Consider the following 87,741-nt stretch of genomic DNA (forward strand, 5'->3'; position numbering starts at 1 on the left):
TTGTGCTGGCGACCATAGCAAGAGTGAACCACCTGATCCCTTCCCGAACTCAGAAGTGAAACCTCTTCGCGCTGATGGTAGTGTGGGGTTACCCATGTGAGAGTAAGTCATCGCCAGCTCATTATTCGAACACCCTCAACTAGCGTTGGGGGTGTTTTTTTATGTGGAAAAGAAAATATTAAGAAGAATAATCACATTTTATTGTGTTTAAAATAACAATAAACCCATAATTAATAAAATGTTTTAGACTAATGTTGAATTTTTATTTTTTGTGTTTTGTGTGAAAGTTACACAATCTACTTGAATGGCAAAAGTGGACATGGATGACTGATAAAAATGAAAGTCTTCACTGTAAAAATTGCTATTCAAGCTTACTGAAACACAAACTCACAGGAGGTGAGGAATGGCACATCAAGCAATTAACGTGAATGATGTCATCGATCACGCAAAATTCAAACCATTTCATTTCAATGTCGTGGCATGGTGTCTACTGATCATTTTATTTGATGGCTATGACTTGGCAATTAATGGGGTCGTTTTACCCTTATTGATGGATGAGTGGGGCTTGAGTGCTGTTCAGGCGGGGATGCTCGCGAGTACTGCATTGGCAGGTATGATGTTTGGTGCGATGATTTTTGGTTCTTTGGCCGATAAAATTGGTCGTAAGAAAGTCATCATGATCTGTATCGTTCTGTTTAGTGGTTTAACCTTTGCAGGTGGCTTTGCTTCTAATCCAACTGAGTTTGCAATTTTACGTTTCTTAGCGGGTTTAGGCATTGGTGGTGTAATGCCAAACCTTGTGGCCTTAACTTCTGAATATGCACCTAAAACCATGCGTAGCACCTTAGTGACTACTATGTTTAGTGGTTATGCTGTAGGTGGTGTAATGGCAGCCTTACTTGGCTCATGGTTTACCCCAAGTTTTGGCTGGGAAATCATGTTCTTTATTGCGGGTATCCCATTGTTTTTATTGCCTGTGATTTGGAAATTCTTGCCAGAATCTTTAACCTTTATTGTCAAAGAAAATAAGCAAGATCAAGCCCGTCCAATCGTAGCGCGTTTAGCACCAGATTTAAAAATTACCGAAGACACCACTTTTGAATTGTATCAGGTTGGTGTGCCTGAAGCTGCTAACGTGGTGAGCTTGTTCAAACGCGGTCGTGCAGTGAATACTTTATTGTTCTGGTTAGCGTTCTTTACTTGTCTATTAACCATGTATGCACTCAGCAGCTGGTTGCCAAAACTGATGATGGCGGCAGGCTATTCTATGGACAACAGCTTAATGTTCATGATGGTGATGAACGTAGGTGCAGTCGTTGGTATCGTGGGTGGTGGTATTTTAGCAGACCGTTTCCACTTAAAACCTGTATTGATGTTCTTGGGAATCATGGGTGCATTGGTGATGAGCCTCATGGGCTTCCAATCTAATCAATTCTTGCTTTACATCTTAGTATTCTTGGCGGGTGCAGCATCTATTGGTTCACAAATGTTGTTGTATAGCTATGTGGCACAATATTACCCACTTGCGGTACGCTCAACAGGTATTGGCTGGTCATCTGCCATTGGTCGTATGGGTGCGATTGTGGGTCCAATTTTAATTGGCGGCTTATTGGGTATGAATTTACCTGCACACTTCAACTTTATGGCAGTAGGTTTGCCAGTGTTGATCACTGCAATTGCGGTTGCCTTGATTATGAGTGAAGATGAAGCTGAGCAAATTAAAGCAGGCAAAGCAGTTGCTGCCAAAGCTTAAACTTGTAATGTGCTAAGTTCAAAAGTCCTCAACCTTGTTTGGGGACTTTTTGATTATGGGGTGTGTAAATAGAAAGTGATGATAGATAAAGTTATATACTCAAGACACAGATAAAAAGAAACCCCATCATCCTGACGGGGTTTCTTTGTATTTCGTGTTTAGGTATAACTCCTGTCGTACCTCACGATCCTGGTGCTCAAACCTATTATTGTTGTTTTCTGTTTGGGAAACATCCTGTCTCCTTATGCTTTAAAGAATACCGTAAGCTCAAAATACTGCCTAGCCTCATTTTGCTTCAGTGCATGTAAGCAAAAACTGACAAAGTGATGAATGATACTGACGCTGTTTTTGAGCAAACGATAAAATACCGAGCTTATTTTTGTCCATAAACAGGCGTATACTGATTGCGTGATTGGAGTAAATATGTCTGATTTAGCTGCAGCATCTCATGTTCAGTATGGTACTAAGCCGTTTAAAGCCATTCTTTTTTCGTTGTTTCTAGCGGGTTTCGCTTCTTTTTCGACCTTGTACTGTGTGCAACCGATGATGCCAATTTTGGCCGATTTTTTTACGGTTACACCAACCCAAAGTAGTTTCCCGCTGTCATTTTCTACTGTGGCTTTGGCGATAGGTTTGCTTTTCACAGGTTTTATTTCAGATCGTTTTGGGCGTAAACCTATTATGGTTTTGGCTTTATTTTTAGCTGCCATTTTATTAATTCTGAGTGCCTTACTTCCAATCTGGTCATTCTTTTTAACCACACGAATTTTTATTGGCATTGCTGTGAGTGGTGTAGCTGCGGTCGCCATGACCTATATTGGTGAAGAAATTCGACAGCAAGATATTGGTTTTGCTATGGGGCTGTATATTTCGGGTACGGCCATTGGTGGCATGGGTGGACGTTTAATTGCTGGGGTCTTGGTCGATTTTATATCTTGGCAAGCGGCAACCCTAATTATTGGTGGTTTGAATTTACTAATTGCAATCACCTTTTATATGTTACTTCCTGCATCGAAAAATTTTACAGCGTATCCGATTCGCTTCTCGCGGTTTAGAGATGCTTTTGTTGCCAATTTGGCAGACCGTAAATTAAGAATCCTGTTTTTACAGGGCTTTTTGCTGATGGGCTGTTTCGTCAGTGTTTTCAATTACATCAGCTATTATTTACTAGCTAAACCATTTGAGCTTTCCCAAGTTTGGATTGGGGTGATTTCAATTGCCTATTTGGCGGGTATTTATAGTTCACCGCGTGCGGCAAGCTGGGGCAATCGTATTGGACGTGAACGTGTGTTGCCTATGGTGATTGTCCTAATGTTGATCGCATTATGGTTGATGTCGATTGCACATTTAGCCGTCGTATTGGCTGCATTGGTGCTATTTACCTTTGCTTTTTTTGCCGCACATTCTACTGCCAGTAGTTGGGTGTCGATTCAAGCACTGCAGTATCGTGCAGTGGGATCATCATTATATTTATTTAGTTACTACATGGGTTCGAGTTTGCTCGGTAGTGGTAGCGGTCTGATTTGGGAACAATGGGGCTGGTCTGGTCTGACATGGGTGATGACTGCAGTCTTGGGTGTGGCGCTTTATGGTGCGTGGCGTTTAAAGATTAAACCAACAGCGCTGCGATAAGCATTCAGGATTATTGCTTTAGGCTTATCCCTTTATGCTTTTCTTATTCAGATACCAACTTAGGATATAAAAATAGTTTGCTGATTTTGTGTGTTTTTTAATCAAGCAAGATGAATGGAATTCATGCTAAAATAGTCGGCTTTCATCTTTGATCGACTTTTGATCTTCCACTTCCCAGCCGAGAATTGCAAGCCATGTCTACTGCTTATACTGCTCAGACCGCACCCAAAGCGTTGTTTGATTATGACAAATATTGGGCGTCATGTTTTGAGCCTGCGCCATTTTTGCCGATGTCACGCGAAGAAATGGATCAGCTCGGTTGGGATGCCTGCGATTTTATTCTAGTTTGTGGTGATGCTTATATTGATCATCCCTCTTTTGTATCGGGCGTGATTGGTCGTGTGCTTGAGGCGCAGGGCTTTCGTGTCGGGATCATCGCCCAGCCAGACTGGACCAATGTGGAATCTTTTCGGGTTTTAGGGAGGCCGACCATCGCTTGGGGCGTCACCGCAGGCAATATGGACTCGATGATCAACCGCTATACCGCAGACCGTAAAATCCGTTCTGATGATGCTTATTCGCCAGACAATCAGCCGAATAAACGTCCTGACCGTGCAGCTACGGTGTACTGTCAGCGTTGTCGTGAAGCCTTTCCAGATGTGCCTGTTTTACTTGGCGGGATTGAAGGCTCGTTGCGTCGTATTGCACATTATGATTATTGGTCGGATAAAGTTCGTCGCTCGATTTTAATGGATTCTAAAGCCGACTTATTGATGTACGGCAATGGCGAGCGTTCGATTATTGAAGTGATGCACCGTTTGGCCAAAGGTGAAAAAATCCACGAAATTACAGATGTACGTGGTACAGCATTTATTATCAATAAACATAACCGTGCGTCTAAATCCAAATTTGTTGAAATTGCATCTAATGATGTAGATAGCGTGGGCCGTGTCGATCCAATCATCAACCCTTATGTGATGACCGAAGATTTAGACGGTTGTGAGATTGAAAAAGATAAGGGCAACAACCTCGCGCAATATCAAAATTTCCAGAAAGATGTAGTCAGCAATCCAATTGTTCGTGAAGGTGATCAGCTAGATGCAGATACCCAGATTGTGCAATTGCAGCCTGCTTCAAAAGCAATTAAACACAAATTACCCCCACGTGAATTGGCAGTGATTCGTTTGCCTTCTTTTGAGGAAGTGGCGAATGATCCTGTGCTGTATGCGCATGCTAACCGTATTTTGCATTTAGAAACTAACCCGGGCAATGCGCGTGCTTTGGTGCAAAAGCATGGTGAACGTGATGTGTGGTTGAATGCACCGCCTATTCCGTTGACTACGGAAGAAATGGACTATGTATTCGATTTACCGTATGCACGTTTGCCGCATCCATCTTATGGCAATGCACGTTTCCCTGCTTTTGATATGATCAAGTTTTCGGTCAATATCATGCGTGGTTGTTTTGGTGGCTGTACTTTCTGTTCGATTACCGAACACGAAGGACGAATTATCCAAAACCGTTCTGAAGAATCCATTTTGCGTGAAGTGGAAAAAATTCGGGATACTGCGCCTGGCTTTACTGGCATTATTTCAGACTTGGGTGGCCCGACTGCAAATATGTACCGTTTGCATTGTAAAGACCCTGAAATTGAAAAGAATTGTCGTAAACCCTCTTGTGTATTCCCGGGCGTATGTCAAAACTTACATACCGATCATGCACCTTTAACCCAGTTATATCGTAAAGCGCGTGAACTGAAAGGTATTAAAAAAATTCTGATTGGTTCAGGTTTACGTTATGACTTGGCAGTGTTGAACCCTGAATATGTACGTGAATTGGTGACGCATCATGTGGGCGGTTATTTAAAAATTGCACCTGAGCATACCGAAAAAGGCCCATTATCTAAGATGATGAAACCAGGTATTGGTACGTATGACCGTTTTAAACAAATGTTTGATCGTTTCAGTAAAGAGGCGGGCAAAGAGCAATATTTAATTCCGTACTTTATTGCCGCGCACCCAGGAACGACCGATTACGACATGATGAATTTGGCGTTGTGGCTGAAAAAGAATGGTTTCCGTGCCGATCAGGTACAGACTTTCTATCCATCGCCAATGGCGACCGCTTCGACCATGTATTACACAGGTAAAAACCCACTGGCCAAAGTGGCGCGTTATACCGAAAATGTGGATATTGTCAAAGGCGAAAAACGTCGTCGTTTGCATAAAGCTTTCTTACGTTACCATGATCCAAACAACTGGCCGTTGTTGCGTGAAGCCTTAAAAGAAATGGGACGTGCAGATTTAATCGGAAACTCTAAACAGCACCTGATTCCAACCTATCAGCCGCAAGGCACAGATGGACAGTATCAAACGGCACGTAAGAAAAACTCGACTGTCGCGGGTGATTCACAAAAACGTACGGGGCAAAGTGGTAATCGTGCTCAGAACAGTAATCGTCCGAAGAAAGGGCAGATATTGACTCAGCACACAGGTTTGCCGCCACGTGAAACAGGTGAAAAACGTCCATTTTCACACAAAAAATCTAAGCCAAAATCGAAAGCTTAGTACTTGAAGTTAAGATCCATCAAAAGGCGCTGCAGCGCCTTTTTTGTTTGCTTTTCATTTCATCGGAATTGTCCGACAATCGAATCTGTTAAGCATTGCTTTGTTATTTTTTTGCATGCTATACAGTATTCGTATCTAATGATAAAAACACGCTTAGATGCTACAGCACTTAGACAAAAGGCGGGCTTGTGAAACAAAATTTCTGTTTCTATGATGGTTTTGTCAATGTTTCATGTAGTTTCTTAAATGGAACGTTTAAATATAAAAGCGTGTTATATACTGATTTGATGAAAAAATCGGCATGAAGCCGAAACAACTATAAAAATGATTTTAAGGATTGAATAATGACCATTTATATTTTGATTGGGGTTTTGATACTGATTCTCTTTCTCTTGATGGCGGTTAAGGGCTTGGAAAATAGAGAAAAACCTCAGGACAGTGCACTAAAGCAACGTGCAATTTTTAACTTAAATGAACAGCTGACGTATACACGTTTGCAGGAAATTTTACCTCAACATATCATCTTGGCGCATGTGTCTTTTGATGCCTTGCTGACCACGAAATTTTCACGTACTCGACATAAATACCGCAATATGATTGCCGATTTTGTGGTGTTGGATGCCAATCATCAAGTTGTTGCAATTGTGGCTTTAGATGATTTGTTGATGTTGAAACGTAGCCGCAATGCACAATACCAAGATGAATTGCTGCGTTTGGCGGGTTATAAAGTGCTGCGTTATGAAGATGTGCCTGAATATCACGAATTACGCGAAGCTTTTGGGCAGTCATCGTCATCTTATGCAGATTTAGATGATTTGGATACTGCCTTAAAGAAGTATGATTTTTTAGCGCATTCTGTACGCCATAAAGTGAAGGTATTAGGCTAAACGCTTGCCGCTAAAATCACTAGATAGACAACATGAATCAGCATGTCGCCATGACATGCTGATTTTTTTGGGTATGTTCCTGATCCAATCACATCTGTTATACGTTGGGTTGCTCTTCAGGTTTGACTGCAACCACAGTCATCTCAACTAAAACGTCAGGATGATATAACTTGGCTTCTACGCAGGTACGCGGTAAAGTTTGTATATCTGCCACCCAAGCATCCCAAACTTGATTCATTGCGGCATAATCGCGCTCAATGTCTTTTAGAAAAATCATTACCGACATGATGTGGCTTTTATCTGTACCCGCATCTGCCAATAAACGATCAATCAGGGCAAGTGTTTGTTGGGTTTGCCCCTCAATATCTTGTTGTGTGTCTTCTGCCAGTTGCCCTGCCAAATGGACTAAATTTCCCGAAATTGCAATTTCAGAATAACGTTTTTGGATATGTAGACGTTGAACAGCCATTGGGTGTGATCCTCGCGCCAAGCGATTGGGTATAAAAAGCGTGAGGTATTATAGAGGCAGGCAAGCACGTGGAAAATATGCAGGCAGCAGTCTACTTAAAATAAAAAGTAGTTGAATGGAAAATACGAGGAAAAGAGAGACGGTGTATCAAAGCGGCGAAGTGCCAAGCGCAGAGTTGTCCTGTAATCTTCGGATTTGATCGTCACGCCAATCACAGGACAAGTATGCCAAAAGTAATGGTGATTTTTGACATCTCAGCGTATGTACGGATAAATACATCGCGCGCATAGATTACTCTAAAAAGCACAACTGTGAAGGGTAAATTGTCTTATTTTTATTCTTTTGGCTGAAATTTATACAAAAATAGCTTTAGTATTCATCGGCAAGTATTGGCTAGGTATGTTTTATGTAGAGCGGGAAGTTTACCGCTTTAAAATCCGTGATATTTACGAGTCGTGATATTTACAGTAAAGACAGTTGTGCTTGTTCATCGGCAGAGCTGAGTTGATACAGACCGACCCCAATTAAACGGAATTGATCCTGTGCGGGAATATGCATTTCGTGAAGCAAAAGTTGCAGGACTTTTTCAAGATCGTTTTTGCTCTCAAGTGGCTGTTTAAAACTTTTGCTATGTTGTAAGACCTGAAAATTTTTGAGTTTCAATTTGGCCGATACGCCACGTGCAACATATTGTTTTTTCACTAAACTATGCCAAACCTGATCAATCAAGCTAGACCAGTAAGCTGCACATTCGGCTAAGTTTAAGTCATCATCAAAGGTGGTTTCTTTGGAAATTTGCTGGCGCTCACGTTCTGCCTGCACAGGACGTTCATCAATCCCTTGGGCAAATAAAAACAGGCGTTTTCCATATTTGCCAAAATGATGAATCAACAGGTTTTCTTCAATGTGTTGCAAATCGCCTAAGGTATTTAAATTCAAGCTTTTTAATTTTTCCTGCGTGACTTTACCTACGCCTGGAATTTTCTTTAAGGGTAAGTCCTGAATAAACTGCTGCACTTGACTGGGTTTAATCACGCAAATGCCATTGGGTTTATGCCAGTCCGAAGCAATTTTGGCTAAAAATTTATTCGGTGCGACACCTGCCGAGGCCGTTAAACCTGTACTTTGAAAAATATCTGCCCGAATCCGCATTGCGACTTCAGTTGCGCTTGGAATACCTTGTAAATTTTCGGTGACATCTAAATAAGCTTCATCTAAAGACAAGGGTTCAATAAGTGGTGTATAACGCTGAAAAATCTGATGAATTTGTGTGGAAACCTCACGATAGAGTGCAAAATTGGGTTCGAGTACCACCACCTGCGGGCAGCGTTTGCGGGCTTGTGCCATCGACATGGCAGAACGTAAACCAAACTCACGCGCAGGATAGGATGCCGCGGCAATCACAGCACGAGGATGATGCGAAGCAATCACCACAGGTAAATGCTGCAATTCAGGACGACTGCGCAGCTCAACAGAGGCATAAAAGGCATCCATATCAATATGAATGATTTTCCGCATGGCACAAACTAGATGAAGCGTTTAGATTTCAACAGTATCGCATGTTTAGGAAGTCGGTTGTAGCATCGGAGCAAGCGGATAAGGCGTGTTGCTATTCAGCAAAATCACCTGTGTCGATTGCTGTTCTGCATAGTCGATCAAACGCTGTAAACTCCGTGGGCTATGGTCGGCAATGCGGGGCAAAAACTCTAAAGGGCGCGCTAAAGGCTGGAAAAAATTATCCCAATGAATTGGAATCACGACACGAGGGCGCAACGTTCCCACAGTTTCATCTAAATAATGCTGTTGAAAAGCAACCGATTGTTTAGAGAGCTGTGCAATCCCTAAAAATAAAGTATCTACCTGCAAGTGTTGTAATTGTTTAGAAATCGCGCCTGTACTGGCTTTGACTAAAATGTTCTGTTCAGGATGCTGAATGTAATAATCAAAACTGCCGCCTTCTTTAAATTCATAAAAACGGGCAGGTAAGGACAATGGTTGTTGAATTTGTTCACCTAAATCATTATTCACAGCGGTGGCAGGGGTATGCTGTGATGGAATAGCCGTAATCTTAAACTTTCCTATCTGTATTGGTTGGGCAGGATTGACAAGGCTTAATCGAGATTCAGGAATTGCGGCACCACGGGCAATGTTCAAACTACTTTCTGAACCGATGATTTGACTGTGTTTGAGTTGCTGCGCCAAAAATGGCAAATCTAGCGTGTGATCATAATGCGAATGGGTGATCAAAATCGCACGTGTGCGTTGTAATTGATGCTGTTGAATCAACTTGTGCAATAAGGCTGGTTGGCTGTCTAACTTGTTCCACATGACTTGTGCAAGAGAGGGGCGACTAAAAAATCCATCAATCAGAATTTGGTTTTCACCATCATCAAACAATAGGGTAGATACGCCAAAATAATGTACTTTTAAGTTGGCATTTGCGGTTTTTGTTGAATATTGCCATGCGGAAAATTGTTCTAGTTTGCCTGCGGGTTGTAATAGGTAAAGCAGTGCGAATCCTGCACAAATGCTGAGCGTAAGAGCAGCCCAAAGCAGTCCTTTCATAATTTTCATGACGGTACTTTTTTATTGTGATGCAGCTATCTTGTTATTTTTTCTGGTTCGGTTCAAGTCTTGTGGGTTGAATTGCGTTGTCTGTTAAAAAATGCTGCCATTGTTTGGTATTGCCATAAAAAACATTTAGGTCGACTGGGGTGTGAATACCTTTTATTTGACCCTGATTGGTATGTTGCCAAAACAACCATTTTGGCTGACCTGCCAGTTGTGGTTTACCCTGATATTCTCTGACCCAAAGGGGTGTTTGCTTGAAACTTTCAGTCAACACCATATTGTAAAAGGCTTTGGATACATAAAAAATCGGTTGTTTTTCATAATGTTGATATAGCATATCATGCATGATTTGAATTTCGCGCAGTAACTGTTCTTTGGTATAGGTATTGATGCAGTTGCTGTCATACTCCAAGTCAATTACAGGTGGCAAACTGTCGGATTTTTTTGGAACAGTCGCAATAAAGTTTTCTGCCTGAATTGCTCCATCACGGCATAAGCGATAAAAATGATAGGCGCCGACCAAAAAGCCATGTTCACGGGCTTTGAGCCAGTTATCCTGAAATTTACGGTCTTTAAAATCGCCCCCTTCGGTGGCTTTTAAATAGACAAAGGCATATTTTTGTGGGGAAATTTTATGCCACTGAACATCGCCTTGATGATGTGACACGTCAAATCCTTGAATCGGATATTCTTCGGTTGCCGCAGGTTGTTGGCGCAACACACCCAAATACAATAAAACCGCCAAAACAGCACTGCCAAGCATCGCAATGGTCATACGATAGTGCGGTGTAAAAGCTGAGTTTTTAGCTTGATTGGACGGTTTGCGCATGTTGAAAAAGCTTCGCGGAGCAAAGTCATATCATAACGTGCAGTGCGGTGTAGCACCATGCGCTTTCGGTAATGGCGTTTTAAACAGCCGTGTGTTTGGGGATATTCCAAAACACTAAAAATGCCAAAATATTTAATACACCCAAACAAATTAAAGTGGCATGAAAGGCACTGACTAACTGTCCTGCGCCGTAATAGGCACTAAACATATTCACCAAAGTACCTGCCAATGCCACGCCAATACTCATCGACAGCATCATAATCATGGATAAAAAACTATTGCCGCTGCTGGCATCTTGTTGAGGTAAATCTTTGAGTGTAAAGGTATTCATACCCACAAACTGCAATGAATTAAGCACCCCAAATATAAAAAAATGCAAGGCACGTAACCAAGTCGCAGTTTCAGCAGTGGTCAGCGCAAAACTAGCAATACACGCCCCGACCAATAACGTATTGGTCAGTAAAAACTGCCGATAGCCAAAACGTTGAATTAAAGGCCGAATAATTGGTTTAGATACCAAAGAACCGAGCACAGTCGGAATCATCATCAAACCCGTGAGAAACGGTTCAAAACCAAAAGCCACCTGTAGCATGATTGGCATGATAAAAGGCATGGCATTGCCCCCGAAGCGGGCAAAAAAGTTACCTAAAATACCAATGGCATATAAGCGATTTTTAAATAAATCGCTGCGAAATAAGGCATTTTGATGAGTATGGGCATGGCGGGCATAGCATGCTGCGGCAATACCGCCAGCCAAGATTAACGCTAAATTCCAAAGCAGATTATGTTGTGGGTTGGCAAAATTTTCGATGCCTAAAGATAAGCCCGCCATCGCCACAACTAATAGGATAAACCCGAGAAAATCAAAGTTTTTAACTTCAGTTTCAGTCACATTCGGCATGGCTTTAATACAAATCCAACAGCCCAAGATGCCCATAGGAATGTTGATCAGGAAAATCCAGTGCCACGTGGCGACTTCGACCAACCAGCCACCCAGAGTTGGGCCAATTAAGGGGCCAATCAACCCTGCCAGACTCATCAGGCTCATGGCAGATAAAAACTGGGTACGTGGAATGATTTTTAACATCGCCAAGCGCCCGACAGGCAAGAGCAATGCGCCACCAATACCTTGAATCACCCGATAAAACAGTAATTCATTCAGACTCGCTGCTGCAGCACAACCCAAAGAGGCAAGGGTAAAAATGATAATCGCTGCAAAATAGGTATTGCGTACCCCAAAACGATCTGCCAACCATCCACTTAATGGAATACACGCTGCCACCGAGAGCACATACGCCACCACAACACTGTGCATCCGCAGCGGGTCTTCCTGCAGGCTATTCGCCATTGCAGGGATTGCTGTATTCACAATGGTGGTGTCGAGCGCCTGCATAAAAAAGCCAATTGAAACCAGAAATACCAAAAGACGGTATTCAGGATGCAGGGCTTGATGGGTCGGTGTTTGGTTCATAACTCGGCAAAATGGACATTTGGTCTAGTTTAAACCATTTTGCAATCTAGCGGACTGCATCTATAAAAACATGAAAAGTGTTTGAAAATTCAAGGAAATGCAATGAAATTGTCATCTATTTGTCACCGATTATTCACTTTGAGTTTGTAAGTTGGGTGCATTTAGAAAAATGATGAGTAATTTATGAAAACGCAAATTTCTGCATTAATGTTGGCTTTATTGTCTGTGGGGATGGTGGGATGTAATGATAATAATGATCCTATTCCTGTAAAAGAAGAAGTTGTTGAAGCAACACCTACAACAATTAGTTTGGAGCGTTTAGGGGAATACGATGCACAAGTTTTTGGTGCGAGTGCTGCGGAAATTTCTGCTTATGATGCTGAAAGTAAACGTTTATTTGTAGTCAATGCGAAAAATGGCGTGGTCGATGTACTGGATTTAAGCAACCCAAGTGCACCTGTTAAGCTGAACAGCTTGGATGCCAAGACTCATTTGGCGAATTCTGAAGTCAATAGTGTTGCGGTACATCAAGGTATTGTCGCTTTAGCTGTTCAGGCAACACCTAAAACTGATAAAGGCATCGTGGCATTTTTTAAAGCCAAAGACCTGAGCTTTATCAGCAAAGTTGAAGTCGGTGCATTGCCTGATATGTTGACTTTTACTCCAGATGGCAAAAAAGTCTTGGTTGCCAATGAAGGTGAGCCAAATGAAGGTTATAAGATTGATCCAGAAGGTTCAATCAGTATTATTAATCTAACTGACATCAACAAGCCTACTGTAAAAACTGCAGATTTTCAGGCATGGAATACACGTAAGCAGGAATTGCTTGATGCGGGCGTGCGTATTTTTGGGCCAAATGCGACTGTCGCACAAGATTTAGAGCCTGAATATATTGCGGTGAGTGACGATGGTAAAACTGCTTGGGCAAGTCTACAAGAAAACAATGCTATTGCTGTGATTGATTTGATTCAAGACCAAGTGGTCGATATTTTCCCATTGGGTTATAAAAACTTTGGCTTAGCTGCAAATGCTTTAGATGCAGGTGATCGTGATTGTGTTGTTGGTAAGCAAGACTATAACGGTAAAACGATTACAGCCTGTGCTAAAAATGAGGGGATGATTAATATTCAAGCTTGGCCAGGCTTATACGGCATGTATATGCCAGATGCAATTGCGCAATATCAAGCCAATGGACAAAGCTACTTGGTCACTGCCAATGAAGGCGATGCGCGTGAATGGTTGGTTGATGAAGACTTATATTTTGGTACGGATGAAATAACTCAGGGTTATGCAGAAGAAATTCGTGTTAAACACTTATTCAATAATAAAGGCTTCAGTACCAATGGCGATTATGCAGCGCATTTACGTCTATTAAAGTCAGGGGTTAAAGGCGCAAAGCTTGATTCAAACGTATTTAAAGCATGTACCACTACAGATGCCAATGAAGTTTGTGCAGATAATTTAATTAAAGATTCACAATTGGGTCGTTTGACGATTACTTGGACGCAAGGTTACAAGAAAGATACAAATGGTGAGCCTGTGCTAGACAGCGATGGTTTCATGACCTATGACAAACTATATGCTTATGGTGGCCGCTCGTTCAGTATTGTAGATCCTAAAACCAAAAAAATTGTTTGGGACTCAAAAAATGACTTTGAACGTAAAGCTGCTGAATTATTTCCAGAATACTTTAATACCAATCATGAAAAATTAAGTATAGATGATCGTAGTGACAATAAAGGCCCTGAGCCTGAAGGCATTGCTTTAGGTAAAATTGGTCAAAAAACTTTTGCCTTTATTGGGTTGGAGCGTATGGGTGGCATTATGGTGTATGACATTACCCAGCCGACACAAGCATCTTTTGTTGAGTATTTTAATGATCGTAAGTTTGGTGAAACCCGTACATCTTTCGATGCAGAAGGTAATGAGGTTACCGTTGAAAATTCAAATCTCGGCCCCGAAGGTTTGATCTTTATTGCAGCCAAAGACTCGCCTAACGGCAAGCCACTGTTGGTTGTAGGTAATGAAGTCAGCGGAACTACTGCTGTGTACCAAATCAAACTCAACTAACAGCATTGCAAAATTAGAAATCTATTAAAGAGGGCACTTTGGTGCTCTCTTTTTTATGCTGTAAAACCAGTTTAAAACAGCGCATTAAAAAAGCGAGTCACCGACTCGCTTTCACTTTCATTTTTATTGCTATTTCATGTAGCTAAAAAAGTTCAACCCACAAAATGACGTGGAGAATCCAAATTCTTCAAGGCATTAATAATTTTGTGGGAGTGGTTACACACGATCAGTTTAGCGCGGTGCTGTGGTGGTAAAAAACCTTCGTGTACCGCATGATCTAATTGCTGAATCAGCGCATCATAAAAGCCATTTACATTATATAAAATCATCGGTTTTTGGTGCTGATTCAATTGCCCCCAAGTGGCAATTTCCAAAATTTCTTCAAAAGTACCCAAGCCACCTGGTAACGCCACAAAGGCACTGGCACGATCTGCCATCATCGCCTTACGCTCATGCATGCTTTTTACTACGTGTAATTCGGTTAAATTACTGTGGGCAATTTCATAATCCAGCATAAATTCAGGAATTACTCCCACCGCTTGCCCACCATGTTGCACAACGGTGTCAGCAACCAAACCCATTAATCCAATACTCGCGCCGCCGTAGACCATACCAAAGCCTTGCTCGGCTAGTTTTCTTGCCAGTTGTACTGCTTTTTCCTGATAAATCGGGTTATTGCCAGAGCGCGAACCACAGTACAGTGCCACCAAAGGTTGAGAGGTTTGAGGAGATGGATTATTGATATATTGGGTCATTCTTAATTCGCTATTCATTTATTTTCTTCACCATAGCATGTTCTTTTTGTTGGCTCTAGCTTAGTGCTCAAATATGACAAACCCGTCAGTATGCAGTGTTCAATTTGCAAAGATTTGTGAAAGTGCTGCATTGACGTGGATGATGTCGCAAAAAGGGGATGAATCTGAGCGCAAACTTTCCTATACTCAAAGCTTGTCTGACAACTATAGAATCGTCATGGACAGTGGCAGTAGTCGCACCGAACGAATATTTTTAAATTACATGCTGTGCCAACCAGAGCAAGCAAACTTATCTTTTCAGTGTCATCGCCGTGTGGCACGTTTGACCCATGATATTCAGGAGAAGAGTGCATGATCTTTGAATGGATGTCTGACCCCGCTGCGTGGGTTGGGTTATTGACCCTGATCGTACTCGAAATTGTATTAGGCATTGATAACTTGGTGTTTATTGCCATTTTGGCAGAAAAGTTACCGCCAGAACAACGCAATACGGCACGGGTGGTGGGCTTGCTTCTCGCCTTGGGGATGCGCCTGATTTTACTCGCCTCTATCGCGTGGGTCGTCACTCTGACCCAACCACTGTTTCATATTTTTGAACATCCTTTCTCTGGACGTGACCTGATTTTACTGTTTGGTGGTGTGTTCCTGTTGTTTAAAGGCACCATGGAACTGCGCGAACGCATTGAAGGCAAACCAGCACTAAAAGAAGAAAACCCTGTGCACGCGACTTTCTGGATGGTGATTGTGCAGATTGTGGTGCTAGATGCGGTGTTCTCACTCGACAGCGTGATTACCGCTGTGGGCATGGTGCAGCATTTATCGGTCATGATGATTGCGGTGATTATCGCCATTGGCATTATGTTGTGGGCCTCTAAAGCGCTCATGGACTTTGTCAATAAGCATCCTACCGTGGTGATTCTATGCCTGTGCTTCCTGATGATGATTGGTTTCTCATTGGTGGTGGAAGGCTTTGGCTATCACATTCCAAAAGGCTATTTATATGCCGCCATCGGCTTCTCGGTGATGATTGAATTCCTGAACCAAACCATCCGCAGAAATCAGGAAAAAACCGTGACCACCACCGATTTACGCTACCGTACTGCTTCGGCTGTGATGCGGATGTTAGGTGGCAAAAGTCAAAATACGACAGAAAGCAGTCATATCAACGAAGATGTTTTGGCTACCCGCGCCTTTGCTGATGAAGTCTTTGATGCTGAAAATGGCGTCTATCACAGCGTGATGGTACAAGGAGTGTTGGGCTTATCTGAGCGTCCTGTAAAATCGGTAATGACGCCACGTCCTGAACTGGAATGGATTGATTTAGACGAAGATGATGCCTCAATTCGCAGCCAATTATTAAGTATGACCCATTCACGAGTGATTGTGGCACGTGGTGAACTGGACAATATCTCAGGCATTGTCTTAACCCATAAAGTCATGAATCAATACATTGAAACAGGTGTACTGGACTTTGAAACACATTTGCGTGAACCCGTGATTGTGCATGAAAATGCCCAAGTTTTGATGGTGATGGAGCAATTGCGTCAAGCACCGCTGCAAATGGCGATTGTGCTGAATGAATATGGCTCGATTGAAGGCGTTGCCACACCTATTGATATTCTGGAAGCAATTGCAGGCGAATTCCCTGATGAAGATGCTCTCGAAGCCAGTGCTGAAAGTTTGGAAGATGGCACATTATTGCTAGATGGTTCCATTGATATTCGTCACGTATCTTTATTATTAGGTCGTGATTTGGTGGATGAAAGCGAGCAATATTCAACTTTATCAGGCTATATTTTATTCCATTTGGGGCGTTTGCCTGAAAACGGTGAAAAGCTGCTTTCCGATGGTTATGTTTTTGAAATTGTGACCATGGATGGACATAAAATTGAAAAAGTGCATTTGATTCAGCAGGAATCTTCAAGCGCATCATAAACTGAACGCCAAACTGCATTTCAGTCTTGTGCTTCCGCTAAAATAGCCTGCATTGTCAGGCTGTTTTGGGGCTGTTGCCATTGCAAATATAGACGAAGTGTCAACAGACCCTATTATTGATTTAAATTTCTGGAATTTTCTATGCATCACTTGGCATGTCCGTGCGGGCAAGGCGATTATCAATACTGCTGCCAACCTTTACACGTGGGGCAGGCACATGCAGAAACCGCGAGCCAACTCATGCGTTCACGCTATAGCGCTTATGCCTTGCAACAAATTGATTATATTGTGCAAACTACTGCGCTAGGACAACAGGCAAGTTTGGATGTTGACGCAATTGCAGATTGGAGCAAGTCGAATCAATGGTTAAAGCTCGAAGTGCTGAATAGCAATGAAAAGCTAGATAAAAGCCATGCCCAAGTTGAATTTAAAGCCCATTACCACGATGCCAAGCAGGCGCAAATTCACCATGAAATTTCCCATTTTGTGCAACATCAGGCCCGTTGGTATTTTCTAGATCCGACCACAGGGCAACAGCCGACTATGAAACAGCCGTGTATTTGTGGTTCGGGTAAAAAACTTAAGCAATGTTGTGCGCAATTTTTATAACTTTATCTTGGTTTTTCGCTTATTATAACGCGCATCTATTGGCCTAGTGAAAGAAGGGCAAGTCCATGTTGTTGTTGGTCATTTACTTAATCGCGATTACCGCAGAAGCGATGACAGGCGCATTGTCTGCAGGGCGTCGTAGCATGGATTGGTTTGGTGTCACCTTAATTGCCTGTGTCACCGCATTGGGTGGTGGTTCGGTGCGAGATGTGTTATTAGGGCATTATCCACTGACTTGGGTCAAACATCCTGAATATTTGGTGCTGACCTGTATTGCAGCTTTTATCACCATTTTAATTGCCAAATGGATGCGTCATTTACGTTCCATTTTCTTGGTGCTCGATGCTTTAGGCTTAATTGGCTTCACTATTATTGGTTGTCAAATTGCTTTGGAAATGGGGCATGGCTTTGTGGTGTCTGCCGTTGCAGGCGTCTTAACAGGTGTGTCAGGTGGGATTCTGCGTGATATTCTGTGTAACGATGTGCCTTTAGTGTTCCGCCGTGAGCTATATGCCAGTATTTCTTTTGTGTCCGTGATTTGCTATTGGTTGTGTATCGAAATCGGTTTGTCGCTTGAATTGACCGTGATCTCAACACTTGTTTTTGGTTTTACTTTGCGTTTGATTGCGATTTATTTTGGCTTAGAAATGCCTAAATTTATTTATCAGGACGATGATGAACATTCAGCATCCTCTAAAGATGAAACCTAATTGGTTATAAGAATTGTATTGAATATCTAAATAGAAGCGAACCGATCACCAGATCGGTTTTTTAATGCTATCCACATCCTGTCAATTCATAGTATAAAAATACAACAGCAGTTGTGTTTTAGCCCATATCCTTTTAGCCAACTTAAAGAGTGTGTTATGGATTTAGTTTCGCGTGTGCAACGTCTACCCATTGGAAAATTCCACTATAGCCTACTGGTGGTGATTGGTTTGGGCTGGATGTTTGATGCCATGGATACAGGACTGATCTCCTTTATTTTGGCAAAAATGGCAGAAGACTGGAGCATGACCCCTGCCGAAAAAGGCATGGTGGTGTCAATTGGCTTTGTCGGAATGGCCATTGGCGCAGTCTTTTCAGGTGGTCTGGCCGATAAAATTGGACGTAAAACTGTATTTGCCACCACCTTGGTGATTTACAGTCTAGCTACTGCCGCTTGTGCCTTTGCGCCGAATTTAACTTGGTTACTGGTCTTTCGCTTTATTGTAGGTTTAGGTTTGGGCGGGCAGCTTCCCGTAGCGGTGACGTTGGTCAGTGAATACATTCCTGCGCATGTGCGTGGGCGCTTTATTGTATTGCTGGAAAGTTTTTGGGGCTTGGGGTGGTTATGTGCGGCATTGGTTTCTTATTTTGTGATTCCAAAATTTGATTGGCATACAGCATTTTTAATCGGTGGTTTGCCTGCCTTATATGCCTTGGTTATCTGGAAAAAAGTCCCTGAATCTATCCCATATCTGATCAATCGTGGTCGTATTGCCGAAGCACATGCACTGGTACAAAAGTTTGAGCGTCAATGTGGGGTAGAAGTCATTGAACAGATTGAAGTTCAGCCTGTTGCCGCTAAACAGCATATCTCTTTTACCCAACTGTGGTCGGGACCATTTGCACGTCGTAGTTTAATGCTGTGGCTGATTTGGTTTGGCATTGTCTATTCCTATTATGGCATTTTCACTTGGTTGCCTAGTCTGTTGGTGCAGCAAGGCTACAGCATCGTACAGTCATTTGAATATGTGTTGGGCATGATTTTGGCGCAATTACCCGGTTATATTGCAGCCGCTTGGCTGGTCGAAAAATTAGGCCGCAAAGCCACACTGGCAGGTTTTATTGGCATGTGTGCCGTATCGGCGTACTTCTTTGGTCAGGCGGATAGTGTGGCGATGATCATGTTCTGGGGTTGTTTGATGTCGTTCTTCAACTTGGGCGCGTGGGGGGTGCTATACACCTATACTCCTGAACAATATCCAACCAATATTCGTGCTTTTGGTTCAGGTTGGGCCTCGGCCATTGGACGCATGGGCGGTATTATCGCCCCGATGGTGGTCACACACATGATGGTCATGCAAAATGGCTTTAGTTATGTCTTTATGATGTTTACAGCGGTTTTATTGGCCGTTGCTTTGGTGATTGTGGTGTTGGGTGAAGAAACCAAAGGCAGAACTTTAGAGTCGATAGGTTTGTAAAATAACCACCAGCCATCGTATATTTTGCATTGCTGTTTTTTATAAAATGAATATTTTTACGGCATAAGACACAAATTGTCGCAGAGCATCCTTACTAGCCCTTGTGCAGGATGCTGCTGCGGCATAGCATAAGCCGACTGATACAAAAACAAATGATTTAGGACGACAGGTTTTATGACAAGCCTCGCGCATCATGCAACAGAAAACCGTTCCGTAGCAGAATTTACTGAACGTGCATATCTTAACTATGCCATGTACGTCATTATGGATCGTGCATTACCCCATATTAGCGATGGTTTAAAACCTGTACAGCGCCGTATAGTGTACGCCATGAGTGAGCTTGGACTCAAACACAGTGGCAAACCGAAAAAATCGGCACGTACCGTGGGGGATGTATTGGGTAAATACCATCCGCATGGTGATTTTGCTTGTTATGAAGCTATGGTGTTGATGGCGCAGCCGTTCAGTTATCGTTATCCATTTATTGAAGGACAGGGTAACTGGGGTTCGCCCGATGATCCTAAATCCTTTGCGGCGATGCGTTATACGGAAGCCAAACTATCGCAATATAGTGAAGTGCTTTTGGCTGAATTGGGGCAAGGTACTTGTGACTGGCAAGATAACTTTGATGGCTCATTAAAAGAACCTGTCAATTTGCCTGCGCGTGTACCAAATATTTTGCTGAATGGCACCACAGGTATTGCGGTAGGGATGGCGACCGATATTCCACCGCATAACTTGCGTGAAGTGGTGAAAGGCACAATTGCCCTGATTCGCAACCCAAATTTAACCGATGAAAAAGTTGCAGAATATATTCCTGCGCCTGACTTACCAACCAAAGCAGAAATTATTACCCCGCCTGAAGAATTGCTGAAAATGCAAAGTACAGGTCGCGGTAGTTACCGTATGCGTGCGGTGTACAGCATTGAAAAAAATGAAATCGTGATCACAGAATTGCCGTATCAGGTTTCGGGTTCAAAAATCATTACCCAAATTGCTGATCAGATGCAGGCGAAAAAACTGCCGTTGGTGAGCGATGTGCGTGATGAATCAGACCATCAAAACCCAACCCGTTTGGTGATTGTACTGCGTTCCAACCGTATTGATGCCGAAGCGGTGATGAGTCACTTGTTTGCCACGACTGACTTGGAATCGAGCTATCGTGTCAATATGAACATGATTGGCGCAGATGGTCGTCCGCAGGTGAAATCAATTCGTCGTATTTTGCTGGAATGGATTGAGATTCGTAAAAATACCGTCACACGTCGTTTGCAATATCATCTTAATAAAATCGAAAAGCGACTGCACATTTTGGCAGGTTTGCTGATTGCCTATTTAGATATTGATACCGTGATTCGGATTATTCGTGAAGAAGATCATCCTAAAGCCGAGTTGATGGCACATTTTGGTATTGATGAAATTCAGGCCGAAGCCATTTTGGAGTTAAAGCTACGCCATTTAGCCAAGCTTGAAGAAATGGAAATTCGCCGTGAACAAGAAGAATTAGAAGCACGTGCTGCCATTATTCGTGAACAATTGGCGAATCCTGAATCATTGAAAAACTTAATTATCAGTGAGTTGAAAGAAGACGCGAAAAAATTTGGTGATGATCGTCGTTCACCGATTGTATTGCGTGCCGAAGCGACTGCAATTAATGAACAAGATATGCTACCTGCCGACCCTGTGACGGTGGTGTTGTCTGAAGCAGGCTGGATTCGTTGTGCCAAAGGGCATGAGGTCGATGCGGAAAATCTAAACTTCCGTGCGGGTGATCAATATCTCAGTCATGCACAAGGCAAATCCAATCAGCGCGTTTATATTTTAGATGATACGGGACGCAGTTATGCGTTGCCAATTAATAGCTTGCCTTCGGCACGTGGCTTGGGAGAACCATTAAGTTCAAAACTCGCTCCTGCCAGTGGCGTTGGCTTTAAACAATTACTAATTGCCGATGATGAAGCTGAAATTTTAGCAGCCAGCAGTAAAGGTTATGGTTTTAAAACACAGGCCAAACAGCTAGATACCAATGCCAAAGCAGGTAAAGCATTCCTGTCTTTGCCTGAACAATCGACAGTGATGAACTTGCAAATGATTGAACACGCGAGTCATGTTGCACTGCTCAGTTCAGCAGGGCGTTTACTGGTGATTGAGCTGTCAGAATTGCCAATTTTGAATAAAGGTAAAGGTAATAAATTGATACAACTTGAGGAAAAAGATCAGTTGGTGTCTATGTTACCTTTAAGTTTAGATGAAGCAATTCAAGTATTTGCAGGACAGCAACAACTCAAACTCAAAGGTGACGATTTGCTGAAGTATGTGGCGAAGCGCGGCACGAAAGGTCAGCTCTTACCACGCGGTTACCAAAAAGCAAATAAACTGTTAATTCAAAGATAATACTAGCGTTTTTTAAGCAAAATACGTTATATATGGTTTGTATTCGTGAAAATGGATGCAATACGGGACATAAACAAGCAAACAACGACGTCCTGTATTGAGAAAAACAGTTTAAAACTAAGGATTATTGATTGGAGAAATTGGCATTATGGAAAAGATTTGGTTTGCTGAATACCAAAAGACAGGGATTCCAGAAACTGTAGAACTGCCTGCAGAAAATACGTCACTCGTAGACATTTTTGAACGTAATTTCCAAAAATTTGGTTCACGTGATGCCTTTATCTTTATGGATAAGGTTTTAAGCTTTGGTGAACTAGAAGAAGCTAGCCGTAAATTTGCAACTTATTTACAAAGTTTAGGTTTGGCACCTGGCTCGCGTGTTGCGGTGATGATGCCGAACGTACTTCAATATCCTGTGGTTGCACTGGGGGTGTTCCGCGCAGGTTTAGTTTTGGTGAACGTGAATCCACTTTATACTTCGCGTGAGTTAGAGCATCAATTAAATGACTCTGGTTCTGAAGTTTTAGTGATTATTGAAAACTTTGCATCCGTTTATCAGGCGATTATTGGTAAAACCCCTGTGAAGCATGTTGTTGTTGCTTCTGTGGGCGATATGCTAGGTGCATTAAAAGGCACGTTGGTGAATTTTGTTTTACGTTCAGTGCGTAAGCAAATTCCTGCATGGAACATTCCGGGTCACGTTAAATTTAACGCAGCAATGTCTAAAGTAAGCCCAAGCAACTACAAACGCCCAAGCTTAACTTTAAGTGATACGGCTGTGTTGCAATACACGGGTGGTACAACAGGTGTATCTAAGGGTGCAGAATTAACACACCGCAACCTTGTGGCAAACATGCTGCAATGTGATGGTATTTTCCAGAGTAAATTCGGTGCACAAGATGGTCAGCCAGATGACCGTATTTTCTGTGCATTGCCGCTGTATCACATCTTTGCATTCATGGTGTGTGCGCTTTACGGCATGTACAAAGGTCAGGCCAACGTCTTAATTCCAAACCCGCGTGACTTACCTGCGGTGATGAAAGAATTACGCAAATATCAACCAACTTTCTTCCCTGCGGTGAATACTTTATTCAATGCGCTTGTGAACAATGAAGAGTTTAAACAGCTTGATCACAGCAAATTGAAAATGGCGATGGGTGGTGGTATGGCCGTATTACCATCGACTGCTGAAGCATGGAAAAAAGTGACAGGCACTAACATCATTGAAGGTTATGGCTTGTCTGAAACTTCGCCAGTTGCAACGGCAAACCCGCCTGCATCTGAAGAATTCACTGGCACCATTGGTATTCCATTACCATTAACTGAAGTGGCTATTTTGGATGATGACGGCAATGAAGTTGCACTGGGTGAGCAAGGTGAAATTTCAATCCGTGGTCCACAAGTCATGAAAGGCTATTGGAACCGTCCAGATGAAACCAATAAAGTGATGATTAATGGTTTCTTCCGTACAGGTGACATTGGTGTTATGGATTCACGCGGCTATGTGAAAATTGTAGACCGTAAAAAAGACATGATTTTGGTATCAGGCTTTAACGTGTATCCATCTGAAATTGAAGAAGTGATTGCGAAGCATCCGAAAGTATTGGAAGTGGCTGCAATTGGTGTACCAGATGAAAAATCAGGTGAAGTGCCAAAACTGTTTGTGGTGAAAAAAGATCCATCATTAACCACAGAAGAAGTATTAGCATTCGCTAAAGAGAACTTAACTGGCTATAAACGCCCACGTTATGTGGAGTTTATGGATGAATTGCCAAAATCAAACGTAGGTAAAATCTTGCGTAAAGATTTGCGTAAAACTGCGTAATTCATTCTGCTCTGAAATAAAAGTGCCCCTGAAACTTCAGGGGCGTTTTTTATATGCTATAGAAAATAGATTGTTTCTTGTTCAACAAAGGCAAAAGTATTACTCTTTCATCAGCCAACGGTCAAAGTAACGACGCCCAACACCCACAATACCCAAGAAAATAAACATCGCACCAAATTGGCGGCTAAAACCTGATTGATTAAAACTGCCATAACTTAAAATATTATCAATTAAGCAATACACCACAATCACAATAATCCAGTGCCAGAGCGGTAAGCGCTTAATCCCTACCGCATAAAACGCCACCCAAAGTACAACGAAGGTAAAAATGGTCGACCATACGTTCATGTTGGCGCAAATTACCATCAATAAAAATGCCACAATAGGCAACACAATTTTTAAAACACGATCCACTCGCAGTTGATGTTGGCGCTGCTTTTCAAGTACATCTAACATTTCCTTTTGATCTGGGCTGACCATAATGGATCCTTTATACAATTGCTTAAAACATGCTATTTAACAAAATTTATTCAAGAAATGCCATGTTATGATAAGTTCTCAATACAGTTTATGAGAAAAAATTGATGCAAAGCATAAGTGGAATTGTTTATCTAATTATTATTGCTTGCTTATTGCCGTATGTCTTTGCTGTTGTCGCAAAAATGGCAGGTGGCTTTAAACGCGAAGATAACCAAAATCCACGTGAATTTTTAGCCAAAACTACAGGTTTAGCTGCACGTGCTAACGCCGTTCAGCAAAACAGTTTTGAAAGCCTGCCTTTATTTATTGCTGCAGTGCTCATGGCGGAATATATGGTCATCCCACAAGTGGTGGTGATGATGTTTGGTATTGCTTATATTGTGCTGCGCATTATTTATGGAATTTGTTATTTAGCCAATTGGGCGACGCTGCGTTCAATTGTTTGGATGCTGTCTTTACTTTGTCCAATTTGTATTTTGCTGATGGTGATTAAACTGACCTGATCAAGTCATGTCTGAAAATATGTATTTTTGCCTTGCAGATGTATAATCGCGCAGTAATTCAGGACAGAAAACCGTTATAATTGACGCGGTTTTAAAAAGATTTAACTTGTTTAAGAGTGATGCTATGAGCTACAGCAATATCCCTGCGGGTAAAGATGCACCAAATGACATCTATGTGATCATTGAAATTCCTGCCAATGCAGCGCCAATCAAATACGAAATTGACAAAGATTCTGATGCATTATTTGTAGACCGTTTCATGGGTACAGCAATGTTCTATCCAGCGAACTACGGTTATGTGCCAAATACACTTTCATTGGATGGTGATCCGCTAGACGTATTGGTTGTGACCCCACACCCAGTAGAGCCAGGTTCTGTGATTCGTTGCCGCCCAGTGGGTAAATTGAACATGGAAGATGATGGTGGTATTGATGCGAAATTGGTTGCCGTTCCGCACGAAAAATTAACCCCAATTTATAAAGATGTTCAAGAATATACGGATCTTCCACCATTATTGATCAGCCAAATTGAACACTTCTTCCAGCACTATAAAGACTTAGAGCCAGGCAAATGGGTGAAGTTAAGTGGTTGGGAAGGTGCTGATGTTGCGAAACAAGAAGTATTGAACTCAATTGAAGGCTACAAAGCTGCAAATCCATAATTTGCACGTAGCCTGTTCAGTGTTCAAATGAAAGCTGAAATGTAAAAAAACCTGCACAGAATATGTGCAGGTTTTTTTATTGGGTTGGCTATTCCGAGAAATTAGAATAATTTCACAGGAATATCTAACCAGATACGCCATTCGTTAGTGTCTGGCATATATACGCTCTTGTATTCATCGTTTGCACGGTAGTATGAATGACGTAGACGTAAGCTCACATCTTTCGCAAAACCTGATTGAACGGTGTATTTTACTTGGTTAAAGAATTCACGTTCTTGACCATCTTTTGGTTGGTTACGAACATCAATGTCCCAACCGTAAACAAAAGCAGTTGTCCAGTTTAGACCAGGAAGACCATGGTTTTTAAAGTTATAGTTGTATTGTAAGCCTAAAGATTTTTCATCATTACCTACAAAATCAGACAAATATGAGTTAGGTAGATAAATAGATTGTGCACCATCTGCGTTACCGCCGTAGTCATAGCCTACATCACCAAAGTTTTGTTGGTAAGCCAACATCACATTGTGTACATCTTTGCTATATGAAGTAGAGATTGCCCAAATATCATTGGTTTTCTCTGTTCCAGCAATTCCACCATTCTCTGCATTTGTACCATAGGCAGTGTTTGCAATCGTACCTGTTGCTGAATAAGTTGAAGCATCTTTAGAGAATTTTGTGTGGTAGCCGCTTAGATCAAAGTTAAGAGCAGCATCATCTTTTAAGCCGTGGTTATAGTTCACATTGGCATAGTGACGATCTAATTTATCTTTAACATCAATACCGTAATAAGATGCTTTTAAGTCATCATTAAATGTATATTTCGCGCCCCATACCACAGCACGGTCTAACTCATTACCATCTGAATTGATTTGGCTTGAATATTGGTTCTCTGTAAATTTACCTGCAACCAAATTTAAGTTATCAATTTCATTACTTTGAACAAGTACACCTGTGAAATATTCAGGCACTAAACGGGCAGTGTTGCTAGCCAGTACAGGTAAATCTAAAACTTGTGTACCGTAAGTTGCTGTAGTGTTCGAGATACGTGCTTTGACATAAGCACCGCCACGCGCCCAATGGTCATAAGCATCTTTCGTACCATCTAAATTGTCCTTACTATGCGTTGGAATCATGCCATTGCCCGTATGACCATTTTCACCTAGCTTGAATGAAGCATCACCAATCACGCCCACGCCAAAACCGACTACACCTTTGGTAAAGCCAGAATCTAATTTGACAATTGCAGTTTGCGCAAATGAACTTGTATCTGTACCAGGTTTTACATCTTTATAATCACGAGTTAAATAACCTGTACGGAATAAAACCGAACCGTTTGCGTCTTCTACAAAGCCTTTAGATTCACTTTGTTCGCTAGCAAATGCAGTTGAAACAAGCGCTGCGTTGATCAGCAACGCAAGTGTTAATTTTTTAGATTGCAGCATTGGGAGAGAGCCTCATGCAGTAAATGTGTAGTTGAAACGTAGCCGAATTGTATCGCTATTTAGGCGCGAAAATATCATTTTTAAGGTGCTTATGACACTAAAGTTAAGCATTTTTTCGATAAACTGTAGGGTCATTAAAAATATTGAATTTTTAAAAGTTTAATAATTATTTTAATTTTTAGTAAAAACATAAACATAATTTTAAATGAGCTGAACAGCTAGAATGGATGACTTGGGAGCAATACTTTAAGTTTTTTGTAAATTTTAGCCATAAAACCATCTTTGTTTAATATTTCAGCAGTTTAAGTTAATAGTTTATGGCGAAATAAGTAAGTAAAAACCTAAAATTTTATGTTTATTTCATCTTGTTAAGTATTTCTTCAAAAGTGCGGTTTTAAATTTAAGAATAGATAAGGTTGTATATTTTGGTTTTTATTTGAACTAAAAGTATAAAAAATAGAATGGTGTTGATGGGGTAACTAATAGTTTTTAGCTATGAGGTGTTTCATGTGAAATACGGTGTTTTATTTGTGCTGTTTTTGATGAATTTGACCCAGTAAGCATTTCTCTTTTTGCTAAATTTTTAAGTGTAATAACTTCAGAAGATATTGCATCGGCCTGTCACAATGCTGCTGAAATCTCACATTGGCTATTCGGTTTAACAATTTGAATGATATGCATGTTCTTGGTGCAAAAAAATTATTCGTATTCAAACAATATTTTTCTAGGCCAAACATGCTGTTCGCCCTTAATGGGAAAGGGGCTGTAAGCATATGAGTAATGACTTTGTCCCAGTTTTTAGTATATGCAAAGATGTGCGAATAAATGTTATTGCACTTTTTTAGGCAGTTTAAATTTGAGTTCTAAGTCAGGTACATCAAAAATGTTGCAATGTATTCTGTATTTACACGGTAAATATGACTTATACATCTATGTAAAAAGAATGAACAAAAGTGAGTTGTAGGCCATAGCGATGAAAATAAGAAATTTATTAATTTAAAAATAAATATAAATAACAATCATTTAGATGTGGTTGTGAGCCTATTCTGAGTATGGAAAATCTTGTTTTTTTGAATGTTGGCACACGGTTTGCAATCCTCCATGTGAGTTAAACAACAATAGACACAAGCATCTCATCAGATGCAGGGGGAAAATCATGAACATGGGATTTAAAACACTTTTTGCAGCAGCGATGATGGCAGCATCTGGTCTAAGCATGGCATCAGAATCAACTTCAGCATTGTCTTTTAGTGGTACTGCGGCAATGACCAGTGATTATCGTTTTCGTGGCATGACACAAACAATGAGTGATCCTGCGGTGCAAGCGGGTTTTGCGTTGAGCCATGATTCAGGCCTTTATGCTGGTGTGTGGGGTTCCAATGTCGATTTTGGTGGCACAGCGCATTTAGAACTTGACCCTTATTTGGGTTATGCCACTACTTTAGACAGTTTTGCCAGCAAGCCATTATTAGACGTGGGTCTATGGTATTACCTTTACCCAAGTGAAAGCGATTTAAACTGGCTAGAAGCCTATGCCAAATTAGGCTTTAGCGATGTAGGATTTAAAGATGCCAGCTTATCTACCGCAATTAATTACTCCAATGATTTTCTAGGTGGTGATACAGATGCTTGGTATTTCAATGCAACTTATAGCGTACCGTTTGCAGATACAGGTTTCTCAGGTGTTGCGGGTATTGGTTACACCCTAGCAGATGATTTTGATTTTGGTGGTGGCGAAGACAGTTATATCGACTGGAAAGCGGGTGTGAGCTATAGTTTTGCATCAGTAGAAGGCTTATCTGCTGAATTGGCTGCTGTTGGTACAGATATTGATACCGATGGTTTTTCGCATGCGGCAAAGCGTGGCGTTGAAACAGGAGCTGTATTTACTTTAACTAAAGCCTTCTAAAGATACGGCTACGACGATAAATAAAAGCTCCAGTTAGGAGTGAAACTTAAAACAATAAAAACAACTCGCCCATTGTACAGGCATGGCAATGGGCTATTTTCATCTCTTAGACTTTTAATCAGATTCTTAATCGAACTCTTAATTAGACTTTCAATCAGGCTTCATGGGCACGATAAGACAGTGCTTCACTCAAATGTGGACTTTGAATCTGTTCACTTTGGGCTAAATCTGCAATGGTGCGTGCCACTCGTAACACCCGATGATACGCACGTGCCGATAAGTTCAAACGCTGCTGCGCAATGGCTAAAATATTTTGCGCAGTATCATCTAAATGTGCAAATTGCTCTAATTGTTTGGGACTGAGCGCCATGTTTAAACACTCTTGGCGTTGCAATTGTCGTGTATATGCTTGAATGACACGGCTTCGCACGGTTTCAGAATTTTCCACTGGTCGGGTGTCCTGTAATTCATGTGCTTGCAGAGGTGGTACATCAATGTGTAAGTCGATACGATCCAATAACGGCCCTGAAATACGGTTTTGATAGCGTTTAATACTTTCTGCAGAACATTGGCAGCGCACATCCTGATTAAAAGCATAACCACAAGGACAGGGATTCATGGCGGCAATTAGTTGAAAGTTGGCTGGAAAGGTAATTTGCCGAGAAGCGCGGGAGATCACAATTTCTTTGGACTCTAAAGGTTGGCGCAGCACTTCTAACACTTTTTTATCAAATTCAGGTAATTCATCTAAAAATAAAACGCCTAAATGCGCCAAGGTAATTTCACCGGGTTTGGGATATGAGCCTCCACCGACCAAGGCTACAGCAGAAGCGGTATGATGTGGGGCGCGAAAAGGACGCTGTCCAAACGTATGCGGGCTATTGGCCACTGAATAGATACTGGCAACCTCTAAATTTTCCTGCATATTCAATGGCGGTAAAATACTGGAAAGCCTAGATGCCAATAAGGTTTTGCCTGTACCGGGTGGGCCTTTGAATAGCAATGAATGTCCACCTGCAGCCGCAATTTCCAAAGCACGTCGTGGGCGCAACTGTCCTTTAACATCGACTAAATCAAATGCGGAATGTGATAACTGTGGCTGGGCAATTGCGGTGACTTTATCTAAAGGCTGGCTTTGTGCCAAATGTTCGCAAACTTGTTTTAAATGTGTGGCGGCAAAGACTTCAAAGTCAGGCAATTGAGCAGCTTCTTGTGCATTTTGTTCAGGTAAAACCAAACGATGCTGTGCCTGTTGGCAGGCAATCGCAATACTGAGTGTGCCTGTGGTGGGGCGCAATTGACCATCTAAAGCCAATTCTCCAATAAACTCTAAACTTTCAGTGCTTTGTTCGGGCAATTGTCCCGAAGCAATTAAAATGCCTAAAGCAATGGCTAAGTCCAAACGCGAACCATCTTTGGGCAAGTCGGCAGGCGCTAAATTAATGGTCAGACGTTTGGTCGGAAATTGAAAACCACTGTTAATAATGGCAGAGCGTACCCGATCTTTACTCTCACGTACGGCAGCTTCGGCTAGACCGACAATGGTTAAAGAAGGTAAGCCTTGACTCAGATGGACTTCGACTTCAATTGCAGGGGCGTGCAAGCCGAGCAGCCCCCGCGTATACACTTTGGCAAAAGACATTTTTATGATGATCCGTTTTGGTGCGTTATTTTTATAATGTTTGGTTTTTGTATTTATGCACTCAATTGGTGCTTATTTTTGGAGTTGAATTTTCTGTTCCAGTGCTTCAACCTGTTTTAACAATTCATTTAAACGTAAGTTGGCATTATTGAGCGCAGTACGTTGGCGGTCTAGCTCATCTTGCGAGACCAAATCCATTTTGGTGACCGCCTCATTGAGCAAAGCACGTAAATTATGTTCTAAATCTTTTTTAGGTTGTTCAACTTGTTCCAAAATGGCTTGTAATAAAGTTTCAATCATTGTTGTTTCCACAAAGATGGAGAAAATGGAGGCAGTGTAGCACTGGTCTTGAATAGACTATAGCATTTCAGACGAAATATGGATTTATTCGATGAGTAAAATCGTAAATCTTCTAGTAAATATGTCTATTTTTTGAAGATCACAACCATATAAATGTATAAAATAAGGTATAAAGAAAACTCATGTCACGGTTTCTAATTTCCCCCGACCTTAGAACTTTGGCATGGAATTTGAACATAAAACCTTACTGGTGAATTAAGCCGAAGGAAAACACACATGAAGCTCGTAACTGCAATTGTAAAACCCTTTAAATTAGATGATGTGCGTGAAGCATTATCTGAAATTGGTGTTCAAGGGATCACCGTAACAGAAGTCAAAGGCTTCGGTCGCCAAAAAGGTCATACCGAACTTTATCGTGGCGCCGAGTACGTCGTTGACTTCTTGCCTAAAGTTAAAATCGAAATCGCAATTAGCGATGAAATGGTCGATTCGGTGATTGAGTCAATCACTCGTGTTGCTAGTACAGGCAAGATTGGTGATGGCAAAATCTTTGTGACTAACCTCGAACAAGTCATCCGTATTCGTACAGGTGAAACGGGTGCGGATGCTGTTTAAAAGATGGCATGAAGTTTGCTGAGTACCTAATAACTCACAAAAACAAAGGTCGGGGGACACAAATGAAAAAAATGCTACTTGCGCTGAGTCTATCAGGCGCACTCCTCGGTGGTTCTGTTGCTTGGGCTGAAGAAGCCGCAACAGCCACCACTCCAACTTCAGATGTGGCAGTAACCACTGTCGAAACATCTCCTATCGAAACAACTACAGATATTGCAGCACCTGCAACATCCACTACAGAAAACAGCATATCTGCACCACCAGAAGCTGTTTTAGATACAGGCGATACGGCTTGGATTTTAGTTTCGACTGCTTTAGTTTTACTCATGACCATTCCTGGTTTGGCACTATTTTATGGCGGTATGGTACGCAAGAAAAACGTACTCAATACTATGGCTTATAGCTTTGTAGCAGCAGCCGTGGTCAGTATTGCCTGGGTGGCAGTGGGCTATAGTTTGGCTTTTGGTGAAGGTAATGCCTTTATTGGTGGTCTAGACAAAGTCATGCTGGCAGGCATTGGTACCGATGCGCTCAGTGGCAGTATTCCTGAAATTCTATTTGTGATATTTCAAATGACCTTTGCCATCATTACTGTGGCAATTATCAGTGGTTCAATTGCAGAACGAATGAAGTTTGGTGCCTTTGTTGCCTTTATCGCGATTTGGGTGGTCGTGGTCTATGCACCAATTACCCACTGGGTATGGGGTGGCGGCTGGTTAGGCAATGATGGTGCACTCGACTTTGCTGGTGGTACTGTTGTTCATATTAACTCGGGTGTTGCAGGTTTGGTTGCTGCATACATGTTGGGTAAACGTATGGGCTTGGGCCGTGAATCTATGGCTCCGCACAACCTAACTTTGACTGTACTGGGTGCAAGTTTACTCTGGGTGGGCTGGTTCGGTTTCAACGGTGGTTCTGCTTTAGGCGCGAATGGTGCAGCGGGTTACGCCTTAGTTGTGACTCAAGTGGCAGCCGCAGCCGCAGCAATTGCATGGCTTGTAGCAGAAAAACTGGTACGTGGTAAAGGTTCGGTATTAGGTGCTGCATCGGGTGCAGTAGCAGGTTTGGTGGTGATTACTCCAGCAGCAGGTTTTGTGACTGTTGGTGGTGCATTAGCGATGGGTTTAATTGGTGGTGTGGTCTGTTTCTGGGGTATTACTGCCTTAAAACGCGCCTTGAAAGCCGATGATTCTCTAGATGCCTTTGGACTACATGGTGTAGGTGGTATTGTCGGTGCAATTTTAACAGCCTTCTTTGCCAGCGAGTTTATTATGGGCGATGCTGCACCAAGCAACCTAATGAGCCAACTTTGGGTGCAAGTTGAAGGTGTGTTAGCGACCATTGCTTACTCTGCTGTACTGACTTTCATCATCTTAAAAGTAATTGATCTAACCATCGGTATTCGTGTGGCTGCAGAAGATGAGCGTATGGGACTCGACTTAAGCCAACATGGTGAACGTGTAGAATAATCCAGACAGCACATAATCAATATATTGTGTAAAACAGCCCTTCGGGGCTGTTTTTTTTCTATATGTTGCGTAAAACTCTACAAAGTTTGGAAATTTTGCTACACTGCATTTTCATTCAAATTTGTGCAATTAAACCGCTATGCATTGTCCATTTTGCAACACTGCAGACAGTAAAGTGATTGACTCACGTTTGGCGGCAGAAGGCTGCCAAATTCGCCGACGTCGTGAGTGTATTGGCTGTGGTGAACGCTTTACCACCTTTGAAAGTTATGAAGTGGTCATGCCACGGGTGATTAAATCTGATGGTAAAAGTGAGCCTTTCGATGAAGCCAAGTTGCGTCGCTCGTTAATGCATGCTTTGCAAAAACGTCCTGTGACCCAAGAGCAAATCGAAACTGTACTCAGCGACATCCAATTACAAATTCGCCGTTTGGGAGAGCGTGATGTGAAATCACGTACCATTGGTGAGGTTGTTATGCAGGCTTTATTTGCATTGGATCATGTCGCTTATGTACGTTTTGCCTCGGTGTATCAAGACTTTCAGGATGTCGAAGCATTCCGTCGCCAAATTGAACAAATGCAGTCGCGTGAGCAATAAAGCGCAATGCCAGCATCTATTCCACAGCATCCATCATCCATGACTGAACTCAATACTGACGCGCAACCTGATGATCTTTTTTGGATGCGTCGTGCCATTGAACTGGCACGTTTGGGGCAATACAGCACCAAGCCAAATCCGAACGTGGGCTGCGTTATTGTTAAAGATGCCCAATTATTGGGCGAAGGTTTCCATCCTCGTGCAGGACAGCCACATGCCGAAGTCTTTGCTTTGCGTCAGGCCGCTGAACAAGCGCAGGGTGCAACTGCTTATGTGACTTTGGAACCTTGTGCACACTATGGGCGCACACCACCATGTGCCAAAGCCTTGGTCGATGCAGGCGTGGCCAAAGTGGTTGTGGCTTGTCCAGACCCAAATCCATTGGTGGCAGGTAAAGGTGTTCAGATTCTACAGGATGCAGGTATTCAGGTTAGTGTGGGCGTGGCAGAAGCCGAAGCAGCGCAGTTAAATTCAGGCTTTTTAAAAGCTATGGCTACAGGTATGCCTTATGTGCGTTTAAAAATTGCCTCCAGTTTGGATGGTCGCACGGCCATGGCCTCGGGTGAATCCAAATGGATTACAGGGGCAGCAGCACGTGCAGATGTGCAACATTGGCGTGCAATTTCTGCAGCGGTCATTACGGGTGTTGATACGGTACTGGCCGATGACTGTCTGCTCAATGTACGTCAGTTGGCAGTGGATGATCTTCACAATGTGGTACAGCCAAAACGGATTATTTTAGACCGTCAGGGGCGGTTAGCGCTGACTGCACAAATTCTGCAGCAACCTGAAACCGTGATGGTGATGGGGCCGTATCGTGCAGAGTTGGCAGCCTTAGGCGTGATACAATTGGCGGTACAGCCTTTGGCAAGCTTGCTGGCTGAACTGGTCAAACAGCATCAAATTTATGATGTACTGGTTGAGGCAGGCGCAACTTTATCTACCGCTTTCTTGCAGGAAGGCTTGGTCGATGAAGTCATTAGTTATGTGGCGCCTACATTATTAGGGCAATCAGCACGTGCCATGTTTAATGCAGAATTTGAACGTATGGCAGAGCAACTTCGATTTAAACTTTGCGACGTCACTCAATTGGGTGATGACGTGCGCCTTAGGTTAATTCCTTCTCAAGAGACACTATGAGTTCAGAGTCAACGGTTTATCACAAACGTCGTCATGCGGCACGCACCACTGATGAATACTTATTTCATCAATTGGTGCCTTATTTGGGCAATAAACGCCGTTTACTGCATCTGATTTTAGAAGCCCTTGAACAGACAGGAACGCTACATCCTAAAGATGGTCGTGCCCCAATTTTTGCCGACTTTTTTGCAGGCTCAGGGGTGGTATCACGTTTGGCGCGCCAAAATGGTTATCGGGTAATTGCCAATGACTGGGAACCGTACAGCCATGCCTTAAACCATGCGATTTTGGCCTGCACTGAAGCACCTGCGTTTAAAGAATTAGGCGGCTATCAAAAAGCCATTGATTATTTGAACCGTTTGCCTGAAGTCAAAGGCTGGGTGACGCATAATTTGTGTCCGCGCAATGACGAAATTTATGACCCAAGTCGTGACCGTTTATTCTTTAAACGTCGTAACGGTATGCGCATAGATGCGATTCGTCAGCAAATTGCTACGTGGCAAGCGCAGGGTGCCATTGATGATGTTGAGATGTCGGCATTGTTGGCGCCGTTGTTGTACTCTGCCAGTTTTGTCAGTAATACCAGTGGGGTGTTTAAAAGCTTCCACCACGGCTGGGGTGGCAAAACTCAAACTGCACTCGAACGAATAGAATCATTATTGTGGCTCACGCCAAGTCGTTTTTGTGACATTGGTGAACCAAATAAACCTGCTGCAGAAATGTGGTGTGTCGATGCACAGCATCTTGCCAATCAAATGAGTGGTTTTGAGGTGGATGTGGCTTATTTAGACCCACCGTATAATCAACATGCTTATAGCAGTAACTATCATGTCTTAAATGCCTTAACCTTGTGGGATCAGGTCGATTTACCAACCCCAGACACCAAAGGCTTTAAAAGTGGTATTGACCGTGCATGGCGCAAAGAACGTCCAAGTCCATACAACTCATCTAAGTACGCCAAAGAGGCGTATGAAACCTTATTGGACACCATTAATGCACGTTTTATTCTGACCAGTTATTCTACCGATGGTAATATTAGTGCCACAGACTTGTTGCAAGCCAATTTAAAACGCGGTCGAGTGACGTTATTGACGCAAGATGTTCCGCGTTATCGCGTGAGTAAACAGCGTCAGTCCGAGCGTGCGCGCGTGCTGGAATTTATTGTGATTACCGATACGCATGCCAAGTCAGGCCCACCTATTCGCCAGTTGTTAGGGCAACTTTACCATTTTGCAGAATTGGGTGGTGTAGATACCTCAGGTGTGAGTACCCAATTGGCGTTGTGGTAAATCCACAAATCCTCAGTGAATGAGAGAAAAGATTATGTTTACAGGCATTATTGAAAGTTTAGGTAAAGTAGAAAGCCTGCAAAGTGTGGGCGGTGATGTACGTTTGCGTATTCAGACCGATTTGGATATGTCGGATGTGCATTTGGGGGATTCAATTGCCACCAATGGTATTTGCCTGACTGTGATCGAGTGGGGCGACAATTGGTATGCCGCAGATGTGTCCCGTGAAAGTTTGAACCGTACCACTTTAGGCACATGGAAAGTGGGTCAGCCTGTCAATGTCGAAAAAGCCATGTTGCCGACCACACGTTTTGGTGGACATATCGTAAGTGGCCATGTTGATGCAGTCGGTGAAATTACGCTGGTACGTGAAGATGCACGTTCAATTTACTATGAAGTGACTGCACCTGCAGAAATTGCCAAATATTTGGCAGAAAAAGGTTCGGTGACCGTCGATGGCATCAGCCTGACCATTAACCATTTACGCGGCAGTGTTATCAGTCTGAATTTAATTCCACACACGGCAGAGCGTACCAATATTGGCACATGGAAAGTTGGCAGCAAGGTCAATTTGGAAGTGGATGTCTTGGCGCGTTATATTGAGCGTTTGCTCTTGGGTGATAAAGCTGCAGAAACTACGCAGCAATCTAAAATTAGCATGGAATTCTTGGCTGAAAATGGCTTTTTAAAATAAGCACAGAGCCGAATGAAATTTAAACAGTCTGATTGAAAAATTAGACTGTTTTTTTGTTTTTAGGGATAATTAAAAAGATAAAGATGTTTTTTTCATCATAAACACCCCTTTGGTTTAATGTAGATGATTGATTTTTTAATGAATTTGGAACACTGGCTGCCATTATTACTCGATAATTATGGTCTGTGGATCTATGCCATTTTGTTTCTGATTATTTTTGCAGAAACAGGTTCTGTGTTCATGTTCTTTTTACCAGGCGATAGTTTGCTGATCGCAATTGGTGCCTTGTGTTCCACCACCGATGTGGTGCATTTGCACTATATGGGGATTTTACTTTTTGTCGCTGCGGTCTTGGGATATAGCGTCAACTATTACACTGGACGAATTCTAGGGGTGAAGTATTTTCATCAACATTCACGTTATTTCAAACCTGAATATATTGTCAAAACCAACCATTATTTTATGAAACATGGTGGCAAAACTATTTTAATGGCGCGTTTTATACCGTTTGTTCGTTCATTTGCACCATTTGCTGCAGGGTCAGGGCACATGCCTTTGGCGACCTTTAGTTTTTATAATGTGGTGGGTGCTGCCGTATGGATTTTTTCTTTAATGGCAATAGGTTATGGCTTGGGTAATATTTTGTCTTGGTTGGGTGATTGGATTTAATTCCTCATTTTTTCTATTTTCTTATTCTAAATCCACCGCGATAACTAAAAAAGTGGATTGATGGCCACAAAAAAAGCCCACCGTGTGGACTTTTGATATTGTTCAGTTTTAGTGTTTGGTGACAATTAATTCTGTGCCACCCAAGCGCGGGCTAAAAGTATCGTTACTTTGAATTGAAAACTCCCCCTTTTCCGCTTCTTTAGACAAGTACATGCTTAATGATTGGAAATCTGCACGACTGATCCATAAATCCTGAGCACGAATACTCCACTGTTCGCCCGTATTAAGATGGTCGATTTTGCCTGAAATTTTCGTCAAGATATCCATTTGAAACCCATGATTGCAAAAGTCATTAAAGGAGATGAAAGTTGAAAATTCAACTTTTTCTGGATGACTATCATGTGACAAAATTATTTCATTTTGATGACATTGGGCTTAAGACTTTGGGCTAATTGGGGATAAAAAGTAAAATTATTCTTTAGAAAAATTTGAATTTTTTAAGATATAGTCAATTTCTTCTTGGGCTGCAGCATGTAGTCGCGCACGAAAGATCGTTACCGCCTGCTCAATTTGAGTTTCGGCTTCTAGCTCTAAACGCAAACGTACACTTTCAAGTTCAGAAACAATTTGATCATCACTTACCGCAGTTGCGGCTTGATTAAAAGTCACTGCAGGTAATTCAGGATTTTGCTCATAACGTGCAGTATAGTTTGAAATTTCCTGATCCAGACTTTGACGCATCAACTCAAGTGCTTGAGTTTGTTCTGCAAAGCGTTGCGCTTCATCTTGCTGTAGCTGTGCAGCATAAGCGGCTTGTTCTGCACGTTGCTGTTCTAATTTGAGTTCGAGTGCCAATTGGCGACGTTGCCGTGCTTCTTCAATCAAACGTGCTTTCAGGTCAGCATAGGCTTGTTCAATTTTTTCCTGTGATTGTTGCTGAGCGCGCTGATCTTCTGCAATCCAGTTGTGTAATTGCGTTTCAGGTTGCAAGACCTCACAAATTCGATGCAGATCATCCATAAATGTCTGGCGCACAGCCTGAGGCGCGGTTAACCAGCGCTGTTTAAAATCTGAGCCGACATTTAAAGTCACCGCATCTCTCCTTATTTTGAGCAGTATTTTTAAAAAAACGTTTTAAAATTAAAGCTTAAACGTCTGTGGTTCTATGCCCAAACGTCGATATTGTTTAAATTTTTCACGTCCAAGCACTTTAGCTGCTTCGTGATTTTCAATAATCTCAATAATGTGACTAAATTTTGCATAGGCTTCAAGTGCCTGACTGTTAAAATTAAACATAATCCAGTCCGATTGCTGCGGTAATTCGGCAGAAATACATACGCTGGCCTGTGTTTGGTTAATGCCATGCGGAATAAAACTGCTGGCATCAAAACTCCACAGACGCTCATCCAATATTTGCTGTAACTCTGGATCAGGGCAATGCAGCCAAATGCGTGCCTGCTGCCGCAAAATTTTGCGGCATAAACGGCAAGTGCTTTCCACTTGCCGTTCAGGACTTTTTTCAAACAAATAAAAGCTAACTTTAGCCATTATTGCTTGCACGTTGTGCGAGGAACTGCATCAATAACGGTACAGGACGACCTGTTGCGCCTTTATTGCTGCCTGAATTCCATGCAGTGCCTGCAATGTCTAGATGCGCCCAGCGATAGTCACGGGTAAAGCGTTGCAAGAAGCATGCTGCAGTAACTGAACCTGCTTTAGGCCCACCAATATTGCCAATATCGGCAAATGGTGAATCCAGTTGTTCTTGGTAATCGTCAATCACGGGCATACGCCATACACGGTCAAATGCAGTGTGTCCCGCAGCATCCAATTCCGCCGCAAGTTCATCATCTGGGGTAAACATGCCTGTCAGTACCGAACCGAGTGCAACCACGCAAGCGCCTGTTAAAGTCGCAATATCAATCACCAAAGCAGGGTTGAAGCGTTTCACATAGGTTAGGGTATCGCACAGCACCAAACGACCTTCGGCATCGGTATTTAAAATTTCGATGGTTTGGCCGCTCATACTGGTCACAATATCACCCGGGCGAGTGGCTTTGCCTGACGGCATATTTTCTGCAGCGGCAATCGTGCCGACCACATGGATAGGTAAACGTGCTTCACATAGCGCGCGCATGGTGCCTAAAACTGAAGCAGAACCACACATATCAAATTTCATTTCATCCATCCCTAAGCCGGGTTTGAGTGAAATGCCGCCAGTATCGAAAGTAATCCCTTTGCCGACCAATACCACAGGTGCTTCATCACGCTGTGCTTGATATTCGAGGCTAATAATGCGCCCTGGACGATCTGAACCTTGACTGACTGCAAGGAAAGCGCCCATGCCTAATTCTGCCATTTCTGCTTCATCTAAAATGGTGACTTTGAGTAGGTCTGGATATTCTGCCGCAAGTGCTTGAGCTTGTTCTGCCAAATATTCAGGGAAACAAATGTTGCCCGGACGGTTGCCCAAGTCACGTGCCATGTTTTGACCCGATTGCATGGCTTCAATCAATTGAAGTTGATCTGCGCTGAGTGGGCTGTTATTGGCAATGAAATGGATTTGTTCAAGCTGAAATTCATTCTTTTTGCTTTTGTATTCATCAAAAGCATAGGCTGCTTGGGTCAGGCTGAGTGCAAATACATAATGCAGCTCGCTAGGCAGGGCAGACAAGTCAATGCTGATCTGTTTAAATTTTTTTTGTGAAGATTTGATAATGCTTTGTGCAATTTTTGCCAGCTTTGCGGCTGGTAATTCTTCGGTTTTACCCAAACCGATCAGGTTGCTATTGGCGCATTCAACAACGCTAGCCACCAAACTTAAACTTTCATTAAAGCCTGCTTTAAATTGTGTCGCTTGAATAATGCTGTCTAAATCCTTGATTTGATAAGCAGCAGTTGCCTGTGGCACCTGTTCTGCAGCCACTAAAATTGACAAAGATTCACTCGCGCTGTGTTCTTGGAATGCGGGACTTAAGCTAAATTTAATCACTGGATTTTATGCCTATCTAAATGTGCAAACTATGCAACCATTGAAACATTTTTATGCGTCGAGTTTCAATGTATAACAAGGCGATAGGTTTTATATTTTCAACATTCAGGTAAACTAACGCGAATTGGATTCCCTCACATTTTGGAAGAAATAATTTGATTATTCGGCGTTATTTGGTCAAGCAAGTTGTGTCGACATCCTTGGTTGTGATTGCCTTACTGACTTTGATCATGATGGGTGGTCGCTTGATCAAGTATTTTGGCGTGGCGGCACAAGGGCGTTTGGATGCGAGTATTTTATTCAGCATCATTGGCTATCGCTTGCCTGAATTCTTGACGCTGATCTTACCTTTGGGTTTCTTTATTGGCTTGATGTTGGTATTTGGTCGTTTATATGTCGACCATGAAATGGCAGTGCTCAACAGCAGTGGCGTGAGTCGGCATCAATTGGCACGTTTATTGGTGCCAATGACGCTGGTATTTCTAATTGTCCAAGGCTTTTTAATGCTGTGGGCATCACCGTGGGGATTGCGTCAGTTTGAAGCATTGACCACCAGTCAGGCGGTACGCACAGGTTTTGATTTGGTGCGACCCAAAGAGTTTATTTCTTCAGGGCCATATACCATTTACGCAGGTGATCTATCTGAAGATCGTAAAAACCTGAAAGATATTTTCTTCTATCAACGTGCAGAAAAAGCAGGTCGTCCTGATGTCATGATTCTGGCAAAAGAAGCGACACGGGTAGAGCTGGAAAATGATCCTGCCAATGTGGTGGATTTGGTCGAAGGGCGTCGTTATGAAATATTTCCGGGCACAGCCAAATATTCACAGGCAGAATTCCAAAGTTATCGTTTACGTTTAGAGAATGACAAAGAAGCTAAATTTGAAAGTGCCGAAGTAGAAGCCTTAACCACCTCGCAACTTTGGAAAAACCGTGCAGACCCTGTGGTCGCAAGTGAACTGGGATGGCGTATTTTTGTGCCTTTTGCGATTGTGGTGGCGTTGTTTTTAGCCGTGGCATTGTCAGAAGTTAGTCCGCGTCAGGGGCGTTATTTAAAACTGTTTCCTGCCTTGTTAATTTTCGCCAGTTTGATTGTGGCGCTCATGGCGGTTAAAACCCGTATCAGCAAACAAGAAATGGGCATGATTGCTTATCCGTTGGTGTTGTTGGCTTATGCGATTGCGGCAGCCTTGTTCTCACGTAAACAAAAACTAGCACCTAAAATTAAGCAGCAAATTCAGCGAGTGAGGTCTTAAGATGTTGGCACGTCGTATAGTTGCAAAACACGTCACCAAGACCACTGCACTGGCTATGTTTGGTGCAACGGCAATTTTGTCTGGTTTGCAGGTGTTGTTTACCTATTTAGGCGAATTGGGTTCACTCAATGAAAACTATAGTGCATGGCAGGCATTGCTGTATGTATTGTGGGGTGCGCCAAATTATCTCTATGAAATTTTGCCGATTTCTGCCTTGATTGGCGCAGTGTTAGGCTTGGGTACGTTGGCATCCAACAGCGAATTGATTGTGATGCGTTCTGCAGGGATTAGCCTGTGGCGTATTGTGGGATGGGTGATTCGTTCCGCCATGGTATTGGTACTGCTGTCTTTTGTGCTCAGTGAATGGGTGATTCCATACACCAATGAACAAGCCAAAAGTGTTAAAAGTCACCGTAGCGTCGCTGAGCTGGGTGAAGTTCGTGGCTATTGGTCGCGCGAAGGCAATCGTTTTATTTATATTGACTACGCCAATGCCCAAGGGCAGCTCAAAAATGTACAAGTGGTCGATTTTGATGATAATTATCGCTTGCGTGGTACATTGTCTGCAGATCAGGGACAGTTTGTTAAAGACGGTAGTTGGTTGCTCAATCAAACTGAACAGATGGATATTTTGCAGGCGGGCAACGCGACTTTAGCTAAAAACAGCGAACAGGCTTTGGCTTTAGCATTGCAACCGAAATATGTGCACATGGTCACCATCGACCCTGAAGATTTATCCCCAAGTCAATTGGTCAGTTTCATGAGTTATATGCATGAATACAGCCAAGTACCCAAAACCTACCAACTGGCGTTCTGGCAAAAACTTGGTGCACCCTTTGCGCTGATTGCTTTGGTGGTGATTGCTTGCTCCTTTATTTTTGGGCCGTTACGTCAGCAATCTATGGGTTTCCGTTTGGTGATTGCTTTATTTGTCGGCTTAACCTTCTTTTATTTACAGGATTTCTTGGGCTATGCCAGCTTGGTCTATGCACCATCGCCTGCGTGGTTCGTATTTATCCCTATTATTTTAATGTTTGTCATCGGCGGTTACTTACTGCATCGTGCGCGTTAATCGGTGGTTACTTACTGCATCGTGCGCGTTAAGTGCGGGCCGATGCTGCTGCTTTTTCCGTGTGATTGGGTAAACCTATCTGAATCAGTGGCGGAAACCATCTTCTGAACATAGAGTCTTGACGCAAAATTCGTTAAGATAGCATGATTAATTTGTAGACGAAAAAGAGTATTGATTATGGCGGATGCAACTGCTGGCAAAATCCCTCACGTATTGGTGATTATGGATGGTGTGGGTCATCGCGAAGCGGTCGAAGACAACGCGTTTTTAGCAGCGAAACGACCAAATTTGACTGCTATGCAGGAAAAGCATCCGCATGGTTTGATCTCTGGTTCAGGTGAAGATGTGGGCTTGCCAGATGGTCAAATGGGTAACTCTGAAGTTGGTCACATGAACTTGGGTGCAGGACGTGTGTTGTACCAAGACTTTACCCGTATTACCAAAGACATTCGTACAGGCGCTTTCTTTGAACATGAAGTGTTGGTCGATGCGGTAGAAAAAGCCAAAGCAGCCAACGGTGCAGTGCATCTGCTTGGTTTATTGTCTGAAGGCGGTGTGCATTCGCATGAAGATCATATCGTGGCGATGGCAGAATTGGCATTAAAACGTGGTGCAAAAGTTTATCTACATGCCTTTTTAGATGGCCGTGATACGCCACCAAAAAGCGCGCAGCCTTCTTTGGAAAAACTGGACGCATTATTTGCACAATATCCAAATCAAGGTCGTATTGCCAGCCTGATTGGTCGCTACTATGCGATGGATCGTGACAACCGTTGGGATCGTGTAGAACAAGCCTATCGTCTACTTACCGAAGGTGAGGCAGTACGCACTGCGGCAACTGCGGTTGAAGGCTTGGCAGCGGCTTATGCGGCAGATGAAAGCGACGAGTTTGTTAAAGCCACCCGTATTGATGAAATTGCCAAAATTCAAGATGGCGACAGCGTGGTGTTTATGAACTTCCGTGCTGACCGTGCACGTGAATTGACTAAAGCCTTTGTGGAACAGGATTTTGCTGGTTTTGAACGTAAAGTTGTGCCGCAATTGTCTAAATTTGTGATGCTGACCCGTTATCAAGCCAGCATTGCTGCGCCAGTGGCGTACATGCCAGAAGATTTGAAAAACTCGATTGGTGAATATTTATCAGACTTGGGCAAAACACAATTGCGTATTGCTGAAACTGAAAAATACGCACACGTGACGTTCTTCTTTAGTGGTGGTCGTGAAGATGAATATCCGGGTGAAAAACGTATCCTGATTCCATCGCCAAACGTAGCAACCTACGACTTAAAACCTGAAATGAGCGCTTATGAAGTGACTGATGAACTGGTTGCAGCCATTAATTCAGGTGAATATGATTTGTTGGTGGTGAACTATGCCAATGGCGATATGGTCGGTCATACTGGTGTGTTTGATGCAGCTGTCAAAGCAGTGGAAGCAGTAGATACCTGTTTGGGTCGCGTTTATGAAGCGGTGATGGCGAAACAAGGTCACATGATTATTACAGCTGATCATGGTAACGTCGAGCAAATGCAAGACTATGACAGTGGTCAGGTACATACTCAGCACACCACTGAATTGGTGCCATTCATTTATGTAGGCCCAACTCAGGCCACCATTTTGGAAGGTGGTGTGTTGGCAGATGTTGCACCAACTTTATTGAATTTGATGCAATTGCCAGTGCCAGCAGATATGCAAGGTCGCAACTTAATTCGCCTACAGGCATAACCCTCGAGACAGGTAGATGATGGAATGACGGCTCACAAAATTTATGCGGTTGTGTTGGCAAGCGTGTTGTGTGCCAGTCATTCGAGTGTTTGGGCTGCGCCAGATTTGGAGTTAGATGGCCCTACACTACAACAGGACTATGTCGATGTGCCTGTAGAGTCGATACAGGAATTTGTGCAAATCTATGGCATTGTCAAAGACAACTATGTGACTGAAAAAAGTGATGATGCCTTGTTTCAGCAAGCCATTCGTGGCTTGGTGAGCGGTTTAGATCGTTATTCACGCTATTTAACTGCTGAAGAATATAAACAACTTTTACAATATACCGAAGGCGACTTGGCCTCGGTTGATTTTACTTTGCGCTATGACGCTGCCCAGCAACATTGGGTCATTCAAAATTTAAGTGCCAATGCCGACTCGGCTAAACAAGGGCTGAAGAATGGCGACAGCCTATTTAAAATTGATAACCAAGAACTGAAAAAGCTGAGTGCAGATCAGGTCAATAACCTGCTCACAGGCTCAGTGGGATCGACTGTAAGCGTACAACGTGCAGCCAATCAGCCTGAAATTATGTTGGTACGCAACAAAAAAGTAGAAACCGATATTCAGGCGCAGATGCTTTCTAATCAGGTCTTGTTGTTAAAAGTACGTGTGTTTCAGCAAGACACCGCCAATGAAATTAAACGCTTAATTGAAGAACATAGCACGCCACGCTTAAAAGCCGTATTGATTGATCTGCGTAATAACCCAGGAGGCTTACTGTCTGCTGCGGTGGAATCTGCCGATTTATTTTTAAATCAGGGTGTGATTGTATCGACCAAAAGTCGTTCTGAAGGCGATCAACAATTTCAGGCGTTACCTAGCTTTGAATTTCAAAATTTAAAAGTCGGAGTACTGATTAATCATCGCTCTGCATCTGCGGCAGAAGTCTTTACCGGTGCTTTAAAAGACCATTCACGCGCTTGGGTGATGGGCGAAAAAAGTTATGGCAAGGGGGTGGTGCAAAAGCTGTTCCCACTTAGCGATGGTGCTGCCTTACAAATGACGGTTTCGCATTATTACACCCCACGCGAGCAAATGATTGAAGGGGTTGGGATTCAGCCGAATCAGCAATATATTCAAAGTCCTGAAATGAAAGAAGAGGCTTATCTTGAGCATGTGGCAGATTTACTGCTGAGCCGCCGTTAAGTCTCATCTGAGTAACACGTATTTTTAGACAGTCTTCATTGTTTAGCGTTTACTCATCTTCAGTATCTAATCCAAACTTTTTCAGACGATAGCGCAAAGAACGGAAAGACATGCCCAATTTTTTTGCTGCCAACGTACGGTTCCAGTGGGTCAGGTGCAGCGCATTCAGTAAAATGTCTTTTTCTACTTTTTCCAAGTAGGCTTCTAAACCTTCTTCAGGCAGTTTGCGTCCTGTCAGCAATACATCTGTCACGATCTGCTGTGGTGTTTCTGCTGTAGGTTGTGATTCAGTGGTTGCTGTATTGCTCATACTGAATTGGCGCAAGGGTGCGGTTTGTAAGTGTTTGAGATCAATAACATCATCATCACTCAGGGTAATGGCACGTTCAATAATATTGCGTAACTCACGCACATTACCCGGATAGTACTGTTCTAATAAAAATTGCTGGGCACGAGGTGTCAGTTGTTTGGCAGGAATGTCCCATTCTTGTGCAACTTTTTGAATGAAGTGGTCTGCCAATAACAGAATATCTTGTCCACGTTCACGCAAGGCAGGCAAGACCAAATCCATCACGTGAATACGGAAGAATAAATCCTGACGGAAACGTCCTTGCTGAACCAAACTTTCTAAGTCCTGATGACTGGCGCTGATCACACGAAAATCGACATCAATTTCACTATCTGAACCCACAGGACGGATGCGCTTTTCCTGAACGGCACGCAGCAGTTTGACTTGCATGCTCAGTGGCAGTTCGGCAATTTCATCTAAAAATAAGCTGCCACCATGTGCAGATTGAATCAGACCTTGTTTGTCTTGAGTCGCTCCTGTAAAGCTACCTTTTTTGTGTCCAAATAGCTCGCTTTCCATGAGTTCGGTGGGGATTGCACCACAGTTAATTGCAATAAATGGTCCTTCGTTGCGGTTACTTAAACGGTGAACCAAATTGGCGACAACTTCTTTCCCCGTACCCGATTCGCCTGTAATAAATACAGGCGCTTGCGAGCGCGCAATTTTTTTGATGGTGCTGCGCAATTGTTGAATAGGCAAAGACTGCCCAATCAACATTTTATATTCAAGCTGATCTTGGCTGTGATGATCGGTGGTGTCGAAAGGTTTATTCAGTGCTTTTTCAAGGAGTTGCTGTAAATGTATTTGATTGACAGGCTTGCTGACAAAGTCAAATGCACCTGCTTTTAAAGCAGCAATCGCAATATCCATATTGCCGTAAGCGGTCAATACGGCAACAGGCACATTCGGATATTGTTCGGAAATCCATTCAACCAGTTGCAAGCCATTGCCATCGGGCAGGTTTAAGTCGGTTAAGCAAGCATCGTACTGATGTTCTGCCAATAACTGCTTGGCTTGCACTAAACGATACGCGACATGGGTTTGAATCCCCATACGTGCCAAAGTCATCTGCATGAGGGTACAAAGGTCTTCTTCGTCATCGACCAATAAAACCAAAGGTTGAACAGCGTGCATATTTTCCCCAAAACCACACAAAATTAAATCAAAACCACAGCAACAAGATTGATCCAATATCAATCGCGTTTATTCAATGGCACGTAGACATTTCATCCTGAAACATGCGCCTTGTTCTTGTTCTACATAGCTCAGCTTGGCTTGATTCGCCTCGCAAAAACTATGCGATAGATACAATCCTAAACCAGTTCCATTGATTTCGGTACTGAAAAATGGCTGGAACAGATAGAGGAGATCTTGACTGGCGACACCTGCACCAAAATCCCGCACATCAATATAAATATAAGTTGTTTGCGGGTAGACCGTAATCTCAATGGGCTGCTGTGCAGCATTGTGTCGAATGGCGTTACGAATCAGGTTAATCAGCACTTGGCGAAACTGTGATTCATCAAACTGGATGCTCAGTGGTTCGGTCAGTGTAAGCTGAATTTGACTCGCTGCATCAGGTAAATCTTCCTGAATGAATTGTGGCAAAAATTGATTGAGCTGAATCGCGACAGGCGTGGTTTGTTTATTTTTGACCATACTCAGCGTGTCGTGAATAATCTTATCAATCCGTGTCGCTTGTTTGCTGATCATGTCCGACAGCAATTGTTGCTGTGCAGCATCACTGCCTGTAAATAAATTGTTGGCTTGTACAATGGCTGCCAACGGGTTGCGAATTTCGTGCGCAATACTGGCAGAGAGTTGTCCTAAGGCGGCTAATTTGAGTTGCTGGACTTGCTGATTGATTTTACGTCCATCCTGCAGCGCCAATAAAGTCAGCGTTTGATGTGGCACTTTGAGTTTTTGTACCTGAATATGCACATGAAAATGACTTAGTTGCGACTCGAATTGAAATTTTTCTCCATCTTGCAATTGATCAAATTTGAACAGATCAAATAAATCGGGCTGAATTTTATACAATGGATAGGTCGCGTGCGCATATTTAGGATGAATCCCCAACAGATGACAGGCTGCAGGGTTGCTGAGGACGACATAGCAATTTTCATCTAAAACCAAATAGCCCATTTCGGTTTGTTCTAAAATATAACGGTTGATATTTTGTAGGCGGTTTAATTCCAAAGATTGCGAAAAATTTAGATTTTCTAAAATTTGGAAACGCCGTACTGCAATACGTCCACTGCCATAAACCACCCAAAATAAAAATGCCAATAGCGCACTTTGACCAATATTATTTAGCGATGAAAAGTCCAGCAAACTCCCAACAAAGTGTTGGTAAATCACCATAATCATCGCGATGAGGGTAATGGCTAAGGCTTTACGCTTTTGCAGCAAGAGTGATGCTGCAAAAATCGTGATCGCAAACAGCAGACTTAAATATAAATTAGGGCCATCGCTGGCAAAAGTCAGGCTACTGAGCGCGATAATATCGACTGCAAAAAACAGGGTCAGTTGTTGCGTGCTTTTAAAAGGAATATATTTATAGCTGATCAGTTGCAGGCAGCTAAAAATAAAATAGCAGACCAAGGTGTATAGATATAAACCCGGGTGCTGATATTGTGTGCCAAGCTGCTGAAAGGTGAGTAGGGTAATCAGCAGCAAACAAAAGGCAATCAGCAGTCGGTAAGTACCATACCACATGCCAAGATGATACTGATTTAACTCAGAATGTTGTTTTAAATCTGGCATATCGTAAAGGTCTTATTTGTGCATCAACAGCGTTGAAAATTTAGGGTTTAATCAGTCCATAACGAATGGCAAGGTGAGTCAGTTTGACATCACTATCAATATTTAATTTTTCAAAAATACGGTAACGATAGGTATTTACGGTTTTTACACTGACAAACAACTTATCGGCAATTTCCTGTGCGCTAATACAATTCACCACCATCATCGCCACTTGCATTTCACGTTCTGAAAGACTATCAAAAGGCGATTGTTGTGTGTCAGATAAGTATGAACTTGCCAGTTGTTCGGCAATGTCGGCACTGAAGTATTTACCGCCCTGCATGACTTTTTTAATGGCACGTACCATTTCACTGACAGGTGCGCCTTTGGTGATATAGCCTTTTGCACCTGCTTTCAGCAATAAAGAAGGGTAGGGTTCTTCTGCCAAACCACTCACCGCCAAGACCTTAGTGTCTGGTGCAGTTTGCAATAGACGACGTGTGGTTTCTACGCCTCCAATCCCAGGCATGTTCACATCTAACAACACCACATTGGGATGATGCTGACGCACTAAGGTAATCGCTTCTTCACCCGATTCAGCTTGTCCAATCACCTGCACATCGGCATGGTCTTCGAGCATACGGCAAATCCCAGTACGTACCAATTCATGATCGTCGACTACTAAAACTGTGATCACCTACACTCTCCCTTTGAAAAAATCATCTTTTTTGTTACATAAAGCAAAATTAGCTTGCAATGAAACGACAAAATTAGCAATGCTATTCTTAATCTAGAATGAAAAGTTCTGCACAATATGGTGTCAAAAACGATTCATTGTTGTATTTTTAAATGTAAGGCATATTTGAGGTAATACGCAAATGTATCTTACCTCCCTGAGTTGAGTAAGCAGTCGTGAAAAATTCTAAGAAGTCGTTCATGCATGTGCTGGTCGCATCTATGATGTTCAGCCTAAGTTCTGTCAGTTTTGCTGAACTTGTCATCAATCCTTCCTCTGGGAGCGACGGTCAGGCGACCTTAAGTTGGTCTTCGGAGCAAGCCGATCAATTCTTAAATGGTGATCTGGAAAGTACCAGTGCGAGCGCTCAGGCTGCGCCAGAGAGCTATGTTGCTGAACCTACTCCGCCAGGTTCAACGAAAATTACCACTACAGTGCGTAGTAGCAATGGTGTTGCACCTGCTTCCACTGCGCCTAAAACAGTCCGTATTTTAGATACCTCTGCTTATAGCAACCAACCATCAGTTAATGCACGTGCGGCTTTGGTGATGGATGCGCAAACAGGTGAAGTGCTGTATAGCAAAAATACCAATGTGGCATTACCTATTGCATCTGTGACCAAGGTGATGACTGCCGTGGTGACTTCTGATGCACGTTTGAATATGTCTGAACAAATCACTTTGCAATCGATTGATTTTGCAGGTGCAGCAGGTAAAAACTCAAGCTCAACTTTGCGTGTGGGCGACAAGTTAAACCGTGCCGAAGCGTTACTGTTTGCATTAATGAAATCTGAAAATCCTGCAGCAGCAGCGTTGGCACGTACTTATCCAGGTGGGAAAAATGCCTTTGTAGCCGCAATGAATGCTAAAGCGCGTGAATTGGGCATGCATTCTACCCGTTTTACCGAAGCAACAGGCTTAGACCCACGTAATGTATCTTCTGCGCGTGATTTGGGTATTTTGGTCAGCACCGCTTCGCAATATGGTTTGATTCGCCAATTCTCAACCACGCCAACCTATGACTTTAACTTGGGTTATCGTGTTTTAAAATCTAACAATACCAATGCACTGGTACGTAATGGTGGTTGGAATATTAATCTGTCTAAAACAGGCTATATCAATGAAGCAGGGCGTTGTGTGGTGATGCATACCACTTTGAATAACCGTCCTGCAGTGGTGGTGCTTTTGGGTGCAGATACTTCACAAGCACGTACCAATGATGCAACTCGCTTAATGAGTTGGGCAAGCCAGTTACCTAAACGTATTTAAGAGCACATTCAGCTTGGAGCGTTGAGTTATCAATCGTATGACTCAACTTCCGTTAAAGTTGCATGATTCCAAATACAAAAAAACCTGCTAATGCAGGTTTTTTTGATCACGATTCAAAACTTACATGTTTGAAAGGATAGAGTCTTTTACTTGTTGCATTGTAGCATCAATAGAGAGCATCACCGCATCTGCACATTGTTTCATTGCAGTGTCAGGATCTTTCAGACCGTTACCTGTTACGGTACATACAATCACAGAACCTTCTTTGATTTTACCTGCTTTGATGTCGCGCATTGCACCACCAATAGACGCAGCAGATGCAGGCTCAACAAATACGCCTTCATACATTGAAAGCATGCGTTGTGCTTCTAAGATTTCAGCATCAGTTAGCTCATCAAACCAACCTTCTGAATCGCGTACAACGGCTTTGGCATGGTTCCAGCTTTGTGGGTTACCAATACGAATTGCAGTTGCAACAGTTTCAGGGTTTTCTACAGGCGCACCACGTAAGAATGGCGCAGCGCCAGACGCTTGATAACCCACCATGATTGGGCGGCCTTCAGGGTTTGGACCTGTGAATTTGTCCGTTGCTGCGTCATAGACCACTTGCTCGAATTGATCGGCAGATTGGTTGGCAACCGCTTCGGTATAACCCATCCAGTGTGCAGTAATGTTGCCTGCGTTACCTACAGGTAAGCAGTGGTAATCTGGTGCACGACCTAACTCATCTACAATTTCATACGCAATGGTCTTTTGACCTTGTAGGCGGTAAGGGTTGATCGAGTTCACAATGGTCACAGGTGCTTGGTCAGCAACTTCTTTAACTAGACGCATACCATCGTCAAAGTTACCGCGGATTTGCATGGTGATGGCACCGTACATCATCGCTTGTGCCATTTTACCCATGGCAATTTTGCCTTCAGGAATTAAAACGAATGCTTTGATGCCTGCACGTGCAGCATAGGCAGCAGCAGCAGCAGAAGTATTACCTGTAGATGCACAGATAATGGCTTTTGAACCTTCTTCAACTGCTTTAGTAACTGCCATGGTCATACCACGGTCTTTAAATGAACCTGTCGGGTTTAAGCCTTCATACTTCACATAAATTTCAACATCTTTACCAATAATGCGTGGAATATTCTCAAGCTTAATCAGTGGCGTGTTTCCTTCGCCTAGAGAGATTGCACGTGTGGTTGCAGACACTGGTAAACGGTCACGATAACGGTCAACTAAACCAGTATAACGATTGGCATTCGACATGATGATGTTCCAATTGTGTGTAGAGCTTGGCAAGGGGAAATACTCCCCTTCACCCGATTAATTATCAAGCGATTCTAAACGAATTCGTACAATTTCGCCATGAATGGTTGGCAATGCTTGAATTTGTTGTAACGCTTCATCCATTTTCGATTCTAGGACTGGGTCAGTCAGAATCACGATAGGAATAAGGTCTTTTAAGCGTGATTGCTGCATGATGGCATCAATACTGATTCCCGCACGGCTTAAAATGGTGGTTACATCGGCAAGTACGCCAGTTTGGTCTTCGGCATTAATGCGAATGTAGTAACCCGTGGTCATTTCTTCACGGCTTAAAATTGGCAAGTCGGTTAAGGCTTCAAATGCCAATTGCGGAATTGTACCTGCGCCATCTTCGGTATAAGAAATGTCACGGACAATATCAACGACATCTGCAACTACTGCAGAGGCTGTTGGGCCTGCACCTGCACCTGCGCCATAATAGAGCGTTGGACCAACCGCATTGGCTTGTACCAAGACCGCGTTTTTCACGCCATTAACATTGGCAATCAATTCTTCTTCAGGAATTAAAGTTGGGTGAACACGCAATTCAATACCTTTATCGGTACGACGGGCAATCCCCAAGTGTTTGATGCGGAAACCGAGTTCTTCGGCATATTTCACATCTTGTGCGGTCACTTTGCCAATACCTTCGGTAAAGACTTTGTCAAACTGTAGTGGAATACCAAATGCACATGAAGCCAAAATAGTCAGTTTGTGTGCAGCATCAATACCTTCGACGTCAAAAGTCGGATCGGCTTCGGCATAGCCTAACTCTTGCGCTTCTTTCAGTACATCTTCAAATGCACGACCTTTTTCACGCATTTCACTTAAAATGAAGTTGCCTGTACCGTTGATGATGCCTGCCAACCATTCAATTTTGTTGGCAGCCAAACCTTCACGGATGACTTTAATAATTGGAATACCACCTGCAACCGCAGCTTCATAGGCAATTTGTACGGCATTGTCTTCAGCTGCTTTAAATAGCTCATTGCCGTGTTCTGCAAGTAGGGCTTTGTTGGCTGTCACTACTTGTTTGCCGTGCTTCATGGCTTCCATGATCACGTCATAAGCAGGGTGAATACCGCCCATCACTTCAACCACCACGTCTACATCGGGTTGACGGACAATGTCCATCAAGTCGGAGCTTTGCTTGACCGATTCAGGCAAGTTTAGGTCAGGACGCGGACGACGTGTTCCCACATAAGTGATTTCAATTTCACGACCGGTGCGACGTCTAATCTCAGCAGCATTTTCTTTTAATAGTTTAAGGGCACCACCACCCACAGTACCAAGACCGAGGATTGCCAGACGAACTGGTTTCACGTCACACTCCATATTTTAATAACTTTAAGCAAGCCTAGATCATAGCTAAAAAAACGCGCTGACTCTAGGGCAGATCTCACTTATCTTCACAGTATAAAAAAAAGTAAAATAACGCATAAAAAATCGTTATTTATATTGGCTTCATAGATGCTACGTCTTGGTGTATTGGGATGATGCAGCATCCACAGATCCGCTATTTTTATTTGTCTAAGCGCTTGATCAATTCAGCGGTAGACAGATAGCCGCCTAAATATACGCCTTCGGCATTATAAATCGCAGGTGTGCCATTGACGCCCATATTTAAGCCCAATTGATACTGAGCACGAACAGGGTTTTTACAGTTGGCAGGTGCAATTTGTGCGCCATTCATGACCTGATTAAAGGCAGCGTGACGATCTTCGCTACACCAAATTGCTTCCATAGCAGGCATGTGCTGTTCACCACGCGGCCAAGCAATGTAACGGACTTCAATGCCTTTACCATTCATTTCATCCATTTGTTCATGTAGACGATGGCAATATGGACAGCTGACATCGGTAAATACATAAATGACGTGTTTGGTTTTGCCTTTGGCAGGGAATACCAATAAATCTTCCTGTTTTAATTCAGCAAAAATTTTCTTGTTCACGCCTGCTTGCAGGTTTTCACTGACGTTATGTAGTTCTTTGTCACCTAAACGGATCACATCGCCCTGAATAATGTATTTGCCATCACTGGTGGCATAGACCGATGACATGCCTTCAAGACTCACCCAAAATAAATTTGGAACTTCAGTGGCTTTAATGTCGGTAATTTTGGCGTTGATACCTGCAGTTTTAAAATGTTGCTGCAAGGTTGTACTTAAACGCTGTTGTGCATTGCGTTCAATTAGGGTTGATGCTTCACCCGTTGCAGGCGCACTGGCGGTGAGTGTGGTTTGCTTTTTATCTTCATTGTTTGCATTTGAACATGCGGTGATTGCAAAAGCACTTGCCAGTGAACAGGCAATCAAAAGTGTCGAGCGGGTAAATGTCATAAACAACCCTTTCTTGTTGGCATAAAAAATAGAGCGTTAGCATAACAAAAAATATTCGTGATCGTTAGGGTCTGTTGCCATTTCATAAATGGCTTACGTTCATAGATGAAGTGTCAACAGACCCTATGCTTCTACGTCGTTTTTGTTTTTTTAAGCCCGTGGATGATGTTGGGCATGCAATTGCTGCATACGGATTTGTGCAACGTGGGTATAAATTTGTGTAGTGGATAAATCGCTGTGCCCGAGCAGCATTTGTACCACACGTAAATCTGCCCCATGATTGAGTAAGTGTGTGGCAAAGGCATGTCTTAACGTGTGTGGCGATAACTCGGCTTGAATGCCTGCTTGCAGGGCATAGCGTTTAATGGCATACCAAAAATTTTGTCGGCTCATAATGCCGCCATGCACCGTTAAAAATAGATAATCGGTGGCACTTTTATACAGTTGCGGACGCGACTCGGTTAAATATTTTTCTATCCATTCACAAGCGACTTGTCCCATAGGCACCAAACGCTCTTTATTGCCTTTACCTACAATTCGTAAATAGCCTTGTTTTAGGTTGATTAATTCTAAACGTAAATTCAGCAATTCCGTCACTCGTAAACCGCAAGCATATAAGACTTCAAGCATGGCACGATCTCGTAATCCGAGTGCAGTGTTGATGTCAGGAGCGTGAATTAAGGCTTCAACATCGGCTTCAGATAAATCTTTGGGTAAGGCACGACCTAATTTTGGGGTTTTATGCGCAGCAACAGGGTTGTCAGAGCGCAGTTTGTGCTCTCTTAAAAACTTATAAAAAGAACGTAGTGCAGACAGACAGCGCGCAATAGAGCGGGGGCTTTTTTGTTGTTTGGTAAGTTCGATGAGTACATCTGAAATATCGTCATGATTCCATTCAGGCATGGGTTTGCTGACATAGTCGCTGCATTGAATTAAATCGGACAGATAGGCATTGCGGGTATGCGGGCTGACACTTTGTGCGATTAAATCGTTGCGATAGCCTTCCAAAAAGCTCAAAGCTTCTGGAATCTGTATTGCAGCAGGAATACGAGGTTTTTTGTTCAGCATAGGAATCACAGGCGAAATCACAAAATTAATTGAGAAATTCGATAATAAGCAGCGTTATTTTCTACTCTAATCCAATTCAGCAGGGCTGTCGATGTGATATAAAGCATTTAAATGTAAGTCGACCTTATTTGTTAATTGTTCTCATTTGCATGTTATAATGTGCAAAATGGTATAGGAATTTCACGGTGCGTTTGTCAGAACTTAAAGCAAAACAAACAGCCATCATCCGTCAGGTATTACGTACTGCCGATGGTGGAACATCCCTTAGTGACTTAGTGGCAAACCGCTTAGAAACACTGGGTTTTGTGCCGGGTACGCAGGTGCAGGTGATTACCAAAGGTATTTTTGGTGGTGATCCAATCTTGATTCAAGTGGGATTTACCCGTTTTGCTTTGCGCAAAGTAGAAGCTGAACGCATTGAAATTGAACAAGGGGTGTCCGCATGAGCGATGCCTTACGTATCGCACTTGTAGGGAATCCAAACTGCGGTAAAACATCTTTATTTAACCATTTGACAGGGACACGTCAAAAAGTTGGCAACTACGCAGGCGTGACCGTAGAGCGTAAAGTCGGGCAATTCACCTTGCCTTCGGGACAGGCGGTGCGGGTGTTGGATTTGCCCGGAACTTATAGTTTAGAAGCCACCAGTCCCGACGAAGCCATTACTCGAGATGTGGTACAAGGCAAAATAGCCGAAGAAGGTCAGCAAGATGCCTTTCTTTGTGTCGTGGATGCCACCAACCTGAAATTGCATTTGGGCTTGGTTTTGGAAATGATTGCACTGGGTCGTCCGATTTTGTTGGTACTCAACATGATGGATGAGGCGCGTCGTCGTGGCATGCAAATCAACACGCAAAAATTGTCTGAGCGTTTGGGTGTACCTGTGGTGGAAACCGTGGCAGTGCGTGATTCAGGTATTCAAAACTTAATGCATGCCTTAGATCAGGGCAAATTTGCTGTTCCGCAGACAGAATTGACAGGCTTAACAGGCAGTCAGCATCAACGGATTCAAACCATTTTGCATGATGTGGTGCACTTTGTAGATCAAGAAGACAAACGCTCCGACTTCCTCGATAAAATCTTTTTACATCCTGTATTCGGCTTAGTCAGCCTTGCGGTGATGATGTTTGTTGTCTTCCAAGCGGTATTTGCTTGGGCTGCACCGTTTATGGATGGCATCGAAAGTTTATTTGGCTGGCTAGGCGAAGTGATTGGCGAAAACATTAGCCATCCCTTGCTGAACAGCTTGATTGTGGATGGCATTATTGCGGGCGCAGGCGGTGTGGTGGTGTTCTTGCCGCAAATTTTAATTCTGTTCCTGTTTATTTTAATTTTAGAGGAATCGGGTTATTTGCCACGTGCCGCATTCTTGCTCGATAAGCTGATGTTTAGCGCAGGTTTGAGTGGTCGTGCCTTTATTCCATTGCTGTCTAGTTTTGCCTGTGCAGTGCCGGGCATTATGGCAACACGTAGTATTGCTGACCCACGTGATCGTTTAACCACGATTATGGTTGCGCCGTTAATGACTTGTTCTGCGCGCTTGCCTGTATATGCCTTACTCATCGCAGCATTCATTCCCAATCAAACCGTATGGGGCATGTTTAATTTACAAGGTCTGGTCTTGTTCGGTCTGTATATGGCAGGCATTGTGAGTGCCTTGGGCGTATCTTTTGTGCTTAAATTTTTGCAAAAAGATAAATCTGAGCATGTCTTGTTGATGGAACTACCAAGTTACCGTTTTCCAGACCTAAAAAGTGTTTGGATTGGTTTGCTAGATCGCGCCAAAATTTTCTTAAAGCGTGTCGGTGGCATTATTTTTGCACTGTCGATTTTATTGTGGTTCTTGTGTACGTTCCCGCAGCCGCCTGAAGGCGCGACCATGCCTGCAATTGACTATAGTTTTGCAGGGATGCTGGGGCATGTATTACAGCCAATTTTTGCTCCTGTGGGCTTTAACTGGCAGATCGTGATTGCCTTGATTCCTGCGATGGCAGCGCGTGAAGTGGTGGTGGCTGCATTAGGCACAGTCTATGCCTTATCTGCAGTGGATGAAGATGCCATGTCCCAAGGTTTGGCTGCTTTAATTAGTGGTGGTGGTGAACTGGGCTGGTCATTGGCAACGGGTTTATCGTTATTGGTGTGGTTTATTTATGCACCGCATTGTTTGGCAACTTTAGCAACAGTAAAACGCGAAACAGGATCATGGCGTACGGTCAGTATTATGACCTGCTATCTATTTGGTTTGGCTTATTTCATGTCATTCCTGACTTATCAAACGGCATCGTATTTGTTGGGTTAAGGCACATGCCTGACCTACAGGAGTAGATGAACATGGTTGAAATTTTAATTGTTGCTGCATTGGTACTGTGGAGTGCTGTAGTAGTCTTTAAAAAAGTCTTTCCCAAGACTTCTGGCGCAGTTTTTCTAAAACTCTCCAATTTCTGTACTGAAAAAGGCTGGCATGGCTTGGCCAAATGGCTAAAACCTGCAGCCGCGGCAGGCTGTGGCGGCAGTTGTGGTTGTGATTCTCAAGATCAACCCGCAGAAAAGAAAGTTGAAGTTCAAGCGGTGAAGTGGAAATAGACTTGTTTATTCACTTTAGCAATATTCTTTTTAAAAACCGTCTGCAATATGACGGTTTTTTTACGCACTGACACAAAAAAACTGCAGGAACTGCAAACAGAAAAAGCATTCAAAACAGCAAAGTGCTACTATTTTGTCTGTTTCAAAATTAGCGCACAAAATGGGGCAAAAATGTTAATACAACGTGGTGGATTAAAAGTCGTTGCAGGACTTGGTATTTCTGGTGTTGCAGCCGTTAATTTTTTACATCATCAGGGTTACCGCGTTGCTGTGACAGATTCTCGCCCCACACCCCCAGGGCATGATCAAATTCCTGCCGAAGTAGAAACCCGTTTTGGTCAGTTTGATCAGGATTTATTGCTGTCTGCGGAAGAAATTGTGATTAGCCCAGGTTTAGATCCAAAACTCCCTGAAATTCAGGCTGCGATGGCGCAGGGCATTCCTGTGGTGAGTGAAATTCAGATTTTACGTCGTGCGACCGACAAACCTATTGTGGCAATTACAGGGTCTAATGCGAAAAGTACCGTTACCACACTGATTGGTTTAATGGCAGAGCAGGCAGGCAAAAAAGTCGCGGTAGGTGGCAATTTGGGACGCCCTGCGCTGGATCTGATCAAAGATGATCCTGAACTGTATATTTTAGAACTCTCCAGTTTTCAGCTAGAAACCACCTCGAATTTAAATGCAGAAGTGGCGGTAGTGCTGAACATGAGTGAAGACCATTTAGACCGTCATGGCGATATGTTCGGTTATCACACCGCCAAACATCGTATTTTTCAGGGTGTGAAAAAAGTGGTGTTTAACCGTGATGATGCTTTGAGTCGTCCGTTGGTGCCAGATCAGACTCCTATGCAAAGTTTTGGCTTAAATGCGCCTGACCTAAACCAATACGGCTTATTAAAAGATGATGATGGCAGCATGTGGTTGGCACGTGGGCGTGAGCGTTTATTAAAAAGCACCGAGATGTATATTCAAGGCACACACAATATTGCTAATGCATTAGCGTGTTTGGCATTGGGTGAAGCCATTGGTTTATCTATGCACAGCATGCTGGAAACGCTGAAAACCTTTAAAGGTTTGGAGCATCGTTGTGAATTCGTCAAAGAATTACATGGGGTGCGTTATTATAATGACTCCAAAGGAACCAACATCGGTGCAACTTTGGCAGCTTTAGATGGCTTGGGTGCAGCAATTCAGGCACAAGGCGGTAAGGTTGCGATTATTTTAGGTGGGCAAGGCAAAGGGCAGGACTTCACTGCGCTACGCCAATCATTGCAACAATATGCCAAACTGGCAGTGTTGATTGGTGAGGATGCTACGAAAATTGAAACAGCAGTTGCGGGAACAACCCAACTCTTAACTGCAGATACCTTGCAACAAGCAGTTGAAATCTGCCAACAACATACACAAGCGCATGATGTGGTGTTATTGTCACCTGCATGTGCAAGTTTTGATATGTTCTCGGGCTATCCAGAACGTGGTCACAAGTTCGTTGCTTATGTCAACGCACTGGTATAACAACAATAAGGTGTGAGATATGGCTGGCTTTGCTCAGACAACAATCAATAAACTCAATCAGGTCTATGAGCGCTGGTTACCCAAACTGCCAGCGGAAGTGAATGTACGCAATGTACTGATTTTTAGCGTACTGGCGCTGTTATGTATTGGTTCAATCATGGTGGCATCGGCTTCTATGCCTTATGCCGAGCGCATGCATGAAAATGCCTTTCACTATGTATTGCGTCATGGCATTTCTATTGTGGTGGCATTAATCGCTGCCGTGATTGCCTATAGAGTGCCGCTGAATACCTGGTTTAACAACACCTTCTTTCTGTGGATTGTGACCATTGCCTTGTTGGCTGCAGTGTTGCTGGTGGGTACTGAAGTCAATGGTTCTAAACGCTGGATTCGGGTCGCAGGTTTTACCCTGCAAGCTTCCGAAGTCGCTAAAGTGATGATGGCCATTTTTACCGCTGACTATGTGGTGCGCCGTGCCGAAGAAGTGCGTAATAACATTAAAGGTCTGATTCGTCTTGCAGTGATTATGGCAGTCACGGTAGGTTTGGTGATTGCAGAGCCTGACTTGGGGGCGACCGTGGTGATTGCCTTGACCATGTTAGGGGTCTTCTTTTTAGCTGGTGCGCCATTAATTCAGTTTGGTATTGCCTTTGGCGCGATTATTGCCGCCTTTGTGTTTTTGGTGGTATTTGAGCCTTATCGTTTTGAGCGTTTAATGTCGTTCTCAAACCCGTGGAATGACCCTTTGGGTGTCGGTTATCAGTTGTCTAACGCCTTAATGGCATTTGGACGCGGTGAATGGGCAGGCGTAGGCTTGGGGCATAGTATCCAGAAAATGTCCTATTTACCTGAAGCACATACGGACTTTATGTTGGCTGTCTTAGGTGAAGAGTTTGGCTTTTTAGGCATTTTTGTGGTGTTGAGCTTGTCTTTTGCTATGCTGATTGCCTGCATTAAAATTGGTCATCGCGCCCTGAAAAACCAGTACTTACGTGCAGGATATTTGGCTTATGGCATCAGCATTATCTTCTTATTACAGATTATGGTGAATGCAGGCATGAATATGGGTATGTTGCCTACCAAAGGTTTGACTCTACCTTTTATTAGTTATGGTGGTTCATCGTTAATTATGTGTGCAGTGATGGTGAGTTTGATTCTGAAAATTGAAGCCAGCACGCATGAGATTAACCCTAGCCGTGAAGAATCCAGCTTCTAGAATTTATCCTTCTATTTCGCTTCTGGCTGAGCATGGTGCAAGACCATGCTTGGCATGACTGTTCCGCAGTGTAAGCACTTGACTGTAGTATTTTTTTGTTTAGACATAGGAAACAAGGGAATAAAAAATAAGGAAAAATATTGTCGTTGCTGTCTGAGTTCATAGCTACTGCGAGTGCGGCAAACGGGGCAGCTAAATTGACTTTTCTCGACCACTTTGGTTTTCGGTCCAACACCAAAAATAAAAAACATGACACAACCTCAAATGATCCATTTCAATTTGAGCATAACTGAATTTTAAATTTTATAAATAATAGCCGTGTAAAGCTGTGCCTGCAGGAATACGTGAAAGATCCCATTGCTGAATGGCTTGCGTAAGCATGCGTGCAGGGGTGTCTAATTCGACAGTGGCTTGATTTAAGGCAGTTAAAGCGGCTTGTAGCAGCTTCGGTGCTTGGGCTAAATCTAAAGCTTGTGCCAAGTTCTGTTTAGACAGTTTTTGCCCTTGTGCATTCATGGCTAAAGGCAGGTGCGTGTAGCTGAGTTTAGGGTAGCCTAACAGTTGCCCCAAATAGATTTGCCGTGCGGTGTTGTCGAGTAAATCTGCGCCGCGAACCACATGGGTAATGCCTTGCAAATAATCATCCACCACCACTGCCAGTTGATAATTGATAATGCCATCACGCCGTTTTAGGACAAAATCGCCCAAGTCCTGCGCAAGGTTGGAACATTGTTTGTCTTGCAGGCGGTCTTGAAAGCAAATCTCTTGGTCTGTGACTTTGACTCGAATCGCTTGATTGGCAAAATCTAAACCTAAATTGCGGCAAGTCCCTGCATAAATATGATTGGAGCCAAGCATTTTGCGGGTGCATTGACAGGCATAGACCAAGTCGCGTTGCTGCAATTGTTGCAACACGGCTGCATAGAGATCGAGGCGATCTTTCTGGAAAATAATTTCGGCATCCGGCTCAAATTGAAAGGCATCAATACAACGCAAGATATGATTTTCACTGCCAGGGTAAATGCGTGGGATGTCAGTATCTTCAATACGTACCAGCCAAGTGCCGTGCTGGGCTTTGGCATCGCAATAACTGGCAACGGCAGTAATGAGAGAGCCAAAATGCAAAGGGCCGGTTGGCGATGGCGCAAACCGACCTGAGTAGCGCGTCAGCGAAATATGATCTCGCTGCTGCGCATGGGGAGCATGCTCCGCTAAAGAATTTTCAACAGTCACAATTAACCGTTATTTTGCTTCTCTTTGATCTCTGCCAAAGTTTTGCAGTCAATACATAACGTTGCCGTTGGGCGTGCTTCTAAACGACGCAGACCAATTTCGATACCACAAGTTTCACAGAAACCATAGTCATCGTTTTTAATCGCTTCAATGGATTGTTCAATTTTACGAATCAATTTACGTTCACGGTCACGGGTACGTAATTCAATCGCAAATTCTTCTTCTTGTGTCGCGCGGTCATTCACATCAGGCAAAGCGGTATTTTCGTCTTGCATGGTGTTGAGTGTACGATCTACTTCTGACATTAACTCTTCTTTCCACGCCATTAAAATTTGACGGAAATGTTCGAGTTGTCCTTCAGACATGTATTCTTCATTCTTTTTCGGCTGATAAGGTGCAATACCAAATAAGCTAGCTGTAGAACCACCCTCTAAAGCCTTTGGCTTTGCCTTACGCACGCGTTTTGTAGCTTTTTCTTCTACAAGATCTGTTTGTTCGTCCAAGACTTGATTTTGGTTGTCATTCGCCATGTAGGGCATTCCTCATCATATGCGTAAGATTCATACGCGAAAAATATGGTGATATGCAAGTGTTTTTATCCACTCCCTCAGAAAGAATTCTCTCTTCGGGGGACGTCATCATATAGACTTTTTTTGATTATGGATAGTCTTTGATGTTTGGATGTGTTATCGCATTTTTTCGTTGAAGGCATAAAGTAAAGCAAAAAAAATAAAATGGAAAGTTAATAACCTGAAATTTCAAAATTTATTTGTTGTGTGACATGCTCAACCCGATGCACTTGGGTGCTAAAACTGCCATCTGCATTCAAATGTAACACACGGTAACCCGGTGCCTCAGGCCCAAGCGCAAAGTGCTGGCTATGTGGTTTAAATTGCACGCAGGTCGAAGGCGTAGAGTAAAATTGAATCCCTTGCCATTCATTTAATGAGTCTTGATGCACATGCCCACACAGCACCAATTTGACATTGTTGTGGCGTGCCAATACATCAATTAAGGCTTCGGTATTTTTAAGTTTGTGCTGATCTATCCAGTGCGATTGCATATCAAAAGGATGGTGATGACAGGCAATAATCACCTGCTGCTGCGCATGTTGCTGTAAAAGCTGATCTAACTGCTGTAATTGTGCTGCGTCCATCCAGCCATCAATCCGACCTTTAACCGCAGTATTCAGTAAAATGACACTCCAATTGCCCAACTCAATTGCATGAACTTGATTGGACTGTAAATGGAATGGAAAAACCGCGGCATCATCATGATTGCCCGGAATCTGGAAATGCGGCGTATTCAAAGTCTGCATAAACTGCAAATAACGCTGATAGGTTTCAGCAACAGGGATTTGTGCTAAATCGCCTGTATGGAAAATAGCATCGAGCTGCGGATATTGCTGTTGAATATCGTGCATTACCGCGTGAAAGCTGCGTTCAGGATTCATGTGCACAAACTCTAAATCTTCCTGATTCATGAGGTGCGTATCTGAAATTTGTACAATTGTCCAGCGTTGCTGGTGATTGTTTGAGAATAAAGTCATGCCTGACCCCTTAGACATCCTTCACGGTTTTAATTTGTTGTTGTAACCATTGCAATGCCATGATGACAGGTGCGTTTTTTAGCCGACCATTGGTCAGCAAGTTTGGAATTTCCTGATAATCAAGAATGTGTAATTGAATATTCTCTCCTTCATCTGGCATACCAAACACGCCACCTTCCTGTGGTAACGTGGTGCTCGCACTATATAAGTGGAACAATTCTGCGCATGCACCCGCAGATGGATAAAAACTGAATAAATGTTGTAATTCTTTTAATTCACAGCCCGATTCTTCCAAAGCTTCACGACGAATGCAACTTTCAGGTGATTCATTGCCATCTAGCACGCCTGCAATCACTTCGAGTTGCCAAGGCGAGTCGCAATCATCAATTGCACCAATACGGAATTGTTCAATCAGGGCAAATTTTTGTTGTGGTGCATCATAAATGAGTACCCCAGCCGCTTCAGGGCGTTGAATGAGTTCACGCTGAAGGACTGGGGTATATGTAGTTTGATTAAACAAGCGATGGCTCAGGCTGACTTTTTCAACCTGAATAAAACCACGATACAGGTATTCACGTTGGTGAATCTGTGCATCGTGTTGTCCATAAGTTGCTTGTTGAATAATCTTCATAAATTCTCATCAGGATGAGCAAAGCATAATTTCATCCTAACTGAGATTTGATTGAATACAAACGCTTTTTAAACAATTTATAGCTTATGGTACAATTTTTGACCATGTTCCTGATAAGCGGTTTTCATGGCTTTGAGACCTGATTCTACCTCTGCATCTACTTGCTCTGTTTTGTTCGCAGCATTTTGATTTTGTGCATAATCTCTCACATTTTGCGTGATTTTCATGGAGCAGAACTTCGGTCCGCACATTGAACAGAAGTGTGCAGATTTATGCGCTTCTTTTGGCATGGTTTCATCATGCATGCTGCGTGCGGTATCTGGGTCAAGGCTCAGGTTAAACTGATCTTCCCAGCGGAATTCAAAACGTGCTTTAGATAAGGCATTGTCACGTGCTTGCGCGCCCGGATGTCCTTTGGCAAGGTCAGCCGCATGTGCTGCAATTTTATAGGTGATGATGCCGTCTTTGACGTCTTTTTTGTTCGGTAAGCCTAAGTGCTCTTTAGGTGTCACATAGCACAACATTGCAGTACCGTACCAACCAATCATCGCTGCACCAATTGCAGAAGTAATATGGTCATAACCTGGTGCAATATCCGTGGTTAATGGGCCGAGTGTATAGAATGGTGCTTCTTTACAGACTTCAAGTTGCAAGTCCATATTTTCTTTGACCATGTGCATTGGTACGTGCCCCGGGCCTTCAATCATCACTTGCACATCATGTTCCCAAGCGCGGTGAGTCAATTCACCCAAAGTTCGCAGTTCGCTGAATTGTGCTTCATCGTTGGCATCTTGAATACAACCTGGACGTAAACCATCACCTAAGCTGAACGATACATCGTAAGCTTTCATGATTTCGCAGATTTCATCAAAGTGTGTGTAAAGGAAGTTTTCTTCATGATGCGCCAAACACCATTGCGCCATGATTGAACCGCCACGCGATACAATACCTGTTAAGCGATTGGCCGTGAGTGGTACATAACGCAATAACACGCCTGCGTGAATGGTGAAGTAATCCACACCTTGTTCAGCCTGTTCAATCAGCGTGTCTTTAAAGATTTCCCAAGTGAGGTCTTCGGCAATGCCGTTTACTTTTTCTAGTGCCTGATAAATAGGTACAGTACCAATTGGCACAGGCGAGTTGCGGATAATCCATTCACGGGTTTCATGGATGTTTTTACCTGTCGATAAATCCATGATGGTATCTGCACCCCAACGGGTCGCCCAAGTCATTTTTGCGACTTCTTCATCAATACTTGAACCCAGTGCCGAGTTACCAATATTGGCATTGATTTTGACCAAGAAGTTGCGACCAATAATCATCGGCTCACATTCTGGGTGGTTAATGTTGGCAGGAATAATTGCACGGCCTTCAGCTACTTCCTGACGTACAAATTCAGGTGTGATTTCAGTCAGATTTTTAGCCCCAAAGTTTTGCCCCGGATGTTGACGCATATCGACACCTTCGCGTTGGCGTTGGTTTTCACGAATGGCGATATATTCCATTTCAGGGGTAATGATGCCTTGTTTGGCATAGTGCATTTGGGTGACGTTTTTACCCGCTTTGGCACGACGTGGCTTTTGAATATGGGCAAAACGAATCTCTGCAGTGCGAATATCGCGTAAACGCTCTTGACCAAATGCCGAGCTGAGGGTTTCTAGTTTTTCGGTGTCTTGGCGCTCTTCAATCCAACTGTCGCGGATGTTCGGCAAGCCTTTATTCAGATCAATTTCTACATTTGGATCGGTATACACACCAGAAGTGTCATACACCATGAGCGGCGGATTGTGCTCACCGCCTAAGCCTGTTGGGGTGTCGGTCAGTTCGATTTCACGCATTGGCACCTGAATGTCTGGGCGTGAGCCTTGAATATAGACTTTTTTCGATGCTGGCAAAATGCGGGTTAAATCTTTGGCATCTTGCTCGTGTTGAGCAGAAATGTCAGCAGGGGATAGATTCGTTAATTGGTTCATTGCAATGATCCTGAAGAATGAAATCAACGAATCAAGCACGACCAAAAACATTGCAATTGAGTTGTTGAAACTTTAATAGTTCAACATTAACTGTGTGGCGGGGTTTTTAGGTGGCTTGATTCCTACGCAGGTTTTAACCTGATCAGGTTCAACGGTACTTGGGTTTAAATCTGTGTTGCAGACCTTTGGGCAAACAACAAAGAATGGACACAATCTCAGCGAGGAATTACTCGCGCTCCGTCAAGCTGTATAAATAGTAGCACGTTGTTGGTATAAAAGCAGGCTTCGCGCGGCTTTTATTCTTTGATGCCTAATGACAAGTATTTGAGCTTTAAGCGACTTTGGATAATTAGCGAGTAATACAAACGGCATCACTAAAACAATCGCGTTTTGCATGGATGGAGATGTTCTTTAAATTTAAATATTGATGCAACTGTGCATGTACTAAAGCATCATCGCCATATTCACGCTGTTCACGTGCAGTGGGCTGTGCTGCAATTTCAGTGAGTCGTTGTTCACTGCTCATGTGTAAAAAAGCAAGGAATTTACGCGCTTGCTGTGCTAAGGGAGATTTTTGCAACTTTGCCAGTTTTTTAATTTCAAATAATACGGCAGGTTGGATACTGTATTCATCGACATAATCCTGAGAAACAGGACTGTTGACTGTGCCTTTAAACAGCAGCAAGGCATACACTTCGGCTAGATAACGTGCATCCCGTATAAAGTGACTTTTAGGATAACGCTGCACGTAATCTTCCCAAAATAAGGCGCGTTCTGCCAAATCGGCAGCATCAAGGGTGAGTCCACCATCACGCAAGCTGTGCTGCATATTGTCATTGGCCATTCTTTCAATAAAAATCTGCTCGGCATCGGGCATGTAAGGCGCAAAAATAATGGCTAAGTATTGTGGGCTACGACGATAAACCAACTGTGCTTCACCTGCATCGTATAGCTCTAAATAGGCTTGTCCCTTATGTTTCAATAAATATTGATCACGCAAGGCAAAGTTTTCAAAATGACTTTGCTGAATGGTCGGATGCTGCGCCATATCAAAAGCATGTTGATCAAAAGCGGCTTGTTCTGCAGCGCTGCGTTCTACATGCAAAAAGCGTTGATACATTTGGGTCGAAAGATTGAGTAAATTTAATTGCTCATTTAAAGGTAGCAACGGTAGGCAAACTTTTAAATCCTGATTAATTTGTTCTAGCGCAAACGTGGTGCGGGTATTGTCAATTTGCTGCATATTGTGCTGAATGTTTTCACACATTTGGGTCAAATCTACAGGTTCGCTGGCACTGGCCTGTACCTTTGGTGGTTCAGCTACGGGAGGCGTATCTGAATTTTGGCAGGCGAGCAAACACAGACAACTGCCAAGCAGTAGGGCAAGTTTACTGGTGCGAAGAAATTTAACCATTACAGCAATTCAACATGAGTATTCATTCATCATCTAGTGCCTTCATTTAGGCACTATGGATTCCAAAAATTCAAAATGAGTCATTCATACCAAAATTCTAAATTTAAAATATCCGCTGTGAGACACACGGTTTTAGAAGCTTGGGTCGAAGGACAAAGGGAGAGCTTGCATTGTAAAGTCAAAGCCGCGGAGTAAATTGTAGTATTCTGCTAGAGTTTGGTTACATGCCTGTGAGTAAGTGCCACTTTATGCAGTGATTGTTAGCACGTGTATGGCTTTGCTTAAGTATTGCAATGAATTGAAATAATATGAAAAATTATCAAAATTAATGAAAGTCATACGAAAAAAATGCAAATTCGCTTTAGTATGGGCAGTGTAAAATACATTGCAGTAGGATTGGCGAAATTACAGAGTGGGTTGATCGAAAAATAATGAAAAAAATGATGTTAGTGACATGCTTATGTTGGATGAGTTCAAGTGCTTTTGCTTTGGATTTAATGCAAGCCTATCAGCGTGCTCAAAATAGCGATCCGACTTGGCGCGCACAGCAATTACAATATCAGGCCGATCAATTAAATTTAGGGCTTGCGCAAGGCAATTTACTGCCAACTGTGACTCTGTCGGGCAATATCACCCGTAAAAGTCAGGAAATGAGTCGAGTCAATATTGCCAGTTCCTCGCCAGAGCTTTTAAGCAGTTCATCTTCAACTTCACGTCAAGTCGCGTTAACAGCACGTCAGCCTTTATTTCGTTGGGATGCTTGGCAAGCCCTGAAACAAGTCAAAACCTCGTTAAGCCTGAGTGAAGTCACCTTACGTTTACAACAACAGCAACATATTTTGAATGTATCAGAAGCGTATTTTAATGTGCTGAGACAGCAGTCTTTAACAACAGCATATTTACAAGAAGAAAAAGCTTTGTTGGAACAGCTCAATATGATGAATGCCAAACTGCGTGAAGGTTTGGTGGCTAAAAGTGAAGTCAGTGAAGCCAATGCGCAATATCAAAATGCACGAGCGAACAGGATTGGAACACATGTGCAGTTGGTTTTGGCACAAGAGCAGTTGGCACAATTGATTGGGCCATATCAAGAAAGTTTGGCAGTTTTGCGAGATGACTTTCAATTTCAAAAACCTGTGCCTGAAAGTTTAGAGGCATGGTCGCAATTGGCACAAACTCAAAATTTGGCTATTCAACAGGCACGTTTGCAGCGACAATATGCCGAAGATGCACGTCGGGTTGAACAAGCAGCACGTTATCCGCAGGTAGAAGCTGTGGGCAGTTATGGTTATGCCAAACAAAGCCCTGAAAGTATCATGTCGCCCGATGGTCAGTTCGACCAGGTCGGGATTGAAATGAACTGGAATGTGTTTAGCGGTGGGCGGGTCAATAAAAATGTGCAAAAAGCAGTGGTTTTGGTACAAAAATCTGAAGCCGAGCTAGATGCAGCAATCCGTAAAGCCAATACCGATGTGAAACAGGCATATTTACAAGTCGAAACTGATCAAGCCAAATTGCAGGCGCGACAGGCTGCAATGAATTCAGCAGATTTAGTGGCACGAGCATCCAAAGCGCAATATCAGGAAGGTTTAAAAACCATGGTGGATGTACTATTGGCACAGCGTAACGCCTTTTCTGCCAAGCAGGATTATCTCAATGCACAGTATGACTATTTGAAGCATGTGTTACAGTTGAAAGCAGCCGTTGGGCAATTGACTGAACAAGATGTGCAGGAAATGAATGCTTGGTTGATTCGGAAAGCCATATAGGGTCTGTTGACATTTCATAAATGGCTTGCGCTGTAGGCTAAAACTGAGCAGATCAGGCATGAAACGCAGGGAATAGCGAGACTATTGCCAAGTTTCATAACGCAATCTGAGAAAGTTTTAGCCACATGAGCAAGAACAAAGCGTTGCTTTGTTTGCTGCGCAAGGGGGCGAGCATATTTTTGCTACTATTGCTTTATGAGTCAGTCATTTAGAATGACTAAATTTCCTGTCCCATGCCTTATATCAGCTAAAAAATATGCGTTGCCGCAAACATAGACGAAATGTCAACAGACCCAAGTCATTTTGTCATCTGAATGGCTTATGCTGTTTAAAGACAGAAACGATCAGACTTGAGAGTTTGGTGAGAAAATGTCATAAAAACGTCATCATTGCTGTGCTTTAATATTCAATCATTGCGTCAGTCTATCCTTTTGTTGTGGAGTGTATTCCTTGAGTACGAATAATCCTGTGTTAAGTCACCATATTTCTTCTCAGTTCAATGAAGATTTGCAGGATGTAAATACCAAATTTATGGCCATGGGTGGTTTGGTAGAGCAGCAGGTTGCCAACTCGATTCACGCACTCTTGGATACCGATGCAGCCTTGGCGGTAGAAGTTCAGTTCCAAGACAATGTTGTCAATCGCATGGAAACCGAAATTGATGAAGCCTTAACGTTGATTTTGGCGCGTCGTCATCCAGCCGCAATTGATTTGCGTATGGTGATTGCCATGTCTAAAGCCAATACTGACTTAGAGCGTATTGGTGATGAAGCTGCAAAAATTGCCCGTATTGCCCAAAACTTATGTGAAGAAGGTGGTTCGCCACGCGGCTATATGGAAACACGTCATATTGGTAACCAAGTGCGCGTCATGATTCACGATGCACTGGATGCTTTTGCGCGTTTAGATGTCGATCAAGCACTGCGTGTTTTACTTGCCGATGCCGATATTGACCGTGAATATCAATCTGCAACACGTACTCTTATGACGTATATGATTGAAGATCCGCGTCATATTTCACGTGTGATTAATGTGATGTGGGTGTTACGTTCATTAGAGCGTATTGGTGACCACGCACGAAATATTTCAGAACAAGTGATTTATATGGTCAAAGGTTTTGACGTACGTCATACCAGCGTCAAAGAAATTGAAGAAAAAGTACAGGAACGCTAAGTTCAGCTTTTTTTTGAATATTCAGCCTCATCTAATGATGGGGCTTTTTTTATGGCTTGAATGAGTCTTTTGGATTTTTTGCTGATCTTTAAGATTTTGAAACAGCCTGAATTTTGGATAAAAAAAATCTCAGACTTTGGGGGAAATCTGAGATTGAAATCGGGGATATTTATTATAGTGAGAGATAATTGCTTATCTCCTTGAAAATAAGTATAGGGAAATCACACTCAAGAATCATGTGGTTTATTGTAGTGGAATGTAGCGTTTTATATGCAAATGTATTTTTAAATTACATTATTTTTAGTGTGATTATTTTTTAAACTATTCTTTTTGAAATCAATAATTAATCTATTGTTAAGTGTTTTGTTGTGACTATAAAATATACGCTTCAATCGAGAAATGAAAATAGGAAATTAGCTTAACTTTTTGAATCTATTTTCATTTATTTAAAGTACTGTTGTTGTAATTCATCATAAATAAGATTATAAAAAAAGAGCCTTCATAAAGACTCTTTTAATTGTAAAATAAACAAGGTTTGAATTTTCCAAAATGAAAAAACAGTACTTGGATTAGTTTTGAGGTTTTAAGCCTTCTGCGACTTCCAAACTGGCATCATTGTTGAGAAACTTCTCACGTTGTTCTTCCAAAAACTTTTTCGCTTCAGGTTCAAACACATTTAAACGCTTTTCATTAATGAGCGTAGTTTGGTGTTTGAGCCATTCCTGCCAAGCCTGTTTAGATACCGTTTCAAGTAATTCTTGACCTTTGGCACCCGGAAAAGGAGCGAAATCCATCGCTTCCATGTCGGTTTGATATTTACGACAAAATACTTGTTTAGACATCTCTCACTTCCTGATTATGCATAAAGTTGAGCAAGACGTGTTTGAGCACGTTCAATTGCCGCTGCAACTTGTGCAGGCGCTGTACCGCCAATATGATCACGTGCATTTACAGAGGCTTCAAGGGTCAGTGCTTTTTCAAATACATCAGCTTGAATTAAATCTGAGAATTGTTGTAATTGCGCTAAGCTCAGTTCAGACAGGTCTTTACCTTCTTGAACACCCAAGGCTACGGCTTTACCTACAATTTCATGCGCATCACGGAAGGCCACGCCATTTTTTACCAAGTAATCGGCAAGGTCGGTTGCGGTAGAGAAACCACGCAATGCTGCTTCACGCATTTCTGCAATATTTGGTACTAAGGCAGGAATCATGTCGGCAAATGCCATGAGTGAGCCACGTACGGTATCAATTGCATCAAATAAAGGTTCTTTGTCTTCTTGGTTGTCTTTGTTGTAAGCCAAAGGCTGACCTTTCATTAGGGTTAATAGGCTCATTAAATCGCCATAGACACGACCAGTTTTACCACGCACCAATTCAGGTACGTCTGGGTTTTTCTTCTGCGGCATAATGGATGAGCCTGTGCAGAAACGGTCTGGAATATTCACAAACTTAAATTGTGCCGATGTCCATAAAATCAGCTCTTCAGACATGCGTGACAAGTGCATCATAATTAACGATGCAGCAGCGTTAAACTCAATTCCGAAATCACGGTCTGATACAGCATCTAGCGAGTTTTCAGATACGGCTTCAAAGCCCAATAATTCTGCGGTAAAAGCGCGGTCAATTGGGTAAGTGGTACCTGCCAAAGCGGCAGAACCTAAAGGCATACGATTAACACGTTTGCGGCAGTCAATTAAACGCTCAGAGTCACGTACCAACATTTCAAACCACGCCATAAGGTGATGACCAAAAGTCACAGGCTGTGCGGTTTGTAAATGAGTAAAACCAGGCATAATGGTGTGGGTGTTTTTGGCTGCCAAGCTTAAAATGCCGTGTTGTAATTTTTTTAATAATTCTAAAATGGCATCAATTTCGTCACGGACATACAAACGAATATCGGTTGCCACCTGGTCGTTACGGCTACGACCTGTATGTAATTTTTTACCTGTAATGCCAATACGTTGAGTAAGGCGTGATTCGATGTTCATGTGGACATCTTCAAGGTCAATACGCCATTCAAATTGACCTGCTTCAATTTCAGCCTGAATGGTATTTAAACCTTGAATAATATCGTCACGCTCTTCAGTCGTAAGTACGCCTACTTTGGCAAGCATCGTTGCATGCGCAATTGAGCCAGCAATATCTTGTTTATAAAAGCGTTGGTCAAATTGAACAGATGCTGTAAATTCAGCAACAAAAGCATCAGTCGCTTCAGAGAAACGACCGCCCCACATACCCGAAGTTTGGGCTTGTGACGGATTTGAGGAATTAGAAGATGTGGTCATATCGGCTCAATAAAGTAAAAAGCGGTGATTTGGACAAGAGTATAACAAATTCAGATTCACTTGCCGAAGAACAAGCCAATCAAACTTATGCTGATACGCAGGCAGAACAACATGAGCTGTATTTTTTTACGAAAATAGGACGTTGGCAATATCTAATTGAATTATTTATTGGCAGTAATGCCTTGGCAATGGTTTTGGCACTGGCTGAAGCACAAGGTTGGCACGGCTTAAGTTTTGCTCGGGTGCTGCAATACGTACTCTATATCAATTGGGTGGTGTTGTGTTTTGCGGCCTTGGTGGAGTTTTTTCAGGCGCGTTTTTTACGCATGGGCTTGAGTTTATCTTTTTTGGTCAGTTTTTTGCTGCTGCAAGGCATCGTGTTGCTGACCACGCTCAGTTTAAATACCTTGTTGCATTTTGGGCAAAACTTTCATCTACAGCAGTTTGGTATAGATGATCTGTTACAAGGTGTCGGACTGCATTTGAGTTATGGCGTGCTATTGGGTGCGTTTTGCTTTCGTTATATCTATGTCCGAGAACAAGCTATTCAGCAGCGGCATAGCGAATTGCAAGCGCGGGTGCATGCTATGCAGGCCCGTATTCATCCACACTTTTTGTTTAACAGCTTAAATAATGTGATCAGTCTAATTGCAATTGATCCCGATAAAGCCGAGCAGATGCTGCTGAATTTATCACGTTTATTCCGTGCCAGTTTGCAGGAATTAAAACTGGTGAGCCTGAAAGATGAGATTGAACTTTGCCAGCGATATTTAGAGATTGAACAAATTCGTTTGGGTGATCGGTTGGCGGTAGAATGGAAAATTGAACAACCGCAACTGCTCAGTCAGGTACAAATTCCGTTATTAACTTTACAACCCTTGCTAGAAAATAGTATTTTTCATGGAGTTGAAAAAGTTTTAGCAAAGAGTACGATAAGTATATTGATCGAAATATTGCAAAACCAAGTCAATATTGTCATTACAAATCCGTATGTCAGCGATAAAATAAATTTAAGATCTGGACATGGGATTGCACTGCAAAACGTGGAACAGCGCTTAAAAGCGTATTATGGGCGCAGTGTTACTTTCAAAAATTATGCGGGGAATGGTATGTACACCACGGTGCTGCAATACCGTTATAAATAAAATAAGCTGTGATTGCTCTGATTTTTCTAGACTTGATAAAAATAAAGTTATTGACTTAAAAAGGAGGAAAAATGGACATCCTAATTTGTGATGATGAGCCTCTAGCTAGAGAGCGATTATCACGTTTGGTCACTCAACTGGGGCATCATGTGGTGGCAACGGCAGCTCATGGGCAACAGGCGATTGAACTGGCGGATGAACATCAGCCGGATGTCATATTATTAGATATTCAAATGCCGGGAATGGATGGTCTAAGTTGTGCTCAACATTTGCGTGAGCTTGACCCTATGCCAGCCATTGTGTTTTGTACCGCTTATGATGAACACGCACTTGATGCGTTTAAATCCAATGCGGAAGGCTATTTGTTAAAACCGATAATGCAACAGGAATTGCAACAGGTTTTAGATCATTTAACAAAACTCACGCAAGCGCAGATGAGTCATTTAAAACAAAAAGAAAATATGGACGAATTAAAAATAAAACGTCACCAAATCGCGGCGAAAACCTATCGCGGTGTAGAATTGGTGCCAATAGAAAATATCTACTATTTTTTAGCTGATCAGAAATATGTCACTGTGCGTCATAAAAATGGCAGTGTCCTGATTGATGAAACGCTGAAAGATTTAGAAACCGAGTTTGGTGATCAGTTTATTCGGATTCACCGAAATGCCTTGGTCTCGATTCAGTTTTTGGAGGGGCTAGAAGTGGTCAATTCAGGACAGTATCAGGTACGTTGCCGTGAGCTAGATGAGCGTTTGGCTGTTAGCCGACGACATTTGCCTTTATTGCGAGAACGCATCCAAAAACTCTAATTTGTCAGCATCATCGCAGATGAATACGCAACAGATTGATAAATCGGTAAAGAAATAGACTTGCATTTTTAGGGGATCAGGTTAAGTTTAGATGAACTTATTTATCTTGCTTAGCCACTATGATGAAAACCCTGAAAATTGCAACTCGACAAAGCCCGCTTGCGTTATGGCAGGCTGAACACATTCGTGCCCGCTTAGAGGCGATGCATGCCGATTTAACTGTTGAGTTGGTGACCTTTGTCACGCAGGGCGATAAAATTTTAGATACCCCATTGGCAAAAATTGGGGGGAAGGGCTTATTTGTCAAAGAATTAGAAGCCGCTTTAATGGATGGGCGTGCCGATTTAGCCGTACATTCTATGAAAGATGTACCCATGGCATTGCCTGAAGGTCTGAGCTTGGCGGTCATTTGTGAGCGTGAAGACCCACTCGATGCCTTTGTGTCGAATCACTATGCCAGTTTTGCAGATTTACCACAGGGCGCTAAAGTTGGAACCTCAAGCTTGCGCCGTAAATGCCAAATTTTAAAAGCACGTCCAGATTTAGAGATTATTGATTTACGTGGCAATGTGGGTACGCGCTTGTCTAAGCTAGATGATGGTCAGTATGACGCGATTATTTTAGCCAGTGCAGGATTAAAGCGTTTGGGCTTGGCAGAGCGTATTCGTCATACCATTCAGCCTGATGTGAGCTTACCTGCCGTTGGGCAAGGGGCTTTGGGTCTGGAATGTCGTAGCCAAGATCAGGCGGTGTTGGATTTAATTTTGCCGTTAATGCATGCCGAAACCAATGTCTGTGTACGTGCCGAACGTGCTTTTAATGCCTACTTGGAAGGCGGTTGTCAGGTGCCAATTGCAGGCTACGCAACTTTGCAGAATGGTCAGTTGCAGATTGAAGGTCGTGTTGGTAGTGTCGATGGGCAAACCATTCTTAAAGCTGTGCAATTTGGCGCACCTGAACAGGCTGAAATGCTAGGTGAAGAATTGGCAAAAGCTTTATTGGCACAGGGTGCGGGCGAATTACTCAAAGCCCTGTATCAATAATTCATATTGCACCAGAAGCCCATGCTCTTCATTAATACCCGACCTCAAGATCGTGCAGAGGCCTTAACTCAGGCTTTGCAACAACAGCATATTGAGGTCATTGATTTGCCCTTGTTGCAGCTTTCTGCACAGCCGTGGTCGGAGCAACTGGCTAATTTATATGCCCAGTTGCCTCACACGCATATTATTGTGGTGGTTAGTCCGACTGCTGTCGATATTGGGATGCAATATTTAGCCCGAAGCCAAATATCATTGCAGGATTTGCAGCATATACGTTGGGTGGCTGTGGGCGAAAAAACTGCAGAAGTTTTAAGTGGATATGGTCTTTACAGTGAAGTCCCACAGGTTGAAACTTCCGAAGGGATGCTGAGTTTGCCGTGTTTGCAAAATTTGAAAGTCGGCACACAAATTGCCTTTTGGCGTGGTGTGGGCGGTCGGCAATTTATGATGCAAACACTACTTGATCAGGGGATGCAGATCCATAATTTTGTATTGTATCGGCGGGAGTGTCCTGCCAGTTCTATTGAAAAAATGCAGGCAGTACGCGCACGTTTAATACAATCTTCAGAATTTATCATGATGATCAGCAGTGAAGCCAGTTGGTTAAACTGGCTAAGCTTAATTCAGCGGGATTTCGATCTACTGAACAAAGGTCATTATTGGGTATTGGGTGATCGTTTAGAGAAAATTTTGCTCGATTATCAAACGCAGCATCATACAAAATATAACGTATTCAAGTTGACCCATTTAAAAACAGAATTAATATTGCAGCAAATGATGCGCATGCAAGGAAAACTATGAAAAAACTGGTTGTGATAGTGGTGTTGATCGCTTTGGTCTGGATCGTCAAATTAAGTTTTGATGTGATGCAAATTTCAGCGCAACAACAGCAACTCAGTCAAAGTTTGCATCTTGTAGAAAAAACCAATGCCAATTTAAATGATCAGTTGGTGGCTTTGCAGCGCCGTAATTATACCCAAGATGCGCCAGAACAGTCCGCAGTATCCAGCGCTGTGCAGCAAGAAGATGCGATTCAACCAGTAGATATGGTGGCGCAGCAATTGGATTTGGTGGAATTTTCCTTACAGCAACAACAATTTCACTATGCGACTGAAAAACTGGCAAATTTAGACCGTGAGTTAAACGAATATGCGTTAGCCCCTGCTTTGAAACAAAGTTTGCACCAAGTTATTCAGCAAGATCAGAAACAAATTCAACAATTTATAACAACACGTGATGCGCAATATCAACAAGTAGGTCAGTTGTTACAACAGTTAGATCAACAATTAAAACAGCAAGCTCAACAACCTGAGCTGAACCCTGCCGATGTCGATGATCGTTTTTTTTGGCAAAAATGGCTGAGTATTGAATCTGCCAAGCAACCTGCGACACAGTTGATGCAGCGCCAGATTATTTTAAAAGAAGCACAATTGCGTCTATTGCTGGCTCGACAAGTCTTTATGCAAGGTCAATATGTGCAATACCAACAAGAAGTGAATGACATTATTCAGTTATTACAACAATTACCTGATCAGAAAGCACAGCAATTGGTTCAGCAATTAGAAAAAATTAAAAATTTAAATATCGTTCCAACACCAAGTTTAAAAACGCGTGCTTTATTGGGGGCGGTGTAAATGAAACAGATTTTACTCGCCTATGTGGTGGTCAGTATTGTACTGGTCGCTTTGCTGAGCGTACTGAGTTATGGGTATGGTTCAGGCTATGTTTATGTGTATTGGCGCGAATGGCAATTACAAACCAATATTTGGTTGTTGTTGTTCTTTTTCTTATCGATCAGTGTTTCACTACAAATTTTATGGTTGTTGTTAAAGCGTTATTTTAGCCGTGAGCAGCGTAAGGTTGAAACAGTATTTAACTTTAAAAATCTGCATCCTTATGAGCAATTCGCGGTCATTTGGTTGCTAGATGCTGCAGAAGATCAACACCAATTTATTCGACAGGTGTTTGCCCAGTCAGGTTTGCTGAAAGGGGTGATGGAAGCACGTATGTACTCCATTCAACAGCAATATCCGCAAGCATTGGCTGCTTTAAATCAAAGCAGTTCTATGGCGTTTGAGTTGGCAGAAATACAGCGTATTGAAATTTATTTGGCGCAGCAACAACCTGAACAAGCTTTGACGCATTTAGAGTTTTTGAATCAGCACGAATTATCGCCGTGGTTATTTAAAGTCAAAACGGCTTATCAAAAGCGTCTAATTGCCTTGTGGGGCGAATTTGCCACGCAATATCCTTGGCATTATTTACGTTCGACCAAATACGGGCATTTAGATGCAGACACCAAGCAAAAGTGGCTGACTGAGTTATTAACCCAATTTGAGCAGGCTGATGCAGAAAATTTACAGGCTTTGCAGCAGCGTTATAGTGATTTAAGTGAGCAGATTTTCAGTCAGTCTTATGCCATTCAGGTGTTGTGGTTGAAGTTATTGTCGCGTCTGCCTGATTTGGCCGCACAACATGAACGTCTTGCGGTACAGATGTTGAGTGAACAGTTTAATCAGGAAGTGTTTTATTTATGGTTCCAACAGCAGTTGTTAAAACAACAACCTGATTATGCCAAAATTGAAAAGCAAATAAATCTGTGGGAACAGAAATACCCTGCATTACCTGTATTTAGTTTTGCCAAATGGCATATTTTTACAGCAACAGCGCGTTATTCAGAAGCCGAGCAATTACTGGATTTATATCCTGAACACGTATTAATGAGTTATTTAAGAGTTAAATCTAATTTAAAAGATCAGCCTGAATTATTAAAACAGTTAAATTTAATCTTTGAAAATAATTCTAATTTTGTCGAAATTAAAATTTAAGGGTGAGTTGTGTTAACACTAGCAGATTATCCAATTGTTTTTGAGCAGCGTGTTGCATGGGGAGATATGGATGCTTTTGGGCATGTCAATAATGTGATCTATTACCGTTATATTGAAAGTGCGCGTTTATATTATTTAGACCATTTAAAAATTTTACAGCAAGATGTTTTGACTGTGATTGCCTCAAATCAGTGCAAATATATACGTCCTGTGGTTTATCCTGATATTTTAAAAATTGGCGTTCGGGTAGAAGAATTGCGTAATAGTGCCATGCGTATGCATTATTTAATCCACAGTGAAGCACAGCAAATGGTGGTGGCAGAGGCAGATGCGGTGATTGTATGTGTAGATCGCGTCAATATGCAAAAAACCTTAATCCCTGAAAATGTACGCGCGGGTATTCATAAAATAGAAAAAACCGTACCGCATATTCTTGATTAAATCTTAATAATCAGTTCATAATATGTCCGACTGTTATTTATATGTAGAGTAGTAGATTTTTTATTGACGCTTCGGTTTGATAAAAATAGAATGAATCTGCTTAATTTAATAACTGAATATAAAAAGCATAGTTTTTGGAGTAAGTATGATGCCTGATATTAGCAATTTGTCTGTAGAACAGTTAAAGCGTTTACAAGCTGAAGCGGAAGCATTAATTGCCACGAAAAAAGATCAAGCAATTGAAGATGCCTATAATCAAATTTTAGCGATTGCAGACAATTTGGGTTTAAGCATTGAGCAGATTTTGGAAGTTGGCGAAAGCAAGCGTAAGAAAAGCCCACGTAAAACTGTAGCGCCACGTTATCGTAGCAAAATCAATTCTACAGATACTTGGACTGGTCGTGGTAAAAAACCACGCTGGTTAGTCGCTGAATTAGAAAAAGGTGCAAAACTTGAAGATTTTCTAATCTAAGCTTCATCAATTTGTCATTGATTTGACTTAGAGTTCAAAAACCAAGCAATACGGCTTGGTTTTTTTATCTGTATCAATTGGCGACGCCGAAAAAGTGTGCATAATGTGTGAGTGTTGTAAAAAGTCATTCATAGAAAAATTAGTAAGGTTGGTCGTGGTGGCATGATAAAGAAACCCAAATACATCACGTGGTGGATTTTCGCCCTCATTGCATTTTTGTTTTTTGTGTTATTACAAATTCCAGCAGCGTGGTTAATTTCAAAATTTTATAAAAATAATCAGACCTTACATAATGTGAGTGGCAATATCTGGAAGGGACAAGCCGATTGGCACAATGGACAGTTACGTGGTTCTTTAAGTTGGAATACACGTCCTTTAGATTTGGTTTTATTGCGTGTCGCTGCCGATGTTGAAGTACACAGTGGTAATACTAAACTCGAAGGCATTGTTGGCTATCGTTTTGGTAGCGTCTTGGTGCAATCTTTAGATGGGCAAGTTGCGCCAGAAACCTTAAAAAGTATTGTGGATTGGCAGTGGCCAAGTAATGCGATTCAACTCAAAGACATTCATTTGAATTTTAAAAAACAGCAAGGCTTCACCAAAGCCAAAGGACAACTGCAGTGGGCGGGTGGCGAATTGCTGTATCGTTTTGCTCAGCGCCAAGACCGTATGAATATCCCTGCGTTAAAAGGCAGTTTGTCCGATGAAAATGGCAAACTGTTATTTGATATTCGCGATCAACGTGAACAAAAAATGCTGAATATTGCGCTTGATCAAAGCTTGATGCTAGATGTGCAACTCACGCAACGCTTATTGATGAATATCGCCTCTTATGAAGGCAAAGCGGGCTTAGATACCTATGTGATCAGCACTCGCCAACCTCTATTAAAAGGAGGTTTCTAATGCGTACACTCTCTGAACGATTAGGGAATTTGCACTGGAAGCAGTTTGATCGTGCTGCGCCAGTATTTTTAGCTTTTTTGATTTTGTATCTGTGTTGGAAACTGGCGAGTTTATTTTGGTGGGTTGTTGCGCCGCCCCAAGTCATGCAAATTGATCGGGTGGAGTTGGGTTCACAGCAACCACAAATCCCGAATATTACCTCCTTTGCATTGTTTCAAGAACTTGGGCGCAGCAACACTGCCGATGATCAATTAAATATGACTTTGCAAGGTGTAGTGGTTGGGCAGCCGAGTCAGTTTTCTTCTGCGGTCATTAAAGTGAATGAGGTGGCAGAGCGTTACCGTGTGGGTGATGTGATTGATTTGAGTCAGTACCAATTGGCAGAAGTCTACTGGGATCGGGTGATTTTACGTCATAGCAGTGGCGCGACGCGTGAAGTATTGTTTAAAGGTATTGAAAATGGTTTAAATCAACCTATCGCACCTTTAATTCCAAGTGGTAATCAAGCTCCTGTAACTGCACCTACGCAGTCCGCACAACCGTATAATGCCATTGGACAGGCAGTGCAGCGCATACAGGAAGATCGCGAACAATACTTAAAAGAGATGGGTGTTGAAGCAAATACGGGCAATGGTTATGAAGTGACTACACGTACGCCAGCCGCTTTAAGAAATAAACTGGGTTTACAGCCAGGTGACCGTATTTTGTCTTTAAATGGGCAAAACGTCGGGCAAGGACAAAGCGATGCACAATTGCTTGAACAGGCACGTCGTGAAGGTCAAGTGAAATTAGAAATAAAACGTGGTGATCAAGTGATGACCATACAACAAAATTTTTAAATGGATCGGCATCGTAACTACATGCAGAGACATATTTAGGGTTAGGAAACACAGTAGATTATGGCTTTATTGAATTATGAGCGTCCATTTTGGGCATTACTGGCTGCTGCACCGCTTGTTGCAATGGTGAGTACTGCAAGTCATGCGCAAACCTGGAAAATTAATTTACGTGATGCGGACTTAACTGCATTTATTAATGAAGTGGCCGATATTACGGGCAAGAACTTTGCAGTCGATCCGCGTGTGCGTGGCAATGTCACGGTGATTTCCAACAAAGCCCTGAATAAAAATGAAGTCTATGACCTGTTTTTAGGCGTATTGAATGTGAATGGTGTGGTGGCAATACCATCAGGCAATACCATTCGCCTTGTACCTGACAGCAATGTAAAAAGCTCAGGCATTCCCTATGATGGTCGTCAAAATGCGCGTGGTGACCAAATTGTAACGCGAGTGATTTGGCTAGAAAATACCAATGCCAATGACCTGATTCCTGCTTTACGTCCGCTCATGCCTCAGTTTGCGCATTTGTCTGCGGTCGGGGGCACCAATGCTCTAATCGTGTCTGATCGTGCCAGTAACATTTATCAGTTAGAAAGCATTATTCGTAACCTAGATGGTACGGGGCAAAATGACATTGAAGCGATTAGCCTGCAATCCAGTCAAGCCGAAGAAGTCATTGGCTTGCTTGAGTCGATGAGTTCGACAGGGGCAGCGAAAGATGTTAAAGGTTCGCGTGTGCGTATTGTGGCGGACAACCGTACCAATCGTATTATCATCAAAGGCGATACCGCAACACGTAAACGCATTCGTCAAATGATTGAAATGATGGATGTGCCTGCGGCAGATCGTTTGGGTGGTTTGAAGGTTTTTCGCTTGAAATATGCCAGTGCACAGAATTTAGCAGAAATATTGCAAGGTCTGGTTTCAGGACAGGCGGTGAGCAGCAGCTCTAATGCAAATAGCAACAGTAACAACAACAGTGCTAGTAATTTAAGCAGCACCAATAACAACACAGGTAATTCATCGACTATTTCCACCCCAAGTATTAATTTGGGTGGCAGCTCGAATAGCAACAATCAAAACAACATCACCAGTTTTAATGGTAATGGTGTCAGTATTATTGCCGATGGCTCGCAAAATGCTTTGGTGGTCAAAGCCGATCCGCAGTTGATGCGTGAAATTGAATCGGCCATTCAGCAACTAGATACCCGTCGTCAACAAGTGTTGATTGAAGCTGCGATTATAGAAGTGGAAGGTACCGATGCCGACCAATTGGGTGTGCAGTGGGCATTGGGCGATTTAAGCAGCGGTATCGGTCTAATTAATTTTGACAATATTGGTGCAAGTTTAAAAAATGTTGCTGCAGGCTATTTAACTGGTGGTGCAGCAGGCGCAGGCAGTGCGATTGGTGCAGGTACGTCATTGGTGTTGGGTGATTATCGTGAAGGTCGTGATGGTTCACGCAAGCTATATGGTGCGATGATTCAGGCCTTGAAGGAAAAAACCAAATCCAATTTATTGTCTACGCCATCTATTGTGACCATGGACAATGAAGAAGCCTATATTGTGGTTGGTGAAAACGTTCCTTTTGTAACAGGTTCATTATCTACCAATGGTGGTGTGGCAAATCCGTATACCACTATTGAACGTAAAGATGTCGGGGTTACTTTAAAAGTCGTGCCACATATTGGTGAAGGCGGAACACTACGCTTGGAAGTTGAACAAGAAGTGTCAGATGTCAAAGCCAATAAAGGTCAGGCGCAGGATTTAGTCACCAGCAAACGCGCAATTAAAACTTCTATTTTGGCCGAGCACGGACAAACCATTGTCTTAGGTGGCTTAATTTCTGATAACTCGGTTTATAGTCGTCAGGCTGTGCCAGGTTTGGGTGCTATTCCAGGGTTGGGGCGTTTATTCCGTTCCGATGGTCAATCTAATCAAAAACGTAATTTATTGATTTTTATTCACCCAACCATTGTGGGAGATAGTCAGGATATTCGCCGTATTTCGCAGCAGCGTTATAGCCAATTGTATAGCCTTCAGTTGGCAATGGATGCCGATGGTAGCTTTGCTAAACTGCCTGAGAATGTTGGCGATGTTTATCAGCAGCGTTTGCCTGTATCTCGAGTTGCGCCGCAAACAGGAACTTATCAAACCTTACCATCAGCAGTGTCTGCAAACCGCACAGCAACGGTGGTGAGCACCCCTGTTGCGATTGAGCCTGCGGTACAGCGCCAAAACGTAGTTTTGCCGCAGCAGGAAGTCAGCAAAACTAAAAATACAGTCACTACGACCACAATTCGCGCTACACCTTAATCGTATCCTGCGCAGATTGTGGTTGAGGGCATGTTATGATGTCGCCAAATCACACGAGAGAAGTTATTTATGACTTGGAAAATACAAGCAATTAGCGGTGAATTTACTGGCCAAGAAATTAGTATCGACCGTGATATGTTGGTGGGGCGTCATCAAAGTGCAGATTTGGTGCTGCAATCGGCAGAAATTTCACGTAAACATGCGGCTTTTTTACTTAAAGAACAAGCGCTGTATGTGCAAGATTTAAATTCTTCCAACGGCACTTTTGTAAATGATTTACGCATTGCCGATGAAACCTTACTTAAAGAAGGTGATATCGTCCAATTTGCCAGCTTAAAGTTTTCAGTATTTGCGCCTGCGGTTGAATTGGAACATGCGGCAGATGTCGCCGAAACTGCTGAAAAAGTCACAGCACAAACAGAAAAAACACCTGCACAGCAAATGAACGAGCAGGGAATGCCTGAATTGAATCAACGTGACAGTTCTGTTCAATTAAACCGAGATGGTATGCCGCAAGGCGTGGCAGTACCAAAACCAGCACCTATTCCAGAAGGCGTGGATATTCATGCAGTTCCAGCAGAGCCAACACCTGTGTCTGTCGAGCAGCCTGTTTCTCGTGTGGAACAAGAGAAAGAACAGCAAAAAAATGCTTCTGTTGGCTTGATTTCACTGATTGTCTTGGTGATTTTGGCAGTTTTGGCTTGGCTATTGTTTAAATAAGCAGCCTTTGCTTTACAATCAAGGCATGCGATCGCATGCCTTTGTTCATTTAGGGGGAAGAATGTCTATTGCTCAGCTTGATACACGTCAAGTCATTTTATTTGATTTAGATGGCACTTTGGTCGATTCTGCGACAGATTTATACCGCGCCATGAACATGAGTTTAAATGCACTGCAACTGCCTTTGGTAACACTGGAACAAGTGCGAACTTGGGTGGGGAAGGGAACTGCGGTATTTTGCAATAGTGTCTTATCGCACTTAATGGGCGAAGTTCATCCTGAACAGCAACAACAGCTACTGAACACCTTCTTAGAAATTTATAATGCCGATCCGTGTATCGACACACAACCATTCCCGGGCATTATTGAATTTTTGGACTGGGCAAAAGCACAACAAAAAACCTTAGTTTGTGTGACCAATAAACCTGAACTACCTGCTCGTGCCATTGTTGAAGCATTAGAGATGCAACACTATTTTGCTGATGTGATTGGTGGAGATCGCTTTGAGGAGCGTAAACCACACCCGCGTCAATTGCTGCATTGTGTTGAACATTATCAAGTGGAGAAGTCTCAAGTCTTGATGATTGGTGATTCTTCTAATGATGTTGAAGCCGCACGTCGAGCGGGGATTGATTGTATTGTGGTCAGCTACGGCTATAATCATGGTGAGCCGATTGCCAATTGTCAGCCGCAACAAATTGTGGATAATTTAACTGAATTGTTAAATATTTAAGATTCAAAAATCAAATAATTTTACGCTAATTGCTATAAAGGATATCAATATGAGTCAGGCTGTAATGCCCATATTTCGATGGCGACGCTAGTCAATCTACAACCGTCCTTCACTTCGTCTTATCGAAAACATTGCTACATCGAAATATAGAGAGCTTCACATGACCACTCTGACTCAATTTGAACAACTTAAAGCAGCAGGCTACAACCTCATTCCTGTATATCGCCAGCGTTTGGCCGATACCGAAACTCCATTGTCGGTATTTGCACGTTTGAAGCAGCATCAACAAGCCTATTTGTTTGAGTCTGTAGAAGGTGGTGAAAACTGGGCACGTTATTCAATTATTGGTTTGGGTGAATCTACAGTTTTCTCCTGTAATGCGGGTGAACTCACCATCCAACATGCTGACGGTTCAATCGAAAAACAAACTTGTGCACAGCCGTTTCAGTATATCCGCGATTTTCAAGCGCAATTTAAAGTGCCTACGCAAGCTGACTTGCCTGAATTGCCAAGCTTTACAGGTGGTTTGGTGGGTTATTTTGGTTACGATGCAGTGCGTTATATCGAACCGCGTTTAAAAAACGTGCCTGCAGCAGATCCAGTCGGTTTGCCTGATATTTGGATGATGTTGTCTAAAACAGTCATCGTGTTTGATAACTTAAAAGATACCTTGTTCTTAATTGTGCATGCCGATGCAGCGCAGGCAGATGCTTATGACAAGGCACAACAACAACTCGATGCACTAGAAGAAATTTTAGCAACCCCGATTAGTCTAAAAGCAGAAAAACATACGCCACCACATTTTGAATCGCTTACAGGCAAAGAAAAATTCTTGGCGACCATTGATACCGTCAAAGAATACATTCGTGCAGGCGATGTTATGCAAGTGGTGCCTGGACATCGCATGGTGTCAGATTTTGATGGTGAGCCGTTACAGGTTTATCGTGCTTTGCGCCATCTCAACCCATCGCCGTACTTATTCTTGGTACAAGGCAAAACTTTGGGCGATGATCAGCCGTTTCATATTGTGGGCTCATCACCTGAAATTTTATCGCGTTTGGAAAATGGTATTGCCACTGTGCGTCCTTTAGCAGGTACACGCCCGCGCGGTAAAACCAAAGAAGAAGATTTGGCACTTGAGCAAGATTTGTTGTCGGATGAAAAAGAAATTGCCGAACACTTAATGCTGATTGACTTGGGGCGTAATGATGTCGGGCGTATCGCCAAAATTGGTAAAGTACAAGTGACTGATCAAATGGTGATCGAGCGTTATTCGCATGTCATGCATATTGTGTCCAATGTGCAAGGTGAAGTGCGTGACGATGTCGATGCTTTGGATGTTTTTCAGGCAACTTTCCCTGCAGGGACACTTTCGGGTGCACCAAAAATTCGTGCCATGGAAATTATTGATGAAGTTGAGCCTATAAAACGTGGTGTTTTTGGTGGTGCTGTTGGTTATTTAGGCTGGCATGGCGAAATGGACATGTCGATTGCGATTCGTACCTGTGTTATTCGTCAAAATAAGGTCTATGTGCAGGCAGGCGCAGGTCTAGTTGCGGACTCAAATCCTGAATCTGAATGGAATGAAACCCAAATAAAAGCTCGCGCAGTGATCAAAGCGGTTGAATTATCATCAAATGGATTGATTTTATGAGTTTTTAGCGTTTTTTTTGAAAAAAACACTTGCACGGATTTCAAGTTTTGCTAAACTGCACACCGTTCCGATACGAAACGTACGAAACACTAAGAAACGCCGGCATAGCTCAGTTGGTAGAGCAACTGACTTGTAATCAGTAGGTCCACAGTTCGAATCCGTGTGCCGGCACCATCTTAGGGAGTTTGAGTTGTTAAGTAAAGAACGAACACTGAGTAAGTGTGAAAATGGTGGGATTCCCGAGCGGTCAAAGGGAGCAGACTGTAACTCTGCCGCGTAAGCTTCGAAGGTTCGAATCCTTCTCCCACCACCATTAACTTCGATAGAAGTGGTAATTACCAACATAGATGCGGGAGTAGCTCAGTTGGTAGAGCGGCAGCCTTCCAAGCTGCATGTCGCGAGTTCGATCCTCGTCTCCCGCTCCATCGAAGGATTTGTCGCTCTTATAGCTCAGTGGTAGAGCACTCCCTTGGTAAGGGAGAGGTCTCGAGTTCAAATCTCGATAAGAGCTCCAGATACAGTTTAGCGATTATTCGTACAAGATTTTCAAAAAGCAGGCTTATTAGTCTGCTTTTCAAGTATTAGGTGTCTAGTTTTTTAGGCGATATGTCGGGGCAGAGTTTTACTCAGCATTGTGTTCGACGTAAACGAGGAAGATGAACATGGCTAAGGCTAAGTTTGAACGTAATAAGCCACACGTTAACGTGGGCACAATCGGTCACGTTGACCATGGTAAAACAACTTTAACAGCTGCGATTGCTACAGTATGTGCACGTAAGTTTGGTGGTGAAGCGAAAGATTACGCTGCTATCGACTCTGCACCAGAAGAAAAAGCACGTGGTATTACAATTAATACTTCTCACGTAGAATACGACTCCCCAACTCGTCACTACGCGCACGTAGACTGCCCAGGTCACGCCGACTATGTTAAAAACATGATCACTGGTGCTGCTCAGATGGATGGTGCGATCCTTGTTTGTTCAGCGACTGATGGTCCAATGCCACAAACTCGTGAACACATCCTTCTTTCTCGTCAGGTAGGTGTACCTTACATCATCGTATTCTTAAACAAATGCGATATCGTAGACG

79 protein-coding genes, 4 tRNA genes, 1 rRNA gene and 1 riboswitch are annotated in these 87,741 nt (G+C 42.8%); of the genes, 54 read left to right on the forward strand and 30 right to left on the reverse strand.

Annotation, left to right across the window (positions count from 1 at the left end):
- Window positions 1-4: 4 nt before the first annotated feature.
- The 5 genes from rrf to FTT71_RS09200 all read left to right on the forward strand — a co-directional run bounded on the left by rrf (window position 5) and on the right by FTT71_RS09200 (window position 6,839).
- Window positions 5-119 (forward strand): 5S ribosomal RNA (gene rrf / locus FTT71_RS09180).
- A 284-nt stretch (window positions 120-403) separates the two neighbouring features.
- A complete protein-coding gene (locus FTT71_RS09185) occupies window positions 404-1,753 on the forward strand; it encodes an MFS transporter (protein WP_096902259.1) in 1,350 nt (449 codons plus the stop codon).
- A gap of 423 nt (window positions 1,754-2,176) precedes the next feature.
- Entirely contained in the window at window positions 2,177-3,385 is a 1,209-nt protein-coding gene (locus FTT71_RS09190; RefSeq protein ID WP_131261665.1) for an MFS transporter, read from the forward strand.
- 194 nt (window positions 3,386-3,579) lie between these two features.
- Window positions 3,580-5,952: a YgiQ family radical SAM protein gene (locus FTT71_RS09195; RefSeq protein ID WP_179989007.1), complete on the forward strand. Its 2,373-nt coding sequence runs from the start codon at window positions 3,580-3,582 to the stop codon at window positions 5,950-5,952.
- A gap of 344 nt (window positions 5,953-6,296) precedes the next feature.
- Window positions 6,297-6,839, forward strand: a complete 543-nt coding sequence (locus FTT71_RS09200) for a DUF2726 domain-containing protein (RefSeq protein WP_180160895.1) — start codon at window positions 6,297-6,299, stop codon at window positions 6,837-6,839.
- A gap of 97 nt (window positions 6,840-6,936) precedes the next feature.
- On the opposite strand, the gene FTT71_RS09205 is transcribed toward FTT71_RS09200, so the two are convergent.
- The 5 genes from FTT71_RS09205 to mdtD all read right to left on the reverse strand — a co-directional run bounded on the left by FTT71_RS09205 (window position 6,937) and on the right by mdtD (window position 12,179).
- Window positions 6,937-7,308: a RidA family protein gene (locus FTT71_RS09205; RefSeq protein WP_104852890.1), complete on the reverse strand. Its 372-nt coding sequence runs from the start codon at window positions 7,306-7,308 to the stop codon at window positions 6,937-6,939.
- 462 nt (window positions 7,309-7,770) lie between these two features.
- Window positions 7,771-8,826: a DNA polymerase IV gene (dinB, locus tag FTT71_RS09210; protein WP_179991333.1), complete on the reverse strand. Its 1,056-nt coding sequence runs from the start codon at window positions 8,824-8,826 to the stop codon at window positions 7,771-7,773.
- Between the two features lie 45 nt (window positions 8,827-8,871).
- Window positions 8,872-9,882, reverse strand: a complete 1,011-nt coding sequence (locus FTT71_RS09215; RefSeq protein WP_004975617.1) for an MBL fold metallo-hydrolase — start codon at window positions 9,880-9,882, stop codon at window positions 8,872-8,874.
- A 34-nt stretch (window positions 9,883-9,916) separates the two neighbouring features.
- Window positions 9,917-10,654, reverse strand: coding sequence for a GH25 family lysozyme (locus FTT71_RS09220; RefSeq protein ID WP_373685900.1), 738 nt, complete (start codon window positions 10,652-10,654; stop codon window positions 9,917-9,919).
- A gap of 133 nt (window positions 10,655-10,787) precedes the next feature.
- Entirely contained in the window at window positions 10,788-12,179 is a 1,392-nt protein-coding gene (gene mdtD, locus FTT71_RS09225; RefSeq protein WP_179989005.1) for a multidrug transporter subunit MdtD, read from the reverse strand.
- A 183-nt stretch (window positions 12,180-12,362) separates the two neighbouring features.
- On the opposite strand from mdtD, the gene FTT71_RS09230 reads away from it, so the two are divergent.
- Window positions 12,363-14,249, forward strand: coding sequence for a choice-of-anchor I family protein (locus FTT71_RS09230; RefSeq protein WP_179989004.1), 1,887 nt, complete (start codon window positions 12,363-12,365; stop codon window positions 14,247-14,249).
- Between the two features lie 152 nt (window positions 14,250-14,401).
- Here the strand turns inward: FTT71_RS09230 and FTT71_RS09235 are convergent, their stop codons facing one another.
- Window positions 14,402-15,022 (reverse strand): TIGR00730 family Rossman fold protein, encoded by a 621-nt coding sequence (locus FTT71_RS09235; protein WP_096902251.1) that lies wholly within the window; start codon window positions 15,020-15,022, stop codon window positions 14,402-14,404.
- A gap of 55 nt (window positions 15,023-15,077) precedes the next feature.
- On the opposite strand from FTT71_RS09235, the gene FTT71_RS09240 reads away from it, so the two are divergent.
- The 7 genes from FTT71_RS09240 to FTT71_RS09270 all read left to right on the forward strand — a co-directional run bounded on the left by FTT71_RS09240 (window position 15,078) and on the right by FTT71_RS09270 (window position 23,953).
- Window positions 15,078-15,359, forward strand: a complete 282-nt coding sequence (locus tag FTT71_RS09240) for a hypothetical protein (RefSeq protein WP_096902250.1) — start codon at window positions 15,078-15,080, stop codon at window positions 15,357-15,359.
- Window positions 15,356-16,939 carry a TerC family protein gene (locus FTT71_RS09245; RefSeq protein WP_004975629.1) on the forward strand — a complete coding sequence of 528 codons (1,584 nt, stop codon included), beginning with the start codon at window positions 15,356-15,358 and terminating at the stop codon, window positions 16,937-16,939. Before FTT71_RS09240 ends, FTT71_RS09245 begins: the two co-directional genes overlap by 4 nt.
- A 141-nt stretch (window positions 16,940-17,080) precedes the next feature.
- The gene (locus FTT71_RS09250; RefSeq protein ID WP_180160896.1) at window positions 17,081-17,548 is read left to right on the forward strand and encodes a YchJ family protein; all 468 of its coding nucleotides are present in this window, start codon (window positions 17,081-17,083) and stop codon (window positions 17,546-17,548) included.
- A gap of 65 nt (window positions 17,549-17,613) precedes the next feature.
- Entirely contained in the window at window positions 17,614-18,258 is a 645-nt protein-coding gene (locus FTT71_RS09255; protein WP_004975638.1) for a trimeric intracellular cation channel family protein, read from the forward strand.
- A gap of 156 nt (window positions 18,259-18,414) precedes the next feature.
- The gene (locus FTT71_RS09260; RefSeq protein ID WP_104852902.1) at window positions 18,415-19,734 is read left to right on the forward strand and encodes an MFS transporter; all 1,320 of its coding nucleotides are present in this window, start codon (window positions 18,415-18,417) and stop codon (window positions 19,732-19,734) included.
- A gap of 174 nt (window positions 19,735-19,908) precedes the next feature.
- The gene (gene parC, locus FTT71_RS09265) at window positions 19,909-22,128 is read left to right on the forward strand and encodes a DNA topoisomerase IV subunit A (protein ID WP_180160897.1); all 2,220 of its coding nucleotides are present in this window, start codon (window positions 19,909-19,911) and stop codon (window positions 22,126-22,128) included.
- A gap of 148 nt (window positions 22,129-22,276) precedes the next feature.
- Entirely contained in the window at window positions 22,277-23,953 is a 1,677-nt protein-coding gene (locus FTT71_RS09270) for an AMP-binding protein (protein WP_180160898.1), read from the forward strand.
- A gap of 99 nt (window positions 23,954-24,052) precedes the next feature.
- Here FTT71_RS09270 and FTT71_RS09275 read toward each other — a convergent pair whose 3' ends face one another.
- Window positions 24,053-24,433 carry a hypothetical protein gene (locus tag FTT71_RS09275; protein WP_004975646.1) on the reverse strand — a complete coding sequence of 127 codons (381 nt, stop codon included), beginning with the start codon at window positions 24,431-24,433 and terminating at the stop codon, window positions 24,053-24,055.
- Window positions 24,434-24,537: 104 nt separating this feature from the next.
- Between FTT71_RS09275 and FTT71_RS09280 the strand changes: the two genes are divergently transcribed.
- Both FTT71_RS09280 and ppa read left to right on the forward strand, forming a co-directional pair.
- The gene (locus tag FTT71_RS09280) at window positions 24,538-24,936 is read left to right on the forward strand and encodes an MAPEG family protein (RefSeq protein WP_104852906.1); all 399 of its coding nucleotides are present in this window, start codon (window positions 24,538-24,540) and stop codon (window positions 24,934-24,936) included.
- A 124-nt stretch (window positions 24,937-25,060) separates the two neighbouring features.
- Window positions 25,061-25,597, forward strand: coding sequence for an inorganic diphosphatase (gene ppa / locus FTT71_RS09285; RefSeq protein ID WP_004975651.1), 537 nt, complete (start codon window positions 25,061-25,063; stop codon window positions 25,595-25,597).
- A 101-nt stretch (window positions 25,598-25,698) separates the two neighbouring features.
- Here the strand turns inward: ppa and FTT71_RS09290 are convergent, their stop codons facing one another.
- Entirely contained in the window at window positions 25,699-27,039 is a 1,341-nt protein-coding gene (locus FTT71_RS09290; RefSeq protein WP_180160899.1) for an OprD family outer membrane porin, read from the reverse strand.
- 1,153 nt (window positions 27,040-28,192) lie between these two features.
- On the opposite strand from FTT71_RS09290, the gene FTT71_RS09295 reads away from it, so the two are divergent.
- Window positions 28,193-28,948, forward strand: coding sequence for a TorF family putative porin (locus tag FTT71_RS09295; RefSeq protein WP_373685901.1), 756 nt, complete (start codon window positions 28,193-28,195; stop codon window positions 28,946-28,948).
- A gap of 154 nt (window positions 28,949-29,102) precedes the next feature.
- Here the strand turns inward: FTT71_RS09295 and FTT71_RS09300 are convergent, their stop codons facing one another.
- Window positions 29,103-30,590: a YifB family Mg chelatase-like AAA ATPase gene (locus FTT71_RS09300; protein WP_154321152.1), complete on the reverse strand. Its 1,488-nt coding sequence runs from the start codon at window positions 30,588-30,590 to the stop codon at window positions 29,103-29,105.
- A 72-nt stretch (window positions 30,591-30,662) separates the two neighbouring features.
- Window positions 30,663-30,890, reverse strand: a complete 228-nt coding sequence (locus tag FTT71_RS09305) for an accessory factor UbiK family protein (protein WP_004975661.1) — start codon at window positions 30,888-30,890, stop codon at window positions 30,663-30,665.
- Window positions 30,891-31,166: 276 nt separating this feature from the next.
- Here FTT71_RS09305 and glnK point away from each other — a divergent pair, with 276 nt between their 5' ends.
- The 7 genes from glnK to FTT71_RS09340 all read left to right on the forward strand — a co-directional run bounded on the left by glnK (window position 31,167) and on the right by FTT71_RS09340 (window position 37,364).
- Complete coding sequence (gene glnK / locus FTT71_RS09310) at window positions 31,167-31,505, forward strand: P-II family nitrogen regulator (protein WP_004650081.1); 339 nt, start codon at window positions 31,167-31,169, stop codon at window positions 31,503-31,505.
- 62 nt (window positions 31,506-31,567) lie between these two features.
- Window positions 31,568-32,974 carry an ammonium transporter gene (locus FTT71_RS09315; RefSeq protein WP_180160901.1) on the forward strand — a complete coding sequence of 469 codons (1,407 nt, stop codon included), beginning with the start codon at window positions 31,568-31,570 and terminating at the stop codon, window positions 32,972-32,974.
- Window positions 32,975-33,113: 139 nt separating this feature from the next.
- The gene (nrdR, locus tag FTT71_RS09320) at window positions 33,114-33,572 is read left to right on the forward strand and encodes a transcriptional regulator NrdR (protein ID WP_096902237.1); all 459 of its coding nucleotides are present in this window, start codon (window positions 33,114-33,116) and stop codon (window positions 33,570-33,572) included.
- 39 nt (window positions 33,573-33,611) lie between these two features.
- A complete protein-coding gene (ribD, locus tag FTT71_RS09325) occupies window positions 33,612-34,712 on the forward strand; it encodes a bifunctional diaminohydroxyphosphoribosylaminopyrimidine deaminase/5-amino-6-(5-phosphoribosylamino)uracil reductase RibD (RefSeq protein ID WP_179989603.1) in 1,101 nt (366 codons plus the stop codon).
- On the forward strand, window positions 34,709-36,001 hold the full coding sequence (locus FTT71_RS09330) for a DNA adenine methylase (protein ID WP_179989572.1): 1,293 nt from the start codon (window positions 34,709-34,711) through the stop codon (window positions 35,999-36,001). The genes ribD and FTT71_RS09330 overlap by 4 nt, the downstream gene beginning before the upstream one ends.
- 34 nt (window positions 36,002-36,035) lie before the next feature.
- A complete protein-coding gene (locus tag FTT71_RS09335) occupies window positions 36,036-36,695 on the forward strand; it encodes a riboflavin synthase (RefSeq protein WP_104852910.1) in 660 nt (219 codons plus the stop codon).
- Window positions 36,696-36,818: 123 nt separating this feature from the next.
- A complete protein-coding gene (locus tag FTT71_RS09340) occupies window positions 36,819-37,364 on the forward strand; it encodes a VTT domain-containing protein (RefSeq protein ID WP_004975673.1) in 546 nt (181 codons plus the stop codon).
- Window positions 37,365-37,472: 108 nt separating this feature from the next.
- Here FTT71_RS09340 and FTT71_RS09345 read toward each other — a convergent pair whose 3' ends face one another.
- The 4 genes from FTT71_RS09345 to FTT71_RS09360 form a co-directional block, all read right to left on the reverse strand.
- Complete coding sequence (locus tag FTT71_RS09345; RefSeq protein ID WP_004975675.1) at window positions 37,473-37,691, reverse strand: hypothetical protein; 219 nt, start codon at window positions 37,689-37,691, stop codon at window positions 37,473-37,475.
- A 144-nt stretch (window positions 37,692-37,835) separates the two neighbouring features.
- On the reverse strand, window positions 37,836-38,456 hold the full coding sequence (locus tag FTT71_RS09350; protein ID WP_004975677.1) for a hypothetical protein: 621 nt from the start codon (window positions 38,454-38,456) through the stop codon (window positions 37,836-37,838).
- 48 nt (window positions 38,457-38,504) lie between these two features.
- Window positions 38,505-38,912 (reverse strand): DNA polymerase III subunit chi, encoded by a 408-nt coding sequence (locus tag FTT71_RS09355; protein ID WP_096901966.1) that lies wholly within the window; start codon window positions 38,910-38,912, stop codon window positions 38,505-38,507.
- The gene (locus FTT71_RS09360; RefSeq protein ID WP_179989008.1) at window positions 38,905-40,353 is read right to left on the reverse strand and encodes a leucyl aminopeptidase; all 1,449 of its coding nucleotides are present in this window, start codon (window positions 40,351-40,353) and stop codon (window positions 38,905-38,907) included. The genes FTT71_RS09355 and FTT71_RS09360 overlap by 8 nt, the downstream gene beginning before the upstream one ends.
- 158 nt (window positions 40,354-40,511) lie before the next feature.
- Between FTT71_RS09360 and lptF the strand changes: the two genes are divergently transcribed.
- The 4 genes from lptF to FTT71_RS09380 all read left to right on the forward strand — a co-directional run bounded on the left by lptF (window position 40,512) and on the right by FTT71_RS09380 (window position 45,597).
- The gene (gene lptF, locus FTT71_RS09365; protein ID WP_004975682.1) at window positions 40,512-41,612 is read left to right on the forward strand and encodes an LPS export ABC transporter permease LptF; all 1,101 of its coding nucleotides are present in this window, start codon (window positions 40,512-40,514) and stop codon (window positions 41,610-41,612) included.
- Window position 41,613: 1 nt separating this feature from the next.
- Window positions 41,614-42,684, forward strand: coding sequence for an LPS export ABC transporter permease LptG (gene lptG / locus FTT71_RS09370; RefSeq protein ID WP_004975683.1), 1,071 nt, complete (start codon window positions 41,614-41,616; stop codon window positions 42,682-42,684).
- Between the two features lie 177 nt (window positions 42,685-42,861).
- Window positions 42,862-44,409, forward strand: coding sequence for a 2,3-bisphosphoglycerate-independent phosphoglycerate mutase (gene gpmI / locus FTT71_RS09375; protein ID WP_180050093.1), 1,548 nt, complete (start codon window positions 42,862-42,864; stop codon window positions 44,407-44,409).
- Window positions 44,410-44,433: 24 nt separating this feature from the next.
- Entirely contained in the window at window positions 44,434-45,597 is a 1,164-nt protein-coding gene (locus tag FTT71_RS09380) for a S41 family peptidase (RefSeq protein ID WP_136144310.1), read from the forward strand.
- 49 nt (window positions 45,598-45,646) lie between these two features.
- Here the strand turns inward: FTT71_RS09380 and FTT71_RS09385 are convergent, their stop codons facing one another.
- The 3 genes from FTT71_RS09385 to FTT71_RS09395 all read right to left on the reverse strand — a co-directional run bounded on the left by FTT71_RS09385 (window position 45,647) and on the right by FTT71_RS09395 (window position 49,388).
- Window positions 45,647-47,080 (reverse strand): sigma-54 dependent transcriptional regulator, encoded by a 1,434-nt coding sequence (locus tag FTT71_RS09385; RefSeq protein ID WP_178318308.1) that lies wholly within the window; start codon window positions 47,078-47,080, stop codon window positions 45,647-45,649.
- A gap of 69 nt (window positions 47,081-47,149) precedes the next feature.
- Entirely contained in the window at window positions 47,150-48,712 is a 1,563-nt protein-coding gene (locus tag FTT71_RS09390) for a PAS domain-containing sensor histidine kinase (protein ID WP_004975700.1), read from the reverse strand.
- Between the two features lie 40 nt (window positions 48,713-48,752).
- A complete protein-coding gene (locus FTT71_RS09395; protein WP_004975702.1) occupies window positions 48,753-49,388 on the reverse strand; it encodes a response regulator in 636 nt (211 codons plus the stop codon).
- 215 nt (window positions 49,389-49,603) lie between these two features.
- On the opposite strand from FTT71_RS09395, the gene FTT71_RS09400 reads away from it, so the two are divergent.
- A complete protein-coding gene (locus FTT71_RS09400; RefSeq protein WP_131260992.1) occupies window positions 49,604-50,695 on the forward strand; it encodes a serine hydrolase in 1,092 nt (363 codons plus the stop codon).
- 120 nt (window positions 50,696-50,815) lie between these two features.
- Here FTT71_RS09400 and thrC read toward each other — a convergent pair whose 3' ends face one another.
- The 4 genes from thrC to xerD all read right to left on the reverse strand — a co-directional run bounded on the left by thrC (window position 50,816) and on the right by xerD (window position 55,400).
- Entirely contained in the window at window positions 50,816-51,955 is a 1,140-nt protein-coding gene (gene thrC, locus FTT71_RS09405; RefSeq protein ID WP_004975706.1) for a threonine synthase, read from the reverse strand.
- A gap of 57 nt (window positions 51,956-52,012) precedes the next feature.
- Complete coding sequence (locus tag FTT71_RS09410; protein WP_004975708.1) at window positions 52,013-53,317, reverse strand: homoserine dehydrogenase; 1,305 nt, start codon at window positions 53,315-53,317, stop codon at window positions 52,013-52,015.
- A gap of 199 nt (window positions 53,318-53,516) precedes the next feature.
- The gene (locus tag FTT71_RS09415; RefSeq protein WP_004975709.1) at window positions 53,517-54,332 is read right to left on the reverse strand and encodes a DsbC family protein; all 816 of its coding nucleotides are present in this window, start codon (window positions 54,330-54,332) and stop codon (window positions 53,517-53,519) included.
- A gap of 150 nt (window positions 54,333-54,482) precedes the next feature.
- Window positions 54,483-55,400: a site-specific tyrosine recombinase XerD gene (gene xerD / locus FTT71_RS09420; protein WP_004975712.1), complete on the reverse strand. Its 918-nt coding sequence runs from the start codon at window positions 55,398-55,400 to the stop codon at window positions 54,483-54,485.
- A 185-nt stretch (window positions 55,401-55,585) separates the two neighbouring features.
- On the opposite strand from xerD, the gene FTT71_RS09425 reads away from it, so the two are divergent.
- From FTT71_RS09425 to ftsW, 5 genes are all read left to right on the forward strand, one after another.
- A complete protein-coding gene (locus FTT71_RS09425; RefSeq protein ID WP_004975713.1) occupies window positions 55,586-55,846 on the forward strand; it encodes a FeoA family protein in 261 nt (86 codons plus the stop codon).
- A complete protein-coding gene (locus FTT71_RS09430; protein ID WP_131260988.1) occupies window positions 55,843-57,699 on the forward strand; it encodes a ferrous iron transporter B in 1,857 nt (618 codons plus the stop codon). The genes FTT71_RS09425 and FTT71_RS09430 overlap by 4 nt, the downstream gene beginning before the upstream one ends.
- Before the next feature lie 32 nt (window positions 57,700-57,731).
- Window positions 57,732-57,983 (forward strand): DUF6587 family protein, encoded by a 252-nt coding sequence (locus FTT71_RS09435; RefSeq protein ID WP_004975717.1) that lies wholly within the window; start codon window positions 57,732-57,734, stop codon window positions 57,981-57,983.
- A 171-nt stretch (window positions 57,984-58,154) separates the two neighbouring features.
- Window positions 58,155-59,501 (forward strand): UDP-N-acetylmuramoyl-L-alanine--D-glutamate ligase, encoded by a 1,347-nt coding sequence (gene murD, locus FTT71_RS09440; RefSeq protein ID WP_104853279.1) that lies wholly within the window; start codon window positions 58,155-58,157, stop codon window positions 59,499-59,501.
- Between the two features lie 19 nt (window positions 59,502-59,520).
- Entirely contained in the window at window positions 59,521-60,717 is a 1,197-nt protein-coding gene (gene ftsW / locus FTT71_RS09445) for a putative lipid II flippase FtsW (RefSeq protein WP_004975720.1), read from the forward strand.
- An 11-nt stretch (window positions 60,718-60,728) separates the two neighbouring features.
- Here ftsW and FTT71_RS09450 read toward each other — a convergent pair whose 3' ends face one another.
- The 7 genes from FTT71_RS09450 to FTT71_RS09480 form a co-directional block, all read right to left on the reverse strand.
- Window positions 60,729-60,968, reverse strand: a complete 240-nt coding sequence (locus tag FTT71_RS09450; protein ID WP_104852920.1) for a zinc-ribbon domain-containing protein — start codon at window positions 60,966-60,968, stop codon at window positions 60,729-60,731.
- A gap of 52 nt (window positions 60,969-61,020) precedes the next feature.
- Window positions 61,021-61,950: a tRNA glutamyl-Q(34) synthetase GluQRS gene (gene gluQRS / locus FTT71_RS09455; RefSeq protein WP_004975723.1), complete on the reverse strand. Its 930-nt coding sequence runs from the start codon at window positions 61,948-61,950 to the stop codon at window positions 61,021-61,023.
- Window positions 61,951-61,952: 2 nt separating this feature from the next.
- Window positions 61,953-62,480 carry an RNA polymerase-binding protein DksA gene (gene dksA, locus FTT71_RS09460; protein ID WP_004975725.1) on the reverse strand — a complete coding sequence of 176 codons (528 nt, stop codon included), beginning with the start codon at window positions 62,478-62,480 and terminating at the stop codon, window positions 61,953-61,955.
- Between the two features lie 212 nt (window positions 62,481-62,692).
- Window positions 62,693-63,499 (reverse strand): 3',5'-cyclic-AMP phosphodiesterase, encoded by an 807-nt coding sequence (cpdA, locus tag FTT71_RS09465; RefSeq protein ID WP_004975727.1) that lies wholly within the window; start codon window positions 63,497-63,499, stop codon window positions 62,693-62,695.
- Window positions 63,500-63,509: 10 nt separating this feature from the next.
- Window positions 63,510-64,130, reverse strand: coding sequence for an NUDIX domain-containing protein (locus tag FTT71_RS09470; RefSeq protein ID WP_004975729.1), 621 nt, complete (start codon window positions 64,128-64,130; stop codon window positions 63,510-63,512).
- A 77-nt stretch (window positions 64,131-64,207) separates the two neighbouring features.
- Complete coding sequence (thiC, locus tag FTT71_RS09475; protein WP_096901934.1) at window positions 64,208-66,103, reverse strand: phosphomethylpyrimidine synthase ThiC; 1,896 nt, start codon at window positions 66,101-66,103, stop codon at window positions 64,208-64,210.
- A 102-nt stretch (window positions 66,104-66,205) separates the two neighbouring features.
- Window positions 66,206-66,353: riboswitch (TPP riboswitch) on the reverse strand.
- Between the two features lie 99 nt (window positions 66,354-66,452).
- Window positions 66,453-67,517: a hypothetical protein gene (locus FTT71_RS09480; RefSeq protein WP_131260985.1), complete on the reverse strand. Its 1,065-nt coding sequence runs from the start codon at window positions 67,515-67,517 to the stop codon at window positions 66,453-66,455.
- A gap of 431 nt (window positions 67,518-67,948) precedes the next feature.
- On the opposite strand from FTT71_RS09480, the gene FTT71_RS09485 reads away from it, so the two are divergent.
- Complete coding sequence (locus FTT71_RS09485; RefSeq protein WP_104852922.1) at window positions 67,949-69,286, forward strand: TolC family outer membrane protein; 1,338 nt, start codon at window positions 67,949-67,951, stop codon at window positions 69,284-69,286.
- A gap of 450 nt (window positions 69,287-69,736) precedes the next feature.
- Window positions 69,737-70,459, forward strand: a complete 723-nt coding sequence (gene phoU / locus FTT71_RS09490; RefSeq protein WP_004975736.1) for a phosphate signaling complex protein PhoU — start codon at window positions 69,737-69,739, stop codon at window positions 70,457-70,459.
- A gap of 569 nt (window positions 70,460-71,028) precedes the next feature.
- Here the strand turns inward: phoU and FTT71_RS09495 are convergent.
- Together FTT71_RS09495 and argH are read right to left on the reverse strand one after the other, a co-directional pair.
- Complete coding sequence (locus FTT71_RS09495; RefSeq protein ID WP_004975738.1) at window positions 71,029-71,301, reverse strand: oxidative damage protection protein; 273 nt, start codon at window positions 71,299-71,301, stop codon at window positions 71,029-71,031.
- A gap of 14 nt (window positions 71,302-71,315) precedes the next feature.
- The gene (argH, locus tag FTT71_RS09500) at window positions 71,316-72,746 is read right to left on the reverse strand and encodes an argininosuccinate lyase (RefSeq protein WP_180060483.1); all 1,431 of its coding nucleotides are present in this window, start codon (window positions 72,744-72,746) and stop codon (window positions 71,316-71,318) included.
- Here argH and FTT71_RS09505 point away from each other — a divergent pair.
- From FTT71_RS09505 to FTT71_RS09595, 19 genes are all read left to right on the forward strand, one after another.
- Window positions 72,737-73,891: a sensor histidine kinase gene (locus FTT71_RS09505; protein WP_167845708.1), complete on the forward strand. Its 1,155-nt coding sequence runs from the start codon at window positions 72,737-72,739 to the stop codon at window positions 73,889-73,891. The two genes, argH and FTT71_RS09505, sit on opposite strands and share 10 nt — an antisense overlap.
- Before the next feature lie 71 nt (window positions 73,892-73,962).
- On the forward strand, window positions 73,963-74,703 hold the full coding sequence (locus FTT71_RS09510) for a LytTR family DNA-binding domain-containing protein (RefSeq protein WP_104852924.1): 741 nt from the start codon (window positions 73,963-73,965) through the stop codon (window positions 74,701-74,703).
- Between the two features lie 122 nt (window positions 74,704-74,825).
- Window positions 74,826-75,746, forward strand: coding sequence for a hydroxymethylbilane synthase (gene hemC, locus FTT71_RS09515; protein ID WP_096901970.1), 921 nt, complete (start codon window positions 74,826-74,828; stop codon window positions 75,744-75,746).
- 21 nt (window positions 75,747-75,767) lie between these two features.
- Window positions 75,768-76,547 carry a uroporphyrinogen-III synthase gene (locus tag FTT71_RS09520; protein ID WP_180160902.1) on the forward strand — a complete coding sequence of 260 codons (780 nt, stop codon included), beginning with the start codon at window positions 75,768-75,770 and terminating at the stop codon, window positions 76,545-76,547.
- Window positions 76,544-77,380, forward strand: a complete 837-nt coding sequence (locus FTT71_RS09525; protein WP_180160903.1) for a hypothetical protein — start codon at window positions 76,544-76,546, stop codon at window positions 77,378-77,380. The genes FTT71_RS09520 and FTT71_RS09525 overlap by 4 nt, the downstream gene beginning before the upstream one ends.
- Complete coding sequence (locus tag FTT71_RS09530; protein WP_180160904.1) at window positions 77,381-78,574, forward strand: heme biosynthesis protein HemY; 1,194 nt, start codon at window positions 77,381-77,383, stop codon at window positions 78,572-78,574.
- Between the two features lie 9 nt (window positions 78,575-78,583).
- On the forward strand, window positions 78,584-79,015 hold the full coding sequence (locus FTT71_RS09535; protein ID WP_004975749.1) for a thioesterase family protein: 432 nt from the start codon (window positions 78,584-78,586) through the stop codon (window positions 79,013-79,015).
- 145 nt (window positions 79,016-79,160) lie between these two features.
- Entirely contained in the window at window positions 79,161-79,487 is a 327-nt protein-coding gene (locus FTT71_RS09540; protein WP_004975751.1) for an H-NS family nucleoid-associated regulatory protein, read from the forward strand.
- Window positions 79,488-79,649: 162 nt separating this feature from the next.
- Window positions 79,650-80,390, forward strand: a complete 741-nt coding sequence (gene gspN, locus FTT71_RS09545) for a type II secretion system protein N (RefSeq protein WP_180160905.1) — start codon at window positions 79,650-79,652, stop codon at window positions 80,388-80,390.
- Window positions 80,390-81,229, forward strand: a complete 840-nt coding sequence (locus FTT71_RS09550; protein WP_180160906.1) for a type II secretion system protein N — start codon at window positions 80,390-80,392, stop codon at window positions 81,227-81,229. The genes gspN and FTT71_RS09550 overlap by 1 nt, the downstream gene beginning before the upstream one ends.
- Before the next feature lie 60 nt (window positions 81,230-81,289).
- Window positions 81,290-83,545: a type II secretion system secretin GspD gene (gene gspD, locus FTT71_RS09555; RefSeq protein WP_180160907.1), complete on the forward strand. Its 2,256-nt coding sequence runs from the start codon at window positions 81,290-81,292 to the stop codon at window positions 83,543-83,545.
- A 69-nt stretch (window positions 83,546-83,614) separates the two neighbouring features.
- The gene (locus FTT71_RS09560) at window positions 83,615-84,265 is read left to right on the forward strand and encodes an FHA domain-containing protein (protein WP_004975761.1); all 651 of its coding nucleotides are present in this window, start codon (window positions 83,615-83,617) and stop codon (window positions 84,263-84,265) included.
- A gap of 61 nt (window positions 84,266-84,326) precedes the next feature.
- Window positions 84,327-84,998, forward strand: a complete 672-nt coding sequence (locus FTT71_RS09565) for a phosphoglycolate phosphatase (protein WP_004975764.1) — start codon at window positions 84,327-84,329, stop codon at window positions 84,996-84,998.
- A gap of 160 nt (window positions 84,999-85,158) precedes the next feature.
- Window positions 85,159-86,652 carry an anthranilate synthase component I gene (gene trpE, locus FTT71_RS09570; RefSeq protein WP_180160908.1) on the forward strand — a complete coding sequence of 498 codons (1,494 nt, stop codon included), beginning with the start codon at window positions 85,159-85,161 and terminating at the stop codon, window positions 86,650-86,652.
- A 98-nt stretch (window positions 86,653-86,750) separates the two neighbouring features.
- A tRNA-Thr gene (locus tag FTT71_RS09575) sits at window positions 86,751-86,826 on the forward strand.
- Window positions 86,827-86,881: 55 nt separating this feature from the next.
- Window positions 86,882-86,965 (forward strand) — tRNA-Tyr (locus FTT71_RS09580).
- A gap of 36 nt (window positions 86,966-87,001) precedes the next feature.
- Window positions 87,002-87,077: transfer RNA gene (locus FTT71_RS09585), tRNA-Gly, on the forward strand.
- A gap of 14 nt (window positions 87,078-87,091) precedes the next feature.
- Window positions 87,092-87,166: transfer RNA gene (locus FTT71_RS09590), tRNA-Thr, on the forward strand.
- Window positions 87,167-87,314: 148 nt separating this feature from the next.
- On the forward strand, window positions 87,315-87,741 hold a 427-nt coding region (locus FTT71_RS09595; RefSeq protein ID WP_136144171.1), incomplete at its 3' end, for a GTP-binding protein.

Source organism: Acinetobacter sp. YH01004, assembly GCF_013420455.1.
GTDB classification, from domain to species: Bacteria; Pseudomonadota; Gammaproteobacteria; order Pseudomonadales; family Moraxellaceae; genus Acinetobacter; species Acinetobacter towneri.

Coding starts and splice junctions, on each gene's coding strand:
- parC (WP_180160897.1), top strand. CDS start 19,909: ATGACAAGCCTCGCGCATCATGCAACAGAAAACCGTTCCGTAGCAGAA.
- FTT71_RS09290 (WP_180160899.1), bottom strand. CDS start 27,039: ATGCTGCAATCTAAAAAATTAACACTTGCGTTGCTGATCAACGCAGCG.
- FTT71_RS09275 (WP_004975646.1), bottom strand. CDS start 24,433: ATGGTCAGCCCAGATCAAAAGGAAATGTTAGATGTACTTGAAAAGCAG.
- glnK (WP_004650081.1), top strand. CDS start 31,167: ATGAAGCTCGTAACTGCAATTGTAAAACCCTTTAAATTAGATGATGTG.
- FTT71_RS09560 (WP_004975761.1), top strand. CDS start 83,615: ATGACTTGGAAAATACAAGCAATTAGCGGTGAATTTACTGGCCAAGAA.
- xerD (WP_004975712.1), bottom strand. CDS start 55,400: ATGCTGAACAAAAAACCTCGTATTCCTGCTGCAATACAGATTCCAGAA.
- FTT71_RS09220 (WP_373685900.1), bottom strand. CDS start 10,654: ATGACCATTGCGATGCTTGGCAGTGCTGTTTTGGCGGTTTTATTGTAT.
- FTT71_RS09430 (WP_131260988.1), top strand. CDS start 55,843: ATGAGCGATGCCTTACGTATCGCACTTGTAGGGAATCCAAACTGCGGT.
- FTT71_RS09340 (WP_004975673.1), top strand. CDS start 36,819: ATGATTGATTTTTTAATGAATTTGGAACACTGGCTGCCATTATTACTC.
- hemC (WP_096901970.1), top strand. CDS start 74,826: ATGAAAACCCTGAAAATTGCAACTCGACAAAGCCCGCTTGCGTTATGG.
- lptG (WP_004975683.1), top strand. CDS start 41,614: ATGTTGGCACGTCGTATAGTTGCAAAACACGTCACCAAGACCACTGCA.
- ftsW (WP_004975720.1), top strand. CDS start 59,521: ATGGCTGGCTTTGCTCAGACAACAATCAATAAACTCAATCAGGTCTAT.
- FTT71_RS09355 (WP_096901966.1), bottom strand. CDS start 38,912: ATGGCTAAAGTTAGCTTTTATTTGTTTGAAAAAAGTCCTGAACGGCAA.
- FTT71_RS09550 (WP_180160906.1), top strand. CDS start 80,390: ATGCGTACACTCTCTGAACGATTAGGGAATTTGCACTGGAAGCAGTTT.
- FTT71_RS09335 (WP_104852910.1), top strand. CDS start 36,036: ATGTTTACAGGCATTATTGAAAGTTTAGGTAAAGTAGAAAGCCTGCAA.
- FTT71_RS09190 (WP_131261665.1), top strand. CDS start 2,177: ATGTCTGATTTAGCTGCAGCATCTCATGTTCAGTATGGTACTAAGCCG.
- FTT71_RS09480 (WP_131260985.1), bottom strand. CDS start 67,517: ATGGTTAAATTTCTTCGCACCAGTAAACTTGCCCTACTGCTTGGCAGT.
- FTT71_RS09505 (WP_167845708.1), top strand. CDS start 72,737: ATGTGGTCATATCGGCTCAATAAAGTAAAAAGCGGTGATTTGGACAAG.
- FTT71_RS09255 (WP_004975638.1), top strand. CDS start 17,614: ATGTTGTTGTTGGTCATTTACTTAATCGCGATTACCGCAGAAGCGATG.
- FTT71_RS09200 (WP_180160895.1), top strand. CDS start 6,297: ATGACCATTTATATTTTGATTGGGGTTTTGATACTGATTCTCTTTCTC.
- FTT71_RS09510 (WP_104852924.1), top strand. CDS start 73,963: ATGGACATCCTAATTTGTGATGATGAGCCTCTAGCTAGAGAGCGATTA.
- FTT71_RS09305 (WP_004975661.1), bottom strand. CDS start 30,890: ATGATTGAAACTTTATTACAAGCCATTTTGGAACAAGTTGAACAACCT.
- FTT71_RS09300 (WP_154321152.1), bottom strand. CDS start 30,590: ATGTCTTTTGCCAAAGTGTATACGCGGGGGCTGCTCGGCTTGCACGCC.
- FTT71_RS09330 (WP_179989572.1), top strand. CDS start 34,709: ATGAGTTCAGAGTCAACGGTTTATCACAAACGTCGTCATGCGGCACGC.
- FTT71_RS09495 (WP_004975738.1), bottom strand. CDS start 71,301: ATGTCTAAACAAGTATTTTGTCGTAAATATCAAACCGACATGGAAGCG.
- cpdA (WP_004975727.1), bottom strand. CDS start 63,499: ATGACTTTATTCTCAAACAATCACCAGCAACGCTGGACAATTGTACAA.
- FTT71_RS09205 (WP_104852890.1), bottom strand. CDS start 7,308: ATGGCTGTTCAACGTCTACATATCCAAAAACGTTATTCTGAAATTGCA.
- FTT71_RS09530 (WP_180160904.1), top strand. CDS start 77,381: ATGAAACAGATTTTACTCGCCTATGTGGTGGTCAGTATTGTACTGGTC.
- nrdR (WP_096902237.1), top strand. CDS start 33,114: ATGCATTGTCCATTTTGCAACACTGCAGACAGTAAAGTGATTGACTCA.
- FTT71_RS09315 (WP_180160901.1), top strand. CDS start 31,568: ATGAAAAAAATGCTACTTGCGCTGAGTCTATCAGGCGCACTCCTCGGT.
- FTT71_RS09450 (WP_104852920.1), bottom strand. CDS start 60,968: ATGTTTTTTATTTTTGGTGTTGGACCGAAAACCAAAGTGGTCGAGAAA.
- FTT71_RS09415 (WP_004975709.1), bottom strand. CDS start 54,332: ATGACATTTACCCGCTCGACACTTTTGATTGCCTGTTCACTGGCAAGT.
- gpmI (WP_180050093.1), top strand. CDS start 42,862: ATGGCGGATGCAACTGCTGGCAAAATCCCTCACGTATTGGTGATTATG.
- FTT71_RS09525 (WP_180160903.1), top strand. CDS start 76,544: ATGAAAAAACTGGTTGTGATAGTGGTGTTGATCGCTTTGGTCTGGATC.
- FTT71_RS09195 (WP_179989007.1), top strand. CDS start 3,580: ATGTCTACTGCTTATACTGCTCAGACCGCACCCAAAGCGTTGTTTGAT.
- FTT71_RS09280 (WP_104852906.1), top strand. CDS start 24,538: ATGCAAAGCATAAGTGGAATTGTTTATCTAATTATTATTGCTTGCTTA.
- FTT71_RS09260 (WP_104852902.1), top strand. CDS start 18,415: ATGGATTTAGTTTCGCGTGTGCAACGTCTACCCATTGGAAAATTCCAC.
- FTT71_RS09240 (WP_096902250.1), top strand. CDS start 15,078: ATGACAAACCCGTCAGTATGCAGTGTTCAATTTGCAAAGATTTGTGAA.
- dksA (WP_004975725.1), bottom strand. CDS start 62,480: ATGGCGAATGACAACCAAAATCAAGTCTTGGACGAACAAACAGATCTT.
- thrC (WP_004975706.1), bottom strand. CDS start 51,955: ATGTCGAATGCCAATCGTTATACTGGTTTAGTTGACCGTTATCGTGAC.
- ppa (WP_004975651.1), top strand. CDS start 25,061: ATGAGCTACAGCAATATCCCTGCGGGTAAAGATGCACCAAATGACATC.
- FTT71_RS09565 (WP_004975764.1), top strand. CDS start 84,327: ATGTCTATTGCTCAGCTTGATACACGTCAAGTCATTTTATTTGATTTA.
- FTT71_RS09270 (WP_180160898.1), top strand. CDS start 22,277: ATGGAAAAGATTTGGTTTGCTGAATACCAAAAGACAGGGATTCCAGAA.
- thiC (WP_096901934.1), bottom strand. CDS start 66,103: ATGAACCAATTAACGAATCTATCCCCTGCTGACATTTCTGCTCAACAC.
- FTT71_RS09485 (WP_104852922.1), top strand. CDS start 67,949: ATGAAAAAAATGATGTTAGTGACATGCTTATGTTGGATGAGTTCAAGT.
- trpE (WP_180160908.1), top strand. CDS start 85,159: ATGACCACTCTGACTCAATTTGAACAACTTAAAGCAGCAGGCTACAAC.
- FTT71_RS09520 (WP_180160902.1), top strand. CDS start 75,768: ATGCTCTTCATTAATACCCGACCTCAAGATCGTGCAGAGGCCTTAACT.
- FTT71_RS09250 (WP_180160896.1), top strand. CDS start 17,081: ATGCATCACTTGGCATGTCCGTGCGGGCAAGGCGATTATCAATACTGC.
- FTT71_RS09235 (WP_096902251.1), bottom strand. CDS start 15,022: ATGAATAGCGAATTAAGAATGACCCAATATATCAATAATCCATCTCCT.
- FTT71_RS09470 (WP_004975729.1), bottom strand. CDS start 64,130: ATGAAGATTATTCAACAAGCAACTTATGGACAACACGATGCACAGATT.
- murD (WP_104853279.1), top strand. CDS start 58,155: ATGTTAATACAACGTGGTGGATTAAAAGTCGTTGCAGGACTTGGTATT.
- FTT71_RS09380 (WP_136144310.1), top strand. CDS start 44,434: ATGACGGCTCACAAAATTTATGCGGTTGTGTTGGCAAGCGTGTTGTGT.
- mdtD (WP_179989005.1), bottom strand. CDS start 12,179: ATGAACCAAACACCGACCCATCAAGCCCTGCATCCTGAATACCGTCTT.
- argH (WP_180060483.1), bottom strand. CDS start 72,746: ATGACCACATCTTCTAATTCCTCAAATCCGTCACAAGCCCAAACTTCG.
- FTT71_RS09230 (WP_179989004.1), top strand. CDS start 12,363: ATGAAAACGCAAATTTCTGCATTAATGTTGGCTTTATTGTCTGTGGGG.
- FTT71_RS09215 (WP_004975617.1), bottom strand. CDS start 9,882: ATGAAAATTATGAAAGGACTGCTTTGGGCTGCTCTTACGCTCAGCATT.
- FTT71_RS09245 (WP_004975629.1), top strand. CDS start 15,356: ATGATCTTTGAATGGATGTCTGACCCCGCTGCGTGGGTTGGGTTATTG.
- FTT71_RS09390 (WP_004975700.1), bottom strand. CDS start 48,712: ATGCCAGATTTAAAACAACATTCTGAGTTAAATCAGTATCATCTTGGC.
- gspD (WP_180160907.1), top strand. CDS start 81,290: ATGGCTTTATTGAATTATGAGCGTCCATTTTGGGCATTACTGGCTGCT.
- FTT71_RS09540 (WP_004975751.1), top strand. CDS start 79,161: ATGATGCCTGATATTAGCAATTTGTCTGTAGAACAGTTAAAGCGTTTA.
- dinB (WP_179991333.1), bottom strand. CDS start 8,826: ATGCGGAAAATCATTCATATTGATATGGATGCCTTTTATGCCTCTGTT.
- gspN (WP_180160905.1), top strand. CDS start 79,650: ATGATAAAGAAACCCAAATACATCACGTGGTGGATTTTCGCCCTCATT.
- FTT71_RS09435 (WP_004975717.1), top strand. CDS start 57,732: ATGGTTGAAATTTTAATTGTTGCTGCATTGGTACTGTGGAGTGCTGTA.
- ribD (WP_179989603.1), top strand. CDS start 33,612: ATGACTGAACTCAATACTGACGCGCAACCTGATGATCTTTTTTGGATG.
- FTT71_RS09385 (WP_178318308.1), bottom strand. CDS start 47,080: ATGCACGCTGTTCAACCTTTGGTTTTATTGGTCGATGACGAAGAAGAC.
- FTT71_RS09345 (WP_004975675.1), bottom strand. CDS start 37,691: ATGGATATCTTGACGAAAATTTCAGGCAAAATCGACCATCTTAATACG.
- FTT71_RS09185 (WP_096902259.1), top strand. CDS start 404: ATGGCACATCAAGCAATTAACGTGAATGATGTCATCGATCACGCAAAA.